The sequence below is a fragment of the Streptomyces sp. NPDC048623 genome, from assembly GCF_040650755.1.
In the GTDB taxonomy this organism is placed as follows: domain Bacteria; phylum Actinomycetota; class Actinomycetes; order Streptomycetales; family Streptomycetaceae; genus Streptomyces.
In genome coordinates, this window is the sequence record NZ_JBEZHV010000004.1 from 1 (window position 1) to 113530 (window position 113530).

Below are 113530 nucleotides of genomic sequence, written 5' to 3' on the forward strand. Positions count from 1 at the left end.
CGATCCCGTCGGCACCGCGCGGGCGAGGGCGGGACCCTGCCGCTTCCAGCGCCGCCAGAAAGCGCTCGTACGAGGTCCGGGACGCCGCCGACACCGAGGGGCCGACGGGGAGACTGCTGAACTGAGGGCGGGGCGCCTCTTACGCAGTACCCGCCCTGGTCAGGGTGATCACGTTGGTGGTCGTGGAGCAGCCGCCCACGTCCACGCAGCCGTGGCCCGTCTGCTTCAGGGTGAGTACGGGGTCGCTCCCCGTGATCTGGTACGTGCCGGACCCGTTCATCTTCACACCGCTCCCGGAGCCGGCGTAGGTGTAGGTGCCACCCGTGCCGCTGGTGGGGGTGTAGGAGTAGACGACCGTGAAGCCGGTGCCCTGGCCTTGCAGTGTGAACGGGGCGGCGAGGTCGGTGACGGTGCCGGACACCTTCACCTGGGTGCCTCCGCTGGCGACGTACGCCCCCTGCTTCGTGTCGAAGTCGATGCTCGCCTTGGCGACACCCCGCCGAGACCTGGCCTCAAGGGACACCGTCCCGGTCTTGTCGGGGGCGTCGGGAGCCGCGTAGGTGAAGGTCGCGTCGGCCTTGACCTTGCTGCCGTCGGGCTTGACCGAGGCGCCGCCCGCGGTGAGGGTCGCCTTGACCGTCCCGCCGACGGGCCCGCCGTCGATCCGGCTGCGCGGCGCGGCGTTGATCGTCGAGGTGGCGCCGGGCTTCATGCCCTTCGGCCCCGGCGAGGCGGTCGGCTTGAGGGCCACGCAACGGCCCGACTGCCAGCCCTTCTCGGCCGCCTCGGCGACCTTGACCTTGATGAGCAGGGTGTAGAGCGCGGAGAGAGTGACCGCGCTCTGGTACAGGTCGCCGTCCGGCTTGCCGCCGCTGCGGTTGAGGGTCGCGGAGCGCACCTTCGTGTCGCCGAACGAGCCCGAGACGTCCACGAAGCTGCCCTTGCTGTTGGCGAAGTCGGCCCACTGCATGCGGTAGTCGGCGTCAGCGGACTCCAGCATGGCGTCGTCGTTGGCCTGGCCGGTGACCTTGACATCCAGGGTGCCCCGCTGGCCGGTCCTGCCGCCCGTCTTCGTCGCTGAGATGTCGATCTGGGCTTCGGCCTCGAACTTGCCGCTCGCGTCGGGGCACGGGCTGATCCCGACCTTCACGACAAGCTTGGTGGTCACGCCGTCCGACTCGTGAGTGGCATCCATCTGCAGGTCGACGTGCTCGAGTGAGCCCGAGACCATGGCCCCCTTACTCAGTTCTTGCGATCCGCGCACGCCGTCCTTGAGGTCGTTCGTGGCGGAGACGACGCCTTCGGAGCCGAGCGTGGCGAGAAGGATGCCGCCGAACATGCCCTCGCCGATGGACGGGTTCGACGAGTCGGCGACGTACACCGCCGGCACGATCGTGATCGGTTTGGCACCGATCGCCCTCGCCTTGCTGGTGATCGCCCGACCGTGCGCGGCGAACGCGGCGTCGGCGGCCGCGGCTCCGCCGAGCGCCGACTCCAGACCCGACTCGGTCCACAGCGCCCGCTCGAGGACGTTGTCGAGCCTGGCGAGCTCGATCTCCTGCGGCTCCTGCGGCCGCGCCCGCTCGGTGTCGAGCACCTGCTGCAGCGACCCGAGGTCCACGGCGCCGTCGACGACGACCGGGCCGTGCTTCGCGGGCGGCCGATCGTTGCTGTTCGACTGCGAGCCACATGCGCTGAGCACGAGCGCCGCCAGCGTGACCAGAGAAATCGAGCGGACGAGACCGAGATGCGACAACGCGGAACTCCTTCTCACGGGCGTCCGGCGGCGGGGAGGTGCACCTGTCATGCGACAGGCAGGCCCCGGAGCGGGCCAACAATAGCCCTTGAATGTGGGACATGGGCACCCGAGTTGAGCCTGCCGGGCAAGACACCCGGCCGGCGCCGAACTGCTCGGTGGCGCGGACACTGCTCGCCGGCGATCACCCTCGGTTACTATGCTCATTTCGTGCCAGAGGCCGGCAGCAAGGGGCACGGCACCGAGAAGGGTGGCTGGGGAAAGTGTTGGAAGAGGTCGTAGCGACCCGCTACGTCACGCCTTTGCGTGAGGGCGGCTCGCTCCCCGGGATCGTCGAGGCCGACGATCTCGGCACGTACGTCATGAAGTTCACCGGCGCCGGGCAGGGGCGCAAGACCCTCGTCGCCGAGGTCATCTGCGGGCAGCTGGCCCGACGCCTTGGGCTGCGGGTGCCCGAGCTCGTCACCATCCAGCTCGACCCGGTGATCGGGCTCTCCGAGCCCGATCAGGAGGTGCAGGAGCTGCTCAAGGCGAGCGGCGGCCTCAACCTCGGGATGGACTTCCTGCCCGGCTCGCTCGGCTTCGACCCGCTCGCGTACGAGGTCGACCCGAAGGAGGCGGGCAAGGTCGTCTGGTTCGACGCCGTCATCAACAACGTCGACCGCTCCTGGCGCAACCCCAACATGCTGGTCTGGCACGGGGACCTGTGGCTGATCGACCACGGCGCCACCATGATCTGGCACCACAACTGGCCCGGCGCCCAGGCCTCCGCCGCGAAGCCGTACGACGCCTCCGACCACGCCCTCGCCTCCTTCTCGCCCGACGTCGCCGCCGCGGCCGCCGAGCTGGCCCCGCTGGTCACCCGCGAGCTGCTCACCGAGGTGGCCGCCGACGTGCCGGACGAGTGGCTGGTCGACGAGCCCGGCTTCGACAGCACCGACGCCCTGCGCGCCGCGTACGTGGAGGCCCTGCTGCCGCGCGCCGCGACCATCCACGAGCGGATCACCCTCGGGCCGCGCACCGAGCACCGACCCCAGCAGCCCCCGGGCTGGCTCGCCGACCGCCTCGCCCCGCGCCCCGCCCAGAAGGACAGCACCACGTGACCGACCGCGATGTCTTCGAGTACGCGCTGCTGCGCGTGGTGCCGCGTGTCGAGCGCGGCGAGTTCTTCAACGCCGGTGTGGTCGTCTACTGCCGCGCCCGGTCCTTCGTGGCCGCCCGCACCCATCTGGACGAGGCCAAGCTGACCGCGCTCGACCCGGGGGCCGACGTGACCGGTGTACGGGCCGCGCTGCACGCGGTCGAGGGCGTCTGCACGGGCGGCACCGCCGCCGGTCAGGCGGCCGGGGACGACGCCGGCCGGCGCTTCCGCTGGCTGATCGCCCCGCGCTCCACGGTGATCCAGCCGGGCCCCGTGCACACCGGTCTGACCGCCGACCCCGAGGCCGAGGTGGAGCGGCTGCTCGACCTGCTCGTCCGCTGACGGCGGCCTGGCGCGGTCCGACGGCGGCTCGGCGCGGCCCGGCGGTGTGCGGTCCCGGCCGGGTCAAGGCGTACGGCGCGTGATCCGGTGCACCCGGCGGAACGTTGACACCGGGTGCCAGGGCTTCTAGCGTCTCGTCTGCGGGCAATACTAAGCGGTCGCTCACCTCCCGGTTCGAGGGTCACGGGGTGGGGGAGCGGGGCGCGGGGTAGGCACCGCATCCAGGGACGAGCCAAGGGCGAGGAGAACAAGCATGTCCACCACCGAGCAGCGGGTAGCCGTCGTCACCGGTGCGGCGCGGGGCATCGGCGCCGCCACCGCGATCCGGCTGGCGGCCGAGGGCCGCGCCGTCGCCGTACTCGACCTCGACGAGGCGGCCTGCAAGGACACCGTCGAGAAGATCACGGCCGCGGGCGGCACCGCGCTCGCCGTCGGCTGCGACGTCTCCGACAGCGCCCAGGTGGAGGCGGCCATCGCGCGGATCGCCGCCGAGCTCGGCGCGCCCACCATCCTCGTCAACAACGCCGGCGTGCTGCGCGACAACCTGCTCTTCAAGATGTCCGAGTCGGACTGGGACCTCGTGATGAACGTGCACCTCAAGGGCGCGTTCCTGATGGCCAAGGCCTGCCAGAAGCACATGGTGGACGCGGGCTTCGGCCGGATCGTCTCGCTCTCCTCGTCCTCGGCCCTGGGCAACCGCGGCCAGGCCAACTACTCCGCCGTCAAGGCCGGTCTGCAGGGCTTCACCAAGACCCTCGCCAAGGAGCTCGGCAAGTTCGGCGTCACCGCCAACGCCGTCGCCCCCGGCTTCATCGTCACCGAGATGACCGCGCAGACCGCCGAGCGCGTGGGCATGGGCTTCGAGGAGTTCCAGGCCGCCGCCGCCTCGATGATCCCGGTCCAGCGGGTCGGCCGCCCCGAGGACGTCGCCAACGCCATCGCCTTCTTCACGGGCGACGACGCCGGCTTCGTCTCCGGCCAGGTCATGTACGTGGCCGGCGGCCCGCTCAACTGACGCACGGCGCGAGAGGGACAGGCACATGAGCACGAAGGAACTGCCCGCACTGTCGGGCAAGGTCGCTCTGATCACCGGCGCGAGCCGGGGCATCGGATACGGCGTCGCCGAGGCCCTGGTCGCCCGCGGCGACCGGGTCTGCATCACCGGACGCGGCGAGGAGGCCCTCAAGGAGGCCGTGGAGCGCCTCGGCGCCGAACGCGTCATCGCTGTGCCCGGCAAGGCCCACGACGAGGCCCACCAGGCCGCCGCGGTCGAGGCCACCATGGAGGCCTTCGGCCGGGTCGATTTCCTGATCAACAATGCCGGCACCAACCCGGTCTTCGGCCCCATCGCCGAACTCGACCTCGGGGTCGCCCGCAAGGTCTTCGAGACGAATGTGGTCTCGGCGCTCGGCTTCGCCCAGCAGACCTACCGGGCCTGGCAGAAGGAACACGGCGGGGCGATCGTGAACATCGCCTCGATCGCCGGCATCTCCGCCTCGCCGTTCATCGGCGCGTACGGAATCAGCAAGGCCGCGATGATCAATCTGACCCTGCAGCTCGCGCATGAATTCGCGCCGCTGGTCCGGGTCAACTCCATCGCGCCGGCCGTCGTGAAGACCAAATTCGCCGCGGCCCTGTACGAGGGCCGGGAGGCCGAGGCGGCCTCCCGGTACGCGCTGGGCCGGCTCGGCCAGCCGGAGGACATCGGCGGCGCCGCCGCCTTCCTCACCTCGTCGCAGTCGGACTGGATCACCGGCCAGACGCTGGTCGTCGACGGCGGTCTTTTCCTGAACGCCGGTGTCGAGTGACCGGTATCCGGACACCCTGAGGAATTCTTGACCGGTTTGGCCCCGGTTATACGTCGAATGCCTCAAGTGCCCCGCCAGGGCCGACCATTGACCTGGCGGGGCGCTGCGGTATCGTCGGCCGACCCCAGGCTGAACGAGGAGCGTGCACGTGTTCAACCGGACCAGTCTGCAGGCCGCTGCAGCCCTTGCGTCCATATCCCTCCTGTCCGGATGCAGTGTGTTTTCGGACAGTGAATCCGCAGTGGACCAGAGAATCGTCGTGGGGACGACGAGTTCTCCCTCGACCCTCGATCCGGCGGCCGCCTGGGACAATTCCTGGGAGCTTTTCCGGAATGTCTTCCAGACTCTGGTGGCATTCCCGACCGGAAGCGCGACGCCGAACCCGGACGCCGCCGACTGCGCCTTCAAGCAGGGCTCGTCGAGCCGGGTCTACGAGTGCCAGATCCACGAGGGCCTGACCTTCTCCAACGGGCACAAGCTCGACGCCGAGGCGGTCAAGTACTCGATCGAGCGGATCCGGACCATCAACGTCGACGGCGGCCCGAACGGCATGCTCGGCTCGCTGGACAAGATCGACGTCCCCGACCCGCAGACCGTGGTCTTCCGGCTCAACCAGCCCGACGCGACCTTCCCGTTCATCCTCGCCACCCCGGCCATGTCGATCGTCGACCCGGCCGAGTACCCCGCGGACAAGCTCCGCGAGGACGGCAAGCTGGTCGGCTCGGGCCCGTACGTCCTCGACGACTACAGCGAGGGCGAGAAGGCCGAGCTCACCCGCAACCCCAGCTACAAGGGCTTCGCCGACCGCAAGAACGGCGGCGTGACCATCCGGTACTTCAAGGAGTCCGAGCCGATGGTCACCGCGCTGAAGAAGAAGGAGATCGACGCCACCTACCGCGGTCTGACCGCCGAGGAGGTGGTCGCCCTCCAGGAGGACAAGCCGGAGAACCAGCACCTCCAGCTCATCGAGTCCACCGGCGCCGACATCCGCTACCTGGTCTTCAACGCCAAGGACCCGTCGGTCGCCCGGCCGGCCGTCCGGCGGGCCATCGCGCAGCTCGTCGACCGCGACGAGCTGGTCAACAAGGTCTACCAGGGCACCGCCGAGCCGCTGTACTCGATGGTCCCCAAGGGCATCGCCGGTCACACCACCAAGTTCTTCGACCGCTTCGGCTCGCCCGACGCGGCCAAGGCGAAGAAGATCCTGCGCGAGGCCGGCATCACCGAGACCGTGAAGCTGGACTTCTGGTACACCACCGACCGCTACGGCTCCGCCACCGGGCCCGAGTTCACCGAGCTCAAGCGCCAGCTGGAGGAGTCCGGCCTCTTCGAGGTGACCCTGCACGGCAAGCCGTGGAAGGAGTTCCAGGCCGGCTACCAGAAGGGCCAGTACCCGGTCTTCGGCCGCGGCTGGTTCCCCGACTTCCCGGACCCGGACAACTTCATCGCCCCGTTCGTCGGCAAGACGAACGTCCTCGGCACCCCGTACCTCAGCCCGAAGATCACCGGCGAACTCCTCCCCAAGTCCCGGCGCGAGAGCGACCGCGGCGCCGTCACGGACGAGTTCACCGAGGCGCAGGAGATCATGGTGCAGGACGTCCGGCTGCTGCCGCTGTGGCAGGGCAAGCTCTACATCGCCGCGAGCGAGGACATCGCGGGCGGCGAGCGGGCGCTCGACCCGCAGACGGTCATGCAGATGTGGGAGCTGGGCCGCCGCACCAGCTGGTAGGACGCCGCGAGCCGGCCGGCCGTCGACCGGTCGGCCGGTTCGCTTTTCCGTGGTCGGCCGGCCGGTCCGCTCTCCAGCGGCCGGCCGGCCGATTCCGTCTTCCGCGGCCGGAAGACGCCCGTGGACCCGGGCGGCGGACGGCGTTGTCAGTGGGGCCCGGTAGGTTCTCGTCCGGATCAAACGAACGCCCACCGGAGGTTCCCGACGTGACCGACACCGACCTGCTGCCCGAGTCCTGGCGCGGCGTCCTCGGCGAAGAGCTGGCGAAGCCCTACTTCAAGGAGCTGACCGAGTTCGTCGAGGAGGAGCGGGCCAAGGGGCCGGTCTACCCGCCGCGCGAGCAGGTCTTCGCCGCCCTCGACGCCACCCCGTTCGACCGGGTGAAGGTCCTGATCCTGGGCCAGGACCCGTACCACGGCGAGGGCCAGGGCCACGGCCTGTGCTTCTCCGTCCGGCCGGGCGTCAAGACCCCGCCCTCGCTGCGCAACATCTACAAGGAGATGCAGGCCGAGCTCGGCCTCGACATCCCCGACAACGGCTATCTGATGCCGTGGGCCCAGCAGGGCGTCCTGCTGCTCAACGCGGTGCTCACGGTCCGCGCCGGCGAGGCCAACTCGCACAAGGGCAAGGGCTGGGAGAAGTTCACCGACGCCGTCATCCGGGCCGTGGCCGAGCGCCCCGACCCGGCGGTCTTCGTCCTCTGGGGCAACTACGCGCAGAAGAAGCTGCCGCTGATCGACGAGGAGCGGCACGTGGTGGTGAAGGGCGCCCACCCCTCGCCGCTGTCGGCGAAGAAGTTCTTCGGCTCGCAGCCCTTCACCCAGATCGACGCGGCCGTCGCCGCCCAGGGCCACGAGCCGATCGACTGGCGCATCCCGAACCTCGGCTGAACCCCTGCCGGGGCCATGCGGAACCGGCGCGCCGAGCGCACACCTCGGCCGCCGGATCCGGCAGTCTCGGAGCGGGACCGACGGACCGATCGGGACCGGACGGGAACGAACGCGGGGAGCCGTGATGACCGGGCAGCAGGTGTCGGACGACGCCGTCATGACCAGGATCGGGCAGGCGGTCATGCTGCTCCACGGCGGCGACCGGGAGGAGGCCCGCAACCGCTTCGGCGCGATCTGGGACGGGCTCGGCCCCGACGGGGATCCGCTGCACCGCTGCACCCTCGCCCACTACATGGCCGACGCGCAGGACGACCCGGACACCGAGCTGGCCTGGGACCTGCGCGCGCTGACCGCCGCCGAGGGACTCGACGAGGACCGGCTCGCCCGCCACGACTCGGCGGTCGCCCTGCGCGCCCTCTACCCCTCGCTCCATCTCAACCTCGCCGCCGACTACGTGAAACTGGCCCGCCCCGACGCCGCCCGCGTCCATCTGGACCGGGCCCGCACCGCCGCCGCGGCCCTGGACGACGACGGCTACGGCAACGGCGTGCGGGCCGCGATCGACCGCCTCGACCTGCGGCTGCGGGGCGGCCTCTAGGACAGGCCCTGCCGGGTTCAGCGCCCGTACGTGCTCCGGCAGGCCTTCGCCTGCGGACTGTCCGGGCTCCAGCCGCCGTACGCCTGCCCGAGGGAGCACACCCCGGCCCGGTCGCGCGGCATCTGGGGAACCCCCGGCAGCCGTACGTCCGGGGTCCGCGGCCGGTGCTGATGCGGTACGGGGGAGGGGTGCGGGTGCTCGGTGCGGCGCGGCCGGGCCGGGGCGGGCGCGGCGTCGGTCCGCTGCCGCTCCACGGCCGAACCGGGCTCGGGCTCCGGGGGATCGGGCAGCGCGGCCTCCAGGGCCTCGCGGGCGGGCCCCTGCACGATCTGCGGGGCGACGTCCTGGCCGGCGGGGGAGGCGCCGCCGCCGGAGGAGGCGGGCGCGGGGGCCGCGGGCGGCGGGTCGACGGCGACGCAGCCCGTCAGGGCGGCGGCCATGGCCACGCCGGCGAGCAGCGTCCTGGTGGTTCGGGTTCCATGCACTCGGGCAACAATGCAGGTCGGGCCGCCTTTCGCGCGCCCCTACTCGCGAGGAATGCCCCGCATGAGTGATCACCCCGCCCCGGGCTGACCGGCACCGGGACGGGGGTGGGGGACCTGGGACCTTCGGCGGGTGCGGTCAGGAGCCGGTGGCGCCGTCGATGCGCTCGCGGATCAGGTCCGCGTGGCCGTTGTGGCGGGCGTACTCCTCGATCATGTGGAGGTAGATCCAGCGCAGGTTGATGAGGTCGCCCGTGCGGTGGTGGGCGCTCGCGCCGAGGTCGTCGAGGGAGTGTCCCTCGGCCAGCGTCCGGGCGTGCGCGATCTCCGCCTGCCAGGTGGCGAACGCCTCCTCGTAGGTGTCGCCCTCGATGGTGTGGATGTCCCGGTCGTAGTCCTCGTCGGTGGCGTAGATCCACTTGGCCTCCTCGCCGGCGAGGACCTTGCGGAACCAGCCGCGCTCGACCTCGGCCATGTGCCGGACCAGGCCGAGCAGGTTGAGGTCGGAGGGCGGGACGGAGGCGGTGCGGAGCTGCTCGTCGGTGAGGCCGGCGCACTTCGTCGCGAGGGTCGCGCGATGGAATTCGAGCCACTGTTCCAGGGCCTGGCGCTCACCAGTGGTGGTGGCTGGGTGTACGCGCTCGGGTGCTGCGGTGTGATCGGTCGTCATAAGGGGCATCGTCGCGGACGGCCGGGGCCGGGTGCCAGCGGTTTAAGGACCTGTCCGGGGCCGTGCCAGGGGGGCGCGCCCGGCGGATCAGGCCTGGTGCATCAGGCCTGATGGGTCAGTCCCGGCGCGGCGGCCCGCCCAGCATCCCCCGCAGCAGCTCGTCGAAGCCCGTGCGCAGCTCCGCCCGGCTGGGCACGGCGGCGTGGAAGGACCCGGCCGCACAGGAGAACATCAGGCCCTCGCACCAGGCGATCAGGGACAGCGCGTGCCGCTCGGGCGCGGTGGAGCCGGCCGCGCGCATCATCGCGATCGCCGGGCCGTGGAAGACGGCGCCCGCCGAGTCGAAGAAGGACCGCAGCTCGGGCCGCCGGGTGGCCTCCAGGGCCAGCTCGTAGCGGGAGACGAGCAGCGCCCGGTGGTCCGTCAGATAGCGGTGCAGCGCGAGCGCGAGCGCGTCGGCCAGGACCTCGGGGCCGGCGTCCGGTGCGGGCAGCTCGTCCGGGGCGAGGACACCCGCCTCCCGCTCGACCTGGCGCCGTACGGCGGTCTCCAGGAGCGCCTGGCGGGTGCGGGCGTGGTTGGACGTGGAGCCCTGCGGGAGCCCGGCCCGTTCGTCGACGGCGCGATGGGTGAGCCCGCGCATCCCGCGCTCCACGAGCAGGTCGAGCGCGGCGTCGCCGATCCGCTCGGCGCGGGTGGGCGGGGCGCCGGGGGCCGGGGACGGGGCGGGTGCTGCGGTCATGGGGACAACCTATGCGACCGGCCCGCCCCGCCTCCCCCTTCGACTACAGCTGTAGTACGGTGAGGAGCAGAGCTCACTGCATCTGTAGTGCGGGTGGTGCGCGCGCCCTCCCGGTTGCCGCCCGCCGCCCGCCGTCCCCGAGGGGGAGTCATGGAACAGCACCGCGCCGTCGTCGTCGGAGCCGGCATCGGCGGCCTCACCGCCGCCCTCGCCCTCCGCGCCCGCGGCTGGGACGTCACCGTCCTCGAACGCGCCGCCGACCTCGCGCCGGTCGGCGCCGGTATCGGCCTCGCCCCCAACGCCCTGCGCGCCCTCGACGTCATCGGCCTCGGCGCGCCCGTCCGGGACCTCGCCGCCTGGCAGGGCGACGGCGGCATGCGCCGCCCCGACGGACGCTGGCTCGCCCGTACCGACGCCCACGCCGCCGCCGCCCGCTTCGGCGACCCGCTCGTCCTGCTGCACCGCGCCACCCTGGTCGAACTGCTCACCTCCGCGCTCCCCGACGACACCGTCCGCACCGCGACCCCGGCCACGCTCGCCGACCCGGGCGACCGCACCCGCCCCGCCCGTGTCACCACCCCCGACGGCGAGTTCGAGGCCGAACTGGTCGTCGCCGCCGACGGCATCCGCTCCGCCACCCGCGCCGCCCTCTTCCCCGCCCACCCCGGCCCCCGCTACACCGGGTACACCACCTGGCGCACCGTCATCCCCGCGCCCGAGCGCCCCTTCGCCCCGCACGAGACCTGGGGACCCGGCCGTCTCTGGGGCAGCCAGCCGCTCAAGGACGGACGCGTCTACGCGTACGCCATGGCCGCCGCCCCCGAGGGCACGCACGCCCCGCACGGCGAGAAGGCCGAACTGGAGCGCCTGTTCGGCGACTGGCACCACCCCGTGCCCGCGATCCTCGCCGCCACCGAGGAGAGCGCGGTCCTGCGCCACGACGTGCACCATCTGATCGACCCGCTGCCCGCCTTCCACCTCGGCCGCACCGCGCTCCTCGGCGACGCCGCCCACGCCATGCAGCCCACCCTCGGCCAGGGAGGCAACCAGGCCGTCGAGGACGCCGTCGTGCTCGCCCACCACCTCGGCGCCGGGCGGCCCGTGCCCGCCGCCCTCGCCGCGTACACCGCCGAGCGCCTTCCCCGTACCACCGCACTGGTGCGCAAGGCCGCCCGCACCGGCCGGCTCGCACTGCTCTCCGCCCGCCCCGCCGTCGCCCTGCGGGACGCCGCCGTGACCGCCGTCTCCCGCTTCGGCCCCGGCCTGGTCCTGCGCGGCTTCGACGGCATCGCCGACTGGCGCCCGCCGGTGGACGGCGAGCCCGCGCGCGTAAGCTGACCGGCGCGAAAGCCCGTACCACGAAGTGAAGGAGACCCCGTGAAGGTCGGCTGCATCGGACTCGGCGACATCGCCCGCAAGGCCTACCTGCCCGTCCTGTCCGCCCTTCCCGGGGTCGAACTCCACCTCCAGACCCGTACCCCCGCCACCCTCGCCGAGGTCGGCGACACCCACCACGTGCCCGCCGAACGCCGCCACCGCGACCTCGACTCGATGATCGCGGCCGGGATCGACGCCGCCTTCGTGCACGCCGCCACCTCCGCGCACGCCGAGCTCGTCACCCGGCTCCTGGAGGCCGGTGTGCCCACCTACGTCGACAAGCCGCTCGCGTACGACTACGCCGACTCCGAACGCCTGGTGGAGCTCGCCGAGAAGCGGGCCGTCAGCCTCGCCGTCGGCTTCAACCGCCGGCTCGCCCCCGGGTACGCCCAGTGCGCCGAGCACCCGCGCGAGCTGATCCTCATGCAGAAGAACCGCATCGGACTGCCCGAGGAGCCGCGCACCTTCGTCCTCGACGACTTCATCCACGTCGTCGACACCCTGCGCTTCCTGCTCCCCGGCGAGGTCGAGCACACCGACGTGCGCGCCCGGGTCCGCGACGGGCTGCTGCACCACGTGGTGCTCCAGCTCTCCGGCGACGGCTTCACCGCGATCGGCATGATGAACCGGATGAACGGCTCCACCGAGGAGATCCTGGAGGTCTCGGGCCAGGACTCCAAGCGCCAGGTCCTCAACCTCGCCGAGATCGTCGACCACAAGGGCCAGCCCACCGTCCGGCGGCGCGGCGACTGGGTGCCGGTGGCCCGCCAGCGCGGCATCGAACAGGCCGTGCTCGCCTTCCTCGACGCCGTGCGCGCGGGCCGGGTGCTCAGCGCCCGGGACGCGCTCCGGACCCACGAGCTGTGTGAGCACGTGGTGCGCGAGGTGCTCGCCCAGGCCTCCTGAACCGACCGGAGGAGGCCGCGGAGGGGCCGCCGGGGCCGGAGCGGGGCCAGGACGCGGCGACCGGGGCCAGGCAGGCCAGGACGATCACGGTGACGGCGCCGTACACCGCCCAGTCGCCGGTCCGGTCGTACACCGTCGCACCGCCGCCGAGCGGCAGGACGTAGACGGCGGCCGCGCTGCTCCCGGTGCCGAGCCGCGGACCGATCCCGCGCCCGTCCGGCCCGTACGCGGCGCTGATCCCGGTCAGCGTCGCGTGCACCACCGGCCGCCCGGTCTCCGCGGCCCGCAGCGCGCCGAGCGAGGCGTGCTGCGCCGGGGCCCAGCTGTGCTGGAAGGTCGAGGTCGCCGACTGGGCCACCAGGACCTGGGCGCCCCCGCGGGCGAGGTGCCGGCTCATGTCGGGGAAGGCGGTCTCGAAGCAGATCAGCGGCCCGATCCGCAGCCCGGCCGGGGCCGGGGCCGAGTCCGGGGCCGAGTCCGGGGCCGGGTCCGGGCCTTCGGTCGCGGACGGTTCGGACGTGGCGGGCGTCGCGCCGGGCAGCGTCATCACCACGGGTGCCGTGCCGCGCCGCCGGTCCTCACCGGCCGCCTTGCCGACCGAGGTGGCCCAGCCGAGCACCGCGCGGGCCGGGATGTACTCCCCGAACGGCACGAGCCGCATCTTGTCGTACCGCTCGCCCGTCGGCCCGTCCCGGCCGACCAGGATCGCGCTCTTGAAGATCCCGGGCCGGTCGGAGCGCCGTGCGTCCACGTTCACGAGCAGCGGCGCGTCCACGGCCCGGGCGAGCGTCGTCAGCCGCGCCGTGAGGTCCGGCCGGGACGCCAGGTCCGTGCCGACACTGCTCTCGCCCCACACCACCAGGTCGAGCCGCTGCCCGGCGAGCGTACGGGTCAGCTCCTCGCTGCGGTCGAAGCGCTGGCCGGGCGGGCCGATCACCCCGGGCTGTACGACGGCGATCCGCACCGTGCCCGAGCCGCGCGAGGGGGCGCCGGCCCACCAGCCCAGGCCCACGAGAAGGGCGCAGCAGAGCAGCCCGGCCGTCGCGGTGCGCCGCAGCGGCGGTACGGCGAGCAGCAGGGCGACCGCCGTGTTCACGGCCACCACCAGCAGGCTCACCAGCCACACCCCGCCGACCGAGGCGAGCCGCAGCGCCGCCGGCACCTGCCACTGGCTCGCCCCGAGCAGCCCCCAGGGCCCGCCGAGCCCCTGCCAGGAGCGGACCAGCTCGACGAGCAGCCAGCCGGAGGGCACGACCACGAGCGCGGCGGCCGCCCGGCGCGGCGAGGGCACCCCGTACAGCATCGCCCGCACCAGGCGCCCCCAGGGCAGCCACAGCAGTCCGAGCAACGCGGCGATCACCAGGAGGAAGACGTGCAGGCTGGGCAGCAGCCAGTGGTGCACGGCGACCATGAACCCGATGCCGCCGCACCAGCCGTCCAGACCCGCCCGGCGGGGGTCCGGCGCCGTACGGATCAGCAGCAGCCAGGGGACGAGTGCCACATACGCCCACCACCACAGGCCCGGCGCGGGGAACGCGAGCGCGGGCAGCGCGCCGAGCACGAAGGCGAGCCCCGACCGCCCGAGTCCGTGGAACCGCCCGCCCGGCGCCCCCGCGCGCGGTGCGGGCGCCGGTTCCGGCGCCTGACCCGGTTCCTGCGCCGGTGCCTGCGTCGCCGGGGCCGTCGCCGACCGGTGGGCGAACGGGATCCGCATGCCCTGCCTCCAGGTGTCGCCTCCAGTGTGCGCGCGCCGCTCCCGGCGAGCCTCACATGCGGCGCCACCTCTCCTCGACCACCACGCCACGCAGCCGCCAGCCCGCGTCGGTGCGCCGCGCGGTGAACTCGTACCGTCCGCCGCACACGAAATCCTCGCCCGACTCGAAGCGCATCGGGTTCACATAGTCGGCGCGCACGGTCGCGGTGTCCCCCGGATAGCCCCCGAGATCCTCGATCCGGATCCGCCGGTTGACGATGAGGTGCTGCCGCACGGGAAACCGCCGCATGTTCTCGGCCAGCCACCGGGCGACCTCCTCGACCGCCCCCTCGATCCCGCCGGACCCCCGGTAGTCGGCCCGCCCGTCCGCCGTGAACAGCGCCCGGTACGCGGCCCAGTCGGAGTCGTCCACGGCCACGGCGTACCCGGTGACCAGATCGTCCAGAGCGAGCCGGTCCATCACGCCGGCGAGGTCCACGCGCTGCGTCATCGTGTCAGTGTCGGCCAGCGGGGGCCACAGGCCAAGGGCCGTGCGGCGGGAACGGCGAAAAGGGCCCGCACAGCCTCTGCTGCGCGGGCCCCTCGGCGCGGTGCGACGGTCGGGCGGTCGGTCCGGTCCGGGGTCAGCCCGCGGACTCGCCGGCGTGCGGGCTGAGCACGCCCATGGCGACCAGGACGAGCAGGGCGACGCCGAGGACGATGCGGTAGATCACGAAGGGCATGAAGGACTTCGTGGAGATGAACTTCATGAACCAGGCGATGACCACGTAACCGACGACGAACGCGATGATCGTGGCGAAGATCGTCGGGCCCCAGGAGACATGGCCGCTCTCGGCCGCGTCCTTGAGCTCCAGGCCGCCGGAGGCGACCACCGCCGGGATGGCGAGGAGGAAGGAGTAGCGGGCGGCGGCCTCACGGGTGTAGCCCATGAGCAGACCGCCGGAGATGGTCGCGCCGGACCGGGAGACGCCGGGGATCAGCGCCATCGCCTGGCAGACGCCGTAGATCAGGCCGTCCCGGACACCGAGCTCCGCCAGTGTCTTGCGCTCGCGCGCGGCCCGGTGCCGGCCGCCCAGTTCGTCGCGGGCCGCGAGCCGGTCGGCGACGCCGAGCACGATGCCCATGACGATCAGCGTGGTGGCGGTCAGCCGCAGATCACGGAACGGGCCCTCGATCTGGTCCTTGAGCGTGACGCCGAGGACGCCGATCGGGATCGAGCCGACGATGACCAGCCAGCCCATCTGCGCGTCGTGGTCGGAGCGCATCGTCTTGTCGAAGAGCGACCGGAACCAGGACGAGATGATCCGCCCGATGTCCTTGCGGAAGTAGATGATGACCGCGCTCTCGGTGCCGATCTGCGTGATGGCCGTGAACGCGGCGCCCGGGTCCTCCCAGCCGGCGAACGCGGCGGTGAGCCGCAGATGCGCGCTGGAGGAGATGGGGAGGAATTCGGTAAGCCCCTGGACGAGTCCGAGGATGAAAGATTCGAACCAACTCATGGGGCCAGGGCCGTCCCGAGATTACTTGTGCGGTCATACGGTCGGTGCGCAGCGTACCTTCCCCAGGTGACGCGCTCGCCACGGGGCTACGGGCGGCCCGCGGGCGGGCGTTGGGACCGGGGCTCAGCCCTCGACCGGGCCCGTGGTGGTCCAGCCCGGCGCCCGCATGTGGTGCTGGAGACTGGCCGGATCCGGCTCCGCGCCGCAGTGTGCGCACACCACCCGAGGGTCGAGGACCGCGCCGCAGCTGTGTTCCAGGACCACCGGCCGGGCGTCCGGGTTGAGGTGGCGGTCGCCCCAGGCCATCAGGGTCAGGAGCACCGGCGCCAGTTCCTCGCCGGACGGAGTGGCCCGGTACTCGTAACGCCTGGGCCGCTCGCTGTACGCCACCTTCTCCAGGACCCCCGCCTCGACGAGCCGCTTGAGGCGGGCGGTGAGGATGTCGCGCGGGGCGCCCGTGTTGCGGGCGATGCGGTCGAAGCGGCGGACGCCGAGCGAGATCTCGCGCAGCACGAGGAGCGAGTACTTCTCGCCGACCAGAGCGAGGGTGTCGGCGATCGAGCAGGGGCGGGGGGCGGCCTTCATGGGCCAAGCGTAAGGCAGGGGCGGGCAAGAGGGTTTGAAAAACCAACTCACTGGGCTATGTTACCGACAGGTGTAGGTCCAGTTATCCAACCTTGCAGCCCAGGAGCCGTGTCATGCGCGACGCCGTCCTTGTCGAAGCAGTCCGTACACCGATCGGAAAGGGCAAGCCCGGCGGCGCCCTCTCCGACGTCCACCCCGTGGCCCTGCTGTCCCACACCCTGCGCGCCCTGATCGACCGGGCCGGGATCGACCCGGCCCGCGTCGACGACGTCATCGGCGGCACCGTCGACCAGGTCGGCGAGCAGGCCATGAACACCACCCGCTACGCCTGGCTCGGCGCCGGCCTCCCCGAGACCGTGCCCGCCACCACCGTCGACCGGCAGTGCGGCTCCTCGCAGCAGGCCGTGCACTTCGCCGCGCAGGGCGTCATGTCCGGTGCGTACGACATCGTCGTCGCCTGCGGAGTCGAGTCGATGAGCCGGGTGCCGATGTGGTCCAACGTGCCGCCCGGCGCCGACCCCTTCGGCCCCGGCGTCGCCGCCCGCTACCCCGACGGCCTCGTCCCGCAGGGCATCAGCGCCGAACTCATCGCCGCCAAGTGGTCGCTGTCCCGCGCCGCCATGGACGAGTTCGCCGCCGCCTCGCACGCCAAGGCCGCGCGCGGCTGGGCCGACGGCCTCTTCGACGACCAGGTCGTGCCGTACGGCGACGTCCGCCGCGACGAGTCCGTGCGGCCCGCCACCACTCCCGAGATCCTCGCCGGACTGCGACCCTCCTTCGAGGACCCCGGCTTCGCCGAGCGCTTCCCGCAGATCGACTGGTCCGTCACGGCCGGCAACAGCAGCCCGGTCAACGACGGCGCCTCCGCCGTCCTCGTCATGGGCGCCGACACCGCCCGCGCGCTCGGCCTGCGCCCGCTCGCCCGGCTCCACTCCTTCGCCGTCACCGGCTCCGACCCGCTGCTCATGCTCACCGGCGTCATCCCGGCCACCGAGAAGGTGCTGCGCCGCGCCGGCCTCGACCTCGCGGACATCGACCTCTTCGAGATCAACGAGGCCTTCGCGAGCGTCGTCCTCGCCTGGCAGCAGGAGACCGGCGCGGACCCGGCGAAGGTCAACGTGCACGGCGGCGCCATCGCCCTCGGCCACCCGCTCGGCGCGAGCGGCACCCGGCTGACCACGACCCTGGTCCACGCCCTGCGGGCACGTGGCGGCCGGTACGGCCTGCAGGCGATGTGCGAGGCGGGCGGGCTGGCGAACGCGATGATCGTGGAGGCGTTGTAGGGGGGAGGGCGTAGGGGAGACAGGCTCCGCCGGCGGTGGGGCCGGGCCGGGGCGGCGCGCGGCTCCGCGTGTTCGCGCCCGGGTCCGGGCGCCGCGGGGCGGGCCCGCCCTCCCCGGCGCTCAGTCCGCGCCCGTCACCCCACCGCTGTGCTCCCGGCCCCGGCCCGGGCCCCCGCTCCCGCTCCCGCCCGCTCCGGCTCCGCCGTCCGGCCGCCGGGAGCCCCGGCCACCGGCTCCGGCTCCACCCCGCCCGTGAGGCGGTGCCGCTTGCACCAGCCCACCACGGCCGCCGCCGCCCCCGACAGGACGATGAAGCCCATCGAGATCAGAAACGCGGGCGAGGTCGGCGAGGTGGCCTCGCTGCCCGCGACCACGTACGCCGCCGTGTTCGGCACCGAGCCGAGCCCGGTCGCCACCAGGAAGGGGACGTACCGCATCCGGGACACCGCGGCCGCGTAGTTGGCCACCGCGAACGGCATCCCCGGGAAGAGCCGGATCGCCAGCATCGAACGGAACCCGTGGTGGCTCAGCTGCCCGTCCGCCGCCTTCAGCCAGCGCCCGCGGACGTACGGACGCAGCGCCTCCTGGCCGAGCGCGCGGCCCAGCGCGAACGAGAGACCCGCGCCGAGCACCGTGCCGCCGAGCGCCCCGCCGAGGCCCGCCTGTGCCCCGAACAGCGCGCCCGCCGCCAGATTGAGGATCGGCCGCGGCACCAGGGCCGCCGTGCACACCCCGTACGCGAGCCCGAACACGGCCACCGCGCCCGCGCCGCGCAACTCCGGCGGCCAGCCCGAGGCCAGCAGCCGCTGCGGCTCGAAGAGCAGCACCGAGAGCCCCGCGGCGAGCAGGATCACGGCGAGGCAGACCAGCCGGGCGCGGGGCGGCAGCAGCGTCCGGGAGCGGCGGACGGACACGGGCTCGAACACCCGGCGAGAGTAACCGACCCGGGCAGGTGATCGCCGTCCTCGCCACCCGTCGCCGCCGTCGTGTGCACGGGAGCGTGCGCCGTCGTGTGCGTGGGGCGCGTGCGCGGGCGGCGGGGCCGCTACTGCGCCAGGCCTCCCACCGCCAGGCCTTCTACAGTGAGGCGGTGACCACGATCGCCGTCCCCGACAGCGCCCTCGCCGACACGGTGCTGACCCGCCTCACCGAGGTCTACCCCGCGGCCGGCGACCCCTTCCGGGCGCAGGAGATGATCGCGTACATGAAGGGCGTCGCGCCCTTCCTCGGCATCCGCACCCCCGAGCGCCGGGCCCTCACCCGTACCGTCCTCGCCGGCCTGCCCGCCCCCGACGAGGCGGACTGCACCGCTCTCGCGCTGCGCTGCTTCGCACTGCCCGAGCGCGAGTACCACTACTTCGCCGTGGACTACCTGCGCCGCCACGTCAAGCGCTGCGCCTCCGGCTTCCTCCCCGTGGCCCGCTCACTGATCACCACCGTCTCCTGGTGGGACACGGTCGACCACCTCGCCGCGCACGTCGTCGGCGGCCTGGTCGCCGCCGACCCCGCGCTCGCCGGCGCGATGGACGAGTGGATCGCCGACGACGACCTGTGGGTGGCCCGCAGCGCCCTCCTCCACCAGCTCCGCTACAAGTCGGACACCGACGCCGACCGCCTCTTCTCCTACTGCCTGCTCCGCTCCGCCCACCCCGACTTCTTCATCCGCAAGGCCATCGGCTGGGCACTGCGCGAATACGCCAAGACCGCCCCGGGCGAGGTGCGCGCCTTCGTCGCGCAGAACAGCTCGCGGCTCTCGCCGCTGTCGGTGCGCGAGGCGCTGAAGAACCTCTGACGGTCCGTCCGGCGGGGCGGGGCGGGGCGGGGCGGGAGCGGCAGGGAGAGCGGCGCCCGGCCGCGCCGTAAATCGTTCGACGGCGGGCACTTGACCGGCCATCATCGGACACATGTCCCGGTACGCCTTCCCCGCAGCGCCGTCCGCAGTCGCGGACGCGCCGAAGGCTGCCGTCTCCGTGCCCGACCCGGCGTCGCTTGTCTCCGCGCCCGTTCCCGCACCCGCTTTCGCACCTGTTCCCGCACCCGTCGCCGCGCTGTCCGGCGGCGACCGAAGCTGACCCTTCCCGGATCGTCCGGCGGACCCCACAGGGGGAGGGTCGGTTCGGATTCCGGGGTCCCCACTCACGCTTCGAGCAGGGAATCGAGCGACATCGTCATGTCCAACACGCCCAAGCAGGTCTACGCCCGCACCAAGCCGCACCTCAACATCGGCACCATGGGTCACGTCGACCACGGCAAGACCACCCTCACCGCCGCCATCACCAAGGTCCTCAGCGAGCGCGGGACCACTCGTTACGTGTCCTTCGACCGGATCGACCGCGCGCCGGAGGAGGCGCGGCGCGGCATCACCATCAACGCCGCGCACGTCGAGTACGAGACGGACACCCGGCACTACGCCCACATCGACATGCCCGGGCACGCCGACTACGTCAAGAACATGATCACCGGCGCGGCGCAGCTCGACGGGGCGATCCTCGTCGTGTCCGCGCTCGACGGGATCATGCCGCAGACCGCCGAGCACGTGCTGCTCGCCCGGCAGATCGGCGTCGACCACATCGTCGTCGCGCTCAACAAGGCCGACGGCGCGGACGACGAGCTGACCGACCTGGTCGAGCTGGAGGTACGGGAACTGCTCACCGCGCACGGCTACGGCGGCGACGCCGTGCCCGTCGTACGGGTCTCGGGGCTGCGCGCCCTGGAGGGCGACCCGCGCTGGACGGCGTCCGTGGAGGCGCTGCTCGACGCGGTCGACACGTACGTGCCGGTCCCGGTGCGCTACGTCGACGCGCCGTTCCTGCTGCCGGTGGAGAGCGTGCTCACCATCACCGGGCGCGGCACCGTCGTCACCGGCGCCGTCGAGCGCGGCACGGTGCGCGTCGGGGACCGGGTGGCGGTGCTGGGCCCGGACACCGAGACCGTCGTCACCGGCGTCGAGACCTTCGGCCGCCCGATGGACTCGGCCCAGGCCGGCGACAACGTCGCCCTGCTGCTGCGTGGCGTCCCGCGCGGTGCGGTCCGCCGCGGGCACGTCGTGGCGGAGCCCGGCAGTCTCACCCCGCGCCGCCGCTTCACGGCGCGGGTCTACGTCCTGTCCACCCGCGAGGGCGGCCGCGCCACCCCGGTCACGACCGGCTACCGCCCCCAGTTCTACCTCCGCACGGCCGACGTGGTCGGCACCGTCGACCTCGGCCCCGCGACCGAGGCCCGCCCCGGCGAGACGCTCACGATGACCGTCGAACTGGGCCGCGACCTCCCCCTGGAGCCGGGTCTCGGCTTCGCGATCCGCGAGGGCGGCCGCACGGTGGGCGCGGGCACGGTGACGGAGGTTCTCTGACGGGTGCCGAACGGGCGGCCACGAAGGTGGCCGCCCGTTCCGGGCCCCCGGCCCCACGCCGGGCCGCACCCGTGCGGCAGGTTCGGCCGGCCTCTGGCCGTACGCCGACGCGCCGCGCGTCCGGGCCGCGGCCTGGCGCCTCGGGGCCAGGCTCCAACGGCCCAGGCCCCCGGACCCGAACGCCCGCCGGGGCCACCCCCACCCGGAGCGTCCCCTTCCGCCCCCCACCCCCACCCCCTCCCCACCCCTCCGCCACACTCCTCCCATGACCGACACGACGAGGCGTACGGCACTGGTACTCGGCGCGGGTGGGCTGACCGGGGCGGGGTGGGAGACCGGGGTGCTGTGGGGGCTGACCGAGGCCGGGGTGGGGGTGACCGGGGCCGATCTGGTCGTCGGGAGTTCCGCCGGGGCGGTGGTCGGGGCGCAGCTCGCGGGCGGGGGGACGGCGCTCGGCGCGCTGTACGAGAGCCAGTTCGGCGAGGCCGACGGGGAACTGCCCGCCGGTCTGCGGCCCGGACAGATCCTCCGCTACGCGCTCGCCGTGTTCACCTCGCGCACACCCGAGGAGTACGGGCGCAAGCTCGGCCGGCTCGCGAGTGCCGCCGACACCGTCGCGCCCCACGTCCGTCGGGAGGTCGTCGCCGCCCGGCTGGGTGGCGAGGCCGCATGGCCGGAGCGGCGGCTGCTGATCACCGCCGTGGACGCGGACAGCGGCGAGCTGACCGCGTTCGACCGCGACACGGGCGTCCCGCTCGTCGACGCGGTGACCGCCAGCTGCGCGATCCCCGGTGCGTGGCCGGTGGCCGAAATCGCCGGGCGGCGCTGGATCGACGGAGGTCTGCACTCCACCGCCAACGCGCAGCTCGCCGCCGGCTACGAGCGGGTCGTGATCATCGCGCCCAGCGCGAGCGGCAACAAGGCGCTGCACTCCCCGGCCCGCCAGGCCGCCGCGCTCGCCGCCGCCGGGGCCCGGGTCGAGGTCATCACGCCCGACGCCGGGTCCCGGCGGGCCTTCGGCCGGGACCGGTTCGACCTGACCCGCCGCGGGCCGGCCGCGCGGGCGGGGCGGGCCCAGGCGGCGGCCCATGCGGAGGCCGTGACCGCTCTGTGGGCACAATGAGCAGGTGAACGACCAGAATGAGCAGGTCAACGACCAGATTCCCGTGATCCGCGACGTCGACGGCGGCACCGCCCGCCTCATGCCCGACGTGGACACCGCAGCCGGCTGGCTGCTGACCGTCGACGGCGCACCCCAGTCGTACGTCGACCTCGACGACCCGGCCCACCTGGAGTTCGAGTACGCCCAGCGGCTCGCCCACGTCCTGGACCTGGCCGCCGAGGACGGTGTCGCGCTCGACGTCGTCCACCTCGGCGGCGGGGCGCTGACCCTGCCCCGCTACGTCGCGGCCACCCGGCCCGGCTCCCGGCAGCGGGTCGCCGAGGCCGACCTCGGGCTGCTCGACCTCGTCACCGAGCATCTGCCGCTGCCGCCGGACTCCGGGATCACCGTGCACGGCGCGGACGCCCGGGAGTGGCTGGCGGCGGAACCGGCGGACTCGGCCGACGTGCTGATCGCCGACGTGTTCGGCGGCTCGCGGGTGCCCGCGCACCTCACCTCGGTCGAGTACGCCCAGGAGGCCCGCCGTGTGCTGCGCCCGGGCGGTGTCTACGCGGCCAACCTCGCCGACGGCGCGCCCTTCGACTTCCTGCGCGGCCAGCTCGCCACCTTCGCCACCGTGTTCCCCGAGCTCGGGCTGATCGCCGAACCGGCGATGCTGCGCGGCCGGCGGTTCGGCAACGCCGTCCTGGTCGCCTCCGACCGGGAGCCCGACCTCGCGGGCCTGGCCCGCCGTACCGCCGCCGATCCGTTCCCCGCGCGGGTGGAGTCGGGCGAGGACGTCGTCCGGTTCATCAGGGGCGCGAAGCCGGTGCACGACGCGGACGCCGTCCCGTCACCCGTGCCGCCGGACGGCGCCTTCGGTATCGGCTGAGGGCGAGACCACGCCGGCAGCCGGAACCGCGTCCCCGGAGGCACTCCCCGGGGCACTCCCGGAGGCGCTCGCGGGGGCGGCCCCCGGGGCGGCATCGGCCGCCGCGCCCGTCACCCGCCTCGTACGGCGCGTCAGATTCCGTACGTCCGGCACGAGCAGCACCAGGGCCGTCACGAGCACGATCAGCGCCGCCGACCCCCACAGTGCGTTGCTCCGCCCGAAGACGGACTCCGCCGGTCCGGCGAGGGCCGTGGACAGCGGAAGCATCGCGGTCGAGCCGAACCAGTCGTAGGCCGATACCCGCGACAGCTTCTCCTCCGGGATCTCCTGGTGCAGTGCCGTCATCCAGGAGACGCCGAACACCTCGATCGCGACCCCGCTGACGAACATCGCCGCCGAAAGGCCCGTCACGTCCAGCGGCACCGCGAGCGCCGCCGTCGGCAGGGCGATGGGGAAGACGCACAGGGTGCCCACGAGCAGCATCCGGCGCGGCTTCCAGCGGGCCATCAGGAGCGCACCGGCCAGCGTGCCGGCGCCGAACGCGGCGAGCGCGAGGCCCCACGGCCGGGCGCCGCCCAGTTCGTCCCGGGCGACCAGCGGCCCGTACACCGACTCGGTCGCGCCGACGAGCGCCACCACGACGGCGAACTGCGCGACGATCGACCAGAGCCAGGGGCGGGAGACGAACTCGTCCCAGCCCTCCCGGAGATCGGCGAGCAGCCCGCCGCCCGGCGCCCGCTCCGGGATGTGCCGGACGTCGAGGAAGGCGCGCAGCGCGCCCGCGGCGGCGAAGGCGCCCGCGTCGATGGCGAGCACCCAGCCCGGCCCGAAGGCGGCGATCAGCGCGCCGCCGAGCGCGGCGCCGCCGATGCCCGCGCCGTTCATCGCCATCCGGAAGAGGGCGAAGGCGCGGCCGGCCTGCTCGCCGTCCACGCTGGACATCAGCATGGCCTCGGCGGCCGGGTTGAAGAACGCCTGCCCGGTGCCGCACAGCGCGGTCAGCAGCATCATGTGCCACAGCCGGGCCTCGCCGGTGAGGACGAGGACCGCGAACAGCGCCTGCGAGACGCAGTTGAGGGCGTTGGCGGCGACCATCACCCGGTGCCGCGGCACCCGGTCGGCGACCGCGCCGCCGATGAGCAGGAAGAGCACGAGCGGGAGAGTGCGGGCCATCGCCACCAGGCCCACGTCGCCGCCGTCGCCGCCGGACTGGATGACGGCGAACGCCGCCGCGATCAGGGCACCGTGGGTGCCCAGGTTGGTGACGATCGCGGCGGCGGTCAGGAGCAGGTAGTTGCGGCCCGCCCAGCCGGGTATCCGGTCGGAGATCACGACTCCGGCGACTCGGGGGCGAGCCGGACGGTGGAGGCGATCTTCTGGATGGTGGCGTCCGGGAGCTCGTCCTTCACGCCCTTGGCCGCGTAGAGCACGAAGGACGAGAAGTCGCCCTTGGCGTTCTTGAAGGAGAACGCGACGGACTTGCCGTCCGACTCGCACTTGTTGCGCTTGGTGATGCCGGGCGCGACGGCGGTCGCCATGCTGCCCTGGAGACCGGACGCGGAGGTGAACGGCACGGCCTTGGTGATCTTGATGGTGCCCTTGGGCATGTGCTGGGCGTAGCCGGCCCACACCCAGTTGCCGGCCTCGTTGTACGCCGCCTCGGCGGTGTCCTTGGCGCCCTGGCCGCCCTTGGTGCCGGCGGTGCTCAGGCCCCAGGTCTCCTCGGTGCCGTTCTTGTCGGTGTCGAACGCGCACCAGTTGGTCTTCAGGAACGCGGGCGCCGACATGGTGACGACGGGGGAGCCGTCGCCCTTCTTCTCGTCCTCGAAACCGGTGGCCATGCCCGGCTTCGAGACCTCCCACTCCGGCGGGACGTCGAAGAGCGTGCCGTACTTGGGGTTGTAGACGACCTTCCAGCCGGGGATCGTCGGCTGGCGGTCGGCGCCGTTGCGCGGGTTGTCCAGCGGCGGTGCCGAGGCGGAGCCGGTCGGCGCGTTGCTCGCCGACTGCGAGGTCTTCGGGTCGTCCGCCTTGTTGTTCTTGTCGTCGTCCTTGCCGACGACCAGGAAGGCGGTGATGCCGGCGGCCGCGAGGACCGCGACGGCGGCGACGATCGCCACGACCGTCGTCTGCTTCTTGTTGCCGCCGTCACCGCCGGCGGGCTGCGCCGGGCCGGGCATCCCGTACTGCGCCACGGTCGGCTGCTGGTACGGGTTCGGCTGCCCGTAGCCGGGCTGCTGGCCCGGCGGCGGGACGGGCTGCTGATACGGGTTGGGCTGTCCGTACGCCTGCTGCGGCACGGTCGGCTGCTGGTACGGGTTGGGTTGTCCGTAGCCGGGCTGGGCACCCGGCTGTGCGCCGGGCTGCGGTCCCGGCTGCGCGTACGGGTTCTGACTCGGGTTCTGACTCTGGTCCTGCGGGTTCTGCTCGCCCCCGGGCGGCTGCTGTCCTGGCCACATGGGCCGTAACGATAGAGGGGCGGCGGGTGCGCGGCTACGCCCGCCCCCGTGCGGGGATGGCGAAGACTACTACTCGTGGGTAACATCACGGCCCATGAGCGCAGACCAGATGACCGCCGGCGAGATGCTCGCCGCCACGGTGCCCATGGCCCGGACCCTCAAGCTGGAGTTCCTGGAGACCACCGCCGAGCGCGCCGTCGTGCGCCTGCCGGACCAGCCGGACTACCACAACCACGTGGGCGGTCCGCACGCCGGCGCCATGTTCACCCTCGCCGAGTCCGCCAGCGGCGCCATCGTCATCGCCGCCTTCGGCGACCAGCTCGGCCGCGCCGTCCCGCTCGCCGTGAACGCCGACATCGCCTACAAGAAGCTCGCCATGGGCGTCGTCACCGCGACCGCGACCCTGGGCCGCCCGGCCGCCGAGGTCGTCGCCGAGCTCGACGCGGGCGCCCGCCCCGAGTTCCCCGTCCACATCGCGATCACCCGTGAGGACGGTGCCGTCACCGGCGAGATGACGGTCCTCTGGACCCTGCGCCCCCACGGCAAGTGATGCCGGTGAACGTCCTCCGGGTCACGCCCCGGGGGACGTTCACGCCTTGCCCTGCTGCGGGGCGCGTCAGCGCGCGGGTGCGCCCTGTCCCTGTGGCTGCCCCGGCCCCTGCGCCCGTTCCCGCGGGTCGGCCTCCTTCCACGGCCTGACCCCGAGCCTCCCGGTCGTGCCGAGGTCGAGGTTCGGCGTGAACGTCACCGGCTCGGCCCCGGCCTTGGCCCGGACCCGTACGTAGGGGACGGTCACCGCCGTGCCGGCCTCGGTGGTGTTGCGCCAGACCAGGGCGGCGGACGCGGCCTCGCCGGGTCGCAGCACGACCCGGCGCGGCCGCTCGTCCGGCCCGGCGCCCGTGGTGATCTCCTCGCTGCCCCGCAGGATCCTGATCCCGCCGACCGGCTCGAAGTCGGCGTCCCTGAGGTCGAGTTGCGGATAGCCCTCGACGACGTAGTCACGCGTCCCGCAGTTCTCCAGGTGCAGACCCACCACGCGCAGCCCCATGGCCGCGTCCCCCTGGTCGGCGCTGACCCGGACCCCGGACGCGGGACAGGCGCCCGCCTCGGCCGGCGCCTCGCCCGCCGGGACCTTGGTCGCGGTGAGCACCTTCGCCCGCCGGATCCGCGGCGCGCCGGGCGGCACCTCCCCGGCCCGCACGGTGCCCCGCACCGTCTTCCCGGGGCCGACGTCGCGCACGGTCACGGTCTGGCTGGTCACCGCCCCGCCGTTCGCGCTCATGAAGGTGACGACGGCCGTGTACGTCAGGGTCTCGGAGCCCGAGTTGGTGACCTCGTACGCGGCGGAGACGCCCGAGTCCCGGGAGAGCCGGTCGGTGACGACGGCGCGGCCGGGGGAGGCGGGCGCCGAGGGCTGCGGAAGAGTCACCGAGGTGACCCGTACGCCGTCCTTGCCCGGGCCGTCCACCGGTGTCGCCGAGGACGGCGCGGTCGCGTCCGGATCCGCGCCCACCGCGCCCCCGCCGCCCGCGCGTTCCGTGCCGCAGGCGGTGAGCAGCAGGGCGGTCGCGGCGAGGACCGACAGGACGGGGGTGCGTTTCGTCATCCGCTCATCCCACCAGGGCGGCCGGGTCGCACCTGTGGTGGAAGCCATAGTTCCGGTCACAGAGGTGTCACAGGCCGCGCCCGCGGCACGCTTGCGCGGAATCGGACGGACCGTCACGCATAGTGCGATCACTGCACGTTCGACACGATCGTGCCTGTGACGAAGGAGCGCGCTGTGTCCCACGCCCTCACCCCGGACCGACCGGACGCACCGGGCCGGGAGACGCCGGGCCGGGACGCCTCCGCCGCTCCCGTCCCGCCGCGCCGCCCGTCCCGGCGGGGCCTGCTGCTCGCGCTCGCGGGCGCGGCCGCCCTCACCCTCGCCCCGGCCGGCGGACCCCTGACCGCCGCGGCCGCCGCGACCGCCCGCCGTCCTCGCGACCTCACGGGTCGTGACGCCGCAGGCCGCGACGCCACGGGTCGTGTCGAGGAGCTTCTCGCCCGGCTCACCCTCGACGAGAAGACCACCCTGCTGCACGGCGCCACCGACCCCGACGGATTCGGCCAGGCCGGCCATGTGCCCGGTGTGCCGCGCCTCGGCATCCCGCCGCTGCGGCTCGCCGACGGACCCGCCGGGGTCAGGGTCCGGAAGACCGCCACCGCGCTCCCCGCGCCCGTGATGCTCGCCGCCGCCTTCGACCCCGGGCTCGCCCGCGCGTACGGCCGGGTTCTCGGCCACGAGGGCCGCGCGCTCGGCCAGGACGTGCTGCTCTCCCCGATGGTCAACCTCATCCGCACCCCGTACGCCGGGCGCAACTTCGAGACCTTCTCCGAGGACCCGCTGCTCTCCGCCGACCTGGTCGCCGAGGAGATCCGCGGCATCCAGGCCGAGGGCCTGATCGCCACCGTCAAGCACCTCGCCCTCAACAACCAGGAACGCGACCGCCTGACCGTGGACGTCCGCGCCGACGAACAGACCCTCCACGAGACCGAACTGCGCGGCTTCGAGGCCGCCGTCGCCGCCGGCGCGGGCGCCGTCATGGCGGCGTACAACAAGGCCGACGGCGTCCACGCCTCCGAGAGCCGCCCGCTGCTCACCGACATCCTGCGCGACCGCTGGGGCTTCGACGGCTGGGTCATGAGCGACTGGGGCGCCGTCCACTCCACCGTGCCCGCTCTCACCGCGGGCTGCGACATGGAGATGCCAGGCGGCACGTACTACGGCGCCGCCCTGCGCAGCGCCGTACGCGACGGCCGGATCGACGAGAGCGTCGTCGACACCGCGGTCCGCCGCATCCTGACCGTCCGCGAACGCTTCGGCCTCCTCGGCGCGGAGACCGCCTCCGGCGACGAGGATGCTGATGCCGCCGCCCGGCCCGAGCGCGATGCCAGGGCCGCCGCGCGCGTCGCCCTCCGGGTGGCCACCGCCGGGGCCACCCTGCTCCGTAACGAACACGGGGCCCTGCCCCTCACCGGCCGGGCCGCCCGCTCGATCGCGGTCATCGGCCCCACCGGCTCCGTGCCCTTCGTCGGCGGCGGGGGCAGCGCCCATGTCGTCCCCGACGCCGCCGTCAGCCCGCTCGACGCGCTGCGCGCCCGGGCCGGTGCCGGTGCCGGTGCCACGGTCACGTACGCGCTCGGCGAGGACGTCTTCGGCAAGCCGCTGCCCACCGCCGGCGCGAGCCTCGAACCCGCCCGCTCCTTCGAGGAGGTCGGCGTCGCCGCCGGAGAGACCTGGCGCTACGAGGGCACCTTCACCACCACCGCCGACCAGGACTGGAGCCTCTTCGTCCACTACAGCGGCAAGCGCCCCACCGTGCTCCTCGACGGCGCCGAACTCTTCCCGTACAAGGCGGGCGTCGCCGAGTACTTCACCGGCGGGCTCGGCGGCCGCGCCCCGGACGGGCTGGCCCTGCACAGCGCCGACCTGCGGCTCGCGGCAGGCACGCACCGGCTCGCCGTCACCGCCCAGGGCGGCACCGGCGGACAGCGCTTCCGGCTGCGCGCCGCCACCTCCGCCACCCGGACCGCCGACCGGGCCGAGGCCGTCGCCGCCGCCCGCGACGCCGAGAGCGTGGTGCTCTTCGCGTACGAGGACGCGACCGAGGGCCGCGACCGCACCCGGCTCGCGCTGCCGGGCGGCCAGGAGGCCCTGATCGATGCCGTGACCGCCGCCAACCCGCGTACCACCGTGGTGCTCAACACCTCGTCCGCCGTCACCATGCCGTGGCTCGACACCACCGCCGCCGTGCTCCAGATGTACTACCCCGGCCAGGAGGGCGGCCCGGCCACCGCCGCCGTGCTGTTCGGCGACGCCGACCCCGGCGGCCGGCTCACCCAGACCTTCCCGCGCTCCGAGGACGCCCACCCGACCGCCGGCGACCCGCGCCGCTACCCCGGGCAGGGCGGCATCGAGGAGTACGGCGAGGGCGTCCACGTCGGCCATCGCTGGTACGACGCGCAGGGCGTCGACCCGCTCTTCCCGTTCGGCCACGGCCTGTCGTACACCACCTTCGCGTACGAGGACCTGGTCGTCGTCCCGGCGGGCGACGGGCTCCAGGTCAGCTTCACCGTCGTCAACACCGGCACCCGCGCGGGTGTCGAGGTGGCCCAGGTGTACGCCGGGCCCTCGCCCGACCTCGCGGCGCTGGGCATCGACCAGCCCCGCCGGATCCTCGCCGGCTACCGGCGGTTCACCCTCGCCGCCGGCCGGTGGCGCCGGATCAGCGTGCCGGTCGCCGCCCGCACCCTCTCCTCCTGGGACCGGGCACGGCACGACTGGGTCCTGGGCACCGGACGCCGCGAGATCCGGGTCGGCTCCTCGTCGCGGAATCTCCCGCTCCGTGCCATGGCCGCCGTCCGCGCTTAGGGTCCGCTTAGTGGGGGCCGGGGTAGGCTGCCCGGGATCAGCCGCCACCGAACGGGAGAGGAACCCGCGTGCACGTCCAGGAATGGCTGGAGACGATCCCCGCGGTCGCCGTCTACGCACTGGTCGGGGTGGTGATCGGGATCGAGAGCCTGGGCATCCCCCTGCCCGGCGAGATCGTCCTCGTGAGCTCGGCGCTGCTCGCCTCCCAGCACGGCGACATCAATCCGTACGTCCTCGGCGCCTGCGCCAGTATCGGCGCGGTCGTCGGCGACTCCATCGGCTACGCGATCGGCCGCAAGGGCGGCCGGCCGCTGCTCACCAAGCTCGGGAAGAGGTTCCCCAAGCACTTCAGCGAGGCCAATGTCGGGCTCGCCGAGCGCTCCTTCCAGAAGTGGGGGATGTGGGCGGTGTTCTTCGGGCGCTTCGTCGCCCTGCTGCGGATCTTCGCGGGCCCGCTCGCGGGCGTGCTGCGCATGCCGTACTGGAAGTTCCTCATCGCCAACGTCCTCGGCGGCATCCTCTGGGCGGGCGGCACCACGGCCGTCATCTACACCGTCGGCATCGTCGCCGAGGCGTGGCTCAAGCGCTTCTCGTGGCTCGGTCTGGTGGTCGCCGTGCTGATCGGGCTGGCCTCGATGCTGATCATCAAGAACCGCGCCAAGAAGGCGGCCGCGGCCGCCCAGGCCCGGTCGGAGGCGGACCGGACGGCGACCGCCGCCGCCGGCGCCGGAGCCGGCGCCGAATAGGCCCTACTCGCCGCCGAACGCCTCGGCGTGGCTCTTGGCCAGGTGCAGATACATCTCCGCGTTCAGGCGGATGCCCGCCTGCTCCTCCTCGGTCAGGGGCCGCCGCACCTTCGCGGGCACGCCCGCGACCAGCGAGCCGGGCGGCACCTCCATGCCCTGCGGGACGAGCGCCTGCGCGGCGATCAGCGAACCGGCGCCGATCCGTGCCCCGTTGAGCACCGTGGCGCCCATGCCGACGAGCACGTCGTCCTCGATGGTGCAGCCGTGCACGGTCGCGTTGTGACCGATCGTGACCCGCGCGCCGATCCTGACCGGGAAGCCCGGGTCGACGTGCACGGTGCAGTTGTCCTGCACGTTGGCGTCCTCGCCGATCTCGATCGGGCCGCAGTCCGCCCGCAGCACCGTGTGGTACCAGACGCTGGCGCGCGGCCCGAGGGTGACCTCGCCGAGCACCACCGAGGTCGGTGCCGTGAAGGCCGTCGGGTCGACCACCGGCTCCTTGCCGCCCACGCCCTTGACCAACGCCCCTGAGATCTCTGACATCGTTCGCTCCTGTATCGGTGATGACATGGGTGATGACGTGGCTGACCACTTGGGTGAATCCGCCGGTGACCACGTCGGTCGCGCCTCGCGCCGCACAGTAGCCCGAGGCCATGACGGACATCACAGCGCACCGCACTGATCAGCGACGACACCGCCGACTACGGTGTCCGGGTGCCCCGGAACCGAAACACGTTCTCCTCTCTGACCGCCTGGCGGCGCCGGGTCGTCGCCCGCGCCCTGCAGGGCGGCTGGCGCCGGATCCAGCAGGCCGGGGCGGTCACCGCCGAGCACCCGGGCCGGCTGCGTTTCCGCGGTCTGGGCGAGGGCACCCGGCTCGCGTTCCCGCAGGGCACCGTCTTCGGCGAGCGGTGGATCGAGATCGGCGCGTGCTGCATCATCGCCGAGCAGGTCACCCTGACCGCCGGCATGCTGCCGGACCTCGACCTCGGCGCGGACACCGTCCTGACCCTCGGCGACGGCGTCGTCCTCGGCCGCGGCAGCCATGTCATCGCCGACGCGCCGATCACCATCGGCTCCGACACCTACTGCGGGCCGTACGTCTACATCACGTCGACCAACCACAGTTACGACGATCCCGACGTGCCCATCGGACGGCAGTGGCCGCGCTCCGAGCCCGTCGTCATAGGCCCGGGCTGCTGGCTCGGCACGGGCGCGGTGATCCTGCCGGGCGCCCGGCTCGGCCGTAACGTCGTGGTCGCCGCCGGCGCCGTCGTACGCGGCGAGGTGCCCGACCATGCGGTGGTGGCCGGCGCCCCGGCCAAGGTGGTCCGCTCCTACGACCCGGAGAAGGGCTGGCAGCCCCCACTGCGCACCCCGGCGCCGACACCGATCCCGGAGGGCATCACGTCGGACCAACTGGCGGCGCTCGCGGGCCTCGGGCTCGACGAACTGGACGAGCTGGCGAACCTGGAGAGCTGAGGGCCCCGGGAGCGCCGTCGCCGGGGCGGGGCTGTTCGCGCGGGCGGAGTCGCGGGCGCGCTCGGCCGGGGGCGGCCCACTGCGTATGGCACCGGAGGTCGGCCGAGGCCGGTCGAGGCCGGTCCCGGCCGGGGGTCCGGGTGCCTCGGCACGCGGGCCTCCGCCCGGCGAGGCAAGGCTCCGCCCGCCCGCCTCGGCCCGCCTCGGCGCGTCAGCCCGTCGCGAGCAGCACCGTGCCCACCAGGGCAAGACCCGCGCCCGCCGCCTGCACCGCCCGCAGACGTTCCTTGAGCACCCCGCGCGCCGCGAGCGCCGTCACCACCGGGTAGAGGCTCGCGAGCACCGCGGCCACCGTGACCGGGCCGTGCTGCGCGGCCATCGCGTATGTGCCGTTGGCGGCGACGTCCGCGAGGCCCACGAACGCGAGCGCGGGCAGCGACGCGGCGACGGCCTTCAGGCCGCCACCGTCCGCGGGCAGCGCGTGTCCGCCGCGCCGGACGGAGAACATCAGGGCCGCGCCGCCCACCGCGAGATTGGTGACGCGCTGCACGAAGAGCGCGAGGAACAGGCCGCTCACGGTCGTGGACGCCTCCGAGATGAGGGCCATCACCGCGCCGAAGCCGAAGGCGGCGACCAGGGTGAGCAGCACGGCCTGGCGCTGGACGGGCGCGCCGCGCAGCTCGGGGCCGCCCGCGAGGATCACACCGACGATGGCGACGGCGATGCCCGCGAACTGGAGCAGGCCCGGCCGGTCGCCGAGGAGCAGGCCCACGCCGACCGGGACGACCACGCCGAGCGAGCCGAGCGGGGAGACCACGCCCATCGGGCCCAGGGCGAGCGCCTTGTAGAAGGCGAGCATCGCGACGGGGCCGACCACGCCGGCCGCCACCGCGTACCAGAGGCGGGGACCGGCCTCGTCGAACGCGCCGGTGGTGAGGACCACCGCGCCGAGGACGACGACGGCGACCGCCTGCGAGACCACGACGACGGTCAGGGCCGGGAAACGGCGGGTCAGCAGCCCGCCGCCGAAGTCGGCGAGCCCCCAGAGCAGACTGGTGCCCAGGGCGAACAGCGCCGTCAGTGCCGTCATCGGGGATGCCTCGCAGTACAGTGCAGTGAACAATTGGGTGCACCACACGGTAGTACAACCTGTTGGACTCTGTCATTCACAATATTGGACGGTACGTGTCGGACCTCGACCAGCTCACCCAGTCGCTCGCCCGGAACCTGAAGCGCTGGCGCAACGAGCGCGGCTTCACCCTGGACGCGCTCGCCGCCCGGTCCGGCGTCAGCCGCGGCATGATCATCCAGATCGAGCAGGCCCGCACCAACCCCAGCGTCGGCACCACGGTCAAGCTCGCCGACGCGCTCGGCGTCTCGATCACGACCCTCCTCGACTACGAGCAGGGCCCGCACGTCCGGCTCGTACCGCCGGAGCAGGCCGTCCGTATGTGGTCCACCTCCACCGGCAGCCGCACCACGCTGCTCGCCGGCACCGAGGCCCGCGGCCCGCTGGAGCTCTGGCACTGGACCCTCATGCCCGGCGACGGCAGCGCCTCCGACCCGCACCCCGACGGCACCACCGAACTCCTGCACGTCACGGCCGGCACGCTCACCCTCGTGGTGGACGGCGAGAACCACCTCATCCCCGCCGGCACCTCCGCCGTCTTCGAGAGCAACGTGCCGCACGCCTACCGCAACGAGGGCACCGAGACGGTCGAGATGACCATGGCCGTCTCCATCCCGCCCGTACGCTGAGACGAACACCCGCGGCGGAGCGCGCACTTGTTACGGTGCCGGGCATGCGCGCACCCCTCGGGAACTTCGACGACGTCCGCTCCGCACCCGACTGCCTCGACCTGCTCACCGCCCCCGTCGCCGCGGCCGTCCGCTCCTGGACCGGCGCCGTGCCGGCCGACCAGCTGCTCTACGTCGACACCGACCCGGACGTGGCGGACACCGCCGTGTTCGTCGAGCACTACGGCCGGCGGCTGCTCGACGAGTCCGCGAACTGCGTGATCGTCGCCGGGAAGCGCGGCCAGACCACCACCCTCGCCGCGTGCGTGGTGCGCTCCGCGACCCGGGTCGACGTCAACGGCCTGGTACGCAAGGAGCTCGGCGCCCGCAAGGTGCGCTTCGCGCCCGCCGAGACCGCCACCGGCGACACCGGCATGGAGTACGGCGGCATCACGCCCATCGGGCTCCCGGCGGACTGGCCGGTCCTGGTGGACGCGACCGTCGCCGACCTGCCCTGGGTGCTCATCGGCAGCGGCCGCCGCCGCGGCAAGCTCATCGTCCCCGGCAAGGCCCTCGCCGAGCTCCCCGGCGCCGTGGTCCTGGAAGGCCTCGGCACCGAGGGCTGAGGAGCCTGACGGCCGGCCCGGCGGCCCGGCCGGCTCAGCCCAGCTTCGGGATCTCTATCGCCGGGCAGCGGTCCATCACCATGTCGACCCCGGCCGCCCGGGTCCGCTCGTAGGCCTCGTGGTCGATCACGTCCAGCTGGAACCAGACCGCCTTGGCGCCGATCTCGACGGCCTGGTCCGCGACGGCGCCCGCGAGCTCGCTGTTCACGAACACATCGACCACGTCGACCGGGAACGGGATGTCGGCCAGCGACGCGTACCCCTGCTCCCCGTGCACCGTCTCCGCCTTCGGGTGCACCGGCACGATCCGCTTGCCGAAGCGCTGCAGGGTCGCGGCCACTCCGTACGCCGCGCGCGACCGGTTGTTGGACAGGCCCACCACCGCCCAGGTGTCGCCGCTCTCGGTGAGGATCCGGCGCACGGTCTCCGCCTCGGTGGTCATGGACTCGACGCTCATCACACACTGCCTTCCGCGACACGACGAAACAACGAAACGACTGCTCGCCGTGGTGAACACGCAGTGACCCTCGGTCATTCCCGGCCGCCCGGGGCCGGGGTGTGCGCGGGAGGTGTCCGCCGGGCGCATAGGCTGGCGGGATGCAGGAGCAGTACCGCACGCTCGCAGGCGAGGGCGTCCACGAGTCCGAGATCAACCGCTCGCGCTTCATCTGCGCGCTGGCCCCGGCCGCCACCGAGGCGGAGGCGCAGGAGTTCGTCGCGCGGATCCGGCGTGAGCACCCCACCGCCACCCACAACTGCTTCGCCTATGTGATCGGCGCCGACGCCTCCGTACAGAAGGCCTCGGACGACGGCGAACCCGGCGGCACCGCGGGCGTGCCCATGCTCCAGATGCTGATGCGCCGCGAGATGCGCTATGTCGTCGCCGTCGTCACCCGTTATTACGGCGGCGTGAAGCTCGGCGCCGGCGGCCTCATCCGCGCGTACGGCGGAGTCGTCGGCGAGGCCCTGGACGCGCTCGGCACGATCACCCGGCGCCGCTACCGGCTCGCCACCGTCACCGTGGACCACCAGCGGGCCGGCAAGCTGCAGAACGACCTGCGGTCCACCGGCCGCTCGGTGCGCGAGGTCACCTATGGCGCCGCCGTCACCATCGAGATCGGGCTTCCCGACGCGGACGTGACGGACTTCACGGCCTGGCTCGCCGACGCGACCGCCGGCGAGGCGACCTTCGAGCTGGGCGGCGAGGCGTACGGCGATGCCTGACGGGACGCACCCCCGCGCCCGGACTCGTACCCCTTCTCGTACCCCTTCCGCCGTTCCGGCCGGGTCTGTCACACCCCACCGATACGCTCAGGGATCATGAGGCTTCTGCACACGTCGGACTGGCACCTGGGACGCTCGTTCCACCGGGTCGCCCTGCTCGACGCCCAGGCCGCGTTCCTCGACCACCTGGTGGCGACGGTGCGCGAGCGCGAGGTGGACGCGGTGCTCGTCGCCGGTGACGTCTACGACCGCGCCGTGCCGCCGCTCGCCGCCGTCGAACTGTTCGACACCGCCCTGCACCGGCTCGCCGAGGCGGACGTGCCCACCGTGATGATCTCCGGCAACCACGACTCGGCCCGCCGCCTCGGCGTCGGCGCCGGCCTCATCCGGCGGGCCGGGATCCACCTGCGTACGGACCCCGCCGGGGCCGGCACGCCCGTGCTGCTCGCCGACGACCACGGCGACGTCGCCCTCTACGGCCTGCCGTACCTCGAACCGGCTCTGGTGCGTGAGCAGTTCGGCGCCGCCAAGGCCGGGCACGAGGCCGTTCTCACCGCCGCCATGGACCGGGTCCGCGCCGACCTCGCCACGCGCCCCGAGGGCACCCGTTCCGTCGTCCTCGCGCACGCCTTCGTGGCGGGCGGCGAGGCCAGCGACAGCGAGCGCGACATCACCGTCGGTGGCGTCGCCGCCGTGCCCGCCGGCGTCTTCGACGGCGTCGACTACGTGGCCCTCGGCCACCTCCACGGCAGCCAGACCCTCACCGAGCGGGTCCGCTACTCCGGCTCCCCGCTCGCCTACTCCTTCTCCGAGACCGCCCACCGCAAGACCATGTGGCTGATCGACCTCGGCCCGGACGGCGCCGTCGACTCCGCCGAGCGGATCGACTGCCCCGTGCCCCGCCCCCTCGCCCGGATCCGGGGCCGCCTCGACGACCTGCTCGCCGACCCGGACCTCGCCCGCCACGAGGACGCGTGGATCGAGGCCACCCTCACCGACCCCGCGCGGCCCGCCGAGCCCATGGCGCGCCTCGGCGAGCGCTTCCCGCACACCCTCCACCTGGTCTTCGACCCCGAGCGCACGGACGACGACCCCGGCCTCTCGTACGCCACCCGGCTGCGCGACCGCAGCGACCAGCAGATCGCGGAGGACTTCGTGGCCCATGTACGCGGCGGTGCGGGCCCCGACAGCGCCGAACGCGGCGTGCTGTACGGCGCCTTCGACGACGTCCGGGTCGACTCGGCGCGGCACGAGCGCGAGGTGGGCCGGTGAGACTCCACCGCCTCGTCGTCACCGCTTTCGGGCCGTTCGGCACCGCCCAGGAGATCGACTTCGACACGCTGTCGTCGGCCGGCCTCTTCCTGCTCCACGGGCCCACCGGCGCGGGCAAGACCTCCGTCCTCGACGCGGTCTGCTTCGCGCTGTACGGCTCCGTGCCCGGCGCCCGCCAGAGCCCCGGGTCGGTGCTGCGCAGCGACCACGCGCCCAGCGGCACCTCCACCGAGGTCACGCTCGAACTCACCGTGGGGGAGCGGCGCCTGGAGATCACCAGGAGCCCGGCGCAGCCGCGCCCCAAGAAGCGCGGCGGCGGCTTCACGACGGAGAAGGCCCAGAGCACGCTGCGCGAGTACGACGCGGAGACCGGCACCTGGAAGGGACTCAGCAAGTCCCACCAGGAGATCGGCGAGGAGATCACCCAGCTCCTCGGCATGAGCCGGGACCAGTTCTGCCAGGTCGTGCTGCTGCCCCAGGGCGACTTCGCGCGATTCCTGCGCGCCGACGCCGAGGCCCGCGGCAAGCTCCTCGGCCGGCTCTTCGACACCCGCCGCTTCGCGGCCGTCGAGGACCGGCTCGCCGAACTCCGCAAGGCCGCCGAGCGGGAGGTCGCCGCGGGCGACGAGCGGCTCCTCGCCCTCGCCCACCGGATGGCCGAGGCCGCCGGGGCCGCGTCCCCCGCGGCCGCCGCCGTCGAGGAGCGGCCCGGCGAACCGGGCCTCGCCGAGGCCGTCCAGACCCGTGCCGCGCTCGCCCGCAGCGAGGCCCGCGAGGCCCGTGACATCGCCCGCCTCCGGCTCGCCGCCGCCGAGGACCGCCAGACCGCCGCCCGTGCGGCCTTCGACACGGCCAGGGAACTCGCCGACCGCCAGGCCCGGCACGCCGACGCGCTGCGCCGCCAGGAGGAGCTGACCGCCCGCCGCCCGCAGCGCGACGAGTGGCAGGAGGCCCTCGACCGCTCCCTCAAGGCCGACCGGGTCGCCCCCGCGCTCGCCCTGCGCGAGGACGCCGAGCGCGCCCATCGCGCCGCGAACGCGGACCGCGACCGGGCGCGGGCGCTGCTGCACCACCGGTACGCCGATTCCGGCACCGAAGAGCTCTCCGCGGTCGAGCGGCGGCTCCGCGAGGAACTCGGCGGCCTGGAGGCGGCCCGCCGCGCCGAACAGCGCGGCGCCGAACTCGCCGCCGAGCGCGCCGTTCTGGACCGCGAGGCCCGCGCCGACGAGGACTTCCTCCAGGACGCCGCCGCGTGGCTCGCCGGCTGGGAGACCCGCCGCGACCGGCTCAAGCGGCACGCCGAGTCTGCCCAGGACGCCACCGCCCGCGCCGAACAGCTCGCCGGCCGCCTCGAACCGGCCCGCCGCCGCCTCGCGGCCGCCCGTCGCCGCGACACCCTCGGCGCCGAACTCGCCGCCGTCCGCGAGCGCCTGCTGGTCGCGCGTGAACGCCGCAACGAGGCCCACGAACACTGGCTGGACGTCAAGTCCCGCCGCCTCCGCGGCATCGCCGCCGAACTGGCCGCCGCCCTCACCCCCGGAGCCCCCTGCCAGGTCTGCGGCTCCGCCACCCACCCCGCCCCGGCCCGCACCACCGCCGACCACGTCGACCGCGCGGCGGAGGACGCGGCCTACGCCGCGTACACCCGCGCGGACGAGGCCCGTACGGCCGCGGAGACGGGCGTGGCGGCGACGGCGGAGGCGTGGCAGGCGGCGCGGAAGGAAGCGGCGCGGGGTACGGAGGGGGTCAGGCCGGGCGGCGCGCTCGGCGCGGCCGAAGGCCGCCCGGGTGCGGCGTCGACGGCTGACGGGTCGACGGGCTCGTCGTCGGGCGCCGACAGCACCGGACCTGCCGTCCGCGGCGGCGCGGCGCCGGAGGCCGCCGCGGCCGTCGACGGCGCCGCTGCCGATCCCAGCGTCGCCGATCTCTCCCGCCTCGTCGACGAGTTGGCGCGCGAGCACGCCGAGGCGCACGCGCTCGCCGGACAGACGCATGCCGCGCGGGAGGCGCTTGCCGCGGCGGAGCGGGAGTACGAGGAGCGGGTCGGTGCGCAGCGGGAGGCGGAGCGGCGGGTGGCCGCGCGGACCTCGCGGCGGGAGGCGCTTGAGCAGCAGCAGGCCGTCCTCGAGGCCGAAGTGGCCGCCTCGCGGGGCGAGTCGGGGAGCGTGGCCGAGTACGCGACGCTCCTGGAGCACCGGATCGCGCTGTTGACCGGGGCCGCCGAGGCCGTGCGGAGCGCCGAGGTCGCGGCCCGCGGTCTGAAGGAGGCCGACGACCGGCTCGCCGACGCCGCCTTCCGGGCCGGTTTCGCGACGCCGGCCGAGGCGGCCGGCGCGCTGCTCGACGAGCCGACCCGGCGCTCCCTCCAACAGCGCGTCGACGCCTGGCAGTCGGAGGCGGCGATCGTCGCCGACCGGCTCGGTGAGGCCGCCACCGCGGCGGCCGCCGCGCTTCCGCCGGCCGATCCGGCCGCCACCGGCGCGGCGCACGCCGAGGCGGAATCGACGCTGCGCGCGGCCGCGACCGCGCTCTCGGCCGTGACGGAGCGGTGCGAGGCCCTCGACCGGCTGTCCCGGAAGGCCGACGACGAAGTCCGCCGGCTCGGGCCGTTGCGCGAGGAGTACGAGCGGGTGGCACGGCTCGCCGGGCTCGCCGCGGGGACCTCCGCGGAGAACGAGCGCAAGATGCGTCTGGAGTCGTACGTGCTCGCCGCCCGCCTGGAGCAGGTGGCCGCCGCGGCCACCGCCCGGCTCCAGCGGATGTCGTCCGGCCGCTACACCCTGGTCCACTCCGACGCCCGCAGTGGCGGGCGGCGGGCTGGACTCGGGCTGCACGTGGTGGACGCCTGGACGGGCAACGAGCGCGACACCGCGACGCTGTCCGGCGGCGAGACCTTCTTCGCCTCCCTCGCGCTGGCGCTCGGCCTGGCCGATGTCGTCACCGACGAGGCCGGCGGGATACGGCTCGACACGCTCTTCATCGACGAGGGCTTCGGCAGCCTGGACGAGCAGACCCTCGACGAGGTCCTCGACGTCCTGGACTCGCTGCGCGAACGGGACCGCAGCGTCGGCATCGTCAGCCACGTCGGCGACCTGCGCCGCCGCATCCCGGCCCAGCTGGAGGTCACCAAGGCCCGGCACGGCTCGGCGGTGCGGCTGCGCACCGGGAGCGACGCGCTCGGCGGCTGATCGCCCGGCGGCCGTTCGCCCTGCGGCTGATCGTTCAGCGGCTGATCGGGCGCCGGGGGAGCGGCGAGGAGTAGACGACGCTCGTCGTGACCGAGCCGAGCGCGCCGATCCTCCCGGAGATCTCCTCCAGGTGCCGCATGGACCGGGCGGCGACCTTCAGGACGAAACAGTCGTCGCCGGTGACATGGTGCGCCTCCAGGACCTCGGGGGTGGCGGCGATCAGATCGTGGAAGGGCTTGTAGTTGCCGTTGGGATAGCGCAACCGCACGAAGGCGAGGATCGGCAGGCCGAGCCGCTCCTGGTCGACGACCGCCGTGTACCCGGCGATCACCCCGGCCTCCTCCAGGCGCCGTACGCGCTCGGTCACCGCCGACGCGGACATGGCGACGGCCCGGGCGAGTTCGGCGAAGCTGGCCCGGCCCTGGGCCTGGAGGGCGTCGAGGATCCGCCAGTCCGTGGCGTCCGGGGTGTATCCGCTGGTCATGGCGTGACCTTGCAGGGAAACCCCCGGGAGTTCAAGCCCTCCCGGGGGTTTCTCACAGTGGGTCCGGCCGGAACGGCCCGGTCGGCCGGATCGGGCGGACCCCCCGCTCAGAGGCGCGAGATCTCGTCCACCAGGTCGTCCAGGCCCAGCGGGCCCTGCGACAGGGCCGCCATGTGCCAGGCCTTCGCGTCGAACCTGTCGCCGTGCTTGGCGCGGGCGTTGGCCCGGCCGAGCAGCCAGGCGCGCTCGCCCAGCTTGTAGCCGATGGCCTGGGCCGGCACCGAGAGATAGCGGGTCATCTCGCTCTCCACGAAGGCCGGCGGCCGGCTGCTGTGGCGCTGGAAGAACTCCTGCGCCAGCTTCGGCGTCCATCGCTCGCCCGGGTGGAACGGCGCGTCCGCCGGGATCTCCAGGCCCAGGTGCATGCCGATGTCCACGATCACCCGGCAGGCCCGCATCATCTGCCCGTCCAGATAGCCGAGCCGCCGTTCCGCGTCGCCGAGGAAGCCCAGCTCGTCCATCAGCCGCTCCGCGTACAGCGCCCAGCCCTCGGTGTTGGCGCTGACCTTGCCGATCGTCGCCTGGTAGCGGGACAGCCGGTCGGCCACGTGCACCCACTGGGCGATCTGCAGATGGTGGCCCGGGACGCCCTCGTGGTACCAGGTCGACACCAGGTCGTACACGGGGAAACGGTGCTGCCCGTCCACCGGAAGCCAGGTGCGGCCGGGGCGCGAGAAGTCCTCCGAGGGGCCGGTGTAGTACGGGGCGGCGGCGCCGCCCGGCGGGGCGATCCGGGACTCCACCCGCCGCACCCGCTCGGCGAGCTCGAAGTGGGTGCCGTCGAGCTTCTCGATCGCCTCGTCCATCAGGCCCTGCAGCCAGTCCCGTACCTCGTCCACCCCTTCGATGTGCGCACCGTGCACGTCGAGGTGGGCCAGTGCCTCCCAGGGGTCGGAGCCGGGCAGGATGCGGTCGGCCTCGTGGCGCATCTCGCCGAGCAGCCGGTGGTACTCGGACCAGCCGTACGCGTAGGCCTGGTCGAGGTCCAGGTCGGTGCCGTTGAAGAAGCGGGCCCAGCGACGGTAGCGCTCGCGGCCCACGGTGTCCGGGGCGTCCGCGACGGCGGGGGCGTACACCTCCCGCATCCAGTCCCGCAGCGTGATCACGGCGGCGTCGGCGGCCGCGCCCGCCTCCGTCAGCTCCGCCCGCAGCGCGTCCGGCAGCGAGCCGTCGCCGACGGCCTTGTCCGCCCCGGCCGCGAAGCCGGCGAACCAGCCCCGTACCGCACCGTCCGGGTCCGTGCCGCCGCCGGCCGCCCACTCGGTGAGCTGCCCGACGAAGGTGGCCGTGGCGCGCGGGCCGCCGCGCATCCCGCGGTCGAGACCCAGCGCGAGCGAGGCGCGGTAACCCTCCAGGGCCGCCGGGACGGCACGCAGCCGGGCGGCGGCGGCCGTCCAGTCGGCGGCGGTCGCGGTCGGCAGCATCGTGAAGGAGAGGCGGACGCTGTGCGCAGGCGAGCGCAGATTGCTCACCGCGCACAGGCCCTCGTCCGCCTCGTGCACCAGGAGCTGGGCGGTCAGCCGTTCGCGCAGCAGCCGGCCGCAGCGCCGCTCCGCCTCGTCCTCGGCGCCGTCCCGCCGCTCCGCCGCGTCGAGCCGTTCGAGCGTGCGCCGCGCCAGGTCGGCGAGGGCTTCCTGACCGGCGGGGGAGAAGTCGGGGAGGCGCCCCGCGCTCTCGCGGACTCCCAGGAACGTGCCGGTGATCGGGTCGAGTTCGATGAGCGCGTCGACGTAGTCGTCGGCGACCTGGCGAGGAAGAGCGGTGCTGGAAGACTCTGGCATGGCCCCAATCCTGGCGCGTGCACCGTGCCCGCGTCACCCCGAATCGATCTCGATCGATCTCAGTCGGCTGACAAATGAGCGCCCGGCGTGGGTGGCAGCAGAGGGCCGCACTCCCACTCCTGGAAGATCAGGCGGGTCTCGACGCGGGCCACCTCGCGCCGCGAGGTGAAGGCGTCGAGGACGAGTCGCTGCAGGTCGGCGGGGTCGGCGACGGCCACATGGACCAGGTAGTCGTCGGGACCGGTGAGGTGGAACAGCGCCCGGGACTCGGGCAGCGCCCGGACCCGCTCGACGAACGGCCCGATGAGTTCGCGTCGGTGCGGGCGCACCTGGACGAGCAGGAGTGCTTCGAGACCGCGGCCGAGTTTGGCCGGATTCAGCTGTAGCCGGTGCCCGAGGATCACACCGGTGCGGCGCAGTCGGGCCACCCTGTCCAGACAGGTGGACGGAGCCACCCCGACCTCGGCGGCGAGCTCACGGTAGGTGGTCCGGGCGTCGTTCTGCAGCAGGCGAAGAATGTGCAGATCGACCGCGTCCAGTACGACAGAATCAGCCATAGGCCGAACGTAACACGGCGTTTTTCCGCTACTCGCCGGTATTCGTTCACAGTGCGCCGCATGGACATGACCAGGAACGACCACGCGTCCTCCGCCGCAGGCCCCGCCCCCACCCGGGCACTGGCCACCGAAGCCGTGCACGCCGGCCGCGACGACCTCGCCGAGCTCGGTCTGCACGCCCCGCCGCTCGACCTGTCCACCACCTACCCGTCGCGCGACGCCCGGGCCGAGGCCGCCCGGATCGACGAGTTCGCGACCACCGGCGTCCTGCCGGACGGCCCGCCCGTCTACGCCCGCCTGGACAACCCCACCACCGGGCGGTTCGAGACCGCGCTCGCGCGCCTGGAGGGAACCGATTCGGCGGTCGCCTTCGCCAGCGGCATGGCCGCGCTCAGCGCCGTCCTGCTCGCCCGCGCGAGCCAGGGCCTGCGGCACGTGGTGGCGGTCCGCCCGCTCTACGGGTGCAGCGACCACCTCCTGAACGCCGGACTGCTCGGCACCGAGGTCACCTGGACCGACCCGGCGGGTGTCGCGGACGCCATCCGCCCCGACACCGGCCTCGTCATGGTCGAGTCGCCCGCCAACCCGACCCTCGCCGAGGTCGACATCCGGGCCGTCGCCCACTCCTGCGGCGAGGTGCCGCTCCTGGTCGACAACACCTTCGCCACCCCGGTGCTCCAGCGGCCCGCCGAGCTCGGCGCCCGGATCGTGCTGCACAGCGCCACCAAGTACCTCGGCGGCCACGGCGACGTCATGGGCGGCGTCGTCGCCTGTGACGAGGAGTTCGCCCGCGCCCTGCGCCAGGTGCGTTTCGCGACCGGCGGGGTGCTCCACCCGCTCGCCGGCTATCTGCTGCTTCGCGGCCTGGCCACGCTGCCGGTACGGGTCAGGGCGGCCTCGGCGACCGCCGCCGAACTGGTCCGGCGGCTCGCCGCCGACCCGCGGATCGAGCGTGTGCACTATCCGCGGATCGGCGGGGCGATGATCGCCTTCGAGGTGCACGGCGACCCGCACGACGTGATCTCCGCGGTACGGCTCATCACGCCGGCGGTCAGCCTCGGCAGCGTCGACAGCCTCATCCAGCACCCGGCCTCGATCAGCCACCGGATCGTCGATCCCACGGACCGGCACTCCGGCGGCATCAGCGACCGGCTGCTGCGGATGTCGGTGGGCCTGGAGGACGTCGAGGACCTGTGGCAGGACCTGGACCGGGCCCTCAGTGCCGGGCCCGCCGCGGCGCCGGAGCGTTTGGAGCGTGCGGAGCAGGCCGTACGGGCGTAGCCGCGTCCGCGTCCACCTCGGCGGCGGCGGTGCCGGCCCGGCGGCCGGTCAGGCGGGCGGTGATCACCAGGGTGCCCTCCTCGATCTGGTAGTCGAGGGGCAGGTTCAGCGCCCGCATGGCCGCCACCATGCCCGTGTTGGACGACTGGGTCACCGCGTAGACGCTGTCGCAGCCGGCCTCCTCGGCCAGGGCCACGAGCCGGCCGAGGAGCTCGGAGCCGATGCCGCGCCGCTGCCACTCGTCCTCGACGAGCAGGGCGACCTCGGTCTCGTCGCCGTCCCACAGCAGATGGCCGAGGGCGACGACCCGGCCGGAGGCCGTCTGCACCGCCAGGGTGCGGCCGAAACGCGGGCTCAGGAGGTGGTCGAGGTAGCGGCCGGCGTCGCCGACCGGGCCGTGGTAGCGCAGCGCCAGGGTGCGGTCGGAGCAGCGGTCGTGCAGGGCCCGCGCGGCGACCAGGTCGCGCTGGTCGGCACGGCGCACCGTGATGTCGTTGCCCTCGGGCAGCGTCAGCACGTCGAGGCCGCGCGGGAGCCGCGGCCCGAGCCGGGCGTCGAGCTCGACCAGGGCGCGGGCCCGGGCGAACTCGGTGGGCGTGAACGGCAGATACGGCCGCTCGATCACCAGCGTCCCGCCGTTCGGGTCGCGCAGCCGCATCGCGGTCTCCTCCAGGACCCCCTCCACCGGGGCGGGGTCACCGGTCGGGCGGCCGCTGAGCGAGACCGGCGGCACGGAGCGCAGGGTGCAGCGCCCGAGCAGCTGGCGCAGCGCCAGGGGCAGTTCGGCCGCGTCGAGCGCGGTCCGGGTGGCCAGGCCGAGCACCCGGGTCGGGGTGTCCACGAGGTCGTGGGCGTCGGCCCGCTCGGTCCAGGTGTCGATGCCCCCGGCCGCGGCGATCTCCCGGACCAGCACACCCGCTTCGAGCCCGGCGGGTGCGCGGAGCAGGAACTCGTCCACCGTGCCCTCGGCCAGGGGATGGGTCTGCAGGGTCAGGATGTCGACCCCGCGCCGGGCGAGCACCCCGCAGAGCGCGGCCAGGCTGCCCGGCGTGTCGCGGACCGTGGTCCGCAGCCGCCACAGGGCCGTGGCCGTTCCGGCTGAGTCCCCCACGGGGGTGGGGTCCGTGCCGGAAACCGCGCCCGGCGGCAGCGGGGAAGTCACCCCGCTGTCGCCGGGACCGTCGGCGGGCGGCGCATGACTGTGCCGCCGGGCCCACCAGGTGTGGAAGGCCGCCGTGGCGACCAGGGCGATCGCCGAGAACACCAGGAGGTAGGGTCCGTCCGGGCCCTTCACGACGGTCTTGGCGATCGAGTCGGCCACCACCACGGCGGTGAACAGTCCCGCCAGCTCGATCAGGTCGTGCCGCCAGTGATGGGGGCGGGCGTTCTTCTTGTGCGTCATATCGGGCGTCATGACCTCACTGTGACTCAGTGGTGTTGCGTGATCACGAACGCCTTGTGACTGACGGGTTAAGCGCCGATCCAGGGGGTTGGTGGCGATTTCAGATGCTTTCCGATCGCACCTGATCGGCCCACTGTCCGAGCGCGACCGCCAGCCGGCGGGCCTGCGTGACCAGCTGCGTCGTGCCCCTGCGCGCCGCGAGCTCCGCCAGGCCCGGCACCTCCCCGGACCCGCCGGCCCGCTCCGCGCACTCGGCCGCCACGGCAAGGAGTTCCCCGGCCCCGCGCACCGGCTTCGTCGCACCGAGCACCGACGGCAGTACGGCGAGCAGCACGTCCCGCACCGTCGCGTACGCCCCGGTCGCCGCCGCCGTACGGGCCGCGTCCGCCAGCCGGTTCGGCTTCACCGTGCCCTCGCCCATCAGCTCCGCGAGCCGTGCGCCGAGCAGCGCGGGGTCCAGCTCGCCGCGCGACGCCAGTACGAGCAGCGCGTCCACGGCCGTCAGCCGGTCCTCCGCGTGCCGGCAGCCGAGCCCGACGGCGAGCGCGAGGTGGACGGCGGGCCCGACGGGGCCGTCGGACTCGGCGAGGGCGGTGAGCGCCTCCGCGGCACCCCGCTCCTCCCCCTCCGCCGAACTCGCCAGCGACGGCAGGAGCCAGGCCGCGAGGGTCTCGCGGTCGTCGGGGAGGACGGCGGGCCAGAGGGAGCGCTGACCGGACCAGTGGTAGTAGCCGCAGCCACGCGGGGTCTCGGCGGGCTCGGTGCCGAGCCAGCGGAAGGCCGGCGGGAACTCCTCCCGGATCACTCGGCGCTCGCGCACCGCGAGGATCACCCGGTCCGCCAGCCACCACTGGGCGCCCCGCTTGTCGCGGCCCCGGGGCAGCAGCCACACCCCGGGCGCGAGCGAGTGGTCCGCCGTCAGCCACTCCGCGAGCCGCTCGCCCGCCCGGGTGCCGAGCGCCGCCGCCTCGGCGGCCGCCCCGGCCGCCGCCGGATCTCCCTTCCGCACCCGGAGCAGCGCCTGCGCCAGGTCCATGGGCAGCGGCTCCACACCGGTGTCCCGGTACTCCCGCAGCCGCTCCACGAGAACGGGCGCGTCGATGGCGCCGGTGTGCAGGGTCGGCGCGGCCAGCAGGAACGGGACACGCTTGCCCTGGGCGAGCTGCCAAGCCGCCTCCCGGACCCGGGACTGGAGCACCTGGTTCAGCGCCTCGTGCGCACAGGCCGGCCGTTGGCCGGCATCGGTCCGGGTGACCCGAGCGGTGCCCACCACCGTGGCGAGCATGTCCGTCACGCCGCGCGTACCGTCGCCGAGGCGACTTCCCGCCTCCAGCCAGTACGACCCCGCGAACGCCTCCCGCACCGCTGCCCGCAGTGCCTCCCGGTCCCGGTGCGCATGCCGTACGAGACCGTCCAGGGCCCGCTCGAACTCCTCCGGCGCCACGTCGTAGGGACGCCGCTCCTGGGAGACCAGGTCCTCCACCAGCTCCGCCACGGTCTCGGCGGGCGGGGCCACCGGGCGGCGCTCCGGCACCGGTGGCAGCACCTCCACGTACGGCACGTCGTCGGCCACCGCCGTCACGCCGAACAGCTCCGCAGCGGCCTGCCGGTGCACCGGGCTCAACAGCTCGGCCGCACCCGCCAGTTCGCCCCGGACCCCCTCGTCCACGTGCTTCAGATGGCGGCCCACCAGGGCAAGGGCCCGCTCCTGGAGCGCGGTGTCCTCGTGCCCGAACGCGTCCGTGACCACCGGGAGCAGCTCCGCCGCCGCGCCCGGCTCGCGCCGCAGCACCTTGCCCAGCAGCGTCAACTGCGCCCGCACCAGCTTCTTCTCGCTCCGGAACAGCACCGAGCCCGACATCTCCGCCAGCTCCGTGACCGTCAGTCCGCCGTCGAGCGCGAGCTCGGCCAGGATCTCCTGGGCGTGCCCGGCCACCGGGGACGGCCCGTCCGCGGCCATGCCCAGCCAGTCCGGGATCCGCGCCCGCCGCTCCTCGTCCGTGGTGCCGAGCTCCTGGAGCAGCGTCAGCGGGAAGCGCAGGTCACGGGCGCGGCCACCGCGCAGCAGCCGGGACACGCAGCCGTCGACCAGGACCGCCCGGTCGACCACGCCCTCGTCGGCGAGGGTCTTCAGGGCCGTCGGCCAGTGGGTGGGCGCCTCGGGCCCGACCGACCAGGTGAGCCGGTCCGGGGTCTCGGTCAGCGCCAGGACGTGCGGCAGCAGCACCGGAGTCTGCGGGTCCTCGCGCAGCCGCTCCACCAGCCGGTGGTCCGTCGCCGTCCGGGTCCAGCCGCGCAGATAGCTCTCGGTGGTCGGCACCGGGCAGCCGGAGCGCACCACCAGGGTGTGCACCAGGCGGTACTCGTCGTCGGCGAACCCCGGGCGTTCGGCGAGCCGCCCCGCCACGTCCGCCAGCCACGCGGGATCCCGGTCCGCCAGGACGTCCAGGACACCGTCCACGGTGTGCTGGCCCCAGCTGGTCAGATCGCGCGAACCGATCCAGGTCGCCGCCGCTGCCGCGCCCGTGTGGCAGCCGGCACCCGCCACCCGCAGCGCGCGCCGGGCCTCCCTCTGCTCGTTCCACCGGTCCCAGCTCCAGCCGCGCACCTCGGTGCGCAGCTCCTTCAAGCGCGGAAGGAGCGCCTTGCGCGCCGCGGCGTCGAGGGGCTCCAGGAGCGCGGGAACCGCGCCGTGCCGTCCCGCCCGCACCGCCGTGAGCAACTGCTCCGTCGCCGTCTCCACCGCGGTCATGGCCGTGTTCCCCGTCATCGTCCCCGTCCCCGTCGTCATCGCGCACCCTCCACGGCCGCCTCGGCCGCCCCCGTCACCCCGGCCGTCACCCCGGCCGTCACCCCGCGCCGCGCCATCCGCACCGCGAGCGCGTGCTTGCACGGCCCGCGCCGGCCCCGGTAGTCCGCCCACCACGTGCACGTGCAGGTCAGACGCCCGTGCTCCGTCTCCCGTACCTGATAGCGCCGTTCGCCCGACGTCACCGTGGCGAGGTCGCCGTCCAGGGTCACCGCGCCCGCCGCGAGCAGCGCGCGGGCGGACAGCAGCCGCGGATTGTGGCGCTCGGCGCGGTCCGCGTCGTAGGGCAGTTCGCGGTGGAAGTACGCCGCCTCCGCGACGTCGTACCCGACCCGGCCGGCCGTGCCGAGCCGGGTCAGCGCGGCCCGTACCCGGTCCACGGGCAGGCCCGACTGCTCGGCCAGGTCCGCGAGGTCGATGCGCGGTTCCCAGGCGAGCAGCACCGACACCAGCTCGGCGTCCTGCGCCGCCTCCTCCGTGGCCAGCGCCTCCAGGACGCCGCCCTCGCCGGAGAAGCCGCGCGCGGGGTCGGGGGACAGGGTCAGGGTGAGCCGCATGCCGGGGAGTTCCACCTCCCAGGCGCTCGGCGTGGCCGCCGCCCCGTCCGGCACCGGCCCGTACACCCGCAGCGCGGTCGCGTGCCGCAGCACCCGCTCCAGGGCGATCAGCCGGTCGGGGCCCGCCAGGCACACCGCGCCCGGCACCGGCCGGGTCGTCGGGCGCAGGGTCCGCCCCTGCTGCACCACCCACATCGGGCCACGCCCGCGCGCCTGGGAGCGCGGCAGCGAGCGCAGGAAGCGCACCGCCTCCGCGCCGGACAGCTCGGCCCGCAGATCGAATCCGGCGGACGACACCTGGGCCTCGGCGAAGCCGCGCAGCCAGCGGTCCGGCAGCGGCACCTTCTTCTCGACGACGGGCCCGTCCAGGGTGGTCACCGCCAACTCCTCCGGACCGACCCGCAGATGCAGCGGATCGGTGCCGGTGAGCCGCGAAAGAGCCTCCCGCAGGGGGTTGTTCACGTCCACGTTGGTCGTGCCGTGCCCGGTCTCCGCCCCGTCGAGGCCCGCGCTCAGCACGTCGAGGCGTGCGTACACCCCGCCGCAGCCCGAGAAGGACTCGAAGCGCAGCCGGTCCCCGTTGCCGGTCACCACCGGGTCCAGCGAACCGGGTCTCATCCGCTGGTAGTAGCGGGCCGCCGCCACGTCGGCCACGGCGAGCAGCCCGCGCGCGGCGACCTGCGGCGAGGTGAGGAACCCGGAGAAGAACCGGGGCCGGGCCTCGGCGCCGTGCGGCGTGAGGCCCCCCGAGGTCTCCAGGCCGAGGAGCCGCCCGGAGCCGGCGGGCTCGAGGGCGGACGGGCGTGCGTAGGCGAGCGCCTGTACGGATCGCGTCATGTGAAAGACCGTAGGACCCGGCACTGACAATCACCCTGGGACGGCGATCCGGCAGCCCGCACTCACGCCCCCCGCGATCGCCCGCAGCGCCGCGATGCCGATCGGCAGCGAACGCGACCGATCGGCATCCTCTACTGCCCCACCCGCCCCGGCTGGAGGGTCTTGCTGAACAGCACGAGTCCGCCCTCGGCGCGCAGCCGTACCGTCAGCTCCCCGCTGTCGCCGTCGATGTCGACCTCGCCGAAGTACTGCGGGGTCTCCATCGGGGAGAGGTTCGCGCGCTCCGGGGCCCGCACGAAGACCCGGTCCGGGCCGAAGGTGCCGTCGAGGGCGTTCGCCGGGAAGCCGCCCGCCGCCAGCGGGCCGGAGACGAACTCCCAGAAGGGCGCGAAGTCCTTGAAGGCCGCGCGCTCGGGGGCGTAGTGCTGCGCCGAGGTGTAGTGGACATCGGCCGTCAGCCACAGCGTGCCGGTGATCCGCCGGTGCTTGATGAACCGCAGCAGCTCGGCGATCTGCAGCTCGCGGCCGAGCGGCGCGCCCGGGTCGCCCTGGGCGACCGCCTCGAAGTCGGTGGCGCCGTCGGTGACGACGAGGCCCAGCGGCATGTCGGCGGCGAGCACCTTCCACACCGCGCGGGACCGGGACAGCTCCCGCTTCAGCCACTCCAGCTGTTCGGCGCCCAGGATGCCGGTGGTGTCGTCGGCCTGCCGGCCGGGCGAGTTGGCGTTGCGGTACGAGCGCATGTCGAGCACGAACACGTCGAGCAGCGGGCCGTAGCGCACCACCCGGTGCATCCGGCCCTCGGAACGGCTCTCGCCCGCGCGCGCGTGCAGCGTGGACACCGGGAAGTACTCGGCGAAGGCGCGCGAGGCACGGGCCGAGAGCACGTCGATGTTCTTCTCGGTGTAGCGGGCGTCGTCGAGGATCTGGTCCGGGTACCAGTTGTTGCGGACCTCGTGGTCGTCCCACTGCACGATCGACGGCACCTGCGCGTTGAAGGCGCGCACGTTGTGGTCGAGCAGGTTGTAGCGGAAGTTGCCCCGGTACTCGGCCAGGGTCTCGGCGACCTTGGACTTCTCGGGCGTGGTGATGTTCCGCCAGATCCGGCCGTCGGGCAGTGTCACGGACGGCTGGATGACGCCGTCCGCGTAGATGGTGTCGCCGCTGCACAGGAAGAAGTCCGGGTCCAGACGGCGCATCTCCTCGTACGCGCGGAAGCCGCCGATGTCCGGGTTGATGCCCCAGCCCTGCCCGGCGATGTCGCCCGACCACAGGAACCGCACCCCGTCCCGGCGCTGCTCGGGCGCGGTGCGGAAGGTGCCGGTGACGGGCTCGCCGGTACGGCGCGGGTCGTCCGGATCGGCCAGGGTGACCCGGTAGCGGATCTGCTCGCCGGCCGGGAGGCCGCGCAGAGCGGTGGTGCCGGTGAAGTCGGTGCCCGGCCCGAGCAGCTGGCCCTGGTGCCGGTGCACCCGGCGGAACGATTCGCTCGCCGAGGTCTCCACGAGCATGCGGGCGGGCCGGTCCGAGCGGACCCACACCAGGCCCGCGTGGGCGGTGACATCACCGGTCTGCACGCCCCAGGCGGCCGACGGGCGCCCCGACAGGGCGAACGCCGGGCTCGCGAACGGGCCGCCGCCGACGGTGAGGGCGGCCGCCGACGCGGCGAGCGATCCGCGCAGGACCGTACGGCGGGCGGGCGCCGGGCCGTCGGCCGCCGGGCCGCGTGTGGCGGGGCCGGGGGTGGGCTGGGACATCGAGCGCCTCCAAGGGGTGGGCGGAGTGGGACCGTTGTCTCTGCTACGGCTCCGAGGCCGCGCCCCCATCCCTAACGCCCGGGAACGGCGCCCAGCCGAACCCCGCGTGAACAACCCCTCGCCCCCGCGGGCCCGTTCAGCGCACGCCTTCGTCCTCGCCCGCGTCTGCGCCCGCACCCGCGCGCGTGCTCCCGCCGGCCCCTGTCCCGACCCCTCTCCCGGCCCCGCCCCCGTCCATCGCCTCCGCCATCAGTGCCACCCCGCGCGCGATCTCCGCCGGCGTCAGATGCGCGTAACCGATGACAAGGCGCACCGACCCGTCGTCCGGGCGGGCCGTCCCGTACTCCTCCAGGGGCCGCAGGGCCACGCCCGCCGCCTCGGCGGCGGCCAGGAACACCTGCGTCGGCCCGTACGCGGCGGGAAGGCGCGCGATGATGTGCAGGCCCGCGGCGATGCCGCTGGTCCGGGTGCCGGGGAAGTGCCGTTCCAGGGCGGCCGCCAGGGCGTCCCGGCGCTCGCGGTAGGCGCGCTGGCAGCGCCGCAGCTGCCGGTCGTAACCGCCGCCCGCGACGAAGCGGGCGAGCACCGCCTGGTCGAGGACCGGATTGCCGAGGTCCATGGTCCGCTTGCGCTCCACGACCTCGCCGAGCAGGTCACCCGGCACCAGCATCCACCCCAGGCGCAGTCCCGGCGCGAGGGACTTGCTCACCGAGCCCGCGTACACCACCCGCTCCGGATCGAGCCCCTGGAGGGCGCCCACCGGCGCCCGGTCGTAGCGGAAGTCCCCGTCGTAGTCGTCCTCCAGGACGAAGCCGTCCACGGACCGCGCCCAGTCGAGCAGTTCGGCCCGCCGGTGCGCCGCGTACGAGATCCCGGACGGGAACTGGTGCGAGGGCGTCACCACCACCGCCCGCACCCCGGACGCCACCATGGGCCCCTCCAGGAGCCCGTCCGCGTCGATCGGCAGCCACACCGTGTCCAGACCGGCCGCCGCGAACAGCCGCCCGTGCTCCGGGCTGCCCGGATCCTCCACGCCCACCGCCGTGTGCCCGCGCGCCCGCAGGACCTGACCGAGCAGCGTCGCCGCCTGAGCGACCCCCGAACACACCACCAGGCGTTCCGGATCCGCCACCACCCCGCGCCGGCGCGCGAGCAGCGCGGCGGCCGCCGTCCGCAGCTCGGGCAGCCCGCGCGGATCCGGGTAGCCGAGCCGCCGGTGCGCAAGCTCGGACAGCACGGCGCGCTGCGCCGCGCCCCAGGCCGCCCTCGGGAACAGCGACAGATCGGGTGTGCCCGGACGGAAGTCCACCCGCACGCCCGGCGCGCGCGGCGCGAGATCCCGCGCACCGGGCGCGGCGGCCCGCGCCGCCCCGCCCACCCAGGTGCCCGAACCCCGGTCGCTGCGCAGATACCCCTCGGCCGTGAGCTGCTCGTACGCCTCCGTCACCAGGCCCCGGGACACCCCGAGGTCCGCGGCGAGCGCCCGACTCGACGGCAGCCGCGTCCCGACCGCGAGCCGGCCCGTGCGTACGGCCTCCCGCAGCGCCTCCTGGAGCGAGCGCCCCCGCCGGCGCGCCGGAGCAGACGCCGCGGGCAGCAGCAGCTCCCAGGCCGGTTGCCCACGCATCCCCCGTACCCCCTCGTGTCCGTGCCTTCCCGGGCCGGAGCGTACCCAAGCCGTCCCACCCGGGCGCCTCCTCAAGAAGTGGTCCCCGATGGCGTCATGGAAGTGGACCTCAAAAGAAGAGCCCCGGATTCCTAGCGTCGGGACCATGAACGCGAACTCCCTGCGTGGCGTCCTGCTCGTCACCGTCGCCTACGCCCTCGTCGGTGCCTCCTTCACCGCCAACAGCCTGCTCGGCTCCTATCCGTACGCCGGCGGTCAGGCGCTGCGCTACGGCGCCGCCTGTCTGCTCCTGCTGCCGCTGCTCGGCCGGCGCGGATTCGGCCGGCTGCGGGTCCTGACCGTGCGCCACTGGCTGCGGATCGGGCTGCTGGCCGCGGTCGGCATGGTCGGCTTCAATCTGGCGATCCTCGCCGCCGAGCGCACCGCGGAGCCGGCCGTGCCCGGCGTCCTGGTCGGCTGCGCGCCGGTCGTGGTCGCGGTCCTGGTGCCGCTGACGGAGGGCCGGCGGCCGACCCGGGCGGTGCTGTACGGGGCGGTGCTCGTCGCCGCCGGAGCCTTCACCGTGCAGGGCTGGGGCCGCACCGACCTGGCGGGGCTCGGCTGGTCGGCGGCGGCCCTCGCGGGCGAGGTGGGCTTCACCGTGCTCGCGGTGCCGGTGCTGCGGCTGCTCGGGCCCAAGCTCCTGACGGCGGTGGTGTGCGGCGTCGGGGCCGCGGAGGCGGGACTGACCGGGCTCGTCGTCGACGGCACGGCGGCGCTGCGGATGCCGACGGCGGTGGAGACGGGGGCGCTGTTGTGGCAGGCCGCGCTCGCGACCGTCGTCGGTTTCGTGCTCTTCTACGGAGGCGTCCAGCGGATCGGTATGGAGCGCGCCACTCTCTATACCGGCGCCATCCCGGTGGCCGCCGCGCTGACCGCCGTCGCCGTCGGACACGGCTCGTTCGGCCCGGCGCAGGCAGCCGGCGGTCTCCTGGTGGGGGCGGGGGCGGCCCTGGGCACCGGCCTCTTCGGTCTGGGCGGTCCGGCCGGCGCGTGCCCGGCCGACGCGCCGTCAGGCCACGGCGGCCGCACTGCCGTCCAGGATCACCCGGGACACCAGGGCCGGGTCGTCGTTCATGGGCACATGACCACAGCCGGGCAGCCGGACGAGGCGCGCGCCGGGGATGACCTGCTGGGCGCGGACACCCTGGCGGCGCAGGAGCAGCCGGTCGCGGGTGCCCCAGGCGATGGTCACCGGCAGCGCGGTGACGTCCTCGCGGAACCGCACGCCTCGGCCCGCCGCGAGGGTCTGCTCGAAGCCGGTGGCCTGCCGCAGGGACAGGGTCTCGGCGACCGCCGACTCCGGTGACAGGCGCGCCGGACGGGCGTAGATGGAGCTGGTGAGCAGGGTGCGGCCGGCCGCGCTGCGCGACAGGCGCTCGATCAGCGGCAGCGGCATCGCCCGTGCGGCGCCCCGCATCGCGCGCAGCGTGGTGAACGCGTACCGCCGCTCGGCCTCCGACCAGAAGCCGGCCGGGGAGAGCGCGGTCACCGAGCGCACCAGCTTCTCCCGGCCGAGCGCCAGGGCGAGCAGTCCGCCGAGCGAATTGCCCGCCACGTGTGGGCGTTCCACGCCCAGCGCGGCGCAGAAGGCGTTCAGCACCGGCACCACGGTGCTCAGGTCGTACGCGAGGGGCGCGGGCAGCGCGGGGGAGGCACCGAAGCCCGGGAGGTCGACGGCGATCACGTCCCGCTCGGTGGCGAGCACGTCGATGACCGGCTCCCAGGCCTGCCAGAGGTGACCGATCCCATGGAGCAGCAGCAGGGGCTCGCCCGTGCCCCGCCGTTCGTACGTCACGGTGACCGTGCGCGGCCCGGCCGCGGACTCCACGGGGAACGAGATCTGTGCGGACATGGCTGCTCCCTGTCGTACCGGCACTCATTGCGGGACACCTGCAAGACATCCTGTCAGCAAGAATTACCGGTGAGTAGAGTGGAGTTCAAGAGTCGCGGGCGGAACGGGTCCGGAGCGAACCGGACACGAGCGAGGGCGTGGGCCGGGATGGGGGCGTGGTGACCGAGACGCCGACCGGGCTGACGACCGACCCCACCGAGGTCTTCGAGAGGCATCGCGCGATGCTCACCGGCGTCGCCTACCGCATGCTCGGCCGCGCAGCCGACGCCGAGGACGTGGTGCAGGAGGCCTGGCTGCGCTGGACCGCCGACGACCGTGCCGAGGTCCGCGAGCCCCGCGCCTTCCTGGTGCGGATCACCACCCGGCTCGCCATCGACCGGCTGCGCCATGTCCAGTCCCGCCGCGAGTCCTATGTCGGCCCCTGGCTGCCCGAGCCGATCGTCACCGACTTCGGGCCCGCCGTGCCCGACACCGCCGAACGCGCCCTGCTCGCCGACTCCGTCTCGCTCGCCCTGCTCGTCGTCCTCGAATCCCTCTCGCCGCTCGAACGCGCGGTGTTCGTGCTGCGCGAGGCCTTCGGCCTTCCCTTCGCGGAGATCGCCACCGCCCTCGACCGCGGCGAGGCCGCCGTGCGCCAGCTCGCCGGCCGGGCTCGCAAGCACGTCGACGAGGGGCGTCCGCGCTACGACGTCGACCCGGTGCAACGGCGCGAGCTCACCGAGCGGTTCCTCGCCGCCGCCGCGGGCGGCGACCTGGAGGGACTGCTCGCCCTCCTCGCGCCCGATGTGCGCCTGGTCGGCGACAGCGGCGGCAAGGCCAAGGGCCCGCTGCGGATCATCGAGAGCGCCGACAAGGTCGGACGCTTCCTGTCGGCCGTGGCCCAGGGCGCGCAGGACTCCTACGACTTCCGCTTCGAGGAGGTCAACGGCCGGTCCGCGCTCGTCGCCCTCGTCGGCGGAAGGGTCGACACGATCTTCCAGATCGAGGTCAGGGACGACCGGATCGCCTGCATGTACATCCTGCGCAATCCGGACAAACTCCAGGGACTCGTCCTCGGTTAGTCCGCACGGACCTCGGTCCGCCCCGTCCCGGAACCTCGTGTTCCGCGGCGGGGCGCTTTGCTGCGCCGGCCGCACGCGATCGCGAACGTCCTGTGAACGATCTAGGTCAGAGGGTCACATTCAGGGGCGTCTGACGGAGGATTGGTCTTGACCAAGGGTGTGCCGCGCCTTATGGTCGCAGAGTTAGTGCAGGAACCTTTAATAAACAAGGGCGCGGAAACGCCGCGGGACACGGCGAATGTGCGGAGGATCAGGGTGGGGACCACGCAGCTCGAAGCAGCACCGGAGCCGAAGTACTGGCACCTCAAGACCGTGATCAGCGAAGCCCTCGACACGGACTTCGCGGTCGGTGAGATCCTGCCCAACGAGCGCGACCTCGCCGCCCGTTTCGGCGTCGCCCGCGCGACCCTCCGGCAGGCCCTGGAGCAGCTCGAACTCGAAGGCCGGCTGCAGCGCCGCCGCGGCGTCGGCACCACCGTCGCTCCGCCGCGTGTCGGCGTCGACGTCTCCACCACCCAGCACGCCTGGCCCGCCGCCGGCGAGGAGACCTGGCAGCCGGTGGACTGCGCCGCCGGCACCGTCCCCGCCGCCGTCCTGCGCCTCCTCGACACCGCGCCCGGCGAGCGCGTCCACGCCGTGCGCCGGCTGCGCGTCACCGAGGGCCGGCCCGTCGCCGCCGAACTGCTCTACGTGCCCGCCGGTTCCGTCCCCGGCCTCGACGCGACCACCACCGCCGAGGGGCCCGGGCGCGCCCGTGCCGTCCTGCGCGAACTGCGGCAGCTCGCCCTGGAGGGCCAGGACCGCTCCGTCGAACTCGGTTCGGCCCGCGCCGACGACGCCAAGGAACTGGACCGCCTGCCCGGCTCCCCGGTCCTCGTCGTCACCACCCGCTACCTCTCCGGCGGCCGCACCGCCGCCGTCTCCGTGGCCACCTACCGCGCCGACACCTGCCGCCTCACCTTCGGCGACTCCGGCGACCTGGCCATGGCCTCCTGACCCATCACCTGTACGTGTAAGGCCCCGGGCGCGCGCTGCCCGGGGCCTTACACGTATCGGAGCCGTACACGTATCAAGAGCCGGCACGGCTCAGCGGCGGGCGGTCACCGTGGCGTCCACCGCGAACAACTGCTCCTCCACGTGGTCGAGCGCGAGCCGGAGCGCCCCCGTGCCCACCGCGGCCTCGCCCAGCATCGAGAGCTCCACGCGTGGCGGCCGCAGACAGAACCGGGCCAGCTCGTCGCGCAGCGGCTGCAGCACCCCGTCCAGGCCCGCCGCCCAGCCGCCGATCACCACCAGCTCCGGATCGAGCGCAAGGACCAGAGCCGCCACGTCGTGCACCAGGCGCTGGATGAACCGCTCCACCGCCGCCTGGGCGCGCGCGTCGCCCCGCTTGGCCAGCGCGAAGACCTCCGCGACCGCCTGCTCGTCCAGCGGGTGCAGCGGCTCGTCCGTCGTCGACAGCAGATGCTCCGGCGTGACGCCGCGGCCCAGCAGGTGCAGCGCGCCGATCTCGCCGGCCGCGCCGCCGTACCCCCGGTGCAGCCGCCCGCCGATCAGCGAACCGGCACCCGGGCTCAGACCCGCGAGCACGAACACGATGTCGTCGGAATCGGTGGCCGCGCCCTTCCAGTGCTCGGCGACCGCCGCCGCGTTGGCGTCGTTCTCCACGATCACCGGGCAGCGGAAGGAGCGGCGCAGCCGCTCGCCGAGCGCCAGGCCCGTCCAGCCCGGCAGCGCCGTGCCGAGCCGAACCGTGCCGTCCGCCTCGACGATCCCCGGCGTCCCGACGCCGACCGCCCGCAGACTGGACCGGGGCACCCCGGTCCGGCGGAGCACGTCCGCGACCACGGCGCGCACCCTGTCGAGGCGTTCGTCCTCCGGGGCGGTGTCCGCGACCTCGCGCGAACCGGCGCCGATGATCCGCCCGTCGAGTCCGGAGATCAGCGCGGCGACCCGGTGCGGACCGATCTCCACACCGAGCAGATGCCCCGCCTCCGCCCGGAAGCGGAACCTCCGGGCCGGCCGGCCCTGACGCCGGGTCTCGCCCTCCTCGGGCGCAGCCTCGACGACCAGGCCGCCCACGATCAGGCCCTCGGTCACCCCCTCGACCGTCGGCCGGGAGAGCCCGGTGATCCTGGTCAGATCCGTGAGCGTGAGCGCGTCGGAGCCCCGCAGCGCATGGAGTACCACCGCGGAGTTGATCCGCCGCAACAGCGACGGGTCCCCGCCGGTCAGCCGCCCCACCGTGTGTCCTCCCGGCTCGTACGCTTCTTTGGCCGGATGGTACTCAATGGAGGAGGGGGCGGCGAGCGCCGCCCGCGCACCGGTCCTGGCGCCGCCGCCCGCCCGGGGCTGACGGCCCGCCAACTGTCAGTGGCGGGCGCTTTACTGGCCCCATGGAGCCCATCGAGACGGCACAGCACCTCGCGACGGTCGACGACCTCGTCGCCCGCGCCTTCCCGGCGCGCGCCGAGCGCTCCGGGTTCCGCGACAGCGGCCCGGGCCACCACGTCGTGGCGCTCGCCACGAGCGAGGAGTTCTGGGAGGACGACGGCACCCGCTGGTCAGCCGTCCGCGAGCAGTACGAGGCGGACCGGGACGCCCTCTCCACGCTGCTCGGCGCCCGCTGGGGCCCGCCGCAGGTCTTCAGCCTGTGGTCGGTCCTCGACCGGAGCCTGTCCGGCGAGCACATACCCGAGCCGTGGAACGATGTCAGCTGTCACGTCCCGGACCTGCATCTGTGGCGGGCGGAGGCGCGGTGGATCGCCCTGGGCGTGTCCCAGTGGGACAAGGAGCTGCCCTTCCAGCTCCTGGCCGTCGTCACCGCGGTCGACCCGCCGTGAAGAGCGACCGGTGATCAGGCCCCACGCCGGTCCGGCACGCCCGCCGCCTCCCGCAGCCGGGCGAACTCCTCGGCCATGGTCTGCGCGGTCCAGTGCGCGTTGAGCCCGCTCGGATTGGGCAGCGCCCAGATCCGGGTCGAGCCGGAGGGGCCGTCGATCGTGCGCTCCTGCGGTCCGATCACGGCGCGCTTCTCGCCGAAGGCCGTGCGGTACGCGGTGACCCCGACGACCGCGAGCCAGCGCGGGGTGAGCCGTGTCACCTTCTCCGTGAGGATCCGGCCGCCCTCGCGGTACTCCTCGGCGCTCAGCTCGTCGGCCCGCGCGGTCGCCCGCGCGACCACATTGGTGATGCCCAGGCCGTACGACAGGAGCTCCGCCTGCTCGGCGGGCGCGAGGCGGCGCGGGGTGAAGCCGGACAGTTCAAGCACCGGCCAGAACCGGTTGCCCGGGCGGGCGAAGTGGTGGCCGGTCGCCGCCGTCATCAGACCCGGGTTGATCCCGCAGAAGAGCACCGAAAGGCCGCCCGCGGCCACGTCGGGGACGACGCGGTCACGGGCGGCCTGAAGCTCCTCGGCGGAGAACCGGGGGGTACCGGTCAGAGGATCGCCCCGGGGGTGTAGCCGGCGGCCTCCGGGTGCTCCTTGACGATCTCCTCGACCCGGGCGACGACGACGGCGACCTGGTCGGCGGCGGCACCGGTGAAGGACAGCTTGTCGGCCATCAGCGCGTCCAGCTGCGCCCGGTCCAGCGGGATCCGCTCGTCGGCGGCCAGCTTGTCGAGGAGCTCGTTGCGCTCGGCACCCTGCTCGCGCATGGCGAGCGCGGAGGCCACCGCGTTCTCCTTGATGGCCTCGTGGGCGACCTCGCGGCCGACACCGGCGCGGACCGCGCCCATGAGGACCTTGGTGGTGGCCAGGAAGGGCAGGTAGCGGTCGAGCTCGCGGGCGATGACGGCCGGGAAGGCGCCGAACTCGTCGAGCACGGTGAGGAAGGTCTCCAGGAGACCGTCGAGCGCGAAGAAGGCGTCCGGCAGGGCCACCCGGCGGACCACCGAGCAGGAGACGTCGCCCTCGTTCCACTGGTCGCCGGACAGCTCGCCGGTCATCGACGCGTAGCCGCGCAGGATGACCATCAGGCCGTTGACGCGCTCGCAGGAGCGGGTGTTCATCTTGTGCGGCATCGCCGAGGAACCGACCTGGCCGGGCTTGAAGCCCTCGGTGACCAGCTCGTGGCCGGCCATCAGGCGGATCGTCTTGGCCAGCGAGGACGGCGCGGCCGCCAGCTGCACCAGCGCGGTGACCACGTCGTAGTCGAGCGAGCGCGGGTAGACCTGGCCGACCGAGGTGAAAGCGTTCGCGAAGCCGAGGTGCCCGGCGATCCGCCGCTCCAGGTCGGCGAGCTTGGCGGTGTCGCCGCCGAGCAGGTCGAGCATGTCCTGGGAGGTGCCGACCGGGCCCTTGATGCCGCGCAGCGGGTAGCGGCCGAGCAGCTCCTCAAGGCGCGCGTAGGCCACGAGCAGCTCGTCGGTGGCGGTCGCGAAGCGCTTGCCGAGGGTGGTGGCCTGGGCGGCGACGTTGTGCGAGCGGCCGGCCATGACCAGCTCCGCGTACTCGCCGGACAGCTTGCCGAGGCGCGCGAGGACGGCGACCGTGCGGTGCCGCATCAGCTCCAGGGAGAGCCGGATCTGCAGCTGCTCGACGTTCTCGGTGAGGTCGCGCGAGGTCATGCCCTTGTGCACGTGCTCGTGGCCGGCGAGGGCGTTGAACTCCTCGATCCGGGCCTTCACGTCGTGCCGGGTGACCTTCTCGCGCTCGGCGATCGACGCCAGGTCGACCGTGTCGACCACACGCTCGTAGTCGGCGAGCGCCGCGTCCGGCACCTCGATCCCGAGGTCCTTCTGGGCACGCAGCACCGCGAGCCACAGCCGGCGCTCCAGCTTCACCTTCTGCTCGGGGGACCAGAGGACGGCGAGCTCCGCGGAGGCGTAGCGGCCGGCCAGGACGTTGGGGATGCGGGGCTTCGCAGTCACAGCAGTCACGTGTCCAGAGCATACCGGCTGGCCACGGCGCCTCTATCGCGTCCATACCGTCCGCGGAACCCCGGGCGGGGGTCACGCGATCCGCACCGTCAGTCACGGTCTGTGACACGTGTGTGAGACGGGGCGGCCCCGAACCGGTTCCGCGCCGCTCCACGCACAGCCGCCGGAGTGGCGCGATGTGTGTGGGCGGACCGCCGACCCGATACAGCCGATACGCCCCCGCTCCCGGGCGATCACCGGCTCGCCAACGGTGGCCCGCCCTGGTCATCGCCCCCGGAATGCGGCTGAGTCGCACGGTCAGGCCGCCGAGATGATGCCGGTGGGATGAGGTCATCGCGATGCCGTCCGTCGGCGTGAGGGGGGGGGCACGCGGGCGGACGGCTCTGTCGTGTCCGGGCAGGGGTCGGGGATCCGCGCCGGAAAAGGTGATGACGCATACATGACATTCACTGGAACGGTGCCCTACGCTTCCTCCCGGTTCGGTACCCGAACCGGCTGGAGCCCCACCGGCATGCCGTCACGCGGCGCCTGCCGTCCAGCTCGAACGGTCAGTCATCTACGCACCAGCGCAAGGTAGTTCACGATCTGGCCGCATCTCCACCCCGAGGGCGCTCCCAGGTCGTGCGCGGTCCACATCCCCGACACTGAGGAGACCCCTCGTGCGCTACAGGACGCTTGTCGCCGCCACTGCCGCGGCCGCGCTCGCCACACTGACGTTCAGCACCTCCGCCCAGGCCAATCACTCGTGGGGCAACTACCACTGGGCCCGCACCGCCAACCCGTTCACCGTGAAGCTCGGTGACAACCTCAGCTCCGGCTGGAAGAGTTACCTGAGCGCCGCGTCGACCGACTGGAGCAAGTCGACGGTGCTCGACACCACGGTGGTGGCCGGCCAGTCCTCCGCCAGACGGTGCCCGGCGACCAGCGGGCGGGTCGAGGTGTGCAACAACACCTACGGCAACAACGGCTGGCTCGGCATCGCGTCGATCTCCGTCAGCGGCAGCCACATCACGTCCGGCACCGTCAAGCTCAACGACAGCTACTTCAACACCGCGACGTACAACACGCCCGCGTGGAAGCAGCTGGTCACCTGCCAGGAGGTCGGACACACCTTCGGGCTCGACCACCAGGACGAGGTCTTCGACAACCCGAACCTCGGCACCTGCATGGACTACACCAACGACCCGAGCACCAACACCCGTCCCAACCAGCACGACTACGACCAGCTGGCGACCATCTACGCCCACCTCGACTCCACCAGCACCGTCGACCAGTCCGCGGCCGTTCCGCAGGTCGGCACCGAGCAGTCGAGCTGGGGGACGCGCGTGGAGCACACCACGGGCGCCGACCTGTACGTCAAGGACCTGGGCCACGGCAACAAGGTCATCACCCACGTGATCTGGGCACGCTGACCCGTGACAACAGCAACGACGCCGACTGGTCGAGGCGGTTCCTGAGCCGGCCGGCGTAGGCGTGGCCCCGCAGCTCGCCGAGGGTCCTCGACCCGCTCCGACGGACGCGTTCGCGCGTCACGTCGTCGCAGAGTCGAGGAGCTGTCCGCTCCCCTCCAGGCTGCGGGGCCCCGTCGTCGAGGCCGTCACGGATCTCGTCCACGGCCACGGCGCCCGCGCCGTCCTGGTCGTTGCCTGGGACACATGGAACGCACCTGCGCCCCCGCCGCAGGGCCCCGCCGAGCCGTACGCCAGGAGGCCGGGCATGCGCGCCCGGGCCGAGGAGCGTCTGCGTGAGGCTGCGTGTCGTCGTCGCGCCGATCCGATCGGCGGACCTGTCAGTCCCCGGGAAGGGCCGTTCGGCCCCCTGCGGGTCTCGTGGACCGAAGGAAGACTGGGTGACGAGCGAAAGCTGGTGGCTGGAGCCGAGCTCCCGGGGCCGGGAGCGTCGGTGGGCCCGCGTACGGCGAGCCGCCGGCCCCCACCCGCACGTGGGATGAAGAGTCCCCTGGGGGCCTGCAGCCCTGGGCCCTGGCGGACCGGTCGGCTGATGAGTTCCTGCTTGATCAGGAGATGTGTGTGGGGTGGGGCCGGCCACGCGAACTCCTCCTCGCAGCGGAGGTCATCATGAAGCGAATGGCGCCACAACCCCTCGTGGACGTGCAGGTGGAGACCCGGGGTGAGGTGTCCGCCGAGGACGCCGCCCACGCCCGGGACAAGGTGCGGGCCGTGTTCGGCCAGGCACCGGGGCCCGTGCTCTTCGCCCGGGTGAAGCTGACCCGGTACGCGAACCCGGCGATGGAGCGTCCCGTGACGGCACAGGCGAATCTGGACGTCAACGGCAGGCTCGCTCGCGCGCACGTGGCGGGCATCAACGCCGCGGAAGCGGCCGACCTCCTCAGGGACCGGCTCGAAGCCGTGCTGGCGGGGATGGCGGAGCACTGGGAGGCCCGGCGCGGCCGGACGCACCCGCCGGGGAGCGATCGCCCGTGGCGGCACGGTGACGAGCCCACGCACCGCCCCGACTACTTCCCGCGCCCGGTCGAGGAACGGGAGGTCGTCCGGCACAAGGCCTTCGCCCTTTCCTTCGAATCGCCTGACGAGGCTGCCGACGACATGGAGCGGCTGGACTACGGCTTCCAGCTGTTCACCGACGCCGGATCGGGCGAGGACAGCGTCCTGTACCGCATGGACCCGGAGGGATACCGGCTGGCGCAGGTGCATCCACGGCCCGACCTGATCGGCCCGGTCGCCGTGCCGCTGACCCTCAGCCCGGCCGCCGCCCCGCGCATGAGCGTCACGGAGGCGAAGGAGCGCCTGGACGTCACCGGCTGGCCGTTCGTCTTCTTCGCCGACGCCGGCACCGGCCGCGGGAACGTCCTGTACCACCGTTACGACGGCCACTACGGCCTCATCACCCCCGCCGCCCGCGAGCCGTCGGCCACTGGCGCCTGAACCGGGCGAGACGTCGTGCCGTCCCGTCCCCGGTGCGGACGGCATGACCGCGTGTGGAGACAAGGGAGCCGTCCGTTGATCACACCAGTCCACTTCCCAGGCCGGCATCCGTCGCGCGCGGCGAAATCGGGCCCTCCGCGTGAGCCGCCCAAGCCGCCCAAGCCGTCGGAGCCCTCGCCGAAGCCCTCCTGGACGCGCTGGCTGCTGCCCATCGCCACCTTGGCCGTCCTGCTCGTGGTCCTGCTGCGAGTCCCCTCGTCCCAGCAGGGCGCGAAGCTGTCGTACAGCGACTTCCTCGGCAAAGTGGGCACCGGCCAGGTCAAGACGGTCGACATCAATGACACGGGCGCGATCAGCGGAACCCTCAAGGACGGCGGGAAATTCACCACGAGGATCCCCACCGCCCTGGACAACAGCGGCCTGGAGCGGCAGCTGCAGATCGGGAAGGTGGAGATCAACGCGTCCAGGAGCGGCGGCAGCCCCTGGGTGACACTGCTCGTGCTGCTCCTGCCCGTGCTGGCCATCGTCGCCCTGTTCCTCTGGGCGGGCCGCAGGGCGGCCGGGACACTGTCCGGGGGCCTCGGCGCCATCGGGCGGGCCCGCGCCAAGATCATCGAGACCGAGCGTCCGACGACTCGCTTCGCGGACGTCGCCGGCTACGAGGGCGTCAAGCAGGAGATCGGCGAGATCGTCGACTTCCTGCGCAACCCCGAGCGCTACGCCGCCGCCGGCGCCAAGGGACCGCGCGGCGTGATCATGGTGGGCCCGCCGGGCACCGGCAAGACCCTCATCGCCCGCGCGGTGGCAGGCGAGGCGGAAGTCCCGTTCCTGTCGGTGACCGGCTCCGCGTTCGTGGAGATGTTCGTCGGTGTCGGCGCCTCCCGGGTGCGCGACCTGTTCACCGAAGCGCGCAAACGGGCTCCCTCGATCATCTTCATCGACGAGATCGACGCCGTCGGCAGCCGTCGTGGCGGGGCCACCCGGCTGGGAGGCAACGACGAACGCGAGCAGACCCTCAACCAGCTCCTGGCCGAGATGGACGGCTTCGACCAGTCCGTGGGCATCGTGGTCCTGGCCGCCACCAACCGCCCAGAATCCCTGGACCCCGCCCTGCTGCGCCCCGGACGCTTCGACCGGCACGTGACGGTGCCGCTGCCCAACCAGGCCGAGCGGGCGGCCATCCTGGCCGTCCACGCCCGCGGCAAGACCCTGGCACCCGATGTCGGCTGGGACACGGTCGCCCGGGCCACGCCGGGCTTCTCCGGGGCCGATCTGGCCAACCTGGTCAACGAAGCGGCCATCAACGCCGTCCGGGACGGTCGTGCCGTCATCGAGGCCCGGGATCTCGACGAGGCCCGCGACCGGCTCCTGCTCGGGCGACGGGAATCCTCCAACGCGCTGCTCCCCGAGGAACGGCGCGCCGTCGCCGTCCACGAATCCGGACACGCCCTCGTGGCGGCCCTGTGCGAGCACGCCGACCCCGTCGCCAAGGTCACCATCCTCCCCTCGGGGCCCGCGCTGGGCGCCACCGAGCAGCTCCCCGAAGCCGAGAGGCACCTGTACAGCGAGGGCTATCTGACGGACCTGCTCACCGTCCGGCTCGGCGGGCGGGCCGCCGAACTCGTCGTCTTCGGCGAGGGCTCGACCGGCGCCGCCGACGACCTGGCCGGCGCCACCCAGATCGCCGTCCGCATGGTCCGCGAGTTCGGCCTGTCCTCGGCCCTCGGCCCCGTCGGGTACGGCTCCGGCGCCTCCCGCTACCTCGGCGGCGACAGCACCGAGGACGCTCTGCTGCGGCCCTACTCCGAGCAGACGCAACGCGTCATCGACAAGGAGACCACCCGCCTGGTGCGCCAGGCCGAGGAACGCGCCACGGCCCTGCTGCGTGACCACCGCCAGGCGCTCGACACCCTGACCGACCTTCTCACCGCCCGCGAGACGGTCGACGGGTCCGTGGTCCTGGAGGTACTCCGGCAACGGCGGTCGGACGGCTCATCACGGTGACCGCGGGTCCCGCGGCGGTGCGCGACCGTTCCCCGCCGGGGCGACCATGGAAGTGCGGGGCGTCGCGTCGCTCACCGTGTCCTCGGGGACGAGGAGGTCGGATCGTGTTGTTCATGAATCGTCGTGAGGCCGGCCGGCAGCTGGCCGAGCGGCTGGGACATCTCAAGGGAGCCGACGCAGTGGTGCTGGGTCTGCCCCGTGGAGGGGTCCCGGTCGCCGCCGAGGTCGCCGACGCGCTGGGCGCCCCCATGGATGTCTGCCTGGTACGGAAACTGGGCGTGCCCTTCCAGCCGGAGCTGGGCATGGGAGCGATCGGCGAGGGCGGCGTGCGTGTGATCAACGATGACGTGGTGCGCGCGGCGCAGGTCACCGCCGATGAGCTGGGTCAGGTCGAGGCACGTGAACGAGGGGTGCTGGAGAGCCGGGCCCGGCGCTACCGGGGCGCGCGCGCACCGATCGAGATCGAGGGCCGCACAGCGCTGGTGGTCGACGACGGGGTGGCCACAGGGTCGACGGCGCGCGCGGCCTGCCAGATCGCCCGCGCCCGCGGGGCCGCACGGATCGTGCTGGCGGTCCCCGTGGCACCGCATGACTGGACGGCACGGCTGGGCGGCGACGCCGACGAGTTCGTATGCGTGCACACCCCGCGTCACTTCTATGCGATCGGACAGTTCTACGTCGACTTCTCCCAGACCGACGACGACGAGGTCGTCGCCTGTCTGGAGGAGGCGATCGCCCGCCCGCTGAGCACCCGCCGGACCGAGCCGCGTCCCGGTGTGCCCGAGGACCGGGAGGCGGACGTGCGGGCCGGAGCCGTGGTGCTGCGCGGGCAGTTGACCGTGCCCGCGGGCGTGACCGGCATCGTCGTGTTCGCGCACGGCAGCGGCAGCAGCCGCCACAGCCCGCGCAACCGGTTCGTGGCGGCCGGGCTCAACCGCGCCGGTCTTGGCACGCTGCTGTTCGACCTGCTCACCGAGGAGGAAGAGGCCAACCGGGCCAACGTCTTCGACACCGGTCTGCTCGCCCGGCGTCTGACGGACGCCACTGCCTGGCTGCGCGGCCAGCCCGAGGCCGACGGGCGCGCCGTCGGGTACTTCGGCGCCAGCACCGGCGCGGCCGCCGCGCTGTGGGCGGCCGCCGAGCCGGGCGCGCGGATCGCCGCAGTCGTCTCCCGGGGCGGCAGGCCCGACCTGGCCGGGCCACGGCTGCCGGCGGTGTCGGCACCGACGCTGCTGATCGTCGGGGGACATGACCAACTGGTGCTCGACCTCAACCGGGAAGCACAAGCCCGGCTGCGCTGCGAAAGCAGGCTCACGGTCGTGCCCGGCGCGACCCACCTCTTCGAGGAGCCCGGCGCCCTGGAGGAGGTCACCGATCTGGCGCGTGACTGGTTCATCGACCACATGGCCTCGGCCACGCATGCAGCGGCCTGAGGCCCCGAGGCGACTGCTTGGACGACGTCAGGGTCACGCGAGGCGCGAGGAACTGGATCACCGTGCCCCCAGTGGCCGGTGACGCTGTGCGGTGCTGCGGCTGCCGACCGGTTCAGCCCGCCCTAGCATGGAGTTCACGGGAACAGGGAGAGAGAAGCCGCCGAGTTCGTCCCGCGCTGCACGCGTCGTACGCCAGTCGACGGGCGCCGCCCGCACCCCGTCACCTCTGAATGAGCGGACTGCTCCCAGTGCCGGCCGACGGCACCGCTGAGGCGTACCCATCGGCCCCCGGCCTCGGTGACCGAGGAGGCGATCGTGGAAGACCAGGAGGAGGTCCTGGCGCGTACGGTCGGCGCGGTGATGCGTCCGGCCGCGGTCACGGTCGACGTCGGTGAGACGGTGCTCGTGGCGTGGGAGCTCTTGGAGCGGTCGGGTGCCCGTCACCTTCCGGTGGTGCGGTCGGACGGTCGCTGTGCCGGCCTGCTGGAGAGGGCTGATGTGGCGATCGCCTGTGGGGCTCCCGCCGTTTCGCTGTCCGCGCTGCGGGTGGACGAACTCCTGCGGGGCCACGGGCCGGTGCTCGTGCACGTGGCGCAGACCGTACGCCACGCGGTCGACCTCATGACGTACACCGAAACCGACGCTCTTCCGGTGCTGGCTGAAGACGGGCGTCTTGCCGGGGTGCTGACGGCGGTTGACATCGTTGCGGCCCTGGCCGGTCATCCGGTGCGGGAGGAGCCGGCGGACCGTCGGCCACAGGCCACCACGGTGCTGCCAGGGCTGCCGGCTCGGCGGGGCTACCGTGGCACGGCCTTTCCCTGAGCGCCGGACGCGACGAGAGGGACGCTCGACCTGTGACGGCGCACTCAGCCCGACCGGTCCGGCCGGTCACCGGTCCGACCGGTCCGACCGGTCCGGCCGGTCCTTGCGAAGGAACCGGCGCAGCCGCCGCAGCGGCCAGGTGTTGATCACGTCCTCGGGGGTGAGCCATCCGCGCTGTGCCGTGCCGACGCCGTAGCGGAGAGACGCGAGCTGGGGGATGGAGTGGGCGTCGGTGTCGACGGCGAACCTCACCCCGTGCCCCCGAGCGCGCAGGATGTCCTCGTCGCCCAGGTCGAGCCGGTCGGGCTGGGCGTTGATCTCCAGGGCCGTGCCGGTGCGGGCGCAGGCGGCGAACACCTCGTCGAAGTCCGCGTCGATGCCCGGCCGCTTGCCCAGCAGCCGGGTCGTGGGGTGGCCGATGACGTTGACGCGGGGGTTCTCGCAGGCGCGGACGATCCGCCGGGTCATCGCGTCCCGGCCGAGGCCGAAGTGGGAGTGCACCGAGGCCACGCAGATGTCGAAGCCGGCGAGGAACGCGTCGGGCCAGTCCACGTCCCCGTCCGGGCCGATGTTGAGCTCGGTGCCGTGCAGGAGCCGCATCCGGTGGTGCCTGCCGTCCAGGGCCCGTACGCGTGCGCGCTGGTCCAGGACCTTCTCGTCGGTCATGCGCTGCATGGACAGGTCCGGCGCGTGGTCGGTGACGGCGTAGTACGCGTATCCCCGTGCGGCGGCGGCCGTCACCATGTCCTCCAGCGGGGCGAGGCCGTCGGTGAGATCGCCCCGGATGTCCTCCTCCGTCACCACCGCGGGCAGCTCACCGCGCAGCGCAGCCTCGATCTCGCCGCGGTCCTCGCGCAGCGTGGGCGGGATCCACGGCAGGCCGAGCCGGTCGTACACCTCCTCCTCCGTCCGGGAGGCGACCCGCTCGCCGCCCTCCGTCTCGAACAGGCCGTACTCGGAGAGCTTCAGGCCCGCGTGGACGGCGATCGTGCGGGTGTGGATGTTGTGGGCCTTCGAGCCGGTGAAGTACTGCAGGGCGGTGCCCCATGAGGCCGGCCGCACCACGCGCAGGTCGACCTGGACGCCCTCGGCGGTGCGGACGGAGGTCTTCTTCGCGCCGTGGACGAGGACTTCCGCGGTGGTGGGCAGTTCGGTGAGCGCGTTCATGAACGGTGCGGACCGGTCGGCGGCGACGAGGACGTCGAGGTCGCCGATGGTCTCCCGCATGCGGCGCAGTGATCCCGCGTACGCGCAGTTCTCGCAGCCCGCGACCCCGGACAGGTCCGCGACGATGTCCTCGGCCGCCTCCATCGCGGCGCCGAGGAGGATGCGCCCTCCCGCCTGCCGCATGAGGGCGATGCCGTGCAGGAGGTTCGCCTCGGTCTTCTCCCCGAAACCCCGCAGGTCGCGGAGCCTCTCCGCCTTGATGGCATCGGCCAGTTCGTCCACCGAGGAGATGTGCAGATCCTCGTAGAGCGCCATCGCCCTCCTGGGGCCGAGGGTGGGGATGGCCATGAGCTGCCGCACCCCGGGCGGGATCCGGGCCCGTCGCTCCTCGACCACCGCGACCTTGCCCGTACGGAAGTACTCGACGACCTTGTCGGCGATGGACGTGCCCACGCCCGGGATCTCCCGCAGGCCCGCCGCGTCGAGGTGGGAGACGTCGGCTGGGTGTCCGCCGATCGCGCGGGCGGCCTTCTCGTAGGCGCGCGCCTTGAACGCCTCGCCTCCGGTGATGGCGATGAGGTCCGCGTACTCCTGAAGGAGCGCCTCGACCTCTTCGTTGGGCCGGACCATGTCTTCCAGTCTAGGAACAGGGCGTCCTCGCGATCAACGTCCAGATCCCGAGCGGGACACGGTCCGTGTCTACACCCGTCCACGGACGTCCGGCCTGGCACGATGCTGCTCATGCTGCCGCCGCTGTCACTCTCCTCCGCCGCCGACCGCTTCGCCTGCGAGGCTCGCACCGGCCGGACGAACACCGATTCCCGCCTGCGCAGAGTCGTTGCCCGCGGACAGCGAGTGGCCGGGCGTGCGTGATGCCGGGCGGCGACGCGGGAGAGGAGCGGCCGCGCATTCCTGACCTGAGGCTGGAGCTGGATGCGCGGCTGGACGTGATCGCCGGGAGACTGCGGGACCTGGCGAAGGCCAAGGACCGGTTGCAGGGCCTGCTGGACGCGGTCCTGGCCCTGAGCCGGGAGGAGGACCTGCCGGCGGTGCTGCACCGGTTCGTCACCACCGCGATGGATCTGACCGGCGCCCGCTACGGGGCGCTGGGCGTGCTGGACGACTCCGGCGAGGAGTTGGAGCGGTTCATCACCGCCGGCCTGTCGGAGTCCGAGCGCGCCGACCTGGCCGACACCGACTTCCCCCGCGGGCGTGGCGTTCTCGGGCATCTGATCCGCGACCCCCGGCCTCTGCGGGTCGACGACATCGCCTCGCATCCCGCGTCGGTCGGGTTCCCTCCCGGCCACCCGCACATGCGCACCCTCCTGGGCGTCGCGATCAGCGTCCGCGGCACGATCTACGGAGACCTGTACCTGTCAGAACGCCGTGACGGCCGGCCTTTCGATCGTGACGACGAGGACATCGTCGTCACCCTGGCCGGAGCCGCCGGCATCGCCATCGAGAACATGCGCCTGTTCGAACAGGTCCGCGACAGTGCCGAACACTTCCAGCGGCTCCTGCTGCCCACCCTGCCCGACCTGCGGCCGTTCACCGGGGCCGCCGTCTACCGCCCCGCCCCCACGCCGGGCCATCTCGGCGGAGACTGGTACGACGCCATCTGGCTGCCCGACGACTCCTGTGCCGTCGTCATCGGCGACGTCGTCGGCCACGACCTGCACGCCGCCGCGGCCATGGCACAGACCCGCAGCATGCTGCGCGCCCTGCTCTACGACCGCCTCACCCCGCCCAGCTCCGTCCTGCACCAGCTCGACCGCACCTTGCACGCCATCACCGACCTGCCTGTCACCACCGCCTGCCTCGCCCGTATCGAACCCGCGGGAGACAGCTGGACGCTCCACTGGAGTACCGCCGGCCACCTCCCGCCGCTCCTGATCACCCCCGACCGGCAGACGCGGTACCTCCACGCCGAGCCCGGTCTCCCCCTGGCCGTGAACACTGATCAGCACCGACCCGACCACACCCACCCGCTGCCGCCAGGAGCCACCGTGGTCTTCTACACCGACGGACTCGTCGAACACCCCGCCCACCCCATCGACGACGGCCTGGCCCGACTCGCCGAACTCGCCACCGCCTCCATCGGCCTGCCTCTGCAGGACTTCGTCGACGCCCTGGCCGACCATCACCCCAGCGACGGCCACGACGACATGGCCATCCTCGCCCTCCGCACCCCGCCCACGCGATAGCGCGAGTCCACGGGACGGGGCCTCGAAGGGGCACAGGTGCTCAGTCGCGGTAGGACCGCACCTGCCACACCTCGGCGCTGTCCAGGCGGGCGGGGCCGCCTTCGGCGAAGAGCCGGATGCCGTCGCTGTCCGGGCCGGGGAAGATCTGGTCCGTGATCACGGTCTCGCCGTCGCCGCCGAACACCTCGACGGAGGACCAGTCGACGAGGATGCGGAGCTCGACCTTGCCGTTCCGGGCCGTCAGCGGTGCGCGCTGGATGCCGGGGAAGTCGTCGTGGAAGTCGACCGCGCCCGACCGCGTCCGGTCGACGTACAGCTCCTGGGCCTTGGCGTCGTAGCCGATGACGGTCTGCTGCCCCTCGCCGGTGCGGACCGTGAATCCGAACCGCTCGGCGTCACCCGGGGAGAACGTGGCCCGGATGTCGAGCGCCTTTCCGTCGGCGCGGCCCTCCGCCAGCGGTGCGGAGCCTTCCGCGATGTTCACGTCCCGCACCTCGATCGGGACTCCGCCGTACAGCGACTCCACCGTGGACACCGGCTGCTGGGTGAGCCGGAGCCGGCCGTCCACGGTGCGCAGCGCCATCTCGCGCGGGATGCTCTGCGCGCTGCGCCAGGGGGAGGTCGGAATGCCGTTGCCGTACTGCCAGTTGTTCATCCAGCCGATCATGCGGCGCCGGCCGTCCGGGGCGTTCTCCCAGGAGACGGCCGCGTAGTAGTCCTTGCCGTGGTCGACCCAGGAGGCCCGCCGGACACTCGGGACGGCCGGCTGGTCGGCGGCGACGAAGTGGTCGGCCAGGATGTGGCCCCAGCCGCCCCGGTTCATGTCGACGATCTGGACGACGGCCCGCTTGCCCTGGTGGGCGCGCAGGTCGAAGGAGGCCCAGTCGAGGCTGCCGCTGTCCGTGCCGGTCTCGCTCCGGACGACCTCGCCGTCGATGAGGAGGTTGACCGCCGTCTCGGTCGAGCGGGGCCGTGCCGGGGTGTCGGACAGCATCACCTGGTCGAGCAGGATGTGCCCCCAGCCGCCGGTGTTCTGGTCGACGACCTCGATGTGCGCGGTCCGGCCGGCGAGGTCGCCGACGTCCCAGGAGGCCCAGTTGAGCTCTTCCGAGTCGGAGCCGGTGGCGCTGCGCACGGTCTTGCCGTCGACGACGAGCCGGACGGCGGTGGGCGCATCGGATCCGGAGGGGTGACGGCCGCCGCCGATGAGGAAGTTGAGGTACTTCGTGTCGAGGGTGAACTCGGGCGAGGCGAGGGTACCCGTGGTCGCGTCGCCGTCGAGGAAGCTGTTCACCAGGCCGGCGCCGTCCTGGCCGGTCACCGGGTTCTGCCCGGGGAGGGTGCCGGATGCGGGGCCGTCACCGAAGGCGGTGCCCGTGGGCGTCCAGGAGCCGTACGTGTCCTGCTCGAAGTCGGCGAGGACCTGCCCCGGGGGCGTGGGGGATTCGCCGATCACCGATCCGGGGACGTGCGGGTGACGGCCGCCGGCCACCTTGAAGTTGAGGTACGGGCTGTCGACGGTGAAGGGCGGTGAGGTGAGGGTGCCGGTCTCGACGTCGCCGCTGTGGAAACTGTCGACGAACCCCCGGCCCTCGACCCCGCTCGTGCCGGACGTCCCGGGCGCGGGTGCGGGGACCGGGCCGTCGCCGAAGGCGGTGCCGGTCGCCTGCCAGGTGCCGTAGTCGGCCCCTTCGAAGTCCTGCACCACCATGCCGGGCGGCGGCGTGTAGGAGCCGTCGTCGTCGGGAGTGAACCGCTTGCCGTCGAAGTCGCCCACGAAGTACTGGGCACCCGAACCACCGGCGATGCCACCGGGGTTGATGTTGACGACGAGCACCCACTTGACGCGCCGGGGGTCGCCGTCGACAGGCAGCGGGAACAGGTCCGGGCACTCCCAGACGCCGCCCACCGCGTTCTGCGGGCCGAAGTCGCTCAGATGCGTCCAGCTCTTGAGATCCTTCGAGGAGTAGAACCGGACCTTGTGCTCGGTGGACAGCGACACCGTCATCAGCCAGCTCCTGGTGGGTGCGTACCACTGGACCTTGGGGTCGCGGAACTCCTTCGACCCGATGTCGAGTACGGGGTTCCCGGAGTACTTGGTCCAGGTGCGGCCGCGGTCGGTGCTGTACGCCAGGGACTGCGCCTGCTTGCCGCCGTCCTTGGAGTGGCTGGTGTAGACGGCCACCATCGCGGGGTTCTCCCTGGTCCCGAACCCCGTGGTGTTGTCGCGGTCGACGACGGCGCTGCCGGAGAAGACCATCTCCTCGTCGTCGTGCGGGAGGGCGAGGGGGAGTTCCTGCCAGTGCACCAGGTCCTTGCTGACGGCGTGACCCCAGGACATGTCGCCCCAGGTGTTGCCGCTGGGGTTGTACTGGTAGAAGAGGTGGTACTCGCCCTGGAACCAGACCAGTCCGTTGGGGTCGTTCATCCAGTTTTTCGCGGGGCTGAAGTGGAACTGGGGGCGGTACGTCTCCGTGTACGGCCGGCTGTCCTCCGCCGCCGCCCGCGGGGCGACGGCGGTGGCGGCGGTGACGGTGAGCGCGGCGCAGCTCGCGGCAGCGGAGGCGAGGAGGCGCAGCGGGACACGACGGCGTGCGGGGACTCGGCTCATGGTTTCTCCTGCACTGGGGGTGGCGGCGTCGTGTCCGCGTCCGGTGCGGTGGGTACGACGCCGGGGATGCGCAGTGCCGGGCGGTGGGGGCGACCCGGAAGACGGGATGTCATCGATGACATGTGATAACGATGACATCCATTGGGGAGTGATGATGGGCGGACGCCGGGTGGTGCGTCAATGGGCCGGGCCGAGTTCGTCCGTGCCGCCGTTTCAGCCGCCGTTCCAGTCGCCGTTTCCTCCGATGGTGCGTCCGGCCGCCGTCGCCGGCAGCCGCAACTGTCCGGCCCACGGCGGGTTCGGCCCGGCGACGCCGCAGGTCAGCGCCGCCACCCGGGAGGCGAACGTGCAGGCGTCGAAGACGTCGTCGACCCGCAGATCCGTCAGGCGCCCGCCGAGGAGACCCCTGGTGCCGAGGTGGTGCAACAGCCCCGCGGTGAAGGAGTCGCCCGCGCCGACGGTGTCGACCACGTCGGTCGGGGGCGCCGGTACGGCGATCCGCTCGCCGTTCAGCGAGGCGACCGCGCCGCGCTTCCCCCGGGTGATCACGACGAGCGGGACGCCCGCCGCGTGCCAGGCGTCGCAGGCCCGCTCGATCGTGTGCCCGGGCAGCAGCAGCTCCAGATCGTCCTCGCTCAGCCGGAGGATGTCCGCGAGCGCGCACCAGCGCGGCAGGCGTTCGCGGTAGACCGCGGGCGGTACGAGCAGCGGCCGGACGTTCGGGTCGACGGAGACCGTGGCCGTGGCGGAGGCGCGGGCGAGGAACTCCTCCACGACCGTGCCTCCGGGCTCGCACACCAGGGCCAGGGAGCCCGAGTGCAGACAGGCCGTGGAGGCGAGGTCCACCGCGGCGAGTTCGCCGGCCGTCCACTGCCAGTCCGCGGTGCCCCGGGCGTGGAAGGAGTACGCGGCCTGGCCCCGTCCGTCGAGCTCGGCGACGGCCAGCGTGCTGGGCTCGGGTGCGCGTACGGCAGCCGTGAGATCGACACCCGAGGCTTCGAGGTGTCCGCGGAACAGCCGGCCGAAGACGTCGTCGGACAGGCGTGCCAGGAAGCGGGCGGGCGTGCCGAGCCGGGCGAGTGCCACGGCGGTGTTCGCCGGACCGCCGCCCGGCAGGACCCGCAGGGCAAGCTCGCCGGACGTGGGCATGGGCGTGGGCGTGGGCGCGAGGACAGGCGCGGGGACGGTGAAGGCGTCCGCGACACATTCTCCGAGGACGGTGACCAGAGGCAGGCGCATGACTCGTTCTCTCCAGGTGGGCGGCGCGAGAGGGTTGCGTGGGCAAGCGGGCGAGGTTGCCGATGTGTGACGGTGCCAAGGCATTGACGTTTCCGGGTGACGGAGTTCATCATCCTCCGCAAGCGGTGTCAACGATGACATGAGTCAACGATGACACCCCCGCCGGCCCGTTCGGCATGGCCGTTCCGTCCTCGTCCAGCAGGAGTTCAGCATGCTTCGCAGAAACCGCACCCTCCGCGCCACCGCCGGATTCGCCGCGCTCGCCGCCGTCTCGGCGCTGACCCTGACGGCCTGCGGCTCCGGTGCGCAGGGCGGATCCGGAGGCGGAACCAAGGTCGGGCTGATCACCAAGACCGACACGAACCCGTTCTTCGTGAAGATGAAGGAGGGCGCCGAGCGGGCGGCGAAGGACAACGGCGTCGAACTCGTCAGCGCGGCCGGGAAGTTCGACGGCGACAACGCGGGCCAGGTCACCGCGATCGAGAACATGGTCAACTCCGGTGTGAAGGGCATCCTCATCACGCCCAACGACTCCAAGGCGATCGTCCCCGCCCTCGAGAAGGCGCGCGCCAAGGGCGTGCTCGTCATCGCGCTCGACAGCCCGACCGAGCCGCAGGACGCCACCGACGCCCTCTTCGCCACCGACAACGTCAAGGCGGGCGAGCTCATCGGCCGGTACGCCAAGGCCGCCATGGCCGGCAAGGCGGCGAAGGTCGCCACCCTGGACCTCGCGCCCGGCGTCGCGGTCGGCGTACAGCGCCACCAGGGCTTCCTCAAGGGCTTCGGCATCGCGGAGGGCGACCCGTCCCTCGTGTGCCGGCAGGACACCGGCGGCGACCAGGCCAAGGGCCAGACGGCGATGGAGAACTGCCTCCAGAAGTCCCCGGACATCAACGTCGTCTACACGATCAACGAGCCGGCCGCGCTGGGTGCCTACACCGCGCTGAAGGCGAAGGGCCTGGAGAAGAAGGTCCTTGTCGTCTCCGTCGACGGCGGCTGCACCGGCACGAACGCCGTGAAGGACGGCAAGATCGCGGCCACCTCGCAGCAGTACCCGCTGGAGATGGCCTCGCAGGGCGTCAAGGCGGTCGCCGACTTCGCCAAGGACGGCAAGAAGGCCTCCGGCTACACCGACACCGGCGTCACGCTCATCACCGACGCGGCCAAGCCCGGGGTCGACGCCAAGGACACCGCGTACGGCCTGGACAAGTGCTGGGGCTGAGCCCCGGCGCCGGGGCGCGCCGCCCGTGAGACCCGGACGCCTCCCTCAGCACCCGGCCCCGGCTCGTACGCCTGACGGCTCGTACGCCTGACGGCTCGTACGCCTGACGGCCCGTACCCCGGACGGCTCGTACCCCTGGCGAACCCCGCTCCGCCGCCCATCGTCGCCCCTCGACCGACCACCGGCAAGGACCACCATGACAGCCACCACCCTGCCCTACGACCAGCTGAAAGGACCGACCGCGGTCCGCCGGCTGCTCGCCACACCGACCACGGGCCCCCTCGTCGCCCTCGTGCTGGCCTGCGTCTTCTTCTCCCTGACGACTGAGCAGTTCCTCTCCGGCGGCAACTTCTCGCTGATCGTCCAGCAGGTGATGGTCGTGGGCACGCTGGCCATCGGTCAGACCCTGATCATCCTCACCGCCGGCATCGATCTCTCCTGCGGTGCCGTCATGGCGTTCGGCAGCATCGTCATCGCCAAGACGGCTGCCGAAGGCGGCCTGCCACCCCTCGCCGCGATCGCCCTCGGCCTGGCCGTCTGCGCGGGCTTCGGCCTGGTCAACGGTCTGCTGGTGCAGCTGATCCCGCTCCCGCCGTTCATCGTCACCCTCGGCATGCTGAACGTGGCGTTCGCCCTGACCCACGTCTACTCGGCCGAGCAGACGGTCACCAACCTCCCCGCGCCGCTGACCGCCCTCGGCGAGACGTTCCCGCTCGGCAACACCGACATCACCTACGGCTCGCTCGTGACGATCGCCCTGTTCCTGCTCTTCGCCTACGCGCTGAGCGGCACGTCCTGGGGACGGCACGTCTACGCGCTCGGCAACAGCCCCGAGGCGGCCCGGCTCAACGGCATCCGCACCTCCCGGCTGACCGTCGGGATCTACACCCTGGCCGGGCTCGTCTACGGAGTCGCCGCGCTGCTCATGGTCTCCCGCACCGGCGTCGGCGACCCGCAGGCCGGACAGACCGACAACCTGGACAGCATCACCGCCGTCGTCCTCGGCGGCACCAGCCTCTTCGGCGGCCGGGGCGCCGTTCTCGGCACCTTCATCGGCGTCCTCATCGTCGGTGTGTTCCGCAACGGCCTCCAGCTGATGGGCGTCGCCTCCATCTACCAGACCCTGATCACCGGCGTTCTGGTGATCCTCGCCGTGACCGTCGACCAGATCTCCCGGAGGAAGGCACGATGAGCACTCCCGATGCCACGATCACGCCCGTGCTCCAGGCCCGCGGCCTGGTCAAGCGGTACGGCCATGTCACCGCCATCGACGGCGCCGACTTCGACCTGCTGCCCGGCGAGGTCCTCGCCGTCATCGGCGACAACGGCGCCGGCAAGACGAGCCTGATCAAAGCCCTCACCGGTGCCCTCACCCCCGACGAGGGCGAGATCCGGCTGAACGGCGAACCCATCAGGTTCAGCGGGCCGCAGAGCGCCCGGCAGCACGGCATCGAGACCGTCTACCAGGACCTGGCCGTCGCCGCCTCCATGGACATCGCCTCCAACATGTTCCTCGGACGCGAGCTGCGCCGGCCGGGTTTCCTGGGCAGCGCGCTGCGCATGCTCGACAAGAAGCGCATGCGCCAGGAGGCGGCGGCCCACATGGCCGACCTCAAGATCGGACTGCGGTCGCTGACGCAGCCCGTGGAGACACTCTCCGGCGGTCAGCGCCAGGCCGTGGCGGTCGCGCGGTCCGTCGCCTGGGCCAGGAGCGTCGTGGTGATGGACGAGCCCACCGCCGCGCTGGGCGTCAAGGAGTCGGGGCAGGTCCTCGACCTGATCCGCCGGGTCCGCGACAAGGGCATGCCCGTGGTCCTGATCAGCCACAACATGCCGCATGTCTTCGAGATCGCCGACCGCATCCACATCCACCGGCTCGGTCGTCGCGAGGCGCTGATCAGGCCGTCCGACCACTCCATGGCCGAGGTCGTCGCCATCATGACCGGGGCGCTCAGGGTGAGCGACGATGGAGGTACGGTCGTCGCCGACGCGGATGCCGCCCAGGCGGCAGGCGTGTCCGCCCACTGAGGTCCCGCAGGGGCGACGCCGTGCGGACCACAGGGTCGCCGCACAGTCAGGACAGCGGGCCCGGCCCCGGGCGGGGTCCGGGCCCGACGAACGCACAGGAACGGTGGAACATGGCCGCGAACCGCCGCCCCACACTGGCCGACGTCGCCAGGGAAGTGGGCGTCAGCGCCAAGACGGTGTCCCGGGTGCTCAACGAGGACGGGCCCAGTTCCCCGGAGACCCGCGAGCGCGTGCTCGCCGCGGTCGCGAAGCTCGGCTTCCAGCCGAACCTGATGGCCCGCAACATCCGCGTCGGCGGCCCCGACACCACCGTCGGCCTGGTCGTGCCCGACCTCGGCAACCCCTTCTTCGGCACCGTCGCCGGCGGCATCGAGGACATCGTGCGCGGCCGGGGTCTCACCCTGCTCATGGGATCGTCGGCCGAAGACCCGGACCGGGAAAGGGAACTGATCCAGACCTTCCTCGCCCGGCGGGTCAGCATGCTGATGGTCGTCCCCGCGTTCGGAGCCGATCACAGCCATCTCAAGGCACCGCGCGCGGCCGGACTTCCGGTGGTGTTCCTCGACCGTCCGGGAGTCGGACTGTCCGCCGACTGCGTGGTCAGCTCCAACCGGACCGGCGTCCACGAGGGCGTCTCCCACCTCATCGCCCGCGGCCACCGCCGGATCGGCTTCATCGGCGACCTGCCCGCCAAGCTCTACACCCGGCGCGAGCGCCTCGCCGGCTACCGCGAGGCGCTCGCCGAGGCCGGGCTGCCCTACGACCGGACCCTGGTCACCGGCGCTCACAGCCAGGACGGGGCCGCCGCCGAGACCACCGCCCTGCTCGACCTGGCTAACCCGCCCACCGCCCTGTTCGCGGCGAACAACATGATGGCCCTCGGGGTCATCGCTCAACTCACCCGCGCGGGACGCAAGGACATCGCCCTGGTCACCTTCGACGACCTCCCGCTCGCCGAAGTCCTCGAACCGGCCCTGACCGTCGTGGCCCAGGACCCGGCGGCCATCGGCGAGGCAGCGGCCAGGACCGCCCTCGCCCGCCTCGACGGCGACCGCACCCGCGCCCGGACCGTCATGGTCCCCACCCGCCTGGTGGTCCGCGGCTCCAGCGAACTCCTCCCGCACCCCGCCGAGCGGACACCGCTGAAATGACGCTCCCCGTCAGACGGACAGGGCGGCGAGCCAGTCGGTCAGGAGTCGGTTGACCTCGTCGGGGCGTTCTTGCTGGATCCAGTGGCCGCAGCCGTCGAGGAGGTGGGAGGAGACCAGACCCGGCAGCGTGACCGGGTACGCCGTGATCGCGTCGGCCAGCCAGGTCGTGGAGGCGTCCAGGCTGCCGCCGATGAAGAGGGACGGCTGGGTGATCGGGGCGCCGTCGAAGGCGGCGAGGTCCTCCCAGTCGCGGTCCATGTTCCGGTAGCGGTTGAGCGCTCCGGTCACGCCGCTGCGTTCGAACTCCGCGGCGTAGACGTCGAGGTCGCTCTCGCTGAGCCAGGCGGGGAGCCTGCCACTGGGGAATCGGTCGCGCAGCGTCCCGGACGTGCCGACGAAGTGCGGATCGGGAGCGCCGGCGGCGGGCATGGTGTCGGCGGACAGGGCCGCGTAGAAGCCTGCGAGCCAGCCGCGGATGTCGGGTTCGATCTCGGCCTCGGCGCGGCCCGGTTCCTGGAAGTGCGAGACGTAGAACTCCTCGTCCCCGCCCATCCGCGCGAAGAGGTCGCTGGGGCGGGGCCCGCCGCGCGGGGTGTAGGGAACGCTCAGCAGTCCGACCGCGCGGAAGACGTCCGGCCTCACGAGTGCGGAGTTCGCGGCGATGGCCGCGCCCCAGTCGTGTCCGACGACCACCGCCGAGTCCTCGCCCAGGGCGTGCACGACCGCCACGTTGTCCTCGACCAGGTCGAGCATCCGGTACGCATCCACTGCGGCCGGTCGGGAGGAGCCGCCGTAGCCGCGGACGTCGAGGGCGACCGCCCGGTATCCCGCGGCCGCGAGAACCGGCAACTGGTGGCGCCACGAGTACCAGGACTCCGGGAATCCGTGGACGAGCAGCACCAGCGGCCCGGTGCCCTTCTCCACGAGGTGGATCGGTCCTGACGGAGTGGGGATCACCCGATGTGCGATCCCCCTTGCGTGCTGCGACATGTCTCTCCTTCCGGGCCGTCGGTCCGGAGGGACGGCCTCACGGCCGTCCCTCCGACTCAACGTCGATCCTGCGGCAGACCCCGCCCCCGGACGACCTCGATTTGCCGTTTCGGCAACTCGCCGGTTCAAGGGTTGGGGCGTCGGCCTCGAGCTGGGAGTTCTTGCGGCTGTAGAGCAGGTACACGGCCAACGACAGGGCGAGCCATCCGCCGAACAGCACATAGGTGCCGAGCGGCAGTTCGTACATCAGCCAGCCGCAGGCCAGGATCGAGAGCACCGGGATCACCGGATGGCCGGGAACCCGGAAGCGGCGTTCGAGGCCGGGGGCGGTGCGGCGGAGGATGAGCACGCCGAGGGAGACCACGGTGAAGGCCGCCAGTGTGCCCATGCTGGTGAGGTCGGTCAGCAGGTCCAGGGGGAAGACCGCGGCCAGTACGGCTACGAAGGCACCCGTGAGGAGGGTGGCGAAGACGGGCGTGCCGCTGCGGCGGCCGACCCGGTGGAAGGCCGCGGGGAGCATGCCGTCGCGTCCCATGGTGTAGAGGATGCGGCTCTGCCCGTACAGCACGACCAGGGTGACGCTGACGATGGACAGGACCGCGCCGGCGGAGAGCAGGACGGCCGGCCGGCCGGATCCCGTGATGTCGGCGAGGATGGCGGACAGTCCCGCCTCCTGCCCCTCGAAGGCGGTCCAGGGCTGTGCGCCGACGCCGACGACGGCGACCAGGACGTACGCGGTCGTGACGACCACCAGGGCGCCGACGATGGCCAGCGGGAGGGTGCGCCGGGGGTCGCGGACCTCGTCGCCGGCGGTGGAGACCGCGTCCAGGCCGATGAAGGCGAAGAAGACGGTGGCCGCGGCGGTGCTGATGCCCGCAAGACCCAGCGGCGCGAACGGCTGAAGGTTCCCGGAGTCGAAGCCGGTGGCTCCGACCACCACGAACAGGGCGAGCACGCCGAGCTTGACCAGCACCATCACGGTGTTGATCAGCGCCGACTCCTTGGCGCCGCGTACCAGCAGCAGGCAGCACAGGGCGACCAGGACCACTCCGGGAAGGTTGACGACCCCGCCCGCACCCGGAGGCGCGGAGAGGGCCTCGGGCATCCGGAAGGCGAACAGCCGCTCGGTGAGGTCGTTGAGGTACTGGCCCCAGCTCACCGCGATCGCGGCACCGGAGACCGCGTACTCGAGCAGCAGGCACCAACCGACGGCCCAGGCCGGGAACTCGCCGAGAGTGGCGTACGCGTAGGAGTACGAGGAGCCGGACACCGGTACGGCCGAGGCCAGTTCGGCGTAGCAGAGGGCGGTGAGGGCCGCCGCGGCCGCCGCGATGGCCAGGGAGACGATCACGGCCGGGCCGGCTTCCGGCACGGCGGCGCTGAGCAGGAAGAAGATGCCGGTGCCGATGGTGGCGCCGATGCCGATCATCGTGAGCTGGAAGGGACCGACGGTGCGGCGCAGTCCGCCGTCGGTCGCGTCCGACTCGAAGGAGTGCAAGGGCTTGCGCCTGAACAGCTGCTGACGCAGCGTCGGCCGTGCTGACATCGGACTCTCCGGAGGTGAGGGGGATGCGGGGGCAGGGGCTGGGCAGGGCTGAGGGGGGTGGGCCGCGACGCGGTGTGGGGCGGCATCGGGCGGTGGGCGCCGGGACTCAGGGGAGATCGCGGCGCAGCAGGTCCGCGTAGGTCTCCCGGCGCACGACGGCCCGCGCCTCGCCGTCCCGGCAGAAGACGACGGGCGGGCGCAGGGCGCCGTTGTAGTTGTTGCTCAGCGAGTAGCAGTACGCACCGGTGGCCGGGACGGCGATCAGGTCGCCGGGGCGCGGGTCGCGCAGCGGCACACCGGCGCTGAGCGTGTCGCCGGACTCGCAGTGGCGGCCGACGAGTTGACAGGGATCTCCGCCACCCACCCGGGTGGCGACGGCGGCCTCGAACCGCTGGCCGTACAGGGCCACTTCGAGGTTGTCGCCCATGCCGCCGTCCACGGCGACGAAGGTGGGCCCGCCGTGTTTGACGGTCGTGGCGCGGTAGAGGCTCACCCCGGTCTCGGCCACCATGGACCGTCCCGGTTCGATGATGATCTCCGCCTCGGCCGGCAGCACCCTCCGGGCCGCCGTCACCAGCGTGTCCAGGTACTCCTCGATGCTGGGCGGCCGGTCCTGGTAGGTGTAGCGGGCGCCCAGGCCGCCGCCGAGGTCGTAGACGGCGAAGGCGCCCAGAGCCGCGACCGCCTCCACGGCCCGGGCGAAGGGCTCGGTGTCCAGGATCTGCGAGCCGATGTGGACGTGCACCCCGTCCAGCCGCAGGGTGCTGCTCGCCCGGAGGCGGGCGATGGCCTGCCTCGCCTGGGACAGGCCGAGGCCGAACTTGGATCCCTCCTGGCCGGTGGCGACCGCGGCGTGGGTGTCGGGGCGGATTCCGGGAGTGACCCGTACCAGTACGGCCTGCTCGGCACCGGCGGGCACGATCCGCTCCAGGCGGTCGATGTCGTCGAAGCTGTCCACGACGACCAGACCCGCGCCCGCCTCCACGGCCAGCCGCAGTTCGGCCTCCGTCTTGGCGTTGCCGTGCACCACCAGGGAAGCCGGGTCCACCCCGCCGGCCAGCGCCAGCGTCAGTTCACCGCCGCCCGCGACGTCGATGCTGAGCCCTTCCTCGGCCAGCAGCCGGTACACGGCGGTACAGGGAAAGGCCTTCGAGGCGAACGCCACCCGGGAGGCGGGCCATCGGGCGGCGAGCCCGTCCGCGTACCTGCGGGCACGGGCACGCAGGGCCGCCTCGTCGACGAGCAGCGCCGGGGTCCCGAACCGGTCCGCCAGCTCGGTCGCCCGGCAGCCGCCGATCATGAGGGTGCCGTCCCGGTCGAGCGCGGTGCCCGGCGGGAAGAGTCCGAGCAGCGCCTCCTGCGAGGGCGGGGCGGCGGGGGCGACCGGGGTGGCCATGATGTCCTCCGAGGGTGCGGGGCGGTGCGGCCGGCCGCCGGGCGGTGCGGCGTCGCACGAATGCGGTGCCGCTGCTCGGATGCCGTTCGGCCGGCGGCGGGGCGCGCCCCGCCCGGTTCCCGTCCCGCCGATCGGTTCGGGCCCCGGCGGGGCAGGTGGCACCATGCTGGGGCCCGCCCATTCCCCTGGGCTTTGTCGCGATCGCCTAGGCTTTCCGTATGACGTTGTCAGATACGCCAAGCCATGAGCAGGGCGGGGACGGTACGGGCGAGGAGCTCTTCGCGCTCGCCGACGCCATCGCCGCGGTCATCGGCGGGTCGACGGCCATCGAGGACCTCGACACCCGGGTGCTGGCGTACTCGACGCGGCCCGGCCAGCACATCGACGAACTGCGCCGCCAGGGCATCCTCGGCCGCCGGGTGCCCGACCAGCCGCAGGAACAGGCGCAGGGGCAGCTACGCCAGTACCGGAAGGTGCTCGCCGCGCCCGGTGTCGTGTCGCTGCCGCCGCTGGCCGAGAGCGAGCTGCCGCGCGCCGCGGTCGCCGTACGGGCCGGAGACCTGCCGCTCGGCACCATCTGGGCGATCGTGGAACAACTGCCGCTGGGGGAGGCGGGGGAGCAGGCCCTGCTGGACGGTGCCCGCACGGCGGCTCTGCACATGCTGCGCCGCCGCGGCGCGGCCGCCCTCGAACTGCAGGCCCGTGAGCGGGCGTTGCGCGCCGCTCTCGACGGCACGAGCCCGGCCGAGGAGACGGCGTACCGGCTCGGTCTGCCGACACGTGCCCGGGTGACCCTGCTGGCCTTCGCCCCGGTGGGCGCCACGGTTCGGGCGGGCGCGGACGAGGGCGGGAACGGGAGGCCGGACGGCGGCGGGGACACGGGTACGGGCACGGCACCGGACTCGGGTACGGGCACAGCTCCGGACTCGGGTACGGACTCGGGTGCGCGGCTGACCCGCCTGGGCGCCGATCTGGGCCTGCACTGGGCGGCCGTACGCCCCGCCGCCGCGGTCGCCGCCGGACCGCGCGCCGTGTACACGCTGCTGCCGGGCGACGACGCCGGAACCGCCCGGCGGCTGGCGGCTCAGGCCGTCGCGGCGACGGCCCGGCCCCGTCCTTCGGCGCCGATGCGCGCAGCGGTCAGCCGCCCCGCCGACGGTCTCGCCGAACTGCCGGAGTTGCGCGCGGAATGCGACGACGTGCTCCGCGTCACGGCCGCGGACCCGGCTGCTCCGGCCGTCGCCGGGCTGGCCGACGTGCACGCCCGAGTCCTCCTCGCCCGCATCGCGGACGAACTCGACCGCCGGCCACGGCTGCGCCACCCGGGCATCGAGGCCATGCTGCGCCACGACCGCTCCCACCACACCCATTACGCGGCCTCGGTGACGGCCTGGCTGGACGCGGTCGGCAACGTGGGCGATGCCGCGCGTCGGCTGACGGTCCACCAGAACACCCTCAAGTACCGGCTGCGCCGGGTCCGGGAGCTCTTCGGCCTCGATCTGGACGACCCGGACGACCGCCTCTCCTGCTGGGTCCAGCTGCGTATCGGCGCCCGCGACTGAGCCGGAACACCGCTGCGTGCCCGACCGGAACGGCGCCGCCGCGGAGGGACGGGCCCGGTGTCGGACGGGCCCGTCCCTCTCCTCATGCCACGGCGGCCGTCGCCTTCTCGGTGGTCTCGGTGGTCTCGGTGGTCTCGGCGGTCACCGCGCTCACCCGCTCGACACGGGTCGCCCGGCCGGTCCGCAGGCCGAGGCGGGCGATGACCGCGACGAGCGCGAAGGCGGCGGCGCCGATCCAGAAGGTGAGGGTGAAGCCGGACTCGGCGGGCAGGGCCGGGACGCCGGCGGGCAGGTGCTCGATCGTCTGCGAGGCCAGGATCGTGGTGACCACGGCGCTGCCGATCGCGCTGCCGGTGGAGCGGGAGATGGAGTTGATGCCGTTGGCGATGCCGCTCTGGTGGTGCGGGACGCTCGACATGATGACGGCGGGCATGGCCGCGTATCCGAAGCTGACGGCCGCGCCGACGATCACACCGGCGCCGATCACCGAGGCGGTGTGGCCGTGGTCGAGGGCGAGCCAGCCGAAGCCGACGGCGCCCAGAGCGGCGGCCAGGGTCAGTGCCGTGCGCGGGCCGCGGTGGCGGACGAGCCGGCCGCCGATCGGCGAGGCGAGCAGCGAGACGATCGCGCCGGGCAGCAGGAACTCGACGGAGGCGCGCAGGATGGACGCGCCGAAGCCGTAGCCGGTGAGGGCCTCGGGCATCTGGACGAGGTACGAGACGCCGAGGAAGTTCGCGAACATGCCGAAGCCGACGAGGATGCCGGCCAGGTTGGCCATCAGCACCGGCCGGTGCACGAACATCCGCATGTCGACGAGGGGTTCGCGGACCTTGAGCTCGGTGAGGACCCACACGGCGGTCATGACGGCCGCGGCCGCGAAACTGCCGAGGGTGCGGCCGGAGCTCCAGCCCCACTCGTGGCCCTGCGAGATCGGCAGCAGGAGCAGCAGCAGCGTGGCGCCGAGGGTGAGCGCGCCGAGGAAGTCGGTGCGGCCGCCGGTCTTGTGGCGGGTCGCGGGGACCAGGAACACGACGGCGAGCAGGGCGATCGCGGCGAAGCCGGTGGCCATCCAGAAGGCGTTGCGGTAGTCGGCGTCGGAGCCGGCGGTGAGCAGGCCGGTGGCGACGAGCGCGAGGCCGCTGCCGAAGGCCAGGGTGCCGCTGACCAGGGACATCGCACCGGGCAGCTTCTGCGGGCGGACCTCCTCGCGCAGTACGGACAGGGCCAGCGGGAAGATCGCGGTGGCGGCGCCCTGGAGGACGCGGCCGAGGATCAGCAGGGGGAGCGAGGTCGCCAGGGCGGCGACGACGGAGCCGGCGACCATGACGCCGAGGACGGCGACCAGGGTGGGCTTCTTGCCGTGCTGGTCGCCGAAGCGGCCGAGCAGCGGGGTGAAGACGGCGGCGGAGAGCAGGGTGGCGGTGGTCACCCAGCTCACGTTCGCGGCCGAGGTGCCCAGGTCGGCGCGGATGAGGCCGAGGATCGGGACCGGCAGGGTCTGCATCATCGACACGACCATGGCGGCGAGGCTCAGCGCGAAGACGACGAGCGTCTCGCGCCGGGGATCGGCGGCGGGCGGGGTGGTCTCGTGACTCATGGGTGGGGGCCTTCTCAGTGCTTCAGCTCATGGATGTTTGATGTCCTCAAGTAATACGATGAAGGTAGGCCCAGATGCTTGAGAAGGTCAAGTAAATGCCTGGGTCACGCTCGTCGCCGCCGGACTCATCCACGGCCGAGGGGCCCGACCCGCTCTCGCGGATCAGGCCCCTGACCTGGTGTTTCAGCTGTTTATGTGTCGCGATTCGAACCCCGCGCTCTCGGTCGGGGCCTCGTACGGGAGCAGCTCCGGGCGCTTCGGCGGGCGGCCGTCGCCCGAGGAGCGGCCGGTCAGGCGGCGCCCGATCCACGGCATCAGGTGCTCCTTGGCGAAGCGGGCGTCGGCGATGCGGCGGTCGGCCCAGCCCGGGCGCGGGGTCGGCGCGGGCGGGGTGCGCCAGTCGAACGACGACGGCAGGCCCAGGGTCTCCCAGACCGCCTCGGCCACCCGCCGGTGCCCCTCACCGGTCAGGTGCAGCCGGTCCACGTCCCACAGGCGCGGGTCGGCGAGGGACGGGGCGCTGTAGAGGTCGACCACCAGGGCGCCGTGCCGGGCGGCGAGCTCGTCGACGTACGCGAAGAGCTCCTCCATCCGGGGCCGGAAGCGCTCCAGGACCGGGCCGTTGCGGCCGGGGCTGCGCATCAGGACCAGCTGCCCGCAGTTCGGCGCGAGGCGTTCGACGGCCTCGCCGAGCAGGGCGCGTACCCGGCCCATGTCGCACTTGGGGCGCAGGGTGTCGTTGAGCCCGCCGACGAGTGTGACGATGTCCGCATTCATGGCCGCGGCGGCGTCCACCTGCTCGTCGACGATCTGCCCGATGAGCTTGCCGCGTACGGCCAGATTGGCGTAGCGGAAGCCGGGTGCGCGGGCCGCGAGCCGGCCCGCGAGGACGTCGGCCCACCCCTGGTAGGACCCGTCCGGCCGCAGATCCGACATACCCTCGGTGAAGCTGTCGCCCACGGCGACAAGACTGGTGTACGTGGCATTGATCTCCATGGCCCAGCGATCATACCGTCGGGTATGGACCGCCGGCCCGTGGAGGACCGGGAGGGGAAACCCCATGAGCGAGGCGCTGCTGAGCGCGCTGACCGAGGCCCTGGCCGAGCTGGTCACGGCGGTCGAGACCGCGGACGACGAGGTGCTCGACCCCGACACGGCCGTGAAGTGGCTGGAGAGCACGGGGTACGTCCTCGGCCGGCTCCCGGCGGCCGACCGGCGCAGACTCGACGGGCTCTTCCGCGACGCGGCACTGCGGCAGCCTCCCGGGGCGTGGCGCGACGAGTTGCTCAAGGTGTCGCAGGGCTTCGGCCTCACCGCGGACGTGCACCCGGCCCGGCTCGACGCCGTCGCCGAGCGCGTCGAGAGCTTCGTCACCCTCGTCCGCGGCGCCGACCCCGCGACCCCCGTGCCGAGCTGCCCCGGCTGGACCCTCGCCGACCTGGTGAGGCACCACGGCACCACCCACCGCTGGATCGAGCACCTGGTCCGCACCCGCGCGACCGAGCGCGTGTGGTCGAGGGACGTTCCGCTGGACCTGCCGGACGACCCGGCCGCGTACCCCGACTGGCTCGCCGGGAGCGCCGCCGCGAGCCTGCGGACGCTCAGCGCCGCCGACCCCGACACCGGGATGTGGTCGCACGGCGCCGACCCGCACGTACGGTTCTTCCCGCGCCGGCTGCTCTTCGAGGCGGTCGTCCACCTCGTCGACGCCGAGCTCGCCCTCGGCCGGGAGCCCGGCCCGATCGACCCGGGCACGGCCGCCGACGGCATCGAGGAGTTCCTGGAGAACCTGCCGTACTTCTCCTGGGTCGCCGAGCCCGTCGCCCAGCTCGGCCGGGACGGCGCGAGCCTGCGCCTGGCCGCCACCGACACCGGCGCCGCCTGGACGCTCACCCTCGGCGGGGGCGGCTTCGACTGGCGGCGCCGGGCCGAGGGCCCCGCGACCGCGACCGTCCGGGGCAGCACCGGCGACCTGCTGCTGCTCGTCTACGGGCGGTACGGGGCCGACGACCCGCGCTTCACCCATGACGGCGACCGCACGGTGCTCGACGCCTGGCGGGCCGCGACGGCCCTGTGACGCACCGCCGACACTCACATGTAGGGCCCCGGGACGAGACCGTCCCGGGGCCCTTCGTGTGAGCGTCGGCGAGGTCAGGAGCCGGAGGGCCGGCCCACCAGCTCGCGCAGCACGTCCTCCATCGTCACCAGGCCGGCCAGCTTGCCGTCCTCGTCGATGACCGCCGCCAGATGGGTCCGGCTGCGCCGCATCGCGGTCAGCACGTCGTCCATCGGCGTCGCCGCCCGCACCCGGGCGATCGGCCGCATCGACGTGACCGGGAACGGCAGGTCGCGCGGGGTGAGGTCCAGGGCGTCCTTCACATGGAGGTAGCCCAGGATGCGGCGGTCCGAGTCGACCACAGGGAAGCGGGAGAAGCCGGTCCGGGCGGACAGCGCCTCCAGCTGCTCGGGCGTCGTGTCCACGCGCGCGGACACGACCTTCTCCAGCGGCATCACGACGTCCCCCACCGGGCGGCGGCCCAGCTCCAGGGCGTCGTGCAGCCGCTCGGCCGCCCGGTCGTCGAGCAGCCCCGCGTGACCGGCGTCGGTGACCATCCGGGCCAGCTCGTCGTCCGAGAACGTGGCCGCCACCTCGCCCTTGGCGTCCACCCGCAGCAGCTTCAGGATCGCGTTGGCGAAGGCGTTGATCGCGAGGATCACCGGCTTCAGCGCCCGTGTCAGCGTCACCAGCGGCGGGCCGAGCGCCAGCGCCGTACGGGTCGGCTCGGCCAGCGCGATGTTCTTCGGGACCATCTCGCCGAGCAGCATGTGCAGATACGTGGCGAGCGTGAGCGCGATCACGAACGAGATCGGGTGCACCAGGCCGTGCGGCACCCCGACCGCGTCGAACAGCGGCTCCAGGATGTTCGCGATGGCCGGCTCCGCCACGATGCCGAGCACCAGGGTGCTCAGGGTGATGCCGAGCTGGGCGGCGGCGAGCAGCGCCGAGACGTGCTCCAGGCCCCAGACGACACTGCGCGCCCTGCGGTCGCCGGACTCGGCGAGCGGTTCGATCTGACTGCGGCGCACCGAGATCATGGCGAACTCGGCGCCGACGAAGAAGGCGTTGACGACCAGGGTCAGCAGACCGACCAGCAGCTGGATCGCGATCATCGGCCGGCCTCCCCGTCCTCGTCACCGGCGGGCGCGAGCGGGGCGTGCAGCAGCACCCGGGCCGCCCGCCGCCCGGAGGCGTCCACCACGTCGAGCCGCCAGCCGGCCAGCTCCACGCTGTCGCCGACGGCCGGGATCCGGCCGAGCACGGTGGCGAGCACGCCCGCCAGGGTCTCGTACGGGCCCTCCGGCACCCTCAGCCCGATCCGCTCCAGCTGGTCCGCGCGGGCCGCGCCGTCCGCCGACCACAGCGCGCGGCCGTCGGCGTCCTCGCCCGCCGGCGCCAGGTCCGGCGTCTCGTGCGGGTCGTGCTCGTCGCGCACCTCGCCGACGACCTCCTCGACGATGTCCTCCAGGGTCGCGACGCCGGCCGTGCCGCCGTACTCGTCGATGACGACGGCCATCGTCTGCTTCCCGGACAGCCGGTCGAGCAGCCGGTCCACGGTCAGGCTCTCGGGCACGAGCAGCGGCTCGCGCACGAGGTCGCCGACCGGGCGGCGCGGCCGCTCGTCCACCGGTATCGCGAGCATGTCCTTGACGTGCGCGATGCCGACGACCGAGTCGAGGTTGCCGCGGTAGACGGGGAAGCGGCTCAGACCGGTCGCGCGGGTCGCGTTGAGCACGTCCTCGGCGGTGGCCTGTACCTCCAGGGCGGTCACCTGGACGCGCGGGGTCATCACGTTCTCCGCGGTCAGCTCGGCCAGGTTCAGGGTGCGGACGAACAGTTCGGCGGTGTCCGCCTCCAGGGCGCCCTCCTTGGCGGAGTGCCGGGCCAGGGCGACCAGCTCCTGCGGGGAGCGGGCGGAGGCGAGCTCCTCGGTCGGTTCCAGGCCGAGGCGGCGCAGGACGCGGTTGGCCGAGTTGTTCAGATGGCTGATCAGCGGCTTGAAGGCGGCGGTGAAGATCCGCTGCGGAGTTCCCACGACCTTGGCGACGGCCAGCGGCGAGGAGATCGCCCAGTTCTTGGGGACCAGCTCGCCGATCACCATCAGGACCACGGTCGACAGGCCGGTGCCGATGACCAGGGCCACGGAGGAGGCGACCTCGGGGGACAGGCCGAGGGCCTCGACCGGGCCCTCGATCAGCTTGGAGATCGACGGCTCGGAGAGCATGCCGACGACCAGATTGGTCACCGTGATGCCGAGCTGGGCACCGGAGAGCTGGAAGGTGAGCGACCTGACCGCCTTGAGGGCGCCGGCCGCGCCGCGCTCGCCGCGCTCCGCGGCGGCTTCGAGCTCGCCGCGTTCGACGGTGGTCAGCGAGAACTCCGCCGCCACGAACGCGCCGCACGCGACGGCGAGCAGCAGCGCCACGAGGAGCAGCAGTACCTCGGTCATCGGTTCACCTCCGTCCCTCGGTGCATCCCATGATCAGTCAGGGGAGGGAGGACCGCGCGGTGTCGGCCGCGGGGGCGGATCGGGGAACGGCTACTGGGAGGCTCGCCCATGGGCGGACGCTCACACCTTTCGGTCGGATGATCGGATACGGACACCCATGGTAAAGGACCGGCAAAGGGGAGTGCGGCTGTGCGTGTCTACAGGGGCTTGACCCAGCGTCGCCAGTGGTCCTCGCGCTGGTAGCCGGTGGCGCCCCACGTGTGGTGGGCCCGTTCGTTGGCTTCCAGGACCATGGCGTCGACGCGTCGCCCGCCCAGGGCGGTGAAGCGTTGTTCCGCGGCTTCCAGGAGGGCGGTGGCGATGCCTCGCCGGCGGTGGTCCGGGTGTACGGCCAGTCGGTAGGCGGAGCATCGCCATCCGTCGAAGCCGGCGATGACGGTTCCGGTGAGGACGCCGTCGCGCTCGGCGAGGAGGAGGGCTTCGGGGTCCCGTGTGATGAGCCGGGTCACTCCGTCGTGGTCGTCACTGATGCTCGTTCCTTCCGCGGAGTCGCGCCAGAACCGCAGCACGGTGTCGATGTCGGAGAGGGTGGCATGGCGGATGTGGAGATCGCTCATGGGGGCGAGCCAAGCAGAGCGCCGGTCTGTCCGGCGAACGGTTTCCCGCCGGCCGAGGGCGGGGACGTGTCACCGGACCCGGAAGTTGGCCATCATCCCCATGGCCGAGTGGTCGAGCATGTGGCAGTGGTACACGTAGTCGCCCCGGTAGCTGTCGAACGTGACGTGCAGTCGCACCGTCTCGCCCGCCGCCACCCGGACCGTGTCCTTGAGCCCGGCCTCGGTGGGGTGAACGGGCCGGCCGCCGCGTTCGAGGACCCGGAACTGGACCAGGTGCAGATGGAAGTTGTGGGCGGCGCGGGTGTTCGCGTTGCTGACGTTCCAGATCTCGGACGTTCCGAAGGCCACGGTGGTGTCGACGCGCTCGGGGTCGTACATCCGCCCGTTGATGAATCCGCGGGGATCCGGGCGCCCGTCCTCGTCCATGCTGAGGACGAGGTCGCGGGTGACGACGGCGGCGGGCAGGTCGGCGGCGGCCGGCAGGGTGCGCAGGACGTCGGGGACGCGGCTGGAGTCGTTCGCGGTGTGCGTGACGTCGAAGCGGAGGACCTGGCCGAGCTGCTCCGGGAGGCTGGTGCCGGTGTTCTTGAGGACGAGCCGGGTGCCGACCGGGTAGGGCGAGAAGTCGATGACGACGTCGGCGCGTTCGCCCGGGGAGAGCGTGAGGACGGGCACGGCGACAGGGCGTTCCAGCAGGCCGCCGTCCGAGGCGATCTGGGTGAGCGGGGTGCCGTCGGACAGGCTCAGCGAGAATATGCGCAGATTGGAGCCGTTGAGGAGGCGGAAGCGGTACTTGCGCGCCGCGACCTCGAAGTAGGGGGTGACCCTGCCGTTGGCGAGGACGGTGGTGCGGTTCCGGTCGCCCATGGTGTAGGCGAGCTGTCCGTTCCCGTCGAAGCGGGCGTCGCGGATCGTGACGGGGACGTCGTACCGCCCCTTGGGCAGCGGCAGGCTCCGCTCGACCGCGTCGGTGAGCAGGTAGGTGCCGGACAGTCCGCGGTAGACGTGCTCGGACTCCATGTGGTGGGCGTGGTCGTGGAACCAGAGCGAGGCGTGGGGCTGCCGGTTGGCGTACGTGTAGGTCCGCGAGGTGCCGGGGGTGAAGACGGCCATCGGGCCGCCGTCGGACTCGGGCGGGACGCTTGCGCCGTGCAGGTGGACGGCGACGGGCATGTCGATGTCGTTGTGCTGGCGGACGGCGACCTGCCGCCCGGAGCGGGCGTGGATGACGGGGCCGGGGAAGTGGCCGTCGTACGTCAGGACGTCGGTGGCGGTGCCCGGCAGGATCTCGGCGGTCGCCTTGCGGATGGACACCTCGTAGAAGTCCACGCCGTCGGCGCAGGACGCGGGGCGGAGCACCGGTGGCACCGGCATGGCCACGCTGAAGGCGGGCGGCACCGTGCGGCCCGCCGCGCGTGCGGCGCCGGGAGCGAGGAGCGGCAGGCCGGCTGCGGCGAGCGCCCCGCCGAGGACACTGCGACGGGTGATCATCGGATTCCTCCCGGTGTGTGGCAGACACATGACGCCAGGGGCGTGTCCGACAGGCCGGAGCATCCCCTGTGGTCAAGATCTAGCCGAGCACGGCGGGAACGGCACTCGGGGGACGACGCGAACGCGGACCGTGGCCGGGCTCCACGCGGTGCCCTCCGCCATGGCGCAGGGCGTACGCGCGGGGGTACGGCCCTGGCGGGACGGGGTCCCGCCGCCCCGGCGGATCGACGGCCGGAGCCCCGCCGAAACGGTGAATCAGGAGGCCGCAGACGATCAGGTCGCCTCCCGACCGGGAGGGTCGCGCCCGCCACCCGCCAGAGCCCGGCCTCGGCCCGTATCCGAAGACCGTGGGCCGGTCACTCCCCGGGCCGGCTCCGCAGCTCCGCGAGCACCGGGCCGAAGGCATCCATCGCCCCGTCGAGCACGGTGAAGTACGAGAAGCCGAACCGCTCGCGCAGCGCGTGCAGCCGGTCCACGATCTCCCGCACCGTGCCGATCAGCACGATCGGCAGGTCCAGGATCTGCTCCTCGGTGAGATACGGCACGACCGCGGCGAACTCGGCCGCCGCCGCTGCCCGGTCCTCCGTCACGAGCACCCGCTGGATCAGCAGATTGCGCTCGGCCGGCACCGGGCGGCCCGCCTCCTTCTCGAAGCCCGCGAAGGTCTCGACCCGCTCGGCCAGCTCCTCGGCCGTCAGCACCGTCGGCGTGCCGCCGTCGAACCTGCCTCCCGAGAACGCCATCACATCGGCGTGCCGGGCCGCGAGCCTCAGCACCCGGTTGCCGTTGCCGCCGATCGTCAGACCGACCCGGGGCGCGCCCTCGGCGCCCTTCAGCGTCTCCGCCAGCTCCTCGACCACCTGCTTCAGACGGTCCACCCGCTCCCGCGGCGGCAGGAACGGGATGCCCGCCCGCTCGTGCTCGGCCGGTACGTAACCGGTGCCCAGGCCGAGTTCGAGCCGGCCCTCGGTCAGCGCGGCGGTGGTCGTCACCTCGCGGGCGAGGAGCACCGGGTTCCAGAAACCCGCGTTGAGCACGAAGGTGCCGAGCCGCGGCCGGGTGGTGACCGCCGCGGCCGCCACGAGGGACGGGAACGGGGCGGGCATGCCCAGGTGGTCGGCCACCAGGATCAGGTCGTAGCCGAGTTCCTCCGCCCGACGGCAGCGGGTCCGCCACTCGTCGGCGGAACCCGGAGCGAGCATGTTGACGGCGAAGCGGAACGGCAACACCACGGCGGTACCCCCTCGTTGACGACCTCAGGCCATCACCGAACCTACCCGGTCACGAAGCAGAACTCGTTGCCCTCCGGGTCGTGCATCACCTGGAACGAGCCCTGCTCGTCGGTCACGATCCCGCCGGAGCGCCGCGCCCCGAGCGCCAGCGCCTCCTCGGCGGCCCCCGCCGGATCGTCCACCTCCACGTCCAGATGGAGCCGGTTCTTCACCGCCTTGCCCTCCGGCACCCGCTGGAAGGCGATCCGTACGAACCCCGGCGGGTCGACGTACGACCAGTCGGGGCTCCGGTCGACCGGAGCCCCGCCGAGGAGCGCCGCCCAGAACCGCGCGAGGGCGGCCGGGCCGGCACAGTCGAAGACGATTTCCTGAACACGTGCGCGTCGCATGGCGCCCAGCGTACGAAGATCAGTCCCTGGCCGTACGAGGCTCAGACCCCGGTGTCCGTCCCCGCCGCCGCGGCGAACTCCGCCGCGTCCCAGGAGCCGCCGAGCGCGGGCGCCAGCCAGCCGGCCGCCGCCGTCCGGAAGGCCTCCGGGGCCAGCGTGCCCGCGCCCTCCGGGAGCGCGCCGAGCAGCGGCGCGCCCGCCGCGTCCGGCAGGTCGGCGAGGTTGCACCGCGCCGCCAGGTCCGGCTCGGCCGGCCAGCTGCCGACCACCACACCCAGCTGCTCGATGCCCCGGGCCCGCAGCGCCTCCGCCGTCAGCGCCGTCGAGTTGAGCGTGCCGAGCCCGGCCGGCGCCACCACGAGCACCGGAGCGCCGAGCAGCCGGGCCGCGTCCGCGAGCGTGCCGCCGTCCTCGTCGTACCGTACGAGCAGCCCGCCGGCGCCCTCGACGAGCACCAGGTCGTGCTCCTCCGTCAGCTTCCGGGCCGCGTCCGCGATCTCCGCGGGCGGCACCGGCGCCATCCCGGCCCGCCGGGCCGCCGTCCCCGGCGCCAACGGCTCGGGGAACCGGGCCAGTTCCGTCCCCGTCACCGCCCCCGAGAGGCGTACGGCATCGTCGGCGTCCCCCGCCTCGCCCGGCGCGAGGCCGGTCTGGGCGGGCTTGAGCACGGCGACGGAACGCCCGGCGGCGGTGGCCACCGCGGCGAGCGCGGCGGTGACGATCGTCTTGCCGATCTCGGTCCCGGTGCCGGTGACGACGATGACGGTCATGGGGGTGGTGGAACCTTTCCTTGTCGTACGTACCCGAGGAGCGGGTGAACCCGGGCCGTCAGCCCGCCGCGGCCGCCGCCCGGACCGCCGCGCAGATCCGCGCCACGTCCTCGTCGCCCGTCACGAACGGCGGCATCGTGTAGATCAGGTCGCGGAAGGGCCGCAGCCACACGCCCTCGCGCACGGCGGCCCGGGTCGCGGCCGCCATGTCGACGTCGTGGTCGAGCTGGACCACGCCGATCGCGCCGAGCACCCGGACGTCCCGGACCCCGGGCAGCTCGGCGGCCCCGGCGAGCCCCTCGCGCAGCCCCGCCTCGATCCGCTTCACCTCGCCCTGCCAGTCCTGCCCGAGCAGCAGGTCCACCGAGGCCAGGGCCACGGCCGAGGCCAGCGGATTGCCCATGAAGGTCGGGCCGTGGGCGAGCACCGGCACCTCGCCGCGCGAGATGCCGTCGGCGACTCGGCTCGTGCAGAGCGTCGCCGCCATCGACAGATAACCGCCGGTCAGCGCCTTGCCGACGCACATCACATCGGGGGAGACCCCGGCATGGTCGGCGGCGAACAGCGCACCGGTGCGCCCGAAACCGGTCGCGATCTCGTCGAACACGAGCAGCACGTCGTGCGCGTCGCAGGCCTCCCGCAGCACCCGCAGATACTCCGGGCTGTGGAAGCGCATACCGCCCGCGCCCTGCACCACCGGCTCCACGATCACCGCGGCCAGCTCGTCCGCGTGCCGCTCGATCGCCTCGCGCAGCAGTTCGGCGTACGACTCCTCGTACTCCACCGGCGGCGCGTCCACGAAGACCTGCCGCTGCAGCACCCCCGACCACAGCTCGTGCATGCCGCCCTCGGGGTCGCAGACGGACATCGGCTGCCAGGTGTCGCCGTGGTAGCCGCCGCGCCAGGTCAGCAGCCGCCGCTTGGCCGGCCGGCCGAGCGAGCGCCAGTACTGCAGGCACATCTTCGCGGCGACCTCGACCGAGACCGAGCCCGAGTCGCTGAGGAAGACGTGCCGCAGCGGCTCCGGGGTGATCTCCACGAGCCGCGCGGCGAGCCGCACGGCCGGTTCGTGGGTGAGCCCGCCGAACATGACGTGGCTCATCCGGTCCAGCTGGCCGCGCGCGGCCTCGTTGAGCACCGGGTGGTTGTAGCCGTGCACGGCCGACCACCAGGAGGACATGCCGTCGACCAGCTCGGCCTGCCCCTCGACGGGTTCGGCGAGCCGGAGCCTCACCCCGGACGCGGACGCGACGACCAGCGGTTCCGTACGGCCGGGCATCGGGCCGTACGGGTGCCAGACGTGCGCCCGGTCCAGGGCGAGGAGTTCGGTGGTACCGGTGTCACGCATTCGGCGCGAGGTCCGTACCGGCGCCGCGGCGGCGCACGGCCACCAGGTCCGGGCGCGCGCCCGACGCGTCGGCCGGGGCCCCCTCGGACGCCTCGGGCTCCTCGGCCGCGGCCGTCTGCTCACCGGCACCGGCGTGACCGCCGCACGGACCGCAGCCGCCACCGGCCTCGGCGTGCGAGCCGCAGCCGCCGCCCGCGCCCGCACCGGCCTCCGCCTGCGAGCCACAGGCCCCGCCCGCCTCTGCCGCGTGCGAGCCGCAGCCCGCCCCGGCCGCCGCCGCGGCGACGTCCGCCCGGTGCGCGGGCAGCGTGGGGGTGCCCGCGCCCTCCACCTCGAAGCCGGCGTCCGCGATCATGTCCAGGTCGGCCTGGCCGGCCTGGCCCTCGCTGGTCAGATAGTCGCCCAGGAAGATCGAGTTGGCGATGTTCAGGGCCAGCGGCTGCATGGAGCGCAGGTGCACCTCACGGCCGCCCGCGATCCGGACCTCCACGTCGGGGCAGACGAACCGCACCATCGCGAGGATCCGCAGACAGCGCTGCGGGCTGAGGTTCCACTCCTTGGCGAGCGGGGTGCCCTCGAAGGGGATGAGGAAGTTGACCGGCACCGAGTCCGAGCCGAGCTCGCGCAGCGCGAACACCACGTCGACCAGGTCCTCGTCGCTCTCGCCCATGCCCGCGATCAGACCCGAGCAGGCCGACAGACCCGCGCCGTGCGCCTTCTGCACGGTGTCCACCCGGTCCGCGTAGGTGTGGGTGGTGGTGATCTCCCCGTACGTCCCCTCGGACGTGTTGAGGTTGTGGTTGTACGCGTCGGCGCCGGCTTCCTTCAGCCGCTCCGCCTGCCCGTCGGAGAGCAGCCCGAGGCAGGCGCAGACCTCCACGCCTTCGTTCTGCTCCTTGATCGCCTCGATGGTCCTGCCGACCCGCTCGACGTCCCGGTCCGTCGGACCGCGCCCGCTCGCCACCAGACAGACCCGCTTGGCGCCGCCCGCGACACCGGCCGCCGCCGCGGCCGAGGCCTCGTCGGGCTTGAGCCAGGAGTACTTGAGGATCCCGGCCGTGGAGCCGAGCCGCTGCGAACAGTAGGAGCAGTCCTCGGGGCACAGACCGGACTTCAGATTGACGAGATAGTTGAGCTTCACCCGCCGCCCGAACCACTGGCGGCGCACCTTGCCGGCAGCGCTCACCACATCGAGCAGGTCGTCGTCGGAGGTCGCCAGCACGGCGAGCGCTTCTTCACGGGTCGGCGACTCGCGCCGCAGCCCCTTCTCCACCAGCGTGTTCAGCAGGTCCATAAGCGCTGATCCTGGCCTACGGCACACCCCCGGGCCAAGGAGGATCCGAACAAACGACACCGATTCCTGTGTGTGCATGGCCACATCCTGACCTCGACGGGATACGGCTAGGGTCTGTGCGCTGCCTACAAAAGGATCCGTCATGCCGCCGTACGCCGAGGACCCGCTGGACCCCGCCGCGGGGACGGGCGAAGGCCCGCCGGCCCCCGCCGCGGGCACGGGCGAGGGCCCGCGCCCGGCCGCCTTCGACTGGACCGAGGCGGCGGCCCGGCGGCGCGCGGCGGCCGGCCTGGTGCGCACCCTGCGGCCCCGGGCCGCCGAGTCGGACCTGCTCGACCTCGCCAGCAACGACTACCTCGGCCTGACCCACCGCCCCGAGATCACCGAGGCGGCCGCCGAGGCCGCCCGCCGCTGGGGCGCCGGTGCCACCGGTTCGCGTCTGGTCACCGGCACGACCCTGCTGCACACCCGCCTCGAACAGGAGCTCGCCGCGTTCTGCGGCTTCGAGGCGGCCCTGGTCTTCTCCTCCGGCTACGCGGCGAACCTCGCGGCCCTCACCGCGCTCTCCGTACCGGACGGCCTGATCGTCTCCGACGCGGGCAACCACGCCTCCCTCGTCGACGGCTGCCGGCTCGCCCGGGCCGAGACGGCGGTCGTGCCGCACGCCGACCCGGGGGCCGTGGCCAAGACGCTGGCCGCGCACCCCGGCCGCCCGGCGCTCGCCGTCAGCGACTCGGTCTTCTCGGTGGACGGCGACCGGGCGCCGCTCGACGCACTCGCCGCCGTCTGCCGCGAGCACGGCGCGGGCCTGGTCGTCGACGACGCCCACGGCTTCGGCGTGCTCGGCGAGGGCGGGCGCGGCGCGCTGAGCGAGGCCGGCCTCGCGGGCGCCCCCGACGTGGTCGCCACCCTCACCCTGTCCAAGTCCCTGGGCAGCCAGGGCGGCGCCGTGCTCGGCCCGGCCCGGGTGATCGAGCACCTGGTCAACGCCGCCCGCACCTTCATCTTCGACACCGGCCTCGCCCCCGCCGCGGCCGGTGCCGCCCTGGCGAGCCTGCGCCTGATCGGCGCCGAACCGGCCCTCGCGGCCCGGGCCGGCACGGTCGCCCGGACCCTGCACCGGCTGCTCACCGCCGCCGGTCTTTCCGCCGTACGGCCCGACGCGGCGGTCGTGTCCGTGCGCGCGCCGGGCCCGGAGGAGGCGCTGCGCTGGGCCGCCGACTGCCGCGAACTCGGCCTCGGCGTGGGCTGCTTCCGGCCCCCGTCGGTCCCCGACGGCATCTCCCGGCTGCGCCTCACGGCCCGCGCGGACCTCACGGACGCGGAGATCGAGCGGGCGGTGGCCACGATCGTACGGACCGCGCCGCCCGGAGCGCTCTGAGCCCGGACCGTGTACGGCCACGCGTACAAGCGTCTGTGCGGTTCACCGCTTCGGGCGACAGATATCCGTATATCTGGTGGATCGCCGCCCGGGGCGGTGACATCGGTGGCAGGCTGACGCGCATGCAGTCCGGGCGTCGTCGCCCGGCGGGAGAAGGACGGCGTCGCATGGCAGACCAGCAGGAAGCAACCGTCACACTGCCGAGCGACCCGGCCTCGGTCTCCGCCGCGCGGAGGTACGTCGGCGAGGTGCTCACCTCCTGGGGGCTCGGGGACGCGACCGACACCGCGGACGCGATCCGGCTGATCGTCTCGGAGCTGGCGACCAACGCCGTGCAGCACACCTTCGGGCAGTCGCCCACGTTCACCGTCGACGTACGCCTGGAGCGCGACGAGCAGCTGCACATCGGGGTCACCGACAGCCACCCCCGCTGGCCCCGGCGCCTGCCGGCGGCGGTGCAGCAGGACAACGGGCGAGGGATGGCGATCATCCGCTTCCTGACGAAGGAGGCGGGCGGCCGACTGGTGGTGACCCCGACGGCGGAGGGCGGCAAGACGGTGTGGATCACGCTGCCGTGGACGGCGGCGCTGACCCGGGCCTGACCGACCGCCCTCGTCGCACCCTGCCGGTCAGCGCACCCGTCCGTAGAAGACCTTCGAGGTCCAGATCTTGTCGAGCTTCACCCAGGAGCCGGTCTTGGGGGAGTGCCAGATCTTGTTGTTTCCCGCATAGATCCCGACGTGGTAGACGCTTCCCCCGGAGTGGAAGAAGACCAGGTCACCCACCTGCCGGCTGCCCGAGGAGATGTGGCGGGTCTTGTTGTACTGCTGCTGCGCGGTGCGTGGCAGCGTCTTGCCCGCCTTCTTGTACGAGTAGAGCGTGAGGCCCGAGCAGTCGAAGCGGGTGGGGCCCGAGGCGCCGTACTTGTAGGGTGCCCCCTTCTTCGAGGCGGCGACGTTCAGCGCCTTGCTCGCGTAGGAGGTCGCCGCCTGGGCCTCTGGCGCCGCTCCTGGTGCGAGCAGCGTGCCGCCGACGGCGGCGAGGGTGAGAGCCGAGACGGCTCCGGCCCGGGACAGCAGGGACGGGACATGCATGTGCGCAGTCATGCGCAACCCTTCGTCAGCCGCCTGCGAAGGATGACCTGTCGGGTTCGGACCGGCGAAGACGCCCGGCCGCGGCTGCGGCTTCACCCCGAGGATCGCCCCGTACTGCTCGGGCGGCCCGTGTTGCTCGGGTCCTCCACTCCTGCCGGTCCACTCCTGTCGACCAGTCGTCCGGGACGGCGGCAGGACTCGGCGTCCGCCCGGACCGCCCCGCCGTGGGTGGCGGGGGCTTGTCGTCGACAGGGATCTTGACCCACGGCCAGGGCGAAATCCGAGCTGAAACGGCGATATGTGAGGCTCCTCACGACTGATCCATACGGGTGGACAGTCAGCTTTCGTGATCTGAGGAGGTTTGGCCGACGAGCCCGTCACCAGGGGCAGAGCGCCGGATTCGGCCAGATGCGTACACCTGTTGCGCAACTCACCTGAGATCCATGTCGATTCGTCGACTACGCCGAACGAGGGAGCGATTCTGCGGTTCCCGTGCCCCATGTGGACCTCGACACGACACGCGCCGCTGTCAACTCGCCCTCTCTCCGGGCACGGTGACCCGCCCGGAACGCCGCTCGCCGTCCAACACCCGTAGCGCACGCGCCAATGTGTCCGCGTGCACCTCGCTCTCGCCCCGCAGATGCATGAGTGTCAGTGCGTCCCGGAGCGCCGTCGCCCTCCCGACCAGGGCCTGCGCCGCGCGCAGCGCCCCATAGGTATGCGAGGACCTGGATGGATTGATCCTCCCCAGGAGATCGAGGACTTCGAGATACGTGTCGACGAACTCGCCCTCGGCGCGGGTCAGGGCGGGCAGCGGCGGCGGCTCCGGCACCATGGCGGCCTCACTCCTCCCCGGTGGCCGCCGACGCGCGGCGGCTGCGGATCACGTCGTCCACCAGGCCGTACGCGAGGGCCGCGGGCGCGTCGAGCACCGTGATCCGGTCGAGGTCGGCGTCGATCCGCGCCCGGTCCCGGCCGGTGTGTCCGGCGAGCAGCGCGGCGATCAGCTCGCGCTGGCGCAGCAATTCCCGCGCCTGGAGGTCGAGATCGCTGGGCTGTCCCTGCAACGGCTCGTCGAGCGCGGGCTGCTGGAGCACGATCCTGGCTCCCGGCAGGGCGAGCCGGCGGCCCGGCGTGCCCGCCGCGAGCAGTACCGCGGCCGGTCCGACGGCCTGCCCGAGGCAGATGGTCTCCACCTCGCAGGAGACCGTGCTGATCGTGTCGTAGACCGAGGTCATGGCGCTGACCGAGCCGCCGGGCGAGTTGATGTAGAGGCTGATCACCTGCCCGGGCGAGGCGTAGTCCAGGTGCAGGAACTGCGCGATGACGTCATTGGCCGAGGTCTCGTCGATCGGCGTGCCCAGGAAGACGATCCGCTCCTGGAGCAGCTTGGAGTAGGGGTCGAGGGTGCGGGTGCCGAAGCTCGTGCGTTCGGTGAACTCCGGAAGGACGTACCGCATGGTGCTCCGCGTGCTGCCGTTCATGGCCTTCATGGCACTCCTCCTTCTGTAAAAAATGTACAGGACGTACAGGCCGTAAGATGAGGAGCATGACTTACGAGATTCCGGTGACGCAAGCGCGTGCCGAGCTCGCGGACCTGATCAACCGCGTCGTCTACGGTGACGAGCGGGTGGTCGTCACGCGCCACGGCAAGCCGCTCGTTGCCCTGGTCTCCGCCGCTGACCTGGAGAAACTGGAAGCCCTGCGGGAGCCGGCCGAGGAGCCGGTGATCAGCTCGGTGTCCCGGCTCGGCGGTGCCGCGTCCGCCACGGGTGAACAGCGCCGGTTCGGCATCGCCGCCCACCACCAGGACCCCGGCACACCCCGGTCCTGAACGCCTGCCCACCTCCATGGACGCGCAAAGCGCCGGTTAACGTGCCGGAAAAACTTCCGCTCTAACGTGCAATGTCCGGCGCGGCGGACCGTCTCTGCAGGTCAACAGAGTGTTGAAGATCGGTAGGGTCCGCTGCTGTCCGGGGCACTCGCCCGGTGACGACAGTGAGGTGGAAGCGTGCAACTCAGCCCCCACGAGCAGGAACGGCTGCTCATCCATGTCGCGGCCGACGTGGCCGAGAAGCGCCGGGCCCGCGGCGTGCGGCTCAACCACCCCGAGGCCGTCGCCCTGATCACCTCCCATGTCCTGGAGGGCGCCCGCGACGGGCGGACCGTCGCCGAGCTCATGGCCTCCGGCCGCAAGGTGCTCACCCGCGACGAGGTCATGGACGGCATCCCCGAGATGATCCACGACGTCCAGGTCGAGGCCACGTTCCCGGACGGGACCAAGCTCGTCACCGTCCACGACCCGATCGTCTGAGGCGGCCGGCACCCATGATCCCCGGAGAGATCCTGTACGGGGACGGGCCGGTGACCCTCAACGAGGGACGCCCCGTCACCCGGCTCACCGTCCTCAACGCCGCCGACCGGCCCGTCCAGGTCGGCTCCCACTACCACTTCGCCGAGGCCAACCCCGGCCTGGACTTCGACCGCGCCGCCGCCCGCGGACGGCGGCTGAACATCGCCGCGGGCACCGCCGTGCGCTTCGAGCCGGGCATCCCCGTCGAGGTCGAACTGGTGCCGATCGCCGGCCGCCGCGTCGTGCCCGGACTGCGCGGGGAGACCGCCGGAGCCCTCGACGGTGCCGAGACGAACGCCCTGGACGAGATCGGAGGCACCCGTGCCTGAGCTGCACCGCGCCGCGTACGCCGACCTGTTCGGCCCCACCACCGGCGACCGGATCCGGCTCGCCGACACCGATCTGCTCGTCGAGATCGAGGAGGACCGTTCCGGCGGCCCCGGACGCGCGGGCGAGGAGGCGGTGTTCGGCGGCGGCAAGGTCATCCGCGAATCCATGGGCCAGTCCCGGGTCACCCGTGCCGAGGGCGCCCCCGACACCGTGATCACCGGCGCCGTCGTCATCGACCACTGGGGCGTCGTCAAGGCCGACATCGGCATCCGCGACGGCCGCATCACCGCGCTGGGCAAGGCCGGCAACCCCGACACCATGGACGGGGTCCACCCCGACCTGGTGATCGGCCCCGAGACCGAGGTCGTCGTCGGCAACGGCCGGATCCTCACCGCCGGCGCCGTCGACACCCATGTGCACTTCATCTCGCCGACCGTCGTCGAGCAGGCCCTCGCCACCGGCGTCACCACCCTCGTCGGCGGCGGCACCGGACCCGCCGAGGGCACCAAGGCCACCACCGTCACCCCCGGCCCCTGGCATCTGGCCCGGATGTTCGAGGCCCTGGACACCTTCCCGGTCAACATCGGCCTGCTCGGCAAGGGCAACACGATGTCCCGCGAGGCCATGCACTCCCAACTGCGCGGCGGCGCCCTCGGATTCAAGATCCACGAGGACTGGGGAGCCACCCCCGCCGTCATCGACGCCTGTCTGAGCGTCTGCGACGAGTCCGGTGCCCAACTCGCCATCCACACCGACACGTTGAACGAGGCGGGGTTCGTCGGCGACACCCTCGCCGCCATCGCCGGCCGCACCATCCACGCGTACCACACCGAGGGCGCGGGCGGCGGGCACGCCCCGGACATCATCACCGTGGTCTCCGAGCCGCACGTACTGCCCAGCTCCACCAACCCGACCCGGCCGCACACCGTCAACACCATCGAGGAACACCTCGACATGCTGATGGTCTGCCACCACCTCAACCCGGCCGTCCCCGAGGACCTCGCCTTCGCCGAGTCCCGCATCCGGCCCTCGACCATCGCCGCCGAGGACGTCCTCCACGACCTGGGCGCGATCTCGATGATCTCCTCCGACTCCCAGGCCATGGGACGCGTCGGCGAGGTGATCATGCGGACCTGGCAGACCGCCCATGTGATGAAGAAGCGGCGCGGTGCGCTGCCCGGCGACGGCGCCGCCGACAACCACCGGGCCCGCCGCTATGTCGCCAAGTACACGATCAACCCGGCGATCGCCCAGGGCATGGGCCACCTCATCGGCTCGGTCGAACCCGGCAAGCTCGCCGACCTGGTCCTGTGGGAGCCCGCCTTCTTCGGCGTCAAGCCGCTCGTCGTCCTCAAGGGCGGCCAGATCGCGTACGCGCAGATGGGCGACGCCAACGCCTCCATCCCCACCCCGCAACCCGTGCTGCCCCGGCCGATGTTCGGCGCGCTCGGGAAGGCCGCCGCGGCCGGCTCCGTCAACTTCGTCGCCGAGGCGGCGATCGAGGACGACCTGCCCCAGAAGCTCGGTCTGCACAAGGAGTTCACCGCCATCGCCTCCACACGCCGGACCACCAAGGCCGACATGCGGGAGAACGACGCCCTGCCCCGGGTCGAGGTCGATGCCGACACCTTCACGGTGACCATCGACGGCGAAGCGGTCGAACCGGCCCCCGCTGCCGAACTTCCCATGGCCCAGCGCTACTTCCTCTTCTGAGTCGAGCGCATGGTCATGTCGCGTTCCGCACTCCTGGTGCTCGCCGACGGGCGGTTCCCCGCCGGCGGGCACGCCCACTCCGGCGGCGCCGAGGCCGCCGTCAAGGCCGGCCGGCTGAAGGACGCCGCCGGCCTGGCGGCCTTCTGCCGCGGCCGGCTGCACACCACCGGCCTCACCACGGCCGCCCTCGCCGCCGCCGCGGCCCTCGACGCCGACCCCCACGCACTCGACGAGGCCGCCGACGCCCGCACCCCCTCGCCCGCCCTGCGTGCCACGAGCCGCAGGCTCGGCCGGCAGCTGATGCGGGCCGCCCGCGCCGCCTGGCCCGGCCCCGAACTCGACGCCCTCGCCGCCGCGTTCCCGCGCGGCGCCCACCAGCCGGTCGTGCTCGGCACCGCCGCCCGGGCCGCCGGACTCGGGCCCGAGGACGCCGCGCACTGCGTCGCGTACGAGACGGTCAGCGGCCCCGCGACCGCCGTCGTACGCCTCCTCGGCCTCGACCCCTTCCAGGCCACCGCGGTCCTCGCCCGGCTCGCCCCGGAGCTCGACCAGGTGGCGGCCCGCGCCGCCCGGGACGCCGGCATCGCGCTCCGTGAGGGCCTCGACGTGCTGCCCGCCGCGTCCGCGCCGCTGCTCGACCTGACCGCCGAGCAGCACGCGGCCTGGCCCGTCCGCCTCTTCGCCTCCTGAACCCTCCCGCCCGCTAGGAGCCCCCCATGCACCTCGACCACTCCCACGATCACCTCAGCGCCGTCTCCGCCGACGCCCACCGGCCCGACGGCACCCGCCGGGCCCTGCGCATCGGCCTCGGCGGGCCCGTCGGCTCCGGCAAGACCGCCACCGTCGCCGCCCTCTGCCGCGCCCTGCGCGACACCCTCTCCCTCGCCGTCGTCACCAACGACATCTACACCCGTGAGGACGCCGAGTTCCTGCTCCGCGAGGCCGTCCTGCCGCCCGAGCGGATCACCGCCGTCGAGACCGGCGCCTGCCCGCACACCGCGATCCGCGACGACATCTCCGCCAACCTCGAAGCCGTCGAGGACCTGGAGGCCGCGTTCTCCGCCAAGAACGTCGGCCCGCTCGACCTCGTCCTCGTCGAGTCCGGCGGCGACAACCTCACCGCCACCTTCTCCAAGGGACTCGTCGACGCCCAGATCTTCGTCATCGACGTGGCCGGCGGCGACGACATCCCGCGCAAGGGCGGCCCCGGTGTCACCACCGCCGACCTGCTCGTCGTCAACAAGACCGACCTCGCCCCGTACGTCGGCGCCGACCTGGACCGAATGGCCCGCGACGCCGAGGAGCAGCGCGGCGAACTGCCCGTCGTCTTCACCTCGTTGCGCTCCACGGACGGCGTCGCGCCCGTCGCCGCCTGGGTCCGGGAGCGGCTCGCCGCATGGACCGCGTGAACGACCGGACGCACCTCACCGCCACGGCCAGGATCGTCGCCGAGGCGGACGGCTCCCTGCCCGTCCTGGAGAGCGACGGGCCGCTCGCCCTGCGCCGCACCCGCGCCACCGGCCGACCGGCCGGCCCGTACACCCGGGTCACCGTCGTCGGCGCGATGAGCGCCCCGCTCGGCGGCGACCGGCTCGCGCTGACCGCCGAGGTCCGCGACGGCGCCCGGCTGCGTGTGGACTCCGCCGCCGCGACCGTCGCCCTGCCCGGCCGGACCGCCGCCCCCGCCTCGTACGACATCGGTCTCACCGTCGGCGCCGGAGCCGAACTGCTCTGGCTGCCCGAACAGTTGGTGTGCGCCACCGGATCCGTGCTGCGGATGCGCACCACCGTCGCGCTCGACCCCACCGCGCGGCTCGTGCTCCGCGAGGAGCAGATCCTCGGCCGGCACGCCGAGGAGCCCGGCACCCTCACCAGCCGGCTCACCGTGCGCCGCGCCGGACGCCCGCTGCTCGACCAGGAACTCGGCTTCGGCCCCGGCGCACCCGGCGGCTGGGACGGCCCCGCGGTCCTCGCGGGACACCGGGCGACCGGTCAACTCCTCGTCGTCGACCCGGAATTCACGGACAGGCCGGTCGAGACCCGGCTGCTCGGCGAGCACGCGGTGCTCGCCCCGCTCGCCGGCCCCGCCGCACTCGTCACCGCCGTCGCCCCCGACGCCCTCGCGCTGCGCCGGGTCCTGGACGAGGCGCTGCAGGTCCTGGGGTGTGCATAGGACCTGCCAGGCCCTGATCCGGGGGCTCCTGAACGTCCCGTTCCGGGTTCACCGCTGAGCGGTACACCGGTCACCGGTTATTGGTTCGGCAAAGAACATGTGTACGCCCTTTTACCAGAGGCCCCATTGACGCGAGGATCCCCCGGACACAACCCACATCACGGCGCTGCCACGGGGGCGGCGCCCATCGAGGGGGAGGGACCACTTGCGACGCAGTGCAGTGCTCGGCTCTGCCGGCACTCTCATAGCGGGAACGCTCATGGCGACCGCGCTCGCCGCTCCGGCGAGCGCCCAGAGCCGCCACGACAGCGACGACGAGGCCCGTGGCGCGGCCGTCGCGGCCGCCCGCGCGGCCAAGGCCGGCATCGACTGGCAGGACTGCCCGGCCGACTGGGGCTTCGACAAGCCCATCCAGTGCGGCTGGGTCACCGTCCCGGTCGACTACGCCAAGCCGAACGGCAAGCAGATCAAGCTCGCCGTCGACCGCGCCCGCTCCACCGGCACGCCCCAGGAGCGCCAGGGCTCCCTGGTCTACAACCCGGGCGGCCCCGGCGCCTCCGGCATGCGCTTCCCGCGCCGCGTGACCACCAAGGCCGCGCTCTGGGTGAACACCGCCAAGGCCTACGACTTCGTCGGCTTCGACCCGCGCGGCGTCGGCCACTCGGCGCCCATCTCCTGCGTCGACCCGACCGAGTTCGTCAAGGGCCCCAAGGCCGACCCGGTCCCGGACAGCGAGGCCGACAAGCTCGCCCAGCGCAAGCTGGCCGCCGAGTACGCCAAGGGCTGCGCCGAGAAGAGCGGCGACATGCTGCCCTACATGACGACGCGCAACACCGCCCGCGACCTCGACGTCATCCGGGCCGCGCTCGGCGACAAGAAGCTCAACTACATCGGCGTCTCGTACGGCACCTACCTCGGCGCCGTCTACGGCACCCTGTACCCGGACCACGTGCGCCGCATGATCGTGGACAGCGTGGTCAACCCGTCGAAGAAGGAGATCTGGTACGGGGCCAACCTCAACCAGGACATCGCCTTCGAGGGGCGTCTCAAGGACTGGATGACCTGGGTCGCCCAGCACGACGACGCCTACCACCTCGGCAAGACCCTGGCCGAGGTCCAGCAGCAGTGGACGACCCTGCGCGCGGCCGCCAAGAAGGCGCCGCTCGGCGGCAAGGTCGGCCCGGCCGAGCTCATCGGCTTCTTCCAGAACGCCCCGTACTACGACTCCATGTGGGTCCCGGTCGCGGAGGCCTGGAGCGCCTACGCCGCGGGCGACCCGCAGCCGCTGATCGACTCGGCCGCCGCGGACCTCACCGACACCGCCGGCAACGCCTCCGCGGAGAACGGCAACGCGGTCTACACCGCCGTCGAGTGCGCCGACTCGCCCTGGCCGACCAGCTGGAAGAAGTGGGACCGGGACAACTCGCGCCTGCACGAGCAGTACCCGTTCATGACCTGGGCCAACGCCTGGATGAACCTGCCGTGCGCCACCTGGGCCGCGCCGCACCAGCGCGCGACCGACGTGAAGACCGGCAAGGGCCTGCCGCCGGTGCTCATCGTCCAGTCCGAGCGCGACGCCGCCACCCCGTACGCCGGGGCCGTCGAGCTGCACCAGCGCTTCAAGGGCTCGCGTCTCATCACCGAGAAGGACGCCGGTTCGCACGGTGTCACCAACCTGGTGAACGCCTGCATCAACCCGCGGGTCGAGACGTACCTGCTCACCGGCAAGGTGGACAGCGCCGACGTGACGTGCGAGCCGCACGCCACGCCGAAGCCGTAACACCCCCGCAGCGCCACAAGGAGGGGCGGTCGCCGCACGGCGGCCGCCCCTCCGCCGGTCAGCGGGCGGCCAGCCAGGCGTCCTCGGCCGCGTAGTCGAAGAAGTCGACGCCGTACTTCACGAGACCCGGGAACGCCTCCCGCCAGTCCTGCTCCGCGACCGTCGCCGCCAGGAACTCGATGGTGGCGGGCAGCGCCTCCGCGTACGACGCCACCGGCCGGTAACCGAGTTCCCGCTCCGCCGCCGACATGTCGAGGACCATCGGATGCGGGGTGGTCCACGGGGTGTAGCCGACCCAGTCCTTCCCGGGCGGGCCGTCGAACAGGATCGTCTCGCTCGTCACCCCCATCGCCGCGTCGATCATCGCGCCGATCCCGGCGACCGAAGGGGCCTCGGGGTCGGCGCCGTTGAGCACCCGGGTGCCCGGGTTCGCGGCGGCGAGACGGATCAGCTCCGCCAGGTTCTCCACGCTGACGGGGTGGAAGACGGACCGGCCGCCCTCCGCCAGGATCCGCACCGGGCGCCCGTCCAACGCCCGCTTCACGAACCAGAGTTCACGCGGACCAGGGCAGTACGGGCCGTACACGGCCGCCGCGCGCAGCACCGTGGTCGGCAGCTTCTCGCCCGCCCCGGTCAGCTCCCGCTCCAGCGCCACCTTCCGGGTGCCGTACGAGAGGCCGCCCGGCGCGACCGTCCGCCAGGTCTCCGGGAGCGGCAGCGGATAGCGCGGGAAGCCGTCCGGCTCGTCCTGGGTGTCGAAGTTCCGTCCCTGCTCGTCCTCGTAGACGGCGGCGCTGGAGATCACCACGGCCGAGCCGATCCGGTCCGCGAGCCCCGTCAACTGCCGTCCGTGCGCGGCGTCGAAGGCCACGACGTCCACCAGGACGTCCGTGCCCGCGCCGAGCGCCGCCGCGAGCGCCCCGTCCTCGCCCCGGTCCACCCGCACCGTGCGGACCTCCGCCGGCCACCCCTCGTCCCGGCCGCCCCGGCGCGAGGCGGCGGTCACCTCCCATCCGTCCGCGACGAGCGCCCGTACGGCCGCCCGCCCGATCTGTCCCGTCGCTCCCAGCACGAACGCGTTTCCCTTGGTCATGACGGGGACGCTACGACCCGGCGGCGGGGCCGCCCAGCGGCTTTCGCCGTGCGCGGATCCGCCGACAGCGTGGCGCTCGCGGGAACTTCCCGGGGGGTACGGGGTGTGCGAGGCGGTCAACGCGTCTCGCGTCGGCCACGGACGCTCAGGGCGATGACGGAGACGAGGAACCAGAAGGCGCCGAAGGCCGAGTAGCCGGCGACGGAGGACAGGCCGCTCGTGGGCGAGGCGGACATGGCGGCGAAGGAGCCACCGGCGAGCACGGACAGTCCGCCACTGATGATCATGGGCCACTGGGCGCCGACGGTGCGCCGGCGCCGGATCGCCACGACGAGCTGGATCGCTCCGGAGAGGAGGGCCCAGACACCGAACACGAGCAGGGCCGTCCCGATGGTGGAGAGGGCGGCGCCGATCATCCCGGCGGCGGTGGCGAGGCCGAGCGTCACGTTGATCGCACCGACGCGGTCCATGGGGCCGGTGCCGGCCATGCGGTGTTCGAGCAGCGTGGCGACGGCGTCCCACAGGGGGTAGACGATGAGCAGCGCGGCCGCGATCGCCGTGGGCCTGTCCGTCGACACGAGCGAGGCGGAGGTGGTGAGGACGAGTGCCACCCAGATCAGGGAGAAGGCGACCCGGATCAGATAGAGCGACCGGAGCCCGGAGGACGTCGTCGTGGGGGTGGTCGGGGTCGTGCGCGAAGGAGCGGTGGTCTGAGTCATCGGGTGTCCCGTTCGGTGATCATGAGAATGACGGTGTGAGACGGGTGTCTCGATGAGGAGTCTCGGCGGCCTCGGGAAGCGCCGCGTACTTCGAACGAAGTAGTTCCGCCCTTTCCTTCGAATCGAAGGGGTTCCGGGCTCGCCGTCTACTTCGTTCGAAGTACACGGCCGCCGCCTCCGTGGCCGAGAATCGGACCATGGTCAAGGCACGGAACAAGCGGGAGCGGCACGACCCGGAGCAGGACGGCCCGGAGCAGGACGGCCAGGACGGGCCCGTGGCACCCCTGTGGGTCCGCCGCCCCGAGGCGCTGCACCTCGCCGCCTACGCGGTGGCCGCGCTGGTGTTCACCGGCCAGATCGTGGCGGTGATCCTGCGGGGGTCGGACGGACCCACGGTCCTCTCCGTGCTCCTCGCCGGTGGCGGTGTCGCCCTCTCGTGGTGGCGGCCGTGGGCAGGCCTTGTCGTGGCGAGCGGGGCGTCCTTCGCCGTCACCGCGGTGGGCGACGACCCCCTGTCGGTGTGGATGATGGCGGTCCTCGTGCTGTTCTCGGTCACCCTCAGGGGGAAGCAGCCGCTGGCCGCGACCGGCATCGTGGCGGGGTTCTTCCTGGGCGCGTTCATGACACTGGGAGGATTCCGCGGCGGCGCGATCGTGGGATCCGCCGCGCTCTTCTCCGCCATAGCGGGAGGGGCGACCGGGGCCGGGCTGCGCATCCACCGCGAACACTGGCTCACCCTGGAGGAACGGGCCGAGATCGCCCTCGCCACCCGCGAGATCGAAGCGGTACGACGGGTGACCGAGGAACGGCTCCGCATCGCCCGGGACCTCCATGACGTCATCGGCCACCAGGTCGCGATGCTGAGCATGCATCTCGGTGCCGCGGAGATCGGGCTGCCCGAGGACGCCGAGTCCTCCCGGCAGGCCCTCGTCTCGGCCAGGTCGAGCGCCCGCACCGTCGTCGTCGAGACCCAGCGGATCCTCGCGCTCCTGCGCCTCGGGGACGACGTCTCCGACGACGAGGCGCTCCGGCCGACCCCGGCGCTCAGCGGCCTGGAAGGCCTGGTCGCCTCCTTCAGGAGCATCGGCCTCGACGTCCGGCCCTCCCTCGACCTCCCCGACGGCTTCGTGGAGCCCAGCGTCGGCGTGACGGTCTACCGGGTCGTCCAGGAGGCACTCACCAATGCCTACCGGCACGGAGAAGGCGCGGCGACGGTGGAGGTGCGCGAGCGTGACGGCAGGATCTGCGTCACCGTGGAGAACCGCGTCGGCCGCTCAGCGCGCGGCTCCGGCCCCGGCCCCGGTTCGGGTTCCGGTTCCGGCTCCGGCCCCGGGTCCGGTTCGGGCAGCGGACTCGGACTCGTGGGGATGCGCGAACGCGTCGAGTCCTCCCACGGGCGCCTGACGATCGCGAGCGACGACGGGCGATTCCGGGTCCACGCCGAGTTCAGCCCCCTGGGAGCCGCCGTATGAGCACGCGCATTCTGATCGTCGACGACCAGGAGGAGATCAGGGCCGGCATCAGAGCGATGCTCCGGCTCGACCCGGGTCTCGTCGTCGTGGGCGATCTCTCCGACGGGCTCCAGGTCGCCCCCTTCCTTCGGGAGCACCCCGTCGACCTGGTCCTGATGGACATCCGGATGCCCGGCATCGACGGTGTCGAAGCCACCCGCCGGATCCGCGCGGAGCACCCGCCCGAGAAGCTGCGGGTGATCGTGCTGACCACCTTCGACCAGGACGACATCGTCCTCGCAGCCCTCCGCGCGGGTGCCAACGGCTTCCTGAGCAAGACCGTGAGCCCGGCCGAACTCGTCGCCGGGATCACCGAGGTCGTCGGCGGCGGCGGTGCGCTCTCCGCCGCCGCGACGGCCGCGCTCATCGGGCACATGACCGACAGCCCGCCCCCGGTCGTCGACCGGGAACTGCTGCGCCGCTTCGACGCCCTGACCCCCAGGGAGCGGGACGTGGTCGTTCTCGTCGCGAGCGGTCTGGGCAACGACGAGATCGCGGCCCAGATGTCCGTGTCGCCGTTCACCGTGAAGACGCACGCGGTGCGGGCCATGGCGAAGGTCGGCGCACGTGACCGGGCCCAGCTCGTCTCGTTCACCTTCCGGGCCGGCCTCTACCCCTGAGCCCGCGGGCCCGTTCGTCCGGCGGTCGGCCGCCGGACGCCCGTTACCCGGCCGCCTTCACCTTCGCCGCGTACTCGTCCACGTACTCCTGCCCCGACAGGCGCATGATCGCGTACATGATCTCGTCGGTGACCGCGCGGACCGCCGCCTTCTCGCCGGCCAGGCCCGCGTACCGGGAGAAGTCCAGCGGCTCGCCGAAGCGGATGGTGACCCGGCGGATCCGCGGCAGCACCCG

The 113530-nt window shown here is 73.2% G+C and carries 101 protein-coding genes, 1 pseudogene and 1 riboswitch (1 of these 103 cut by a window edge); of the genes and pseudogenes, 52 read left to right on the forward strand and 50 right to left on the reverse strand.

Annotated elements, in window-relative coordinates:
• Positions 1 to 139 precede the first annotated feature (139 nt).
• Positions 140 to 1756 (reverse strand): hypothetical protein, encoded by a 1617-nt coding sequence (locus tag AB0C73_RS07140; protein WP_362525628.1) that lies wholly within the window; start codon positions 1754 to 1756, stop codon positions 140 to 142.
• A 263-nt stretch (positions 1757 to 2019) separates the two neighbouring features.
• Here AB0C73_RS07140 and AB0C73_RS07145 point away from each other — a divergent pair, with 263 nt between their 5' ends.
• The 7 genes from AB0C73_RS07145 to AB0C73_RS07175 all read left to right on the forward strand — a co-directional run bounded on the left by AB0C73_RS07145 (position 2020) and on the right by AB0C73_RS07175 (position 8264).
• Positions 2020 to 2859 (forward strand): HipA family kinase, encoded by an 840-nt coding sequence (locus tag AB0C73_RS07145; RefSeq protein WP_362525631.1) that lies wholly within the window; start codon positions 2020 to 2022, stop codon positions 2857 to 2859.
• Positions 2856 to 3239, forward strand: coding sequence for a DUF3037 domain-containing protein (locus AB0C73_RS07150; RefSeq protein WP_362525634.1), 384 nt, complete (start codon positions 2856 to 2858; stop codon positions 3237 to 3239). Before AB0C73_RS07145 ends, AB0C73_RS07150 begins: the two co-directional genes overlap by 4 nt.
• 253 nt (positions 3240 to 3492) lie before the next feature.
• Entirely contained in the window at positions 3493 to 4254 is a 762-nt protein-coding gene (gene fabG / locus AB0C73_RS07155; protein ID WP_362525636.1) for a 3-oxoacyl-ACP reductase FabG, read from the forward strand.
• 25 nt (positions 4255 to 4279) lie between these two features.
• The gene (locus tag AB0C73_RS07160; protein ID WP_362525639.1) at positions 4280 to 5047 is read left to right on the forward strand and encodes an SDR family oxidoreductase; all 768 of its coding nucleotides are present in this window, start codon (positions 4280 to 4282) and stop codon (positions 5045 to 5047) included.
• A 148-nt stretch (positions 5048 to 5195) separates the two neighbouring features.
• Entirely contained in the window at positions 5196 to 6776 is a 1581-nt protein-coding gene (locus tag AB0C73_RS07165) for an ABC transporter substrate-binding protein (RefSeq protein WP_362525641.1), read from the forward strand.
• A gap of 206 nt (positions 6777 to 6982) precedes the next feature.
• The gene (gene ung, locus AB0C73_RS07170; RefSeq protein WP_362525643.1) at positions 6983 to 7666 is read left to right on the forward strand and encodes a uracil-DNA glycosylase; all 684 of its coding nucleotides are present in this window, start codon (positions 6983 to 6985) and stop codon (positions 7664 to 7666) included.
• Between the two features lie 124 nt (positions 7667 to 7790).
• The gene (locus tag AB0C73_RS07175) at positions 7791 to 8264 is read left to right on the forward strand and encodes a hypothetical protein (protein ID WP_362525646.1); all 474 of its coding nucleotides are present in this window, start codon (positions 7791 to 7793) and stop codon (positions 8262 to 8264) included.
• A 17-nt stretch (positions 8265 to 8281) separates the two neighbouring features.
• On the opposite strand, the gene AB0C73_RS07180 is transcribed toward AB0C73_RS07175, so the two are convergent.
• The 3 genes from AB0C73_RS07180 to AB0C73_RS07190 all read right to left on the reverse strand — a co-directional run bounded on the left by AB0C73_RS07180 (position 8282) and on the right by AB0C73_RS07190 (position 10158).
• Complete coding sequence (locus tag AB0C73_RS07180) at positions 8282 to 8749, reverse strand: hypothetical protein (RefSeq protein ID WP_362525649.1); 468 nt, start codon at positions 8747 to 8749, stop codon at positions 8282 to 8284.
• Between the two features lie 136 nt (positions 8750 to 8885).
• Positions 8886 to 9425, reverse strand: coding sequence for a DinB family protein (locus AB0C73_RS07185; RefSeq protein ID WP_362525652.1), 540 nt, complete (start codon positions 9423 to 9425; stop codon positions 8886 to 8888).
• Between the two features lie 106 nt (positions 9426 to 9531).
• Positions 9532 to 10158 (reverse strand): TetR/AcrR family transcriptional regulator, encoded by a 627-nt coding sequence (locus AB0C73_RS07190; protein WP_362525655.1) that lies wholly within the window; start codon positions 10156 to 10158, stop codon positions 9532 to 9534.
• 150 nt (positions 10159 to 10308) lie between these two features.
• On the opposite strand from AB0C73_RS07190, the gene AB0C73_RS07195 reads away from it, so the two are divergent.
• Complete coding sequence (locus AB0C73_RS07195) at positions 10309 to 11496, forward strand: FAD-dependent oxidoreductase (RefSeq protein WP_362525658.1); 1188 nt, start codon at positions 10309 to 10311, stop codon at positions 11494 to 11496.
• A 39-nt stretch (positions 11497 to 11535) separates the two neighbouring features.
• Entirely contained in the window at positions 11536 to 12441 is a 906-nt protein-coding gene (locus tag AB0C73_RS07200) for a Gfo/Idh/MocA family oxidoreductase (RefSeq protein ID WP_362525661.1), read from the forward strand.
• Here the strand turns inward: AB0C73_RS07200 and lnt are convergent.
• The 4 genes from lnt to AB0C73_RS07220 all read right to left on the reverse strand — a co-directional run bounded on the left by lnt (position 12365) and on the right by AB0C73_RS07220 (position 16239).
• Positions 12365 to 14155 (reverse strand): apolipoprotein N-acyltransferase, encoded by a 1791-nt coding sequence (lnt, locus tag AB0C73_RS07205; RefSeq protein WP_362525664.1) that lies wholly within the window; start codon positions 14153 to 14155, stop codon positions 12365 to 12367. The two genes, AB0C73_RS07200 and lnt, sit on opposite strands and share 77 nt — an antisense overlap.
• Positions 14156 to 14207: 52 nt before the next feature.
• Positions 14208 to 14645 carry a nuclear transport factor 2 family protein gene (locus AB0C73_RS07210; protein WP_362525666.1) on the reverse strand — a complete coding sequence of 146 codons (438 nt, stop codon included), beginning with the start codon at positions 14643 to 14645 and terminating at the stop codon, positions 14208 to 14210.
• 133 nt (positions 14646 to 14778) lie between these two features.
• Entirely contained in the window at positions 14779 to 15654 is an 876-nt protein-coding gene (locus AB0C73_RS07215; protein WP_362525669.1) for an undecaprenyl-diphosphate phosphatase, read from the reverse strand.
• Positions 15655 to 15777: 123 nt separating this feature from the next.
• A complete protein-coding gene (locus AB0C73_RS07220) occupies positions 15778 to 16239 on the reverse strand; it encodes a helix-turn-helix domain-containing protein (protein ID WP_362525672.1) in 462 nt (153 codons plus the stop codon).
• A gap of 113 nt (positions 16240 to 16352) precedes the next feature.
• Between AB0C73_RS07220 and AB0C73_RS07225 the strand changes: the two genes are divergently transcribed.
• On the forward strand, positions 16353 to 17522 hold the full coding sequence (locus tag AB0C73_RS07225; RefSeq protein ID WP_362525673.1) for a thiolase family protein: 1170 nt from the start codon (positions 16353 to 16355) through the stop codon (positions 17520 to 17522).
• A 134-nt stretch (positions 17523 to 17656) separates the two neighbouring features.
• On the opposite strand, the gene AB0C73_RS07230 is transcribed toward AB0C73_RS07225, so the two are convergent.
• Positions 17657 to 18448 (reverse strand): VTT domain-containing protein, encoded by a 792-nt coding sequence (locus AB0C73_RS07230; RefSeq protein WP_362525676.1) that lies wholly within the window; start codon positions 18446 to 18448, stop codon positions 17657 to 17659.
• A 164-nt stretch (positions 18449 to 18612) separates the two neighbouring features.
• Between AB0C73_RS07230 and AB0C73_RS07235 the strand changes: the two genes are divergently transcribed.
• The 4 genes from AB0C73_RS07235 to AB0C73_RS07250 all read left to right on the forward strand — a co-directional run bounded on the left by AB0C73_RS07235 (position 18613) and on the right by AB0C73_RS07250 (position 22865).
• A complete protein-coding gene (locus tag AB0C73_RS07235) occupies positions 18613 to 19314 on the forward strand; it encodes a DNA alkylation repair protein (RefSeq protein ID WP_362525679.1) in 702 nt (233 codons plus the stop codon).
• 378 nt (positions 19315 to 19692) lie between these two features.
• A complete protein-coding gene (gene tuf / locus AB0C73_RS07240) occupies positions 19693 to 20871 on the forward strand; it encodes an elongation factor Tu (protein WP_362525681.1) in 1179 nt (392 codons plus the stop codon).
• Positions 20872 to 21136: 265 nt separating this feature from the next.
• On the forward strand, positions 21137 to 21994 hold the full coding sequence (locus AB0C73_RS07245) for a patatin-like phospholipase family protein (RefSeq protein WP_362525683.1): 858 nt from the start codon (positions 21137 to 21139) through the stop codon (positions 21992 to 21994).
• Positions 21995 to 22073: 79 nt separating this feature from the next.
• Positions 22074 to 22865 (forward strand): fused MFS/spermidine synthase, encoded by a 792-nt coding sequence (locus tag AB0C73_RS07250; protein ID WP_362526349.1) that lies wholly within the window; start codon positions 22074 to 22076, stop codon positions 22863 to 22865.
• On the opposite strand, the gene AB0C73_RS07255 is transcribed toward AB0C73_RS07250, so the two are convergent.
• Entirely contained in the window at positions 22827 to 24197 is a 1371-nt protein-coding gene (locus AB0C73_RS07255; protein WP_362525686.1) for an MFS transporter, read from the reverse strand. The two genes, AB0C73_RS07250 and AB0C73_RS07255, sit on opposite strands and share 39 nt — an antisense overlap.
• Positions 24194 to 25324, reverse strand: coding sequence for a hypothetical protein (locus AB0C73_RS07260; protein WP_362525688.1), 1131 nt, complete (start codon positions 25322 to 25324; stop codon positions 24194 to 24196). Before AB0C73_RS07260 ends, AB0C73_RS07255 begins: the two co-directional genes overlap by 4 nt.
• Before the next feature lie 94 nt (positions 25325 to 25418).
• Here AB0C73_RS07260 and AB0C73_RS07265 point away from each other — a divergent pair, with 94 nt between their 5' ends.
• On the forward strand, positions 25419 to 25874 hold the full coding sequence (locus AB0C73_RS07265; RefSeq protein ID WP_362525690.1) for a DUF4442 domain-containing protein: 456 nt from the start codon (positions 25419 to 25421) through the stop codon (positions 25872 to 25874).
• Between the two features lie 66 nt (positions 25875 to 25940).
• Here the strand turns inward: AB0C73_RS07265 and AB0C73_RS07270 are convergent, their stop codons facing one another.
• Positions 25941 to 26930, reverse strand: a complete 990-nt coding sequence (locus AB0C73_RS07270; protein ID WP_362525692.1) for a DUF4232 domain-containing protein — start codon at positions 26928 to 26930, stop codon at positions 25941 to 25943.
• Positions 26931 to 27104: 174 nt separating this feature from the next.
• On the opposite strand from AB0C73_RS07270, the gene AB0C73_RS07275 reads away from it, so the two are divergent.
• Together AB0C73_RS07275 and AB0C73_RS07280 are read left to right on the forward strand one after the other, a co-directional pair.
• Positions 27105 to 29738, forward strand: coding sequence for a glycoside hydrolase family 3 C-terminal domain-containing protein (locus tag AB0C73_RS07275; RefSeq protein ID WP_362525695.1), 2634 nt, complete (start codon positions 27105 to 27107; stop codon positions 29736 to 29738).
• Positions 29739 to 29806: 68 nt separating this feature from the next.
• Complete coding sequence (locus tag AB0C73_RS07280) at positions 29807 to 30484, forward strand: DedA family protein (protein WP_362525697.1); 678 nt, start codon at positions 29807 to 29809, stop codon at positions 30482 to 30484.
• Between the two features lie 3 nt (positions 30485 to 30487).
• On the opposite strand, the gene AB0C73_RS07285 is transcribed toward AB0C73_RS07280, so the two are convergent.
• Complete coding sequence (locus AB0C73_RS07285) at positions 30488 to 31027, reverse strand: gamma carbonic anhydrase family protein (RefSeq protein ID WP_362525700.1); 540 nt, start codon at positions 31025 to 31027, stop codon at positions 30488 to 30490.
• A 171-nt stretch (positions 31028 to 31198) separates the two neighbouring features.
• On the opposite strand from AB0C73_RS07285, the gene AB0C73_RS07290 reads away from it, so the two are divergent.
• A complete protein-coding gene (locus AB0C73_RS07290; RefSeq protein WP_362525702.1) occupies positions 31199 to 31966 on the forward strand; it encodes an acyltransferase in 768 nt (255 codons plus the stop codon).
• A gap of 211 nt (positions 31967 to 32177) precedes the next feature.
• Here AB0C73_RS07290 and AB0C73_RS07295 read toward each other — a convergent pair whose 3' ends face one another.
• Positions 32178 to 33047 (reverse strand): DMT family transporter, encoded by an 870-nt coding sequence (locus AB0C73_RS07295; RefSeq protein WP_362526350.1) that lies wholly within the window; start codon positions 33045 to 33047, stop codon positions 32178 to 32180.
• A 104-nt stretch (positions 33048 to 33151) separates the two neighbouring features.
• On the opposite strand from AB0C73_RS07295, the gene AB0C73_RS07300 reads away from it, so the two are divergent.
• A complete protein-coding gene (locus AB0C73_RS07300) occupies positions 33152 to 33724 on the forward strand; it encodes an XRE family transcriptional regulator (RefSeq protein WP_362526352.1) in 573 nt (190 codons plus the stop codon).
• A 44-nt stretch (positions 33725 to 33768) separates the two neighbouring features.
• Positions 33769 to 34329 (forward strand): YbaK/EbsC family protein, encoded by a 561-nt coding sequence (locus AB0C73_RS07305; protein ID WP_362525704.1) that lies wholly within the window; start codon positions 33769 to 33771, stop codon positions 34327 to 34329.
• 34 nt (positions 34330 to 34363) lie between these two features.
• Here the strand turns inward: AB0C73_RS07305 and AB0C73_RS07310 are convergent, their stop codons facing one another.
• Positions 34364 to 34771: a CoA-binding protein gene (locus AB0C73_RS07310; RefSeq protein WP_362526355.1), complete on the reverse strand. Its 408-nt coding sequence runs from the start codon at positions 34769 to 34771 to the stop codon at positions 34364 to 34366.
• Between the two features lie 155 nt (positions 34772 to 34926).
• On the opposite strand from AB0C73_RS07310, the gene AB0C73_RS07315 reads away from it, so the two are divergent.
• The 3 genes from AB0C73_RS07315 (at position 34927) to AB0C73_RS07325 (ending at position 40013) form a co-directional block, all read left to right on the forward strand.
• Positions 34927 to 35553: a YigZ family protein gene (locus AB0C73_RS07315; protein ID WP_362525706.1), complete on the forward strand. Its 627-nt coding sequence runs from the start codon at positions 34927 to 34929 to the stop codon at positions 35551 to 35553.
• Positions 35554 to 35649: 96 nt separating this feature from the next.
• Complete coding sequence (locus AB0C73_RS07320) at positions 35650 to 36825, forward strand: exonuclease SbcCD subunit D (RefSeq protein ID WP_362525708.1); 1176 nt, start codon at positions 35650 to 35652, stop codon at positions 36823 to 36825.
• Positions 36822 to 40013 carry an SMC family ATPase gene (locus tag AB0C73_RS07325; protein ID WP_362525710.1) on the forward strand — a complete coding sequence of 1064 codons (3192 nt, stop codon included), beginning with the start codon at positions 36822 to 36824 and terminating at the stop codon, positions 40011 to 40013. The genes AB0C73_RS07320 and AB0C73_RS07325 overlap by 4 nt, the downstream gene beginning before the upstream one ends.
• 34 nt (positions 40014 to 40047) lie before the next feature.
• On the opposite strand, the gene AB0C73_RS07330 is transcribed toward AB0C73_RS07325, so the two are convergent.
• From AB0C73_RS07330 to AB0C73_RS07340, 3 genes are all read right to left on the reverse strand, one after another.
• Positions 40048 to 40497 (reverse strand): Lrp/AsnC family transcriptional regulator, encoded by a 450-nt coding sequence (locus AB0C73_RS07330; protein ID WP_362525712.1) that lies wholly within the window; start codon positions 40495 to 40497, stop codon positions 40048 to 40050.
• Between the two features lie 107 nt (positions 40498 to 40604).
• Positions 40605 to 42338 carry a DUF885 domain-containing protein gene (locus AB0C73_RS07335; protein ID WP_362525714.1) on the reverse strand — a complete coding sequence of 578 codons (1734 nt, stop codon included), beginning with the start codon at positions 42336 to 42338 and terminating at the stop codon, positions 40605 to 40607.
• A gap of 59 nt (positions 42339 to 42397) precedes the next feature.
• Complete coding sequence (locus tag AB0C73_RS07340) at positions 42398 to 42895, reverse strand: Lrp/AsnC family transcriptional regulator (RefSeq protein ID WP_362525716.1); 498 nt, start codon at positions 42893 to 42895, stop codon at positions 42398 to 42400.
• Between the two features lie 60 nt (positions 42896 to 42955).
• On the opposite strand from AB0C73_RS07340, the gene AB0C73_RS07345 reads away from it, so the two are divergent.
• Complete coding sequence (locus AB0C73_RS07345; protein ID WP_362525718.1) at positions 42956 to 44176, forward strand: PLP-dependent transferase; 1221 nt, start codon at positions 42956 to 42958, stop codon at positions 44174 to 44176.
• Here AB0C73_RS07345 and AB0C73_RS07350 read toward each other — a convergent pair.
• From AB0C73_RS07350 to AB0C73_RS07370, 5 genes are all read right to left on the reverse strand, one after another.
• Positions 44112 to 45578 (reverse strand): GNAT family N-acetyltransferase, encoded by a 1467-nt coding sequence (locus AB0C73_RS07350; RefSeq protein WP_362526357.1) that lies wholly within the window; start codon positions 45576 to 45578, stop codon positions 44112 to 44114. The genes AB0C73_RS07345 and AB0C73_RS07350 overlap by 65 nt on opposite strands.
• A 100-nt stretch (positions 45579 to 45678) precedes the next feature.
• Positions 45679 to 48348, reverse strand: a complete 2670-nt coding sequence (locus tag AB0C73_RS07355) for a DUF6493 family protein (protein ID WP_362525720.1) — start codon at positions 48346 to 48348, stop codon at positions 45679 to 45681.
• Positions 48349 to 48365: 17 nt separating this feature from the next.
• Positions 48366 to 49781, reverse strand: coding sequence for an SWIM zinc finger family protein (locus AB0C73_RS07360; protein WP_362525722.1), 1416 nt, complete (start codon positions 49779 to 49781; stop codon positions 48366 to 48368).
• A 131-nt stretch (positions 49782 to 49912) separates the two neighbouring features.
• Positions 49913 to 51538 carry an alkaline phosphatase D family protein gene (locus AB0C73_RS07365; RefSeq protein WP_362525723.1) on the reverse strand — a complete coding sequence of 542 codons (1626 nt, stop codon included), beginning with the start codon at positions 51536 to 51538 and terminating at the stop codon, positions 49913 to 49915.
• A 136-nt stretch (positions 51539 to 51674) separates the two neighbouring features.
• Positions 51675 to 53165 carry a PLP-dependent aminotransferase family protein gene (locus AB0C73_RS07370; protein WP_362525725.1) on the reverse strand — a complete coding sequence of 497 codons (1491 nt, stop codon included), beginning with the start codon at positions 53163 to 53165 and terminating at the stop codon, positions 51675 to 51677.
• A gap of 145 nt (positions 53166 to 53310) precedes the next feature.
• On the opposite strand from AB0C73_RS07370, the pseudogene AB0C73_RS07375 reads away from it, so the two are divergent.
• Positions 53311 to 54147 (forward strand): annotated as a pseudogene (locus tag AB0C73_RS07375) (EamA family transporter); the annotation flags it as partial.
• Between the two features lie 69 nt (positions 54148 to 54216).
• Here the strand turns inward: AB0C73_RS07375 and AB0C73_RS07380 are convergent.
• Positions 54217 to 55059, reverse strand: a complete 843-nt coding sequence (locus AB0C73_RS07380; protein WP_362525727.1) for an alpha/beta fold hydrolase — start codon at positions 55057 to 55059, stop codon at positions 54217 to 54219.
• Between the two features lie 179 nt (positions 55060 to 55238).
• On the opposite strand from AB0C73_RS07380, the gene sigJ reads away from it, so the two are divergent.
• Together sigJ and AB0C73_RS07390 are read left to right on the forward strand one after the other, a co-directional pair.
• Positions 55239 to 56120 carry an RNA polymerase sigma factor SigJ gene (sigJ, locus tag AB0C73_RS07385; RefSeq protein WP_362526360.1) on the forward strand — a complete coding sequence of 294 codons (882 nt, stop codon included), beginning with the start codon at positions 55239 to 55241 and terminating at the stop codon, positions 56118 to 56120.
• Positions 56121 to 56375: 255 nt separating this feature from the next.
• Positions 56376 to 57116 carry a GntR family transcriptional regulator gene (locus AB0C73_RS07390; RefSeq protein ID WP_362525729.1) on the forward strand — a complete coding sequence of 247 codons (741 nt, stop codon included), beginning with the start codon at positions 56376 to 56378 and terminating at the stop codon, positions 57114 to 57116.
• A gap of 90 nt (positions 57117 to 57206) precedes the next feature.
• On the opposite strand, the gene AB0C73_RS07395 is transcribed toward AB0C73_RS07390, so the two are convergent.
• On the reverse strand, positions 57207 to 58364 hold the full coding sequence (locus tag AB0C73_RS07395; protein WP_362525731.1) for an ROK family protein: 1158 nt from the start codon (positions 58362 to 58364) through the stop codon (positions 57207 to 57209).
• Positions 58365 to 58525: 161 nt separating this feature from the next.
• Here AB0C73_RS07395 and AB0C73_RS07400 point away from each other — a divergent pair, with 161 nt between their 5' ends.
• A complete protein-coding gene (locus AB0C73_RS07400; RefSeq protein ID WP_362526363.1) occupies positions 58526 to 58963 on the forward strand; it encodes a hypothetical protein in 438 nt (145 codons plus the stop codon).
• 14 nt (positions 58964 to 58977) lie between these two features.
• Here the strand turns inward: AB0C73_RS07400 and mug are convergent, their stop codons facing one another.
• Both mug and purB read right to left on the reverse strand, forming a co-directional pair.
• Positions 58978 to 59496: a G/U mismatch-specific DNA glycosylase gene (gene mug / locus AB0C73_RS07405; RefSeq protein WP_362525733.1), complete on the reverse strand. Its 519-nt coding sequence runs from the start codon at positions 59494 to 59496 to the stop codon at positions 58978 to 58980.
• 62 nt (positions 59497 to 59558) lie between these two features.
• Positions 59559 to 61001, reverse strand: coding sequence for an adenylosuccinate lyase (gene purB / locus AB0C73_RS07410; RefSeq protein ID WP_362525735.1), 1443 nt, complete (start codon positions 60999 to 61001; stop codon positions 59559 to 59561).
• A 659-nt stretch (positions 61002 to 61660) separates the two neighbouring features.
• Here purB and AB0C73_RS07415 point away from each other — a divergent pair.
• The 5 genes from AB0C73_RS07415 (at position 61661) to AB0C73_RS07435 (ending at position 68166) form a co-directional block, all read left to right on the forward strand.
• Positions 61661 to 62413: a hypothetical protein gene (locus AB0C73_RS07415; RefSeq protein WP_362525737.1), complete on the forward strand. Its 753-nt coding sequence runs from the start codon at positions 61661 to 61663 to the stop codon at positions 62411 to 62413.
• A 675-nt stretch (positions 62414 to 63088) separates the two neighbouring features.
• Positions 63089 to 63907, forward strand: a complete 819-nt coding sequence (locus AB0C73_RS07420) for a sigma 54 modulation/S30EA ribosomal C-terminal domain-containing protein (protein WP_362525738.1) — start codon at positions 63089 to 63091, stop codon at positions 63905 to 63907.
• A 75-nt stretch (positions 63908 to 63982) separates the two neighbouring features.
• Entirely contained in the window at positions 63983 to 65911 is a 1929-nt protein-coding gene (gene ftsH / locus AB0C73_RS07425) for an ATP-dependent zinc metalloprotease FtsH (RefSeq protein WP_362525740.1), read from the forward strand.
• A 104-nt stretch (positions 65912 to 66015) separates the two neighbouring features.
• Entirely contained in the window at positions 66016 to 67344 is a 1329-nt protein-coding gene (locus tag AB0C73_RS07430) for a phosphoribosyltransferase family protein (RefSeq protein ID WP_362525742.1), read from the forward strand.
• Between the two features lie 315 nt (positions 67345 to 67659).
• Positions 67660 to 68166 (forward strand): CBS domain-containing protein, encoded by a 507-nt coding sequence (locus AB0C73_RS07435; protein WP_362525744.1) that lies wholly within the window; start codon positions 67660 to 67662, stop codon positions 68164 to 68166.
• A gap of 66 nt (positions 68167 to 68232) precedes the next feature.
• Here the strand turns inward: AB0C73_RS07435 and polX are convergent, their stop codons facing one another.
• Entirely contained in the window at positions 68233 to 69963 is a 1731-nt protein-coding gene (gene polX / locus AB0C73_RS07440) for a DNA polymerase/3'-5' exonuclease PolX (RefSeq protein ID WP_362525746.1), read from the reverse strand.
• Between the two features lie 242 nt (positions 69964 to 70205).
• Between polX and AB0C73_RS07445 the strand changes: the two genes are divergently transcribed.
• On the forward strand, positions 70206 to 71537 hold the full coding sequence (locus AB0C73_RS07445) for a GAF domain-containing SpoIIE family protein phosphatase (protein WP_362525748.1): 1332 nt from the start codon (positions 70206 to 70208) through the stop codon (positions 71535 to 71537).
• Positions 71538 to 71577: 40 nt separating this feature from the next.
• On the opposite strand, the gene AB0C73_RS07450 is transcribed toward AB0C73_RS07445, so the two are convergent.
• Together AB0C73_RS07450 and AB0C73_RS07455 are read right to left on the reverse strand one after the other, a co-directional pair.
• Entirely contained in the window at positions 71578 to 74148 is a 2571-nt protein-coding gene (locus AB0C73_RS07450) for a GH32 C-terminal domain-containing protein (RefSeq protein WP_362525751.1), read from the reverse strand.
• A gap of 213 nt (positions 74149 to 74361) precedes the next feature.
• Positions 74362 to 75387 carry a carbohydrate kinase gene (locus tag AB0C73_RS07455; protein ID WP_362525752.1) on the reverse strand — a complete coding sequence of 342 codons (1026 nt, stop codon included), beginning with the start codon at positions 75385 to 75387 and terminating at the stop codon, positions 74362 to 74364.
• A 211-nt stretch (positions 75388 to 75598) separates the two neighbouring features.
• Between AB0C73_RS07455 and AB0C73_RS07460 the strand changes: the two genes are divergently transcribed.
• The 4 genes from AB0C73_RS07460 (at position 75599) to AB0C73_RS07475 (ending at position 79788) form a co-directional block, all read left to right on the forward strand.
• The gene (locus AB0C73_RS07460) at positions 75599 to 76609 is read left to right on the forward strand and encodes a sugar ABC transporter substrate-binding protein (protein ID WP_362525754.1); all 1011 of its coding nucleotides are present in this window, start codon (positions 75599 to 75601) and stop codon (positions 76607 to 76609) included.
• A 196-nt stretch (positions 76610 to 76805) separates the two neighbouring features.
• On the forward strand, positions 76806 to 77801 hold the full coding sequence (locus AB0C73_RS07465) for an ABC transporter permease (protein WP_362525756.1): 996 nt from the start codon (positions 76806 to 76808) through the stop codon (positions 77799 to 77801).
• Positions 77798 to 78637 carry an ATP-binding cassette domain-containing protein gene (locus AB0C73_RS07470; RefSeq protein ID WP_362525758.1) on the forward strand — a complete coding sequence of 280 codons (840 nt, stop codon included), beginning with the start codon at positions 77798 to 77800 and terminating at the stop codon, positions 78635 to 78637. Before AB0C73_RS07465 ends, AB0C73_RS07470 begins: the two co-directional genes overlap by 4 nt.
• Before the next feature lie 110 nt (positions 78638 to 78747).
• Positions 78748 to 79788, forward strand: a complete 1041-nt coding sequence (locus AB0C73_RS07475; protein ID WP_362525760.1) for a LacI family DNA-binding transcriptional regulator — start codon at positions 78748 to 78750, stop codon at positions 79786 to 79788.
• Between the two features lie 9 nt (positions 79789 to 79797).
• Here the strand turns inward: AB0C73_RS07475 and AB0C73_RS07480 are convergent, their stop codons facing one another.
• The 3 genes from AB0C73_RS07480 to lysA form a co-directional block, all read right to left on the reverse strand.
• Positions 79798 to 80778 carry an alpha/beta hydrolase gene (locus tag AB0C73_RS07480; RefSeq protein WP_362525762.1) on the reverse strand — a complete coding sequence of 327 codons (981 nt, stop codon included), beginning with the start codon at positions 80776 to 80778 and terminating at the stop codon, positions 79798 to 79800.
• Between the two features lie 37 nt (positions 80779 to 80815).
• Entirely contained in the window at positions 80816 to 82324 is a 1509-nt protein-coding gene (locus AB0C73_RS07485) for an amino acid permease (protein WP_362525764.1), read from the reverse strand.
• A gap of 106 nt (positions 82325 to 82430) precedes the next feature.
• The gene (gene lysA / locus AB0C73_RS07490; RefSeq protein WP_362525766.1) at positions 82431 to 83720 is read right to left on the reverse strand and encodes a diaminopimelate decarboxylase; all 1290 of its coding nucleotides are present in this window, start codon (positions 83718 to 83720) and stop codon (positions 82431 to 82433) included.
• Positions 83721 to 83938: 218 nt separating this feature from the next.
• On the opposite strand from lysA, the gene AB0C73_RS07495 reads away from it, so the two are divergent.
• Positions 83939 to 85282, forward strand: a complete 1344-nt coding sequence (locus tag AB0C73_RS07495; RefSeq protein WP_362525769.1) for a helix-turn-helix domain-containing protein — start codon at positions 83939 to 83941, stop codon at positions 85280 to 85282.
• 82 nt (positions 85283 to 85364) lie between these two features.
• Here the strand turns inward: AB0C73_RS07495 and AB0C73_RS07500 are convergent, their stop codons facing one another.
• Both AB0C73_RS07500 and AB0C73_RS07505 read right to left on the reverse strand, forming a co-directional pair.
• The gene (locus AB0C73_RS07500; protein ID WP_362525771.1) at positions 85365 to 86879 is read right to left on the reverse strand and encodes an MFS transporter; all 1515 of its coding nucleotides are present in this window, start codon (positions 86877 to 86879) and stop codon (positions 85365 to 85367) included.
• Positions 86880 to 87062: 183 nt separating this feature from the next.
• A complete protein-coding gene (locus tag AB0C73_RS07505) occupies positions 87063 to 87875 on the reverse strand; it encodes an SGNH/GDSL hydrolase family protein (RefSeq protein ID WP_362525773.1) in 813 nt (270 codons plus the stop codon).
• Positions 87876 to 87939: 64 nt separating this feature from the next.
• Here AB0C73_RS07505 and AB0C73_RS07510 point away from each other — a divergent pair, with 64 nt between their 5' ends.
• Positions 87940 to 88956, forward strand: coding sequence for a maleylpyruvate isomerase family mycothiol-dependent enzyme (locus AB0C73_RS07510; protein WP_362525775.1), 1017 nt, complete (start codon positions 87940 to 87942; stop codon positions 88954 to 88956).
• 74 nt (positions 88957 to 89030) lie between these two features.
• Here AB0C73_RS07510 and AB0C73_RS07515 read toward each other — a convergent pair whose 3' ends face one another.
• From AB0C73_RS07515 to bioB, 9 genes are all read right to left on the reverse strand, one after another.
• Positions 89031 to 90050 (reverse strand): hemolysin family protein, encoded by a 1020-nt coding sequence (locus AB0C73_RS07515; RefSeq protein ID WP_362525777.1) that lies wholly within the window; start codon positions 90048 to 90050, stop codon positions 89031 to 89033.
• Entirely contained in the window at positions 90047 to 91387 is a 1341-nt protein-coding gene (locus AB0C73_RS07520) for a hemolysin family protein (RefSeq protein WP_362525780.1), read from the reverse strand. The genes AB0C73_RS07515 and AB0C73_RS07520 overlap by 4 nt, the downstream gene beginning before the upstream one ends.
• Positions 91388 to 91584: 197 nt before the next feature.
• The gene (locus tag AB0C73_RS07525; RefSeq protein WP_362525782.1) at positions 91585 to 92004 is read right to left on the reverse strand and encodes a GNAT family N-acetyltransferase; all 420 of its coding nucleotides are present in this window, start codon (positions 92002 to 92004) and stop codon (positions 91585 to 91587) included.
• Between the two features lie 69 nt (positions 92005 to 92073).
• Positions 92074 to 93495 carry a multicopper oxidase domain-containing protein gene (locus AB0C73_RS07530; RefSeq protein ID WP_362525785.1) on the reverse strand — a complete coding sequence of 474 codons (1422 nt, stop codon included), beginning with the start codon at positions 93493 to 93495 and terminating at the stop codon, positions 92074 to 92076.
• Between the two features lie 356 nt (positions 93496 to 93851).
• Positions 93852 to 94727: a TIGR03621 family F420-dependent LLM class oxidoreductase gene (locus AB0C73_RS07535; RefSeq protein WP_362525788.1), complete on the reverse strand. Its 876-nt coding sequence runs from the start codon at positions 94725 to 94727 to the stop codon at positions 93852 to 93854.
• Positions 94728 to 94768: 41 nt separating this feature from the next.
• Positions 94769 to 95116, reverse strand: coding sequence for a VOC family protein (locus tag AB0C73_RS07540; protein ID WP_362525791.1), 348 nt, complete (start codon positions 95114 to 95116; stop codon positions 94769 to 94771).
• A gap of 41 nt (positions 95117 to 95157) precedes the next feature.
• The gene (gene bioD, locus AB0C73_RS07545; protein WP_362525794.1) at positions 95158 to 95886 is read right to left on the reverse strand and encodes a dethiobiotin synthase; all 729 of its coding nucleotides are present in this window, start codon (positions 95884 to 95886) and stop codon (positions 95158 to 95160) included.
• 58 nt (positions 95887 to 95944) lie between these two features.
• Positions 95945 to 97234, reverse strand: coding sequence for an adenosylmethionine--8-amino-7-oxononanoate transaminase (locus tag AB0C73_RS07550; protein ID WP_362525797.1), 1290 nt, complete (start codon positions 97232 to 97234; stop codon positions 95945 to 95947).
• On the reverse strand, positions 97227 to 98528 hold the full coding sequence (gene bioB / locus AB0C73_RS07555) for a biotin synthase BioB (protein WP_362525800.1): 1302 nt from the start codon (positions 98526 to 98528) through the stop codon (positions 97227 to 97229). Before bioB ends, AB0C73_RS07550 begins: the two co-directional genes overlap by 8 nt.
• Positions 98529 to 98670: 142 nt before the next feature.
• Here bioB and AB0C73_RS07560 point away from each other — a divergent pair, with 142 nt between their 5' ends.
• Entirely contained in the window at positions 98671 to 99909 is a 1239-nt protein-coding gene (locus AB0C73_RS07560; RefSeq protein ID WP_362525803.1) for an 8-amino-7-oxononanoate synthase, read from the forward strand.
• Between the two features lie 167 nt (positions 99910 to 100076).
• A complete protein-coding gene (locus AB0C73_RS07565) occupies positions 100077 to 100511 on the forward strand; it encodes an ATP-binding protein (protein ID WP_362525806.1) in 435 nt (144 codons plus the stop codon).
• A gap of 27 nt (positions 100512 to 100538) precedes the next feature.
• On the opposite strand, the gene AB0C73_RS07570 is transcribed toward AB0C73_RS07565, so the two are convergent.
• The 3 genes from AB0C73_RS07570 to AB0C73_RS07580 all read right to left on the reverse strand — a co-directional run bounded on the left by AB0C73_RS07570 (position 100539) and on the right by AB0C73_RS07580 (position 102496).
• A complete protein-coding gene (locus tag AB0C73_RS07570) occupies positions 100539 to 101015 on the reverse strand; it encodes a C40 family peptidase (RefSeq protein WP_362525809.1) in 477 nt (158 codons plus the stop codon).
• A gap of 3 nt (positions 101016 to 101018) precedes the next feature.
• Positions 101019 to 101138: riboswitch (cyclic di-AMP (ydaO/yuaA leader) on the reverse strand.
• A 394-nt stretch (positions 101139 to 101532) separates the two neighbouring features.
• The gene (locus AB0C73_RS07575) at positions 101533 to 101838 is read right to left on the reverse strand and encodes a hypothetical protein (protein ID WP_362525812.1); all 306 of its coding nucleotides are present in this window, start codon (positions 101836 to 101838) and stop codon (positions 101533 to 101535) included.
• Between the two features lie 7 nt (positions 101839 to 101845).
• Complete coding sequence (locus AB0C73_RS07580; RefSeq protein ID WP_362525815.1) at positions 101846 to 102496, reverse strand: ATP-dependent Clp protease proteolytic subunit; 651 nt, start codon at positions 102494 to 102496, stop codon at positions 101846 to 101848.
• A gap of 56 nt (positions 102497 to 102552) precedes the next feature.
• Here AB0C73_RS07580 and AB0C73_RS07585 point away from each other — a divergent pair, with 56 nt between their 5' ends.
• The 8 genes from AB0C73_RS07585 (at position 102553) to AB0C73_RS07620 (ending at position 109352) form a co-directional block, all read left to right on the forward strand.
• Positions 102553 to 102837 (forward strand): type II toxin-antitoxin system Phd/YefM family antitoxin, encoded by a 285-nt coding sequence (locus tag AB0C73_RS07585; protein ID WP_362525818.1) that lies wholly within the window; start codon positions 102553 to 102555, stop codon positions 102835 to 102837.
• 177 nt (positions 102838 to 103014) lie between these two features.
• Entirely contained in the window at positions 103015 to 103317 is a 303-nt protein-coding gene (locus AB0C73_RS07590; RefSeq protein WP_309549753.1) for an urease subunit gamma, read from the forward strand.
• Positions 103318 to 103331: 14 nt separating this feature from the next.
• Entirely contained in the window at positions 103332 to 103685 is a 354-nt protein-coding gene (locus AB0C73_RS07595) for an urease subunit beta (RefSeq protein ID WP_362525821.1), read from the forward strand.
• Positions 103678 to 105399 carry an urease subunit alpha gene (locus AB0C73_RS07600; RefSeq protein ID WP_362525824.1) on the forward strand — a complete coding sequence of 574 codons (1722 nt, stop codon included), beginning with the start codon at positions 103678 to 103680 and terminating at the stop codon, positions 105397 to 105399. The genes AB0C73_RS07595 and AB0C73_RS07600 overlap by 8 nt, the downstream gene beginning before the upstream one ends.
• 15 nt (positions 105400 to 105414) lie before the next feature.
• A complete protein-coding gene (locus AB0C73_RS07605; RefSeq protein WP_362526365.1) occupies positions 105415 to 106089 on the forward strand; it encodes an urease accessory UreF family protein in 675 nt (224 codons plus the stop codon).
• A 26-nt stretch (positions 106090 to 106115) separates the two neighbouring features.
• A complete protein-coding gene (ureG, locus tag AB0C73_RS07610; RefSeq protein WP_362525827.1) occupies positions 106116 to 106808 on the forward strand; it encodes an urease accessory protein UreG in 693 nt (230 codons plus the stop codon).
• Positions 106796 to 107572 (forward strand): urease accessory protein UreD, encoded by a 777-nt coding sequence (locus tag AB0C73_RS07615; RefSeq protein ID WP_362525829.1) that lies wholly within the window; start codon positions 106796 to 106798, stop codon positions 107570 to 107572. Before ureG ends, AB0C73_RS07615 begins: the two co-directional genes overlap by 13 nt.
• A gap of 205 nt (positions 107573 to 107777) precedes the next feature.
• Positions 107778 to 109352, forward strand: a complete 1575-nt coding sequence (locus AB0C73_RS07620; RefSeq protein WP_362525832.1) for an alpha/beta hydrolase — start codon at positions 107778 to 107780, stop codon at positions 109350 to 109352.
• A gap of 58 nt (positions 109353 to 109410) precedes the next feature.
• On the opposite strand, the gene AB0C73_RS07625 is transcribed toward AB0C73_RS07620, so the two are convergent.
• Both AB0C73_RS07625 and AB0C73_RS07630 read right to left on the reverse strand, forming a co-directional pair.
• On the reverse strand, positions 109411 to 110445 hold the full coding sequence (locus AB0C73_RS07625; RefSeq protein WP_362525835.1) for an NAD-dependent epimerase/dehydratase family protein: 1035 nt from the start codon (positions 110443 to 110445) through the stop codon (positions 109411 to 109413).
• Positions 110446 to 110561: 116 nt separating this feature from the next.
• Positions 110562 to 111164 carry a DUF308 domain-containing protein gene (locus AB0C73_RS07630; protein ID WP_362525838.1) on the reverse strand — a complete coding sequence of 201 codons (603 nt, stop codon included), beginning with the start codon at positions 111162 to 111164 and terminating at the stop codon, positions 110562 to 110564.
• Positions 111165 to 111361: 197 nt separating this feature from the next.
• Here AB0C73_RS07630 and AB0C73_RS07635 point away from each other — a divergent pair, with 197 nt between their 5' ends.
• Together AB0C73_RS07635 and AB0C73_RS07640 are read left to right on the forward strand one after the other, a co-directional pair.
• Positions 111362 to 112636, forward strand: coding sequence for a histidine kinase (locus AB0C73_RS07635; protein WP_362525840.1), 1275 nt, complete (start codon positions 111362 to 111364; stop codon positions 112634 to 112636).
• Positions 112633 to 113295, forward strand: a complete 663-nt coding sequence (locus tag AB0C73_RS07640) for a response regulator transcription factor (protein ID WP_362525843.1) — start codon at positions 112633 to 112635, stop codon at positions 113293 to 113295. The genes AB0C73_RS07635 and AB0C73_RS07640 overlap by 4 nt, the downstream gene beginning before the upstream one ends.
• Before the next feature lie 43 nt (positions 113296 to 113338).
• Here AB0C73_RS07640 and AB0C73_RS07645 read toward each other — a convergent pair whose 3' ends face one another.
• A protein-coding gene (locus AB0C73_RS07645; RefSeq protein WP_362525845.1) for a lysophospholipid acyltransferase family protein crosses the window boundary here: on the reverse strand, positions 113339 to 113530 show its final stretch. It continues 483 nt past the right edge of the window; only the last 192 of its 675 coding nucleotides appear in the window; the start codon falls outside the window, past its right edge; it ends in the stop codon at positions 113339 to 113341.

Bases quoted from the DNA above. Each gene is read 5' to 3' on its own strand.
- AB0C73_RS07315 (WP_362525706.1), top strand. From the start codon at position 34,927: ATGCAGGAGCAGTACCGCACGCTCGCAGGCGAGGGCGTCCACGAGTCC.
- AB0C73_RS07525 (WP_362525782.1), bottom strand. From the start codon at position 92,004: ATGAGCGATCTCCACATCCGCCATGCCACCCTCTCCGACATCGACACC.
- AB0C73_RS07420 (WP_362525738.1), top strand. From the start codon at position 63,089: ATGGCGCCACAACCCCTCGTGGACGTGCAGGTGGAGACCCGGGGTGAG.
- AB0C73_RS07515 (WP_362525777.1), bottom strand. From the start codon at position 90,050: ATGATCGCGATCCAGCTGCTGGTCGGTCTGCTGACCCTGGTCGTCAAC.
- bioD (WP_362525794.1), bottom strand. From the start codon at position 95,886: ATGACCGTCATCGTCGTCACCGGCACCGGGACCGAGATCGGCAAGACG.
- AB0C73_RS07530 (WP_362525785.1), bottom strand. From the start codon at position 93,495: ATGATCACCCGTCGCAGTGTCCTCGGCGGGGCGCTCGCCGCAGCCGGC.
- AB0C73_RS07185 (WP_362525652.1), bottom strand. From the start codon at position 9,425: ATGCCCCTTATGACGACCGATCACACCGCAGCACCCGAGCGCGTACAC.
- AB0C73_RS07465 (WP_362525756.1), top strand. From the start codon at position 76,806: ATGACAGCCACCACCCTGCCCTACGACCAGCTGAAAGGACCGACCGCG.
- ureG (WP_362525827.1), top strand. From the start codon at position 106,116: ATGCACCTCGACCACTCCCACGATCACCTCAGCGCCGTCTCCGCCGAC.
- AB0C73_RS07470 (WP_362525758.1), top strand. From the start codon at position 77,798: ATGAGCACTCCCGATGCCACGATCACGCCCGTGCTCCAGGCCCGCGGC.
- AB0C73_RS07640 (WP_362525843.1), top strand. From the start codon at position 112,633: ATGAGCACGCGCATTCTGATCGTCGACGACCAGGAGGAGATCAGGGCC.
- AB0C73_RS07625 (WP_362525835.1), bottom strand. From the start codon at position 110,445: ATGACCAAGGGAAACGCGTTCGTGCTGGGAGCGACGGGACAGATCGGG.
- AB0C73_RS07580 (WP_362525815.1), bottom strand. From the start codon at position 102,496: ATGAAGGCCATGAACGGCAGCACGCGGAGCACCATGCGGTACGTCCTT.
- AB0C73_RS07225 (WP_362525673.1), top strand. From the start codon at position 16,353: ATGCGCGACGCCGTCCTTGTCGAAGCAGTCCGTACACCGATCGGAAAG.
- bioB (WP_362525800.1), bottom strand. From the start codon at position 98,528: ATGGACCTGCTGAACACGCTGGTGGAGAAGGGGCTGCGGCGCGAGTCG.
- AB0C73_RS07265 (WP_362525690.1), top strand. From the start codon at position 25,419: ATGAGCGCAGACCAGATGACCGCCGGCGAGATGCTCGCCGCCACGGTG.
- AB0C73_RS07370 (WP_362525725.1), bottom strand. From the start codon at position 53,165: ATGCGTGGGCAACCGGCCTGGGAGCTGCTGCTGCCCGCGGCGTCTGCT.
- AB0C73_RS07615 (WP_362525829.1), top strand. From the start codon at position 106,796: ATGGACCGCGTGAACGACCGGACGCACCTCACCGCCACGGCCAGGATC.
- AB0C73_RS07540 (WP_362525791.1), bottom strand. From the start codon at position 95,116: ATGCGACGCGCACGTGTTCAGGAAATCGTCTTCGACTGTGCCGGCCCG.
- AB0C73_RS07310 (WP_362526355.1), bottom strand. From the start codon at position 34,771: ATGACCACCGAGGCGGAGACCGTGCGCCGGATCCTCACCGAGAGCGGC.
- polX (WP_362525746.1), bottom strand. From the start codon at position 69,963: ATGGTCCGGCCCAACGAAGAGGTCGAGGCGCTCCTTCAGGAGTACGCG.
- AB0C73_RS07190 (WP_362525655.1), bottom strand. From the start codon at position 10,158: ATGACCGCAGCACCCGCCCCGTCCCCGGCCCCCGGCGCCCCGCCCACC.
- AB0C73_RS07575 (WP_362525812.1), bottom strand. From the start codon at position 101,838: ATGGTGCCGGAGCCGCCGCCGCTGCCCGCCCTGACCCGCGCCGAGGGC.
- AB0C73_RS07285 (WP_362525700.1), bottom strand. From the start codon at position 31,027: ATGTCAGAGATCTCAGGGGCGTTGGTCAAGGGCGTGGGCGGCAAGGAG.
- AB0C73_RS07380 (WP_362525727.1), bottom strand. From the start codon at position 55,059: ATGTCCGCACAGATCTCGTTCCCCGTGGAGTCCGCGGCCGGGCCGCGC.
- AB0C73_RS07565 (WP_362525806.1), top strand. From the start codon at position 100,077: ATGGCAGACCAGCAGGAAGCAACCGTCACACTGCCGAGCGACCCGGCC.
- AB0C73_RS07305 (WP_362525704.1), top strand. From the start codon at position 33,769: ATGCGCGCACCCCTCGGGAACTTCGACGACGTCCGCTCCGCACCCGAC.
- AB0C73_RS07450 (WP_362525751.1), bottom strand. From the start codon at position 74,148: ATGAGCCGAGTCCCCGCACGCCGTCGTGTCCCGCTGCGCCTCCTCGCC.
- AB0C73_RS07585 (WP_362525818.1), top strand. From the start codon at position 102,553: ATGACTTACGAGATTCCGGTGACGCAAGCGCGTGCCGAGCTCGCGGAC.
- tuf (WP_362525681.1), top strand. From the start codon at position 19,693: ATGTCCAACACGCCCAAGCAGGTCTACGCCCGCACCAAGCCGCACCTC.
- AB0C73_RS07215 (WP_362525669.1), bottom strand. From the start codon at position 15,654: ATGAGTTGGTTCGAATCTTTCATCCTCGGACTCGTCCAGGGGCTTACC.
- AB0C73_RS07220 (WP_362525672.1), bottom strand. From the start codon at position 16,239: ATGAAGGCCGCCCCCCGCCCCTGCTCGATCGCCGACACCCTCGCTCTG.
- lnt (WP_362525664.1), bottom strand. From the start codon at position 14,155: ATGCGGATCCCGTTCGCCCACCGGTCGGCGACGGCCCCGGCGACGCAG.
- AB0C73_RS07175 (WP_362525646.1), top strand. From the start codon at position 7,791: ATGACCGGGCAGCAGGTGTCGGACGACGCCGTCATGACCAGGATCGGG.
- AB0C73_RS07350 (WP_362526357.1), bottom strand. From the start codon at position 45,578: ATGACGCACAAGAAGAACGCCCGCCCCCATCACTGGCGGCACGACCTG.
- AB0C73_RS07250 (WP_362526349.1), top strand. From the start codon at position 22,074: ATGCCCGACGTGGACACCGCAGCCGGCTGGCTGCTGACCGTCGACGGC.
- AB0C73_RS07445 (WP_362525748.1), top strand. From the start codon at position 70,206: ATGCCGGGCGGCGACGCGGGAGAGGAGCGGCCGCGCATTCCTGACCTG.
- AB0C73_RS07245 (WP_362525683.1), top strand. From the start codon at position 21,137: ATGACCGACACGACGAGGCGTACGGCACTGGTACTCGGCGCGGGTGGG.
- AB0C73_RS07595 (WP_362525821.1), top strand. From the start codon at position 103,332: ATGATCCCCGGAGAGATCCTGTACGGGGACGGGCCGGTGACCCTCAAC.
- AB0C73_RS07210 (WP_362525666.1), bottom strand. From the start codon at position 14,645: ATGACGCAGCGCGTGGACCTCGCCGGCGTGATGGACCGGCTCGCTCTG.
- AB0C73_RS07630 (WP_362525838.1), bottom strand. From the start codon at position 111,164: ATGACTCAGACCACCGCTCCTTCGCGCACGACCCCGACCACCCCCACG.
- AB0C73_RS07570 (WP_362525809.1), bottom strand. From the start codon at position 101,015: ATGACTGCGCACATGCATGTCCCGTCCCTGCTGTCCCGGGCCGGAGCC.
- AB0C73_RS07500 (WP_362525771.1), bottom strand. From the start codon at position 86,879: ATGAGTCACGAGACCACCCCGCCCGCCGCCGATCCCCGGCGCGAGACG.
- AB0C73_RS07455 (WP_362525752.1), bottom strand. From the start codon at position 75,387: ATGCGCCTGCCTCTGGTCACCGTCCTCGGAGAATGTGTCGCGGACGCC.
- AB0C73_RS07320 (WP_362525708.1), top strand. From the start codon at position 35,650: ATGAGGCTTCTGCACACGTCGGACTGGCACCTGGGACGCTCGTTCCAC.
- AB0C73_RS07270 (WP_362525692.1), bottom strand. From the start codon at position 26,930: ATGACGAAACGCACCCCCGTCCTGTCGGTCCTCGCCGCGACCGCCCTG.
- AB0C73_RS07480 (WP_362525762.1), bottom strand. From the start codon at position 80,778: ATGTCGCAGCACGCAAGGGGGATCGCACATCGGGTGATCCCCACTCCG.
- fabG (WP_362525636.1), top strand. From the start codon at position 3,493: ATGTCCACCACCGAGCAGCGGGTAGCCGTCGTCACCGGTGCGGCGCGG.
- AB0C73_RS07475 (WP_362525760.1), top strand. From the start codon at position 78,748: ATGGCCGCGAACCGCCGCCCCACACTGGCCGACGTCGCCAGGGAAGTG.
- AB0C73_RS07365 (WP_362525723.1), bottom strand. From the start codon at position 51,538: ATGTCCCAGCCCACCCCCGGCCCCGCCACACGCGGCCCGGCGGCCGAC.
- AB0C73_RS07195 (WP_362525658.1), top strand. From the start codon at position 10,309: ATGGAACAGCACCGCGCCGTCGTCGTCGGAGCCGGCATCGGCGGCCTC.
- AB0C73_RS07335 (WP_362525714.1), bottom strand. From the start codon at position 42,338: ATGCCAGAGTCTTCCAGCACCGCTCTTCCTCGCCAGGTCGCCGACGAC.
- AB0C73_RS07495 (WP_362525769.1), top strand. From the start codon at position 83,939: ATGACGTTGTCAGATACGCCAAGCCATGAGCAGGGCGGGGACGGTACG.
- AB0C73_RS07360 (WP_362525722.1), bottom strand. From the start codon at position 49,781: ATGACGCGATCCGTACAGGCGCTCGCCTACGCACGCCCGTCCGCCCTC.
- AB0C73_RS07485 (WP_362525764.1), bottom strand. From the start codon at position 82,324: ATGTCAGCACGGCCGACGCTGCGTCAGCAGCTGTTCAGGCGCAAGCCC.
- AB0C73_RS07340 (WP_362525716.1), bottom strand. From the start codon at position 42,895: ATGGCTGATTCTGTCGTACTGGACGCGGTCGATCTGCACATTCTTCGC.
- AB0C73_RS07260 (WP_362525688.1), bottom strand. From the start codon at position 25,324: ATGTGGCCAGGACAGCAGCCGCCCGGGGGCGAGCAGAACCCGCAGGAC.
- AB0C73_RS07330 (WP_362525712.1), bottom strand. From the start codon at position 40,497: ATGACCAGCGGATACACCCCGGACGCCACGGACTGGCGGATCCTCGAC.
- AB0C73_RS07460 (WP_362525754.1), top strand. From the start codon at position 75,599: ATGCTTCGCAGAAACCGCACCCTCCGCGCCACCGCCGGATTCGCCGCG.
- AB0C73_RS07635 (WP_362525840.1), top strand. From the start codon at position 111,362: ATGGTCAAGGCACGGAACAAGCGGGAGCGGCACGACCCGGAGCAGGAC.
- AB0C73_RS07605 (WP_362526365.1), top strand. From the start codon at position 105,415: ATGTCGCGTTCCGCACTCCTGGTGCTCGCCGACGGGCGGTTCCCCGCC.
- AB0C73_RS07560 (WP_362525803.1), top strand. From the start codon at position 98,671: ATGCCGCCGTACGCCGAGGACCCGCTGGACCCCGCCGCGGGGACGGGC.
- AB0C73_RS07550 (WP_362525797.1), bottom strand. From the start codon at position 97,234: ATGCGTGACACCGGTACCACCGAACTCCTCGCCCTGGACCGGGCGCAC.
- AB0C73_RS07345 (WP_362525718.1), top strand. From the start codon at position 42,956: ATGGACATGACCAGGAACGACCACGCGTCCTCCGCCGCAGGCCCCGCC.
- AB0C73_RS07160 (WP_362525639.1), top strand. From the start codon at position 4,280: ATGAGCACGAAGGAACTGCCCGCACTGTCGGGCAAGGTCGCTCTGATC.
- AB0C73_RS07520 (WP_362525780.1), bottom strand. From the start codon at position 91,387: ATGACCGAGGTACTGCTGCTCCTCGTGGCGCTGCTGCTCGCCGTCGCG.
- AB0C73_RS07510 (WP_362525775.1), top strand. From the start codon at position 87,940: ATGAGCGAGGCGCTGCTGAGCGCGCTGACCGAGGCCCTGGCCGAGCTG.
- AB0C73_RS07505 (WP_362525773.1), bottom strand. From the start codon at position 87,875: ATGGAGATCAATGCCACGTACACCAGTCTTGTCGCCGTGGGCGACAGC.
- AB0C73_RS07355 (WP_362525720.1), bottom strand. From the start codon at position 48,348: ATGACGGGGAACACGGCCATGACCGCGGTGGAGACGGCGACGGAGCAG.
- lysA (WP_362525766.1), bottom strand. From the start codon at position 83,720: ATGGCCACCCCGGTCGCCCCCGCCGCCCCGCCCTCGCAGGAGGCGCTG.